Genomic DNA, 113,720 nt, shown 5'->3' with positions numbered 1-113,720 from the left:
GTCTCGCCGCTGGGCAATGACCTGGCCAGCAGCTGGGACGGCATCGTCAATGGCCGCTCCGGCATTGGTCCGATTACCCATTTCGACGCGTCCGCCTTCACCACTCGCATCGCCGGTGAAGTGCGCGACTTCGACATCACCCGCTGGGTGTCGCCGAAAGACGCGAAGAAAATGGAGGAGTTCATCCACTACGGCGTGGCCGCCTCGATGATGGCGCTGCAGGATGCAGACCTGACGGTCGAGGACTCCAACGCCGAACGCATCGGCGCGCTGATCGGTTCGGGCATCGGCGGATTGCTCGGCATCGAGGAGCAGACGACAAAGTTCAACGCCGGCGGCCCGCGCAAGATCTCGCCGTTCTACGTGCCCAGCACCATCATCAACATGTTGCCGGGGCAGGTATCGCTGCTGACCGGCATCAAGGGGCCGAATTTCTCCGCGGTCTCCGCCTGCGCCACCTCCAACCATTCCATTGGCATGGCGATGCGCATGATCCAGTACGGCGACGCCGACGTGATGATCGCCGGCGGTGCTGAGCGTGGCTCCTCGCCGACCTCGGTCGGTGGTTTCTGCGCAATGAAGGCGATGTCCACCCGCAACGACGACCCAACCGGCGCAAGCCGCCCGTGGGACAAGGACCGCGACGGCTTCGTGCTCGGCGACGGCGCCGGCATCCTGATCCTGGAGGAGTTCGAACGCGCCAAGGCCCGCGGTGCGCGCATCTATTGCGAGCTTGCCGGGTTCGGTGCCACCTCGGACGCGTTCCACATGACCGCGCCGAGCGACAACGGCGAGGGCCCGGCGCGCTGCATGGCGGCCGCATTCAACGATGCCGGGATCAACCCCGACGAGATCGGCTACCTCAACGCGCACGGCACTTCGACCCCGCTGGGCGATCTCGCCGAGACGCTGGCGATCAAGCGCGCGCTTGGCGATCACGCCTACAAGACCATGGTCAGTTCGACCAAATCGATGACCGGGCACCTGCTCGGTGCCGCTGGCGGCGCCGAGGCGATCTTCTCGGTCATGGCGCTGCACACCGGCATCATCCCGCCGACAATCAACCTCGACCAGCCCGGCGAAGGTTGCGACCTGGACTACGTGCCCAACATCGCACGCGAGGTGGAGGTGGACGTCGCGGTGTCGAATGGCTTCGGCTTCGGTGGCACCAACGGCACGCTGGTGTTCAAGCGGATTTGATGACGGGCTCCGTGGGTCTCGAGCCGTGCTACCGGTTTTCGTGTTCGTCGTTCCCGCGGAGGTGGGAATCTGGAGTGCTGTCCGAAACATCAGTTCAATTTTTCGGGTTGGCTCGGACGGCGGAAGCAAGATCAAGGTCAAGAGCTTTCGCCTTTGGCGAGTGACTTTCTTTGGAGGGCCAGTCCGACTGGATTCCCTTCGGTCAAAAGTAACCAAAGAAAGGCCCTTCCTCGACACTTCAAACACCTCGTCGTGTAGGCGACGCGGGGATTTTCCGACTCGGCTTCCTGCCTCGGTCGGAAAACGGCGCACATCCATGTGCACCGCCCCTTCGGGGTCTGTGGAGGCGCGATGTGAATCGATTAGCGTTCGACGGCAACGGCAACGGCAACGGCAATCGCGCTGTGGGAGCTTCGCCAATCGCGTTCGCGGAGATGGCGGCCAAGGCTGCCTGAAAAACTTTTCATGCTGCTGACCCGCGCACTACCTTCGACGTTCGATCTGCTCGACCTGCATCGGTCGGCTCCGTTGCGCTATCCGATGTTGCTCGAATCCAGTGCTCATGGCACCGCGCAGGGGCGCTGGGATCTGTTGCTCGTGGCGGGCGGAGAGTTGCTTCGGCTCGATGCCGACAGCCGGACGCGCGATCAGGATGGTCGCAGCGTCGATGGCGATTTTCTCGATGCGCTCGACCGCGCATGGCAGGCGCAGCGCACCGCGCGCGACGAGCCGCGTTGGCCGTTTCGCGGAGGTTGGGCCTTGTTGCTCGGCTACGAACTCGCCGCCCAGATCGAGCCGGTGCTGCGGTTGCCGAAGGCGCCAGGCACGCTACCGGTCGCACTGGCGCTACGCTGCCCGGCCGCGGTGCTGCGCGACCACGCCACCGGTGACTGCATCGCGATCGCCGAACCGGCGCACGCGGGCTTGCTCGACACCATCGAGCTCGACCTGGCCGCGGTCGGCGGACTGACGCCCCTGCCGCAGTGGCATCCGCCATTGACGCTCGAGGAGGACGCGCCGCAGCGTTACACCGACGCGGTGGCGCGCGTGCTCGAGTACCTCGCCGCGGGCGATGTGTTCCAGACCAATCTTTCGCGCGGCTGGCGCGCCGGGTTCGATGCGCCGCTGCAGCCGGCCTCGCTGTTCCAGCGCCTGCGCGACAATAATCCGGCGCCGTTCGCCGGCGTGTTCGCGGGCACGGGCTGGGCGGTGGTCGGCGCCTCACCGGAGCGCCTGGTGTCGGTGCGCGGCGACGTGGTCGAGACCCGGCCGATCGCCGGTACCCGGCCGCGTTCGCCCGGCGACGACGACATCGCCCGCGTGCAGGAGCTGATCGGCCATCCCAAGGAGCGCGCCGAGCACGTGATGCTGATCGACCTGGAGCGCAACGATCTGGGCCGCGTCTGCACGCCGGGCAGCGTCGAGGTCGACGAGCTGATGACGGTGGAGAGCTACGCCCACGTGCACCACATCGTCAGCAACGTGCGCGGCCGCCTGCGCGATGGGGTGACACCCGGCGCGGTGATCCGCGCGACGTTTCCCGGCGGCACCATCACCGGCTGTCCCAAGGTGCGTTGCATGCAGATCATCGCCGAGCTGGAGGGCGAGGGCCGCGGCGCCTACACCGGCGCGATGGGCTGGCTCAACCGCGACGGCGACCTCGACCTCAACATCCTGATCCGCAGCGCCGAGCTCGAGGAGGGCGCCTCCGGCGGCAGCGAGCTGCGCTTCCGCACCGGCGCCGGCATCGTGGCCGACTCCGATCCACGGCGCGAACTCGAGGAAACCCGCGCCAAGGCGCGCGGCATGCTGCGTGCACTGGGGGTGGGCGAGTGACCGGCCGCATCTTCGTCGGCACCCAGGAGGTCACGTGGCTGCCGCAGCACGACCGCGGCTTCGCCTACGGCGACGGCCTGTTCGAGACGATGCGTGCGCATCGCGGCGCGCTGCCGTGGTGGGACGCACACTGGGCGCGTCTGGCGCTCGGCGCCGAGCGGCTGCGGCTGGCCTTGCCACCGCAGGCGCTGGTCCAGGCCGAAGCGGAGCGCCTGCTCGACGGCGGCGACGGCGTGCTCAAGCTGATCCTCAGCCGCGGCGCGGGCGGGCGCGGCTATGCGCCGCCGGCCGATGCGTTGCCGACCTGGACCTTGTCGCGGCATCCGGCGCCGGAGCCGCTGCTGCACGATCTTTCGCTGCGCTGGTGCGATACCCGGCTTGCACTGCAGCCGGCGCTGGCCGGCATCAAGCACTGCAACCGGCTGGAACAGGTACTGGCACGCGCGGAGTGGGACGATGCCGCGGCGGCCGGGCGCGACGCCGACGAGGGCCTGATGTGCAGCACCGCCGGTGACGTGGTCTGCGCGACCGCGGCCAACCTGTTCGTGCTGCACGGCGCGTGCTGGAGCACCCCGCTGATCGATCGGTGCGGCATCGCCGGCGTGTGCCGCGCATGGGCGATCGGGCAACTGCAGGCCGAGCAGCGGCGGATCGCGAAGACGGATGTCGAGACCGCCGATGCGGTTTTCCTGTGCAATGCGGTGCGCGGTATCCTCGGCGTCGCCCGACTGGCCACGCGCAGCTGGTCGCCGCATCCGCAGGTCGCCGCGCTGCAGCGTGAGCTTGGCACCCGACATCCCGCATTCCTCATCGGCAAGGAGCTGTCATGAGCCGTCCCCGCAAACGCCGCCTGGGTCTCGTGCTCCTGGTCCTGTTCGTGGGCCTGTCGCTGGTCGCCGCCGCGGCCGCTTTCGTGCTGTGGCAGCGCTACGCCGCGTTCGCCGACGCTCCGCTTTCCAGCATCCAGGAGAACCAGAGCGTGCTGATCGAACATGGCGATTCGCTGCCGGTGGTGTTGCGCAAGTTGCGCGACGCCGGCGTGACCGAGGGCGAGGCGCTGCAGTGGCGGGTACTGGCACGCGAGCTCGGCGCCGATGGCCGCCTGCAGGTCGGTGAATACGCGCTGGTGCCGGGCAGCTCGCCGCGCGAGCTGCTGCTGGCGATGCGCGAGGGGAAGGTGGTCTACCACCGCCTCACCATCGTGGAGGGCTGGAACATCCGCGAGCTACGCGCCGCGCTCGCGCGCGCAGAGCCGCTGGAGCAGGAGGCGGACCAGCTCGACGATGCCGCGCTGATGGAAGCACTCGGCCATCCGGGGCAGCACCCCGAAGGCCGCTTCCTGCCCGAGACCTACCTCTACACCGGCGGCGACAGCGACCTGGACATCCTCCAACGCGCGCACCAGGCGATGGCCAGGGCGCTCGATGCGGCCTGGCAGCAGCGCGACCCGGAGATCGCGCTGGAGACGCCCGAAGAGTTGCTGATCATGGCCGCGATCGTGGAGAAGGAAACCGGCATCGGGGCCGAGCGCGCGCGCATCGCCGGCGTGTTCGACCGCCGCCTTCGGATCGGCATGCGCCTGCAGACCGATCCGACCGTGATCTACGGCATCGGCGAGAGTTACGACGGCAACATCCGCCGCAGCGACCTGGCCACCGATACGCCCTACAACACCTACACCCGAGACGGACTGCCGCCGACGCCGATTTTTATGCCGGGGGTGGATGCACTCCACGCGGTCGCCAATCCGGCCGATGGCGACGCGCTGTATTTCGTCGCCATCGGTGACGGCAGCGGCCGCCATGTGTTCTCGCGCACGCTGGCCGAACACAACGCTGCGGTGCGCCAGTACGTGCGCCGGTATCGCCAGAACCTGCGGTCGCAGAGCCCGCAATGAGCCTGCAGGCCTGTGCGCGGCTGGTGACGCTGGAAGGCGGCGAGGGCGCCGGCAAGTCGACGGTGCTCGCAGCCCTGCGCGCGACGCTGGAGGTGCGCGGCCACGAGGTGGTCTGCACCCGCGAGCCGGGCGGCACCCCCTTGGCCGAGCAGATCCGCGACTTGTTGCTCAATACACCGACCGGGGGGGCGCAGCACGAGCCGCCGTCGGCCGACACCGAGCTGCTGCTGATGTTCGCCGCGCGCGCCCAGCTCGTGCGCGAGACCATCCTGCCGGCGCTGCAGCGCGGCGCCTGGGTCATCAGCGACCGCTTCACCGACGCCAGCTACGCCTACCAGGGCGCGGCGCGCGGCGGCGATGCCGGCTTCATCTCGACGCTGGAACGGCAGGTGGTGGGCATTACGCCGGGATTGACGCTGCTGCTGGACGTGCCGGTGCCGGTCGGCCTGAAACGTGCGCGTGGCCGCGGTGCCGCCGACCGGATCGAGGGCGAGCACGAGGTTTTTTTCGAGCGCGTGCGTGCCGCCTACCTGCAGCGCGCGGCCGGCGAGCCACGGCGCTTCCGTGTGGTCGACGCCAGCCTGGACATCGATGCGGTCAGCACCCAGGCCGTGGCGCATCTGCAGGCGCACATGGACGCGCTGCCATGAGCGATCCCATCGGCTCCCCCGCTTTCGCGCCCTGGCAGCAGCGCGTATACGAGCATGCCGCCGCCGCGCTCGATGCCGGCCGGCTCGGCCACGGGCTGCTGTTCTGCGGACCGGCGCAGCTGGGCAAGCGCGTGGTGGCCGAGCGCCTCGCCCAGCGGCTGCTGTGCACCGAGCGCGGTGGCGATGGCGAGCCGTGCGGCGCGTGCCGCGGCTGCCGCCTGTTCGCCAGCCGCAGCCAGGTCGATCCACCGCAGTTGCGCCCGGACGGGTCGCTGGCGCATCCATTCGGCCATTCCGGTCATCCGGATCTGGACTTCCTCGGCTACGAGTTCAACCAGAAGGCGAAACCGCCGAAGCTGCGCAGCGAGATCGTGATCGAACAGATCCGCCGGCTCTCCGAACAGATGGCGCTGACGCCGCAGTACGGCGGCGCCAAGATCGCGATCATCGACCCCGCCGACGCGATCAACCACGCCGCGAGCAATGCGCTGTTGAAGACGCTCGAAGAGCCCGTGCCAAGCCGCTACCTGTGGCTGGTCAGCGCGCAGCCGGCGCGGCTCTCGGCCACCATCCGCAGCCGGTGCCAGCGCATCGAGTTCCGCCTGCCGCCGCGCGCGGAAGCACTTGCCTGGCTGCGTCAGTCGCATCCGGAGCCCGTCGCCGCCGAGGCGCTGGAGGCGGCACGCGGCCACCCGGGCCTGGCCGCGGAATGGCTGCGGGGCGAGGGCCTGGCCCTGCGTCGGGAGGTGGCATCGGACCTGGCGAAGCTGGCCCGAGGCGAGGTCGGTGCGGTAGAAACCGCGCAGCGCTGGGCCGCCAACGCCGATGCCGCCTTGCGCTTGCGCCACGCGGCCGATCTGGCCCTGGCCGAAGCCTCCGAACGCTTGACCGACCCCGCGCGCGCGCGCAGTCTGGCGGCCTGGTTCGATCGTGCGAACCGGACCCGGGACCTGCTGCGCACCACGGTGCGTGCGGACCTGGCCATCGTCGAGCTGTTGATGTTCTGGCGCGGCGGCGATACCCGCCGCAGCGTGAGCGGGGGCCCGGACACGGGCGGTGTTTGAACCGGGAGTTTCACTGATGACAGCAGCAGGTGGGGCACGGCAGGGCATCCTGTCGATGGCGGTAAAAGACAAGGCAGCGCTGTACAACGCCTACATGCCGTATCTGAAAAGCGGCGGCATTTTCGTCGCGACGCCGAAGCGCTACTTCCTCGGCGATGAAGTCTTCCTGCTGCTGACCCTGCCCGAGTCCAGCGAACGCCTGCCGGTCGCCGGCAAGGTGGTCTGGGTGACCCCGGCCGGCGCCCAGGGCAACCGCCCTGCGGGTATCGGCGTGCAGTTCGGCGACACCGCTGAGGGCGAGAACGTCAAGGGCAAGATCGAGGCGCTGCTGGCCGGCACCCTGAACTCCGATCGGGCAACGCACACGATGTGACGCGAGTCCGCGTCCTCTGCGGACCAATTGCCGTCGCCTTTGTCAGCCGTAGGGTGGGCACGCCTCTTGTGCCCACCACGCACGCAACTCCGGGAAACGAGGGCACGAGAGAGAGCGCCCACCTATGTCATTCCTTCGCCGATCGCGGTGACTGCAATGCTGCGGTACGGCCCCAGTCCTCCGGATAGATGCCACGGGCGATATCGCGGTGCAGCGTCGAATACGGCCAATCCGCCGCGCGCCGCACCAGTCCGTGCTTGACCGGGTTGTAGTGGATGTATTCGAGGTGGCGGATGAGATCCGCCTCGTCCCTGATCCGATGCTCCCAATAACGGCGCTGCCACAGCGTGGATTCGCGGCGCGCGCGTGCGGACTCGCTCAGCAGGCCCTTTACCCGATGCGAGTCACGGCAGGCCCGGCTCACCCGGCGTTTGATCATGCTCCAGCGGGTGGAGAACTCCGTGTCGCCGCGCGGCAGCGTCCAGATGCAATGCAGATGATCGGGAAGCTGCACCCAGGCATCAATGTGGAAGGGCCGGTCTGCACGGGTGCGGGCTATCGCGCTTCGTAGCGACCGGCGGATGGCGTCGTCGCACAGGATGCGCTGGCGGCGGTAGGCGACGACGGTGAAGAAGTAGGTAGCGCCCGCGATGTGAGCGCGGCGGTAGTTCGACATTGCAGGCATCCTTGCCAATCGGAAAGGTCGGGGCGGTGGGCACAAAGGGCGTGCCCACCCTACGGTTAACGCAACTGGGCCGAATCCCACCCGGGTCGCGGCGCGAAGCGCTCGCCGTGGAGCGCCTGAAGTTGCTTCAGGCGCTCCAGCAACGCATCCGCGCCGGTCTCGCGGAGGTACTGGATCGGGCCGCCGCGGAACGGGGCGAAGCCGGTGCCGAAGATCACGCCGGCGTCCAGCAGGTCCGCATCTGCGACCACGCCGTCGTGCAGGCAGGCGACCGCCTCGTTGAGCAGCGGCAGGATGAGCCGGTCCTCCAGGTCCGACGGCGCCTGGTAGTCCTTCGGCAACTCGGGCTTGACCGCCTTGCCGTTCTCCCACTTGTACAGGCCGTGGCCATCCTTCTTGCCGCGCTTGCCCGGTTCGGCCCGCTCGGCCAGCGCGGCCGGCACGCTCAGCCCGAGGAACGGCGCGAGCTCCTCGCCGACACCGGCGGCGACATCCAGCCCGACCGTATCGATCAGCTCGATCGGCCCCATCGGCATGCCGAAGTGCATCGCCGCCTTGTCGATCGCCGCGCCCGGGATGCCTTCCGAATACGCCGTCACCGCCTCGAGCATGTACGGGAACAGCACCCGGTTGACCAGGAACCCGGGCGTGCCCGCGACCGGCACCGGCAGCTTGTCGATCGCCTTGCAGAACGCCGCCAGGCGCTGCTCGGTCTCCGACGCCACGCGATCGTGATGGATGATCTCCACCAGCGGCATCAGCGCGACCGGGTTGAAGTAGTGCAGCCCGGCGAACTGGGCGGGACGCTGGATGTGCCCGCGCAGCTCGCTCAGGGCGATCGACGAGGTGTTGGTGGTCAGCAGTGCGTCGGCCTTCAGCCGTGGCTCGACGGTTGCGAACAGCTCGCGCTTGGCCCCGGCGTCCTCGATGATCGCCTCGATCACCAGGTCCGCTGCGGGCACGCCGTCGCCGGCCAGGTCGCCCTTGAGCCGCGCCGCCACCGCCGGGCGCTTGCTCTCGTCCCTGACCTTCTTGCCGAACAACTCCCCGGCGCGGGCCAGCGCAGCGTCGATGAACTTCTGCTCGCGATCCTGCAGCGTCACCTCGAAGCCCTTGTAGGCCGACCACGCCGCGATGTCGCCGCCCATCACCCCGGCGCCGACCACGTGCACCCGTTCGATCCCGTGATCCTTGCCGCCCAGGCTCTTGAGCCGCTCCTGCAGGAAGAACACCCGGATCAGGTTGCGCGCGGTCGGGGTCGAGGCCAGCCTGACCACCGACTTGCGCTCGGCGGCGAGCTGGTCCTGGATGCCGCCGCCGGCGCGCTGCCAGGTGTCGATCAGCGCGTACGGCGCCGGGTAGTGCGCCTTGCGGGCCTTGCGCGCGACTTGCTTGATGAGCATCGGCGCGAGCAGTCGGCGCGCCAGCCAGGTGTTGCTGACCCAAGCCATGACGCGCTGCTTGAACGGACGCGGTGGTCCTTTCAGCACCAGCGCTGCGGCTTGGTCGATCAGCGCCGCGGGCTCGACCACCTGGTCGACCAGCCCGTTCGCCCGCGCCGCCGAAGCCGACAGGCTGCGGCCGGTCAGCATCATGTCGAACGCGGCCGGTGCGCCGATCAGCCGCGGCAGGCGCACGCTGCCGCCCCAGCCGGGATAGATGCCGAGCTTCACCTCCGGCAGCCCGATCCGGGTCGAGGCATCGTTGCTGGCAATGCGGTAACGGCACGCCAGCGCAAGTTCGGTGCCGCCGCCCATGCAGAAGCCGTGGATCGCCGCGACGGTCGGGCAGGGCAGCTCGGCCAGGCGCTGGAACACCTGCTGCCCGCGCCGGATCGCATCGCCGACCACGCCCTTGGCATCGAAGCTCTGGAACTCCCTGATGTCGGCACCGGCGATGAAGCCCTTGTCCTTGCCCGAGCGGATCACCAGGGCCTTGGGCGGATCCAGCGCGAGCCGCTCCAGCAGGCTGTCGAGCTCTATCAGTACATCCTGCGAGAAGGTGTTGACCGGCGCCTCGGCGCGGTCGAACGACAACACCAGCACGCCGTCCCCGCGCGCCTCGGTGTGCCAGTGCCGGGCGCGCAGCCCTTCGAATGCGGGTAGTCCGTCGAGGCCGGCAGTCATGGCGGCACCATCCGTTCAGGTATGGGGAGACCGCTATCATCCCGATGTTGTTTCGACGGCGTCAAATCCGTGGCCATGCCGCCCGGCGGGCGACAGTTGCACCTGGCACTCCGCGCCCCCAGATGTTCACGAGGAATGAAGATTCGAACACTGAACTTTTCCCCGACCAGGGTGTCCCATTGTTCGGCCGCGGCCGAGCTGACAGGAGTGCCGGCGCGGCATGGCCGATAACGAGGTTGTCCCATCGAGCAACGCGAGCGCTCCGCACGAGGAGTCCGCCCACGAGCTGGACCAGGCACTGGTCGGGCGCGTGCAGCGTGGCGACAACTCGGCGTTCGACGTGCTGGTGCAGAAGTACCAGCACCGCATCGTCGGGTTGATCGGCCGCTACATCGCCGACTGGAGCGAGTGCCAGGACGTCGCGCAGGAGACCTTCATCCGCGCCTACCGCGCAATGCCGAATTTCCGCGGCGACGCGCAGTTCTATACATGGTTGCACCGGATCGCCGTGAACACTGCCAAGAACCATCTCGTCGCACAGAAGCGCAGGCCGCCCACCGAGGATGTCGATGCCGGCGACGCCGAGCAGTTCGACACCGGCATCCGCCTGCGCGACAACGACACCCCCGAACATGAATTGGCCCGGCAGGAAATTGAACGTACGTTGATGCGCACGGTCCAATCGTTGCCCGAAGAACTGCGCGCCGCGATCACCATGCGCGAGGTCGACGGCCTAAGCTACGAGGAGATCGCCGCCAGGATGGGCTGCCCGATCGGTACCGTGCGCTCGCGGATCTTCCGCGCCCGCGAGGCCATCGACGTGCAACTGCAACCATTGCTGGATACCGACGCCCCGGCACGCCGCCAATGACCACGCCACCACCATGACGCTCGAATCCGAAAACACCCGTCCCGACGGGACGCCACGCGCCTGCGGCGACCGCGAAACCCTGAGTGCGCTGTACGACGGCGAACTGCAGGGCGATGCGGCACGGTTCGCGCTCAAGCGGCTCGGCCATGACCCGGAGTGGCGCCAGACCTGCGGGCGCTGGCAACTGGCCGGCGACGTGCTGCGCGGGCAGGCGGCCGGCCTCGCGCCAAGCGGATTCGCCGAGCGCGTGGCGCAGGCGGTCGCGGATGAGACCGCGGATGACCCAGACCGCGTCGAGGCCCCGCTGGCGTCGGTCGGCGCACGCGCGCGTTCGCATCGCAATTGGCTGCCGGGCGCGGCATTGGCGGCATCGGTGGCGATGGTCGCGCTGTTCGTCGCGCGGCCGTTGTCCGATACGGCTGCGCCAGATAGCCCGGCCATGTCGCCGCAGGTGGCGGTAACGGCGCCCGCATCCGCGGCCGAAGCGGTGAGCCCCGAGCCGGCGCGGTCGGCGCCGTCATCGCCGGCCGACACCGCGGCCGGGCTGGCTGCCGCCGCCGTGGCGGTGGCCGAGGTGCCGCGCCGCAATGCCGACCGCCGCTCGCGTGCGCAAAGCCTGCGCGCAGGGCTGCGCGTGCGTCAGGAGGTGGCTCAGAATCAGGTGCCGGTCCTCGCCGCAGCCGCGGGCTCATCGGGCACCGCACCAGCCGTTACACCAGGCGTCGCCGCGGCAGCCGTGCCGTCGGCGGTTGCCAGCGCCGCACCGGCCTCGTCAGCCAACCCCTTCCGCCCGCCGCCGGTCGACAGCGCGACCCGTCCGTGGCCGCGTGCGGTGCTGCCGGGCTACCAGACCAGCGGCGCCATGACCGCGGCTTTCGACAGCAGCGCCGCTGCACCGTCGTTCTATCCGTTCGAACCGAACCGGTCCGCGGCCGCCGAGCTGGCGCTACCGACGCGGATGCCGCCGCCAGCCGAGCCCGATGCCGCGAGTCCTGACGCCGCGCCACCTGCTCCGTCGCCCGGTCCGCCGGTGCCGCGGTTCTGATCCCGCGATTCTGATCCCGCGCATCTGACTTTGCCGCATCGCCGCCCCTTGGCCGTCGCGCGGCCTTCCCAGGCCACGACCTACGCTCCTGTCATTTCCCAGCAACTCCGAGGCCGATTCCATGAACCGACCGTTTCGCGCCATTGCCCTGATCGGTGTGCTCGCCGCATCGCTGCCGATCGCCTGCACCGCCCAATCGCCCGGCTCCCGGGCCGCGTCCGAGCCGATCGCGCCACCTCCATCGGAGACCCCGTCCGCGCCGATCGTGACCGGGCTGCCGGATTTCACCACGCTGGTGCAGCGCGTCGGCCCCGCGGTGGTCAACATCAGCGCCGAAACCGAGCCGCGGCGCGGCCCGAGCGAGCAGATGCCGGGCCAGCAGGAGATCCCCGAGATCTTCCGCCGCTTCTTCGGCCCCGGCACACCCGGCGTGCCCGGAATGCCGGGGATGCCAGAAGGCCCTCGCGGCGGCGGTGTGTCGCAAGGCACCGGATTCCTGATCTCCGAAGACGGCTACGTGCTGACCAATCACCACGTGGTCCAAGGCGCCGACACCGTGCAGGTGCGCCTGTCGGACCGCCGCGAATTCCAGGCCGAGGTGGTCGGCAGCGACCGGCAATCCGACATAGCCCTGCTCAAGATCGACGCCGAGGATGATCTGCCATCGCTGCGCCTGGCCAATGCCCGCACCACCAAGGCGGGGCAGTGGGTGATCGCGATCGGCTCGCCGTTCGGGCTGGAGCATTCGGTCACCGCCGGCATCGTCAGCGCGGTCGGCCGCAGCAATCCCTATGCCGATCAGCAGTACGTGCCGTTCATCCAGACCGACGTGGCGATCAACCGCGGCAATTCCGGCGGGCCGTTGCTCAACACCTCCGGCGAGGTGGTCGGCATCAACTCGCAGATCTTCTCCAACTCCGGTGGTTACATGGGGGTGAGCTTCGCGATCCCGATCGACGTGGCGATGAACGCCGCCGAGCAGTTGCGCGACACCGGAAGGGTCAGCCGCGGCTTGCTGGGCGTGGGCATCCAGGCAATCACGACCGAGGGTGCCGAAGGCCTCGGACTGCCCGATACCCGTGGCGCGCTGGTCAACACCGTGCAGCCCGGTGGCGCGGCCGGCGAGGCCGGCGTGGAAGTGGGCGACGTGATCCGCGCCGTCGATGGGCGCCCGGTCGACACCTTCAGTGACCTGCCGCCGCTGATCGGCGCAAAGGCGCCCGGCACGCGCACCGAGATCACCCTGTTCCGCAACGGCCGCAACATCGAGCTCGACGTGGTGCTGGGCGAACTCGACGTGGCGATGAACGAAGGCCGTGGCCCGGCCTCGGCGAGTCCCGGCGGGCCGTCGTCGCCGGCAGCGGCCAACCCGCTGGGCCTCATCGCGCAGGACATCACCCCGGCGCAGCGGCAGCGGCTGGGCCTGGAAGCCGACGAGGGCGTCCTGATCGCGGGCGTCAACGGCCGGGCCGCGCGTGCCGCGGGGGTTGAATCGGGCGACGTCATCCTCTCGGTCGGGCGCGCATCGGTGGGTTCGACCGCCGAGCTCGACCGCGCGCTGGCCGAGGTCCAGTCCGGCGAGACGGTGATGCTGCTGGTCCGCCGCCGCGGCAGCAGCCAGTTCATCGCAGTGACGCCGCAGGACGAGGCAGGCTGATTGTGAAAAGTTGATGCGGGCAGGCTGAGCTGTCGCACGCCAGGCGGGCGCTTCTGTGGGGGCGTCCGCCCCGCTGGCACGCCTGCCGTATGCGATAATCGCCCGTTACCCTCAGGCCCCCCGCAGCCTCAAGTGCCGCGCCCCCGCATGCAGCAGATCCGCAATTTTTCGATCATCGCCCACGTCGACCACGGCAAATCGACCCTGGCCGACCGCATCATCCACCTGTGCGGTGGCCTGACCTCGCGGGAGATGGAAGCGCAGGTGCTCGACACCAACCCGATCGAGCGCGAGCGCGGTATCACCATCAAGTCGCAGTCCGTGTCGCTGCCGTACACCGCGCGCGACGGCACGACCTACCAGCTCAACTTCATCGACACCCCCGGCCACGTCGACTTCAGCTACGAGGTCAGCCGCTCGCTGGCCGCGTGCGAGGGCGCGCTGCTGGTGGTGGACGCCGCCCAGGGCGTCGAGGCGCAGTCGGTCGCCAACTGCTACACCGCGGTGGAGCAGGGCCTGGAAGTGGTGCCGGTGCTCAACAAGATCGACCTGCCGACCGCCGACATCGAGAAGGTCAAGGCCGAGATCGAGGCGGTCATCGGCATCGACGCGACCGATGCGGTCGCGATCAGCGCCAAGACCGGGCTCAACATCGAGGATGTGCTGGAGGCGATCGTCGCCCGCATCCCGCCGCCGAAGCCGCGCGACACCGACAAGCTGCAGGCGCTGATCATCGATTCGTGGTTCGACAACTACCTCGGCGTGGTCAGCCTGGTGCGGGTCATGCAGGGCGAGATCACCCCCGGCAGCAAGATCCTGGTGATGTCGACCGGTCGCACCCACCTGGTCGACAAGGTCGGCGTGTTCACCCCCAAGCGCAAGGACATGGCCCGGCTGGGCGCGGGCGAGGTCGGCTGGATCAACGCCAGCATCAAGGACGTGCACGGCGCACCGGTCGGCGACACCCTGACCCTGGCCAGCGATCCGGCGTCCAAGCCGCTGCCGGGCTTCCAGGAGATGCAGCCGCGCGTGTTCGCCGGCCTGTTCCCGGTCGATGCCGACGACTACCCGGACCTGCGCGAGGCGCTGGACAAGCTTCGCCTCAACGACGCTGCGCTGCGCTTCGAGCCGGAAAGCTCCGAGGCGATGGGCTTCGGTTTCCGCTGCGGGTTCCTGGGCATGCTGCACATGGAGATCGTGCAGGAGCGTCTGGAGCGCGAGTACGACCTCAACCTGATCAGCACCGCGCCGACCGTCATTTACGAGGTGCTCAAAACCGACGGCACGGTGATGCCGCTGGACAACCCGTCCAAGCTGCCGCAGGTCAACCTGATCGAGGAAGTGCGCGAACCGATCATCCGCGCCAACATCCTCACCCCGCCCGATTACGTCGGCAACGTGATCACCCTGTGCGAGGAAAAACGCGGCAGCCAGATCGGCATCAACTATCTCGGCAACCAGGTGCAGATCAGCTATGAATTGCCGATGGCCGAGGTGGTGCTGGACTTCTTCGACCGGCTCAAGTCGGTCTCGCGCGGCTATGCTTCGCTGGACTACCACTTCCTGCGGTTCCAGGCCGGCCCGTTCGTGCTGGTCGATACGCTGATCAACGGCGACAAGGTCGACGCGCTGAGCATCATCACCCACCGCGCCCATGCCGACCGCCGTGGCCGCGAGATCACCGAGAAGATGCGCGAGCTGATCCCGCGGCAGATGTTCGACGTCGCGATCCAGGCCGCGGTCGGCTCGCAGATCATCGCCCGCAGCACGGTCAAGGCGATGCGCAAGAACGTGCTGGCCAAGTGCTACGGTGGCGACATCAGCCGCAAGAAGAAGCTGCTGGAGAAGCAGAAGGCCGGCAAGAAGCGGATGAAGCAGGTGGGCCGGGTCGAGATCCCGCAGGAAGCCTTTCTGGCGGTGTTGCAGGTGGATAACAAGTAGGGCGGGCAATAGGGGAGTCGGGAACAGGGAACGGTGGTTACGCAGCGTCGGGCCGCTCGATGCGGGGCGAGCCTTACACGTTAGCTGGTGCCTGTTCCGCGATCTCTGATTCCCGTTCCCGCTCTCTGATCGCTCAGGAGTAGCTAATGCGTTGGTTCGAAATCGCCCTGGTGGGCCTCACGTTCGCCACCGGCCTCATCTGGCTGCTGGACCGGCTGTTCTTCGCCAAGCGCCGCGCGGCCAACGAAAGCCTGCTCGACGACGGCAAGGACCCGGTCCTGGTCGACTACTCCAAGGCCTTTTTCCCGGTGCTGCTGGCGGTGCTGATCCTGCGAAGCTTCATCGCAGAACCTTTTCGCATCCCGTCCAACTCGATGATGCCGACCCTGCTGACCGGCGACTTCATCCTGGTCAACAAGTTCGCCTACGGGCTGCGCCTGCCGATCAACAACCACAAGTTCGTCGACCTGGGCGCGCCCGAGCGCGGCGACGTGGTGGTGTTCCGGCCGCCGCACCACCCCGACCAGGACTGGATCAAGCGGGTCATGGGCCTGCCCGGTGACCGCATCGCGTATCGCGACAACACCGTTTTCATCAATGGCGAGCCGCTGCGTTACGAGGCGCTCGGCGCCTACCGGGGTATCGGCAACGGCATCGAGATGACCGGCGCGGAGGAGCTGCGCGAGCACCTGGCGGACGGGTCGCATACCGTGCTGGAACGTCTCAACCTGCCGTTCCTGGACCAGGGCCAGGGCGAGTGGGTGGTACCGGAAGGTCACTATTTCGTGATGGGCGACAATCGCGACAATAGCGAAGACAGCCGATACTGGGGCTACCTGCCCGAGCGGGCGCTGCGGGGCAAGGCGTTCCTGATCTGGATGAACTTCGATGGGGATATCGATTTCTCGCGCATCGGCAGCAGCATCCCGTGACCGTGGCCCGGTCCGGGCCATTCCGCGGCAATGGCGACAGCACACTTAGGGGGAGCAACCGGATGAAACGTACGCAACGTGGCATGACCCTGATCGGGTTCATCATCGTGCTGGCGGTGGTCGGCGTGTTCGTCTACATGGGCATGAAGTTGATCCCGATGTATTCGGAGTACTACTCGGTCAAGCAGGCGCTGGGCGCGATGGAGGAGGAACCCGGCATGGCCGACCGCAGTCCGGCGCAGATCCGCGACCTGTTTTTCCGCCGGCTGTACGTCAGCTATGCCGAGAACATCAAGCGCGAGCACCTAGACATCAAGCGTCGCGACGCCGGTTTCGTGATGACCGTCGAGTACGAGGTGCGCAAGCCGCTGATCGGCAACCTCGACGTGGTCGGCAGGTTCCACGCGGTCGGCAACATTCGCCGGGGCGGGATTGACTGATCGCATCGCCTACCGGTTCGCGAACCAGGACCTGCTCGCGCAGGCCCTGACCCATCGCAGTGCCGGCGCCCCGCACAACGAGCGGCTGGAGTTTCTCGGCGATGCGCTGGTCAACCTGATCACCGCCGAGGCGCTGTACCTGCGCTGGCCCGGTGTCGACGAAGGCGCGCTGACCCGCGCGCGCGCCGAGCTGGTGCGCGAATCGGCGCTGGCGCCGATCGCGCGTGAGCTCGAGCTCGGGGCGCGCCTGACCCTGGGGCCGGGCGAGATGAAGTCAGGCGGGCACCGCCGGGACTCGATTCTTGCCGACGCGTTGGAGGCGGTGGTCGCGGCGATCTACCTCGACGCCGATTTCGAAACCTGCCGCGCCGCGGTGTTGCCGTGGTTCGAACCGGCGATGGCGGCATTGCCGCCGCCCAACAAGGTCGGCAAGGACGCCAAGACCCGGCTGCAGGAATGGCTCCAGGGCCGCCAGAAGCCGCTGCCGGTCTATGAGCTGGTCGCCGAGAGCGGCGAGGACCACGCCAAGACTTTCCGGGTCAGTTGCCGCGTGGCCGAGCCGGTGCTGCTGACCGAAGGCGAGGGCAACTCCCGGCGCAGCGCCGAGCAGGTGGCCGCCGAGGCCGCGCTGGCGGCGATCCAGGTCGCACGCGGTAAAGAGCAGCTCTTGTAGGAGCGCCCCATGGGCGCGACCGCGTGGCCTGACGCGCGGCGGACGGTCTGAAAAGCTCGCGCCCATGGGGCGCGCCTGCAGGGCACGTCGGCACTCACCCCGGCCCACGCCGAACTGCCTACAATTCCCGCATGAACCCAGATCATCGCGCCGGCCACGTCGCCGTCATCGGCCGTCCCAACGTCGGCAAGTCGACCCTGACCAACGCGCTGGTCGGGGCCAAGGTCAGCATCGTCTCGCCGCGCCCGCAGACCACGCGTCATCGCCTGCTCGGCATTGCGACCTTCCCGGAAGGTCAGTTGGTGCTGGTCGACACGCCCGGCCTGCACCGCGACCAGGGCGCTTCGACCGCAAGCGCGATGCATCGCTGGATGAACCGCGCGGCACGCGGCGCGCTCGCGGGCGTGGACGTCGCCCTGCTGGTGGTGCGCGCCGGCCAGTGGGACGAGGCCGATACGTTCGCCTACGAAGCGCTACGGGGCGCCGGCCTGCCGGTGATCCTGGTGGTCAACCAGGTCGATCGGCTCAAGGACAAGACCGTCCTGCTGCCGTACCTGGGCAAGATCAGCGAAGGCCGCGACTTTGCCGGCGTGCATCCGATATCCGCGCTCAAGCGCAAGGGCCTGGAGGCGCTGGTCAAGGACGTGCTCCAACATTTGCCCGCGCAGGAGGCGCTCTTTGGCGAGGACGAGATCACCGACAAGAGCCAGCGTTTCCTCGCCGGCGAGATGGTCCGCGAACAGCTGATGCGCCAGCTCGGCGAAGAGCTGCCGTACGCGACCACGGTCGAGGTCGAGAGTTTCGCCGTCGACGGGTCCATGCTGCGCATCGGTGCGGTGATCTGGGTCGAACGCGATGGCCAGAAGGCGATCGTGATCGGCAAGGGCGGCGAGCGCCTGCGCGAGATCGGCACCAAGGCGCGGCAACAGATGGAGCGCTTGTTCGACGCCAAGGTGTTCCTGGAAACCTGGGTCCGCGTGCGCGAGGGCTGGTCGGACGACGAGGCGGCGCTGCGGACGTTCGGGTATCACGATTGAAGGCCGGGACTCGGGACTCGGGACCCGGGACTCGGGGGAGCGACAGCAACGGCATCTCTCATTCCGAGCGCAGCGAGGGACCTGCTGTTCGTCTTGGTGGCTTCGAGCCAGAAGCAGATTCCTCGCTGCGCTTGGATGACAGGGTTTAGCCTTTCCCGAGTCCCGAGTCCCGAGTCCCGAGTCCCGAGTCCCGAGTCCCGAGTCCCGAGTCCCGAGTCCCATGCGCCTGACCGCCGAACCCGCCTTCGTCCTGCATGCGCGCCCGTGGCGCGAGACCAGCCTGCTGGTCGAGGTGCTCAGTGCGCGACATGGGCGGCTCGGGCTGGTCGCGCGCGGGGTGCAGGGGCCCAAGCGGCAGGTGCTGCGGGCGGCGTTGCAGCCGTTGCAGTCGATCCGTTTCGATGCCGTGCTGCGTGGCGAGCTGGCACGGCTGGTCTCGGCCGAGGCGCTGGATGTCGCGCCCAGGTTGGGTGGCGAGGCGATGCTGGCGGGGTTCTATCTCAACGAGGTGACGCTGCGGCTGGCGCCGAGGCAGGAGCCGCAGCCGGACCTGTTCGTGGCCTATGCGATCACCCGCGAGCGCCTGCGCGCGGGCGAGCCACTGGGGTGGACACTACGGCGCTTCGAGCGCGACCTGCTGGAGGCGCTCGGTTTCGGTTTCGACTGGCACCACGACGGCGACGGGCAGGCGATCGATCCGGCCGCGCGCTACCGGCTCGACCCCGAACAAGGCCCCCGGCGGCTGCTCAGCGACAGAGGCGCGGCCGACCGCGCCGGCGCGGCGACCGGCCAGGCGTTGCTGTGCCTGGCGCGCGACCGCGAGCCGGCGAGCGAGGACCTCAGTGGCCTGCGCCGCGCGATGCGGGGCGTACTGGCGCATCACCTGGGCCCGCGCGGGCTGAAGTCGTGGGAGATGCTGGGGGAGCTGGCGCGGGTCGCGCCGAAGCCGCCTGCGCCGGACCCAGGCAACCCAGTTTGCTGAAGCGACCCGTACGGTAGAGCGGAGCTTGCTCCGCTGCACCCGGCACCCGGCGCAGTCGAGTACCTAGGCCCGCCGGCCGAGCGCGGCAGGCTGCGCTGGCGCATCTTCAGGGCAGCCGCGCCAACGGATGTGCATTGGCTCAATCACCCGCGCCGTGGCTGTCGAGCGTCTCGTACACCGCTTGCGTGAAGCCCTTGCACAGCCCCTCCTGTCGCGGCTGCAACGCCAACGCGTGCACCGCGGCGGCGAGGCGGCTGGCACCTACAAAGCCGCAGCTGGCCCTCAGCTTGTGCAGCTCCTGCTGCGCCTCGAGAACATCGCCGCGCCGAAGGGCCTCGCCGATGCGTGTGCCGGCCTGCGCCAGTTCCTGCAGGAACAGCCCGCGCAGGACCTGCACGTGCTCGCGGTTGCCGTTGAGTGCGAGCGCGGCGCCATCATCGTCCCATAGCGGCATGGGCCCCTCGTGCGGCGATGGCCCGATCGCCTCCGGCGCAGCCGCAAGCCCCAGCACGCCGCGTATCGCCGCCTGCACGGCGGCAGCGGGCAAGGGCTTGACCACGACATCGGCGAAGCCGGCCGCACGCAGCGCTGCATGCGTGGACGGCTCGCTGCACGCGGTGTGTGCGAGCGCCGGCGTATCCGCGTGCCGTTCGCGCAGCTGCCGCAACAGTTCGATGCCCGAGCCGTCGGGCAGCTGCGCATCGAACAACCACAGGTCGTAGGGCTCGCCATCGGCGAGCGCCAGTGCGGCCGACATGCAGTCGGCGCTGTCGGTTTCGGCCGGGGTGCGCACGGCGGCGGCAGTCAGGAATGCGCGGCTGGTCGGGTCGTCCTCGACCAGCAGCACGCGCGGGCAGGTTGCAGGTTTCATGACCGTTTCGCTTGCCGCTGGGTATCCTGCCGCCATGTCGCGAGCGATCTTACGCCTGCTGTTGCCGTGTGTGTCGCTGTGCGCCGCGCTGGTGGCGGGCGATGCGCAGGCGCGCACGATGAGCGCGCGCATCGCGCGGGTGATCACCCCGGTGGCGACACTGGAGTCGGTGCAGCTGCATCTGGAGTGGCCGGCGCACGCGCCGCATGGACAGTTGCGCTTGCAGGCCGGCCGCGTGCATGCACCGGAGCTGGGCTACCGCTTCGGCGATCTCGACTGGCGCTGCCCGTTGCAACGGGACGGGCAGGGCGGCTGGCGCTGCGAAGGCGAATTGCGCGGCGGCGCCGGCGCGCCGATGCGATTGGCGCTGGCGTTCGACCCGGTGCGTACCGAGGCGGCGCTGGGCCGCGGCAACGCCCGGATCGAACTGCACCGCAATGCCGCAACTCCCGAAACGACCCGGCTCGACCTGACCCGCGTCCCGCTGGCGTGGACCCAGGCGCTGTTGCGCCAGGCGTGGCCGCAGGCGCGCATCACCGGCGGCCGGCTCGATGGGCAACTCACGATCACCGCGGCCGGTGCCGGGCCGCTGCGGGTCGCCGGGCCGCTGCAGCTGACCGCCGCCGCGCTGGATACCGAGGACGGCCGCATCGCGGCCCAGGACCTCGGGGCGCGCATCGAGCTGGACGCAGCATTCGGCGACCAGGACCGGGTGCGGATCGACGGGGCGTTGCGCGGCGGCGAACTGCTGTTCGGCACCAGCTACATCTCGTTGCAGCAACGCCCCGTCGGCCTGCAGATCGTGGCGGCCCGGCATCTGCAGCAGGGCTGGCGGCTGCCACGGCTGCATTGGCGCGACGGCGACATTCTCTCCGCCACCGGCAGCGCGGCTTTGTCGACCGAGGCCGGATTGCGCGACCTCGACCTGCACCTGCGCAGCGCGGACCTCGGCGCGCTCGCCGATGCCTACCTCTCGGGCTGGCTCGGCGTGGCCGGCCTGGGCGGGCTGCAGCTGGATGGATCGGCCCGGGCGCAGCTGCGCATGAGCGACGGGGTGCTGCGCGAGGCCGCCATTGACCTTGCCGATGCGAGCATCGAAGACCCCGGCGGGCGCTTCTCGTTCGCCGGCCTGCGCGGCGATGTGCGGTACTCGGCGCAGCAGCCGGTCAGCAGCGAACTGCGCTGGCGCTCCGGCTCGCTGTACGGGCTGGCGTTCGCCGGCGGCCAGCTGCCCTTTGCCAGCGGTGGCGGCGAACTGCGACTGCGGCAACCGGTCGTGCTGCCGATGCTCGGCGGCCGTGCCCGCTTCGAGCACTTGCAGGTCCGTCCGCCCTCGCCGGAGCAGCGCCTGGACATCCGCTTCGGCCTGCAGCTCGAAGCGCTCGACGTGGCCCAGCTGGCGCAGGCGCTCGACTGGCCGGCGTTCACCGGCACGCTCAGCGGCCGCATCCCGCAGGCGCAGTATCGCGATGACAGGCTGACCTTCGATGGCGGGCTGTCGATGCAGCTGTTCGGCGGCGACGTGAGCGTGTCCTCGCTGGCGATGGATCGGCCGTTCGGAGTCGCGCCGACACTCTCAGCCGACATCGTGATCGATGATCTCGACCTCGAATCGGTGACCGGCGTATTCGGCTTCGGCAGCATCACCGGCAAGCTCGACGGCCGGATCAAAGGGCTGCGCCTGGTCAACTGGCAGCCGACCGCGTTCGACGCCGCGTTCCAGACCGATCGCACCCGTGGCGTGCGCCAGCGCATCAGCCAGCGCGCGGTGCAGGACCTGTCCAGCGTCGGCGACGCCTCATTCGCCGGCAGCCTGCAGTCGCAACTGATCGGCCTGTTCGACGACTTCGGCTATTCGCGCCTCGGCATCGCCTGCACGCTGGTCGACGAGGTCTGCACGATGGGCGGACTCGGTCCGGCGCCGGCCTCCGGTTCAGCAGCGACCGGCTTTACTATCGTGCGCGGTTCGGGGCTGCCGCGGCTCACCGTAGTGGGTTACAACCGGCGCGTGGACTGGCCGATCCTGGTCGAGCGGCTGGCGGCGGTGGGGTCGGGCGAGGTCACCCCGGTTGTAGAGTGACGTGGCGCCGGCCCGGACCGGCGGTAATCTGGCCGGCGGTAGTCTGACAATCCAGGAGAGAGATCATGCGTCGATGGATGGGTATTCCGCTTGCTGCCGTGCTGCTGACGGCCTGCGTCACGATCAACGTATATTTCCCGGCCGCCGAGGCCAAGGAAGCGGCCAGGGAGTTCGTCGACAACGTCATCGGCGATGACGCCCAGCCGGCCACCGATAGCGACAACGGCGATCCCAGTGCCGCGCTCGACCGGCGCATCGATTGGCTCGCGCTGGTCGGCATCGGCAGCGCGCATGCGCAGTCGCGGCCGGACATCACCATCAGGACCCCCGCGATCCAGGCGATCCAGGCGCGCATGGCGGCGCGTTTCGACTCGCAGCTGCGTGCCGGCTTCGACGCCGGCGCGCTGGGCTTCGCCGCCGACGGCACCATCGTCGTGCGCGACGCCAGCAAGCTCGCACTGAAGGACCGCGTCGCGGTCAACCAGGCGGTGGCCGACGACAACCGCGACCGCCGCGCGGTGTACCGCGAGGTCGCGGTAGCCAATGGCCATCCCGAGTGGGAGTCGCAGATCCGCGACGTGTTCGCCCGCCAGTGGATCGCCAGCGCGCGCCCGGGCTGGTGGTACCAGAGCGGCGGGAGCTGGCAGCAGAAGTGATGCTGGCGGCAGCCGCCGGGTTGTACCGGCGGCTGCCGCGGGTCGTCCCCAATGGGACTTCTTTCGGAGCGTAGGAGCGGCTTCAGCCGCGATCGGATGCATGGCGCCAGTCCGGGCCTGGATCGCGGCTGAAGCCGCTCCTACATCCGCACCGGCGTCCGTGGCAGCTGGTCGGGCAGCACCGCGGGCGGGGCTCTGCGACAATGCGCGCCCCCTGATTGCCCCCGCCGTGCCCGTGGCCCGCATCGACCAGACCCCCTTTGAAGCCGAAATCACCGCCCTGACCCACGACGGCCGCGGCGTCGCGCGCCGTCCCGACGGCAAGGCGGTGTTCGTCGCCGGGGCGTTGCCGGGCGAGCGCGTGATGGCGTCGCAGACCCGGCGCCACCGCAGTTTCGACGAGGCCAGGACCGTGGAGGTGCTGCAGGCCGCGCCCGAGCGCGTGGCGCCGCGCTGCGAGCACTTCGGCGTCTGCAGCGGCTGCGCGCTGCAGCACTTCGATGGGACCGGGCAGATCCTCGCCAAGCAGCGCGTGCTGATGGACAACCTGGAGCGCATCGGCCATGTCACCCCGGAACGCGTACTGGCGCCGCTGACCGATGCGGCCTGGGGTTACCGGCGCAAGGGGCGTTTGTCGGTGCGGCGGGTCGAGAAGAAGGGCAAGACGCTGGTCGGCTTCCGCGAAACCGATCCACGCTTCGTCGCCGACATCGCCGCATGCCACACCGTGATCCCGCAGATCGGCGAGCGCATCGGTGCGCTGGCGGCGCTGGTCGACAGCCTGCAGGCGCGAAGCGACATCCCGCAGATCGAATTCATCGCCGGTGATCCCATCCCCGGCGCCGACGGTGACGCCCACAGCGGCATCGCGCTGACGTTCCGCCACATGACGCCGCTATCGGATGCCGACCAGGCGGCGATCGTCGCATTTGCACAGGCGCACGACTTCGCGGTGTTCCTGCAGCCCGGCGGTGTCGACAGCGTGCACCCGCTGTGGCCGGTCGAGCCGAAGCTGAGGTTCTCGCTGCCGCAGTGGGACCTGGAGTTCGCGTTCCGCCCGCTGGACTTCATCCAGGTCAACGCCGGGCTCAACGGCAAGATGATCGCCAGTGCGCTCGAGCTGCTCGATGCGCAGCCGCACGACCGCGTGCTCGACCTGTTTGCCGGCCTGGGCAATTTCACTTTGCCGCTGGCGCGCAGCGTGCGCGAGGTGGTCGGCGTCGAAGGCGAGGCGGGGCTGGTGCAGCGCGCCCGCGACAACGCCATGCGCAATGGCATCGCCAACGCGCAGTTCCATGCCGCCGACCTGGCCAAGGATCTGAGCGAGGAGTCGTGGATGCGCGAGGGCTTCGATCGCCTGCTGCTGGACCCGCCGCGCTCGGGCGCCGACTTCGTGCTGACCCAGCTGCCGCTCAAACAGTTCAAGCGGATCGTCTACGTCAGCTGCCATCCGGCCTCGCTGGCGCGTGATGCCGGTTATCTGGTCAACCAACGCGGCTGGAAACTGCGCGCGGCGGGAGTGATGGACATGTTCCCGCATACCGCGCATGTGGAGTCGATTGCGATGTTTGAGCCGCGCCAGGCCTAGACTCGTTTGCGATGCTCTGTGTCGCGCCGCCGCGCGCGGCGTTACTGGCTCGCCGGGTTTTTCCTTTCCGGCGGGGGCAAGCGGTAGGAGCGGCTTCAGCCGCGATCAAAAACGGCAGGGCGAACGATTTTCTGATCGCGGCTGAAGCCGCTCCTACATGACACCGGTATTCCATGCCCATCGAGATCGAACGCAAATTCCTGGTCACTGGCGACGGCTGGCGCGCGGCGGCGCACAAGGTGGTGCCGATGGCGCAGGGGTATCTCAACGACCTGGCCGCGATGGATGCACAGGCGGAGGGACGCAGTGCAATGAAGGCATCGGTCCGCGTGCGCATCGCGGGCGAGGCGGCGTTCCTCAATCTGAAATCGCGCGAGCTCGGCCACACGCGGCAGGAGTTCAATTACCCGATCCCGCTCCAGGACGCACGCGACCTGCTCGGTCTGAGTGTCGGCGGCCTGATCGACAAGCGCCGCCACTACGTCGAGCACGCGGGACATCTGTGGGAGGTCGACGAATTCCTGGGCGCCAACGCGGGGCTGGTGGTGGCCGAGATCGAACTGGCGTCCGCCGATGCGGTGTTCGAGCGCCCGGGATGGGTTGGCGCGGAAGTCACCGACCACGTGCGCTACTACAACCTCGCGCTGGCGACGCGGCCGTATGCGTTGTGGAGCGAGGACGAGCGTGGCGGCCCCGCCGTGCACCTGTAGGAGCGGCTTTAGCCGCGATCTGTAAATCGGGCGACCGACCGGCCGATCGCGGCTGAAGCCGCTCCTACAAAGGCGTGCTGACGCCACCGGCCGGCGAACTGCGCGACAATGCGGGCGGGCGCTTCCGGCGCCCTTTCCTGAACACCGCAAGGACATCCGCATGCTCGTAATCGGCGTCGCCGGAACCGAACTCACCGCGCAGGAGCGCGACTGGCTGCAGCACGATGCCTGCGCCGGCGTGATCCTGTTCACCCGCAATTTCGCCTCCAGGGCGCAGGTTGCGGAGCTGTCGCAGGCGATCCGCGAGGCCGCACCGCGCCCGCAGCTGGTCTGTGTCGACCAGGAGGGCGGCCGCGTGCAGCGTTTCCGCGAGGGCTATAGCGCACTGCCGCCGCTAGAAAGCTTCGGCACGCAATATGCCCAGGATGCCCAGGCCGCGCTTGATCTGGCCGAGCAGCATGCCTGGCTGATGGCCAGCGAGATCAAGGCCAGCGGCGTCGACCTGAGCTTCGCACCGGTGGTCGACCTGGGCCGCGGCAATCGCGCGATAGGCGATCGTGCATTCTCGGAAGACCCCCAGGTGGTGGCCGAGCTCACCCGCGCCTACGTGAGCGGCATGCATGCCGCCGGCATGGCCGCCACGCTCAAGCATTTCCCCGGCCATGGCTCGGTGCTGGCCGACACCCATTTTGACGATGCGGTCGATCCGCGTGGGCTCGAGGAGCTCCGCGCGCTTGATCTGGTGCCGTTCGTCGCCGGGGTCGAGGCCAAGGCCGACGCGGTGATGATGGCGCACGTGGTCTACCCGGCCGTTGCGCCGGAGCCGGCGGGGTATTCGAAGCGCTGGATCGAGCAGATCCTGCGTGGCGATCGCGCTTCTGGCGGGCTTGGCTTCCGCGGCGTGGTGTTCAGCGACGACATCGGCATGGCCGCGGCGTTCTCCGCCGGCGGCGTCAAGGCGCGCGTGGACCTGCATCTGGACGCCGGCTGCGACGTGGTGCTGGTCTGCCATCCCGAGCTGGTCGAGGAGTCGCTGGCGGCGGTCGAGGGCCGCACGCTCAACACCATGGCGCTGGCCGGGCTGATCGGCCGCGGCGCGATGGGCTGGGACGGGCTGCTGGCCGACGGCGCCTATGGCGAGACCCGCGACCGCATGGAAGGGCTCGCATGATGGGCGACGATAGGCAATCCGGCGACGCCGCAGCCAACGGGGGGACAGCCGGTGCCGACCTGCAGGCGGCGCTGGCCAACGCCGACCTGATCCACGACCGCCAGACCCTGGAGCGCGCGATCGCACAGATGGCGGTGCGCGTGCACGGCGATTATGCCGGTGGCGTGGCGGCTCCTGGCGGCGGCGATGACGCCCGCCCGGTGTTCCTGACGGTGATGCACGGCGGCCTGATATTCGCCGCGCAACTGGCCGTGGAACTGGGTGCCCTGGGGCTCGACCTGGAGTTCGACTACCTGCATGCCACCCGCTACCGCGGCGCCACCTCGGGCGGCGAACTGGTGTGGAAACACCGTCCGGCCACCCTGCTGCGTGGCCGCCGCGTGCTGCTGGTCGACGACATCGTCGACGAGGGCCACACGCTGGCCGCGGTTGGCCGGTGGTGCCATGAGCAGGGCGCCGCCGAGGTGCGCATCGCCGCGCTGACGGTCAAGGCGCACGACCGCTGCGTACCCGGGGTGCGCGCGGATTACGTCGGGGTCGAGGTGCCGGACCGGTATGTGTTCGGTTACGGCATGGATTACCACGAGAAAGGCCGCAACCTGCCGGCGATCTACGCGCTGCGGGAGTAATCCCCCGCACTGTGCTCGCGAGGTTGGCGATGCCGGATGGCGGGTAAGCACGGGCGTGACCGGTGCTTCCGCGCCAGCCCATGTCAGTGCGGTGGTGTCAGCGCCGTCGGCGCCCAGGCCTGTGGCGTGACGATCTCGAACAGCCCCTCGCGCAGCGCGCGGCGGGCGAGTGCGAGGACCGCACCATCGCGGCTGACCAGCCAGCGCGCGCCCGATGCGTGCGCCAGCTGCAGGAACTTCTGGTCGTCGGGATCCGCGCAGCGCGGGAGCGTCTGCATGTCGGACGAGGCCGTGCTCGGCAGTTGCAACACCAGCGCATCGAATTGCCCGGTCAGTGCGGCGCGCACCTCATCGGTCAGCCGCAACTGCGGGTAGTGCAGCACCCGCAGCCATTCCTCGCGGCAGGCCTGATCGGTCACCGCCAGCACGCCTCCCGCGTGCAGCGCGGCGCGCAAGTCGGCGGCGCGCGGATCACCGAACAGCCACAGGTCCAGGCAGACGTTGGTGTCGAGCACCACCCGCGGCACCGCCGCCATCGCGCGGGCGTGTGGGTCGATCAACCCAGTGCGTCGCGGGTTTGCGCCGAAGCGATCAGCCACCGGTCCCATGCAATGCGCATGACTCAGTCGCCCAGGTGCACCACGACCAGGCCGCTACGGATCTCGGTCGAACCGATCCGGCGTGTGCCGATGCGGTCCAGCAGGCTGTTGTCGAGGCGGTATACCGGCTCCTCGCGGGCATAGTCGGCCAGCCAGCTGTTGAGCAGCTGGCGCGAGGTGGTGTTCATGACACCGCCGAGCGCCGCCAGGTCGACGTGCTCGATCGCCGGTTCCTGCAGGTGCAGCCCGCGCGTGGCCGGATCGAAGCGCAGCGCGCTGGTCAGCGCGAAGCGACCGCGCGGCTGCGTGCTGTCGCTGCCGAGCGCGCCCAGGCCGACGTCGAAGTCCAGCCGCAGCCGGTTGCTGCCGGTGGGGATCGACAGCCGCGGATTCATCAGCGTCAACGAGACCAGCCCGCCGAGGCGATCGTATTGCCGGGGAAAATTGCGGTTGAGCGACTGCTGCAATTGCGGCTGGGTGAAGCTGACCTGGTTGCCGAGCAGGGCGCCGACCGCATTGAGCGTCGAGCAAGCGGCGAGCAGCAAGGCGGCGAGCAGCAGCAGGGCGAGTTGGAGCGCGGCGGCCTTGCGCATGGCGAGATATCCGGGTGGGCGAGACCGATAGCTTACGCAGCCGCGGTGGACGAGGGGTCGTTGCCGGCGCCAGCTTGCGTAGGCGGGCTGAAAAGACCAGCGCCGAGCCCGCCCGCACAGTGTTGCCAGAACCGCCGGGGCTGGCAGCCTGGCCCGTCGCGAGGCTAGCGGTCCGGCTCGCCCGCTGCGAGTGCCTCCCGGGCCGCGGCGGCGCGCAGACGCGGCAGCGGGTCCACCGCGCCGCCCTCGCCGTAGATGCCGTAGTGCAGGTGCGGCGACGTGCCGCGCGCGTTGCCGGTGTCGCCGACGATGCCGAGTTCGTCGCCCGGCCACACCAGGTCGCCGCTGGACAGGCCCGCGGTCCAGTCGTCCAGATGCGCGTAGTAGTGGCGCTCGCGGGCCGGTCCCATCACCCACACCTGCTTGCCACCGAGTCCGGTCTCGCGCACCGAACTCACCACTCCGCGCGTGGCGCTGAGGACCGGCGTACCGCGCGCGGCGAAGATGTCGACGCCAGCGTGGCTACGCTCCTGGCCGCGCGGGGCGCCGAAGGTATCGGCGACCGCGCCGGGGACGACGCCCTGCACCGGCACCGGCAGTTCGCTCGGCACCGGCATCCGGCTGATCTCGAGCACCGTGCGTGGATAGGCCATGAATGGCTGGTGCCAGGCCCAGTAGGCGAACGTTGCCAGTGCCCCGAATACCAGCACGGTGGTGACCAGCGATTTCGCGGCGGGGCCGTAATCGCGGCGCGGCGGGGGTGCGGGCTCGGCCATGGCGCCACGCTAGGGGCGCGACGCGCACAGCCACGTCAACACATACGCGCAGCGTTCACGCGGCGCTGACCCCGTGGCAACGAGTGGCGCGGTAGCGTGGCGCGGTAGCCCACTGGAGCCGCCCGCCATGAACATCGTCCTGCGCACCATCGCACTGGCCACCGCGCTGGGTCTGGCCGGGGCCGCCACCGCCCAGGAGGTGAACCTGCGCGGCGTGCTCAGCGGCGGCAATGTGATCTCGGCCACCGAGTCACCCGCCACCGGCGAGGTCGCCGCGGTGCTGGCCGAAGACGGCACCCTGCAGCTGGACCTGGTCTTCGCCGGACTCGAACCGGGCGCGACCGGCGCGGCGCTGCACACCGGCAGGTACAACGAGAACGGCCCGGCGGTGGCGGATCTGGATGTCGAGACCGGCGCCACCGAAGGCCGCATCGCCGGTGCGCAGCTCTCGCTGACACCGCTCGTGGCCGCCGACGTGCGCGCCGGCGAGAGCTATGTCGTGATCAGCACGATTGAGGACCCCGCCGGCGCGGTCCGCGGGCAATTGATGCCGCAGCCGGCGCGCCTGGGCGATACGCCTCCCGCGGCAGCGCAAATGCCGGTGCCGGCCGCGCCCGCGGTCGAACCCGCGCCGGTGGAGGAGGCAGCACCGGTGGAGGAGGCAGCACCGGTGGAGGAGGCAGCGCCAGTGGACGAGCCCGAGGAGGACGAATGAGTTTCGCCCCGAAACCTACCGGCCCCACGAGTCGAAGGCTCGGCTGACCGTAGGCTGGGCTGACAAGCCCAGCACCTTGGCGCACTCCGGTATCGGGTTGCTGGGCTTGTCAGCCCAGCGTGCGGTTTCTTGCACTCATCGCCGCTTCCACGGGCGCCGTGGCGGCACCCAGCGCCAGGTCAGCAACACCAGCAACGCGAACCCGGTGTAGGCGGCGACGAATGCCCACGCCGGCGCCTCGAAGAAGATCACCCGCGACAGCCAGTGCTCGATGAACGAGCCGGAATAGGCCGCCTGCCCGGCGCGCCCGCGCAGCGCCTGCTCCCACAGCGTCAGCGGGCACACCGCACCCAGCCAGGCCTGCCCCGCGACGAACCCCATCAGCAACAGGTGCACGATGCGCAGCCCGAAGCCGCGTACCCAGCGCCAGCCGCGTCGGCCGCCGATCAGGAACAGGCACTCGCCGATCACCACGAAGCCGACAACCGCCACGTGGGCGGCCAGGATCGCGTCGGCCAGCACCCCGGCCATGGCAGGCGACAGCACGCTCAAACCGGCACCTGAGCGACGATCCTCGCCATCGGCGCTCAATCCTCCTCGTGCTTCGGCTTGTAGGCACCAACCAGCTTCTGCTGAACATTTGCCGGCACCGGCTCGTAGTGGCTGAAGTCCAGTGAATAGCGCCCGCGTCCGGCGGTCACCGATTTCAGCTCGGCCGCGTAGCCTTCCAGTTCCGACAGAGGCACCTGCGCCTTGACCACGATCTCGCTGCTGCGGGCCGCGTCGGTGCCGTTGATGCGCGCGCGCTTGCTGGCGAGCCCGCCGCTGATGTCGCCCATGTGCTGCTCCGGCGCGTGGACTTCCAGGTCGACGATCGGTTCGAGCACCTGCGGCCGGGCCTTCGAGACCGCATCGAGGAACGCCTTCTTGCCGGCGGCGACGAACGCCACCTCCTTGCTGTCGACCGGGTGATGCTTGCCGTCGAACACGATCACGCGCACGTCCTGCATCGGATAGCCGGCCAGCGCGCCGGCCTGCATCGCCTGGCGCACGCCCTTCTCGACCGCCGGCAGGAACTGGCCGGGAATCGTGCCGCCCTTGACCTCGTCGACGAACGCGAAGCCCTCGCCGCGCGGCAGCGGCTCGATGCGCAGGAACACCTCGCCGAACTGTCCGGCGCCGCCGGTCTGCTTCTTGTGGCGGTGGTGCCCTTCGGCGTGGCCGCTGACGGTCTCGCGATAGGCGATGCGTGGCGGGCGCGAACTCACCTCCAGGCCGTACCTGTCCCTGAGCCGGTCCAGGTTGATGCGCAGGTGCAGGTCGGACAGGCCGCGGACCACGGTCTCGTTGGTCTCCACCTCGTGTTCGACGATGAAACACGGGTCCTCCTCGGCGAGCTTGTGCAGCGCGGTGGCGAGCTTCTGCTCCTGCCCCTTGCTCGCCGCTTCGACCGCCAGGCCGAACATCGGCCGGGGGAAGTCCAGCGCGGCGAGGTGGATGTGGTCCTCGTCATGGCTGTCATGCAGCACCGCGTCGAAATGCAGGTCCTCGACCTTGGCCACCGCGGCGATGTCGCCGGGGATCGCCTGCTCGATCTCGATGTGCTCCTTGCCGCGCAGCTTGAACAGGTGGCCGACCTTGAACGGCTTGCGGCCATCGTCGACGAACAGCTGCGTGTCCTTGCGCACCGTGCCCTGGTAGACGCGGAACACGCCCAGCTTGCCGACGAACGGGTCGTTGGCGATCTTGAATACGTCGGCGATCACGTGCGCGTCCGGGTCGGGCATGGCGGTGATCGGCTGCGCATCGGCGCCATGGCCTTTCAGGAACGGCGGCGGGTTGGCTTCGCCGGGATGCGGGAACAGCCGCTCGGCGACATCGAGCAGTTCACCGACGCCCACGCCGCTGCGCGCCGAACAGAACAGCACCGGCACCAGGTGGCCCTCGCGCAGGCATTGCTCGAACGCATCGTGCAGCTCCTTGCCCGACAGCCCGCCCTCGCCGAGGTCGAGGTAGCGCTCCATCACGGTCTCGTTGATCTCCACGACCTGGTCGATGATCTTCTGGTGCCAGTCGGCGACCGGGCCCAGGTCGCTGACTCCATCAAGCGTGTTTCCGTCGGCCTGGCCGAAGCAATCGACGACGTGGGTGCCGCCGTCGGCCGGCAGGTTCAGCGGCAGGCATTCGTTGCCGAAGGTCTCGCGCAGTTCATCGAGCACGCGCGCTGGGGTATTTCCCGAAGTGCCGTCGTGGTCGATCTTGGTGATCACCACCACCCGGCAGAGTTTTCGGGCTTTCGCGTGGGCCATCATGCGCCGCGCGCCGTATTCGATGCCGCTGTCGGCGGCGATCACGACCATCACTGTTTCCACCGCCGCCAAGGCCGACAGCGCGGGGCCGCGGAAGTCGGGATAGCCCGGGGTGTCGATCAGGTTGATGTGGGTGCCACCGTGATCGATGCCTGCGATCGCGGCATCGAGCGAATGACCGCGCTCTTTCTCGATCGGATCGAAGTCGGACACGGTGCTGCCGCGTTCGATCGTGCCTGCCGTCGGGACGGTGCCGCCGGCGTGCAGCAGGGCTTCGAAGAGCGTGGTTTTGCCGGCGGCGGGGTGGCCTGCCAGGGCCACATTGCGGATGGAGGTGGTGTCGTAGGACATGAGCGGACTTCTCCCTGCGGAAGGGTGGGAAGGCCGTCATGGCTGTCCGCGCTGCGCGACCGAGCGGAGGCGCTCGGCGGGCGGTCATGGCGGGGGCCGGCGCGGGCGCCGGAACCGCAAGAGTCCCGCAGCGGGTGGGGCCGGTCAAGATGCCGGACTGCTTTTGTCTCCCTCGCTTGCGTAAGGGGAGGAACCCAGCGCCAAGCGCCACGCGCTGCTAACGGCACCGCCGCTACGCTGGCCCCCCTTTCAAACCTGGAGCCACACCATGGGCATTTCCCGTCACGCCACCGCGCACTGGGAGGGCGACCTCAAGAGCGGCAAGGGCCAGCTCGGCACGCCGCAAAGCGGAGTACTGGACAACACCCCCTACGCCTTCAGCAGCCGCTTCGGCGACGAGAAAGGCACCAACCCCGAGGAACTCATCGCCGCCGCGCACGCCGGCTGCTTCGCCATGGCGTTGTCGGCCAAGTTGACCGAGGCCGGCCACCCGCCGGACCGGCTCGACAGCCGCGCCGAGGTCGACCTGTCGATGGAGGACGGGCCGGCGCTGTCGCAGATCCGGCTGAAGGTCGAGGCCCGGGTGCCGGGGATCGACGAGGCAAAGTTCCAAGCCATTGCCGAGGACGCCAAGCGCAATTGTCCGGTGTCGAAGGCACTGAGTGCGGTGCCGATCAGTTTGCAGGCCAGGCTGGCCTGACGGGGGCAGGGTCACACCACTTGACCGAGCCGCGTCGCTGTCGGTGCGCTAAACCTCTTCACGGCTCCTTCATCAGGTTCAGGTGGGGTTCGCGCAGGCCCACCGACGATCAGTCACGCGCCGTGTCGGCGCAGGGAGATCCGCCATGAACCGACCATCCGCCACGATCCTGGCGTTCGCGCTGATCGCCGCCGCCGGCACTGCCTCGGCGCAGTCGCTCTATCTGCAGGAGGGCTACGGCGGGCAGGAGGGCTACGGTTGGCCCGGACGCTATGACCAGAGCCACGATGCGCACTACGATTACGCACGGGTGCTGCGGGTGGACCCGGTGTTCGACCGCTACCGCAACCAGCCCGTCAGCGGCCGGCGTTGCTACCAGCGCGATACCTACCTGGATCCGCACGACTCCTACGGCGGGCCCGACCATCCCGGCGGCTACGCCGGCGACGGCCGTGGTGACGACTACTACGACAACGACTATCGCGGCTCCTACGACCCCTACGACCGCTACCCGCGCAGCGGCGGCAGCGAAGGTGGCCGCACCGTCGCGACCGTGATCGGCGGCGTGCTGGGTGCGGTGATCGGCAGCCAGGTCGGCGGCGGCAGCGCACGCTATGCGACCTCGGCGATCGGCACCATGGTCGGCGGCGTCGCCGGCCGCGAGATCTACGAGCACAACCAGCGCACCCGCCGCCACACCGGTACCGTGCGCGTCTGCGACCCGGTCCCGGTCGATGGCTACCACGGCGCCGGGGTCCGCGCGGTCAGCGCCTACGACGTGACCTACGAGTACGCCGGCCGCAGCTACGTCACCCGCACCGACTACCACCCCGGCGACCGCATCCGCGTGCGGGTCGACGTGCGGCCGGAGTAGCGCCCAGCGGACTTGGTGCCAGACCCGTAATGCGGAGCCCGTAGTGCCGAGCTCGCTCGGCAGCAAGAACCAACGCCCCCGCGAGACAGCCAAGGCATCGTTCGAAGCACGTCATGCGAAGCCGCCCGAACAAGCTCGGCTCTACCAGTCGATCTCCCCGCGGATCACGCTGCACACCCGGCCGCCCGACCAGACCTCGCCGTCCGCATCCACCCGCAACTGCAGCCGTGCATCGAACCCGACCTCGCGGCCTTGGCTGGCGACATAACGTCCCCCGTGCCCGGGCAGTGCATCGTTGTGCTTCAGCCACGCCGCCAGCGTCGCGTTGGCGGCGCCGGAGGCCGCATCCTCGAACTGCGCCGGCGCACCGACGAAGGCGCGTACCACCAGGTCGTAGTCATGGCCGCCATCGGCACGCGCGAACGCACACAGGCCCATGCTCCCGGTCTGCTCGGCCAGCTGGCCGATCGCCGCCCAGTCCGGCGCAGCCTCGCGCAAGGCAGTCTCATCGCTCAGCTCGGCCAGCCACCAGCAGCGCCCGCCGTCGACCAGCGCCGGCGGCAATGCGCCCAGCGAGCACCCCGCGAGCGCTGCGGCCAGACGCGGATCATCGGCACTGGCGACCTCGACCACCCGCGCCCGCGGCGTGCGCACTGCGATCGTGCGGGTGGCGCCTTCGCCCTCGACCACCAGCGGCAGAACTCCGGCCAGCCCCTCCTGCAGCAAGCGGCCATCGCGCAGCGTCGCCAGCCCGCATTCGAGCACCGCATGCGCGGTACCGACGCTGGGGTGCCCGGCAAACGGCACCTCCCGGCGCGGGCTGAACATCCGCACCCGGTAACTGGCGCCCGGCTGTGTCGGTGGGAACACGAAGGTGGTTTCCGGCAGCCGTGTCCAGCGCGCGATCGCCTGCATCTGGGCGTCATCCAGGCCCTGCGCCTGGGGGATCACGGCCAGCGGGTTGCCGGCGCCGGGGCGGTCGGCGAATACATCCAGTTGCAGGTAGCGGCGAGCTGTCATGCCGAGGCGGTCCGGTGAGGTTGGTTTGGTGGAGCGGAGGCGGCGTGGTGGCCATGCGAGCGATGGCCGCCTTCCAGTGCGATGGCGCCGTTGCGGTTGCGGCAGCGCACCGGGCCGGCTCGATCCGCGCACGTTCGACTAGAATTGCGTATTCGCACCGGTCCTGCGGCGCGGCGCGTCATTCTAGGGGTTGTCGGCGGAGGCTACCGAAAAACCCGCGGGACCTTCGATCGACGGGGGGCCGCCGGGGGAGGGGTTTGGCTTCGCCCGGGGTGGTCGCGCGCGCCGGGCCCGAGCTTTCCTCATTCTTTCAGACGTTATCAACCGGGGCAGTGTGGTGGCACAAGCGCAACGTTGGGTCGTACTCAAGTTCGGCGGCACCTCGGTGTCCCGCCGCGACCGTTGGGACACCATCGGGCAGCTGGCCGCCGAACGCGTGGCCGGGCAGGACGTGCGCGTGCTGGTGGTGGTCTCGGCGCTGTCCGGGGTCACCAACGAGCTGCAGGCGATCTGCAACGGCGACGACATCGATGCGCGCATTGCCGCACTGGTCGAGAGGCACCGTGCGTTCTGCGCCGAACTCGGGCTCGATGGCGATGCCGTGCTCGGCGAGCGCCTGGACGCGTTGCAGGCACTGGCGCGCGATTCGCGCGCCACCGAGCGCACGCTGGCCTGGCAGGCCGAGGTGCTGGGGCAGGGCGAGCTGCTGTCCTCCACGCTCGGCGCGGCGTACCTGGCATCGCAGGGCCTGGATTTCGGCTGGTGCGATGCGCGCGAGTGGCTCCAGGCCATCGCACTGCCCAACCAGAGCGACTGGGCGACGCGGCTGGCGGTCAACTGCCGGCGCGAGGGCGATGCGGACTTCGCCGAGCGGTTCGCGCGCCAGCCCGCGCGCATGCTGATCACCCAGGGCTTCATCGCGCGCCACGGCGACGGCGGCACCGCGGTGCTCGGTCGCGGCGGCTCCGACACCTCGGCCGGCTACTTCGGCGCGCTGCTCAAGGCGCAATGCGTGGAAATCTGGACCGACGTGCCCGGCATGTTCAGCGCCAACCCGCGCGAGGTGCCCGAGGCGCGCCTGCTCACGAGGCTGGACTACGCCGAGGCGCAGGAAATCGCCACCACCGGCGCCAAGGTGCTGCACCCGCGCTCGATCGCGCCCTGCCGCGACGCCGGCGTGCCGATGAAGATACTCGACACCGAACGGCCCGACCTGCCGGGCACCCGTATCGACGCAAGCGCAGTGACCGTGCCCGGTGTCAAGGCGATCAGCCGGCGCAACGGCATCGTGCTGGTGTCGATGGAGAGCATCGGCATGTGGCAGCAGGTCGGCTTCCTGGCCGACATCTTCGAGCGCTTCCGCGCGCACGGGCTGTCGGTCGACCTGATCGGCTCGGCGGAAACCAACGTCACCGTCTCACTCGATCCCAGCGAGAACCTGGTCAGTGGCAACGTGCTGGAGGCACTCGCGGCCGACCTGTCGGAAGTGTGCCGGGTCAAGGTGATCGCGCCATGCGCGGCGATCACCCTGGTCGGGCGCGGCATGCGCTCGCTGCTGCACCGGCTGTCGGACACCTGGGCGACGTTCGGCCGCGAACGCGTGCACCTGATCTCGCAATCGTCCAACGACCTCAACCTGACGTTCGTGATCGACGAGGCCGACGCCGATGGCCTGCTGCCGCAACTGCATGCCGAGTTGATCCGCGGCGGCGCCATGCCGGTGCGCGAGGCCAGCGTGTTCGGCCCGAGTTGGCACGAGATCGCATACGGCAGGCCGCAGCGGCGCGCGCCTTGGTGGCTGGGCGCAGAGGCTGAGCTCCTGGCCAAGGCGCGGGCCGGCACCCCGTGCTATGTCTACGATCTGGCGACCGTGCGCGAGCGCGCGCGCGAGCTGAGCGGCACGACCGCCATCGATCGCTGCTACTACGCGATCAAGGCCAACCCGCACCCGGCGATCCTGCGCACCCTCGCCGATGAAGGCTTCGGGCTGGAGTGCGTATCGCTGGGCGAGCTCGAGCACGTCTTCGCGACCCTGCCCGGGCTGTCGCCGCAGCGCGTGCTGTTCACCCCGAGCTTCGCGCCGCGGCGAGAGTACGAGGCGGCATTCGCATTCGGCGTCACCGTCACCCTGGACAACATCGAGGCGTTGCAACGTTGGCCGGAGGTGTTCCGCGGCCGCACGTTGTGGCTGCGGCTAGACCTCGGCCACGGCGACGGCCATCACGAGAAGGTGCGCACCGGCGGGGCCGCGGCCAAGTTCGGGCTGCCGGTCGCGCGCTTGGAGGCGTGCCTGGCGGAGACGCGCAAGCTCGGCATCCGCATCAGCGGCCTGCACGCGCACCTGGGCAGCGGCATCGAGGACCCGCTGCACTGGCGCGGGGTCTACGCCCATCTCGCCGGGCTCGCCGACCAGGTCGGCACGATCGAGACGATCGACATCGGCGGCGGTCTGCCGGTCGCGTACACGCCCGATGCACCGGACTTCGATCTTGCCCGCTGGCGCGACGGCCTGGACCAGATCGAGGCCGCGTATCCGCGCTACGGCCTGGTGATCGAGCCGGGCCGCTACCTGGTTGCCGAGAGCGGCGTGCTGTTGCTCACCGTCACCCAGGTGGTGGAGAAGGACGGCATCCGCCGCGTCGGCTGCGATGCCGGAATGAACGCGCTGATGCGCCCGGCGATGTACGACGCCTACCACGGCATCCACAACCTGAGCCGCCTCGGCGATGGCGAGTCCGTGGCGAGGTTCGACATCGTCGGTCCGATCTGCGAGAGCAGCGACGTGCTCGGCCGCGGCCGGTCCCTGCCGGCGGCCACCGGCGAAGGCGACGTGCTGCTGGTCGCCGACGCCGGCGCCTACGGCATGGTCATGGCGCACACCTACAACCAGCGGGCGCTGCCGGCGGAGGACGTGATGTAGGCGGGTTTCAACCCGCCGCTTTCTTGCGGCAGCGGCCACCGCGGTTGAGGTGCGACGCTTCACGAATTTGGCAATGGCGGGTTGAAACCCGCGGCACCCTTGGAATGGCAACGGCGGGTTGAAACCCGCCTTACGGGTTAAAGCATGACTGAGTGGAAATTCAAACGCGACGCGATCCGGACGTTCCGCTTCGTGCGCTGCGGCCTGGATCCGGCGACCGGTGTGGCGCAACTGGTGTACGCGTTCGACGACGGCCCCGAGCTGGTCGAGACGATCACCGTGCCGGGCGCGCCGTTCGCGCTGGAAGGCGAGCGCGCCGTGGCGGTGGAGCAGGCGCTGCGCTTGCTGCATCTGATCGCCGGCGTCAGCTACTACAAGGCCGCGGTGCCGGAGCAGATCCGTATCGAGTCTTACGATATCGATGGCGATACCGCGGGCTTGCTGGAGACGATCTATGAGAACGGTCTGGGCGAATTCTCGTATCGGAACGGGCTAAACCTGCAAGGGAAGATTCGTTTCCCGGTGCAAGCCGGCGTGTGTTCACCCCAGCCCTCTCCCGCAGGCGCGAGCGGGGACAGAGGCGAGGGTGCGCCTGCGCTCGGCCTGCGCGAGCACGCGCTGGTCGCGATCGGCGGCGGCAAGGATTCGCTGGTCAGCATCGAGGCCCTGCGCGCGCTCGGCATCGAGCAGACGGTCAGCTGGATCGGCGGCTCGCAGCTGATCCAGGCCTGCGCCGAGCGCACCGGACTGCCGACGCTCAACGTCGGCCGCGCACTAGCGCCACAACTGTTCGACTACAACCGCGAGGGTGCGTGGAACGGGCACATTCCCGTCACTGCGGTGAACTCGGCGATCCTGGTGCTCGCCGCGCTGCTGCATGGCGTCGACCAGGTGGTGTTCTCCAACGAGCGCTCGGCCAGCTACGGCAGCGTGATTCTCGACCAGGAGGGCCGGGAAACCGGCGAGGTGAACCACCAGTGGTCCAAGGGCTGGGCGTTCGAGTCGGCCTTCGGCGATCACGTGCAGCGCCGTGTCGCCGCCGACCTGCGGTACTACTCGCTGCTGCGCCCGCTCAGCGAGCTCGCGGTCGCGCGCCAGTTCACCCGCAGCGACCGTTACGACGCGCACTTCTCCAGCTGCAACCGCAATTTCCACATCCTCGGCGAGCGCCCGACCAACCGCTGGTGCGGGGTCTGCCCGAAGTGCCACTTCGTGTTCCTGGCGCTGGCGCCGTTCATGTCCAAGCCACGCCTGGTCGGCATCTTCGGCCGCAACCTGCTCGACGACCCGGCGCAGGCCGCCGGCTACGACGCGCTGCTAGAGTTCCAGGACCACAAGCCGTTCGAATGCGTTGGCGAAGGCCGCGAGGCGCGCGCGGCACTGGCGGCCTTGACCGACCGGCCGGAATGGCGCGAGGACGCGCTGGTGGAGCGTTTCGCACGCGAGATCCGGCCGCAGTTGGGCGACGCCGATTTGCGGATCGCACCGCTGCTGGTGCTCGACGAAGAGCAACGCATTCCGCCGACGCTGTGGGAAAAGCTGCGTGCGCATCTCGCAGCTTGAGGCCGTCGCCCGCAGCGGCGGCCGCATCGCCCTGTGGGGCTGGGGCCGCGAGGGCCGCGCTGCGTACAACGCGATACGCTTCCGCCTGCCACAATTGCCGCTGACGCTGCTGTGCGGCAGCGAGGAGGTCGTCGGCGCCGCAGCCTTGTCCGATGCATGGCTGGCGATCGAAACCGACGCCAGCGCCGAGCGCCTGTGCTCGTTCGAGCTGATCGTGAAGTCGCCGGGCATCAGCCCGTACCGCCCCGAAGCCGTCACCGCGGCGGCGCAAGGCACCCGTTTCATCGGCGGCACCACCCTGTGGTTCGCCGAGCAGGCCGCTGCCGACGGCGTCGCGGCCGGCACGGTTTGCATCACCGGCACCAAGGGCAAGAGCACCAGCACTGCGCTGCTGGCGCACCTGCTGCGCGCCGGCGGCCACCGCACCGCGCTGGCGGGCAACATCGGGCTGCCGCTGCTGGAGCTCCCCGATCCGCCGGGCGAGTTCCAGGCGATCGAACTGTCGAGTTATCAAACCGGCGATGTCGCCGCCAGCGGCGTGCGGCCTGACATCGCGGTGGCCACCAACATTTTTCCGGAGCACCTCGACTGGCACGGCTCGGAGGCGCGCTATGTCGAAGACAAGCTGCGTCTGCTGACCGAGGCCAGACCCCGCATTGCGGTGTTGAACGCAGACGATGCCCGGCTGGCGAGCCTGTCATTGCCGGGCAGCGAGGTGCGCTGGTTCGGTGGCGAGCACGGCTGGCACCTGCGCGGCGACCTGCTGTATCGCGACGACAGGCCGGTCATGGACACCGCCACGCTGCCGCTGCCTGGGCGTCACAACCGCGGCAACCTGTGCGCGGTGCTGACCGCGATCGACGCACTCGGGCTGGACGCCGCAGCGCTGTCGCCGTACGCCGCGACGTTCCAATCGTTGCCGCACCGCCTGCAGACGCTGGGCACGCGCGATGGCATCACCTACGTCAACGACTCCATCAGCACCACCCCGCACGCCAGCCTCGCCGCGCTGGAGTGCTTCGGCGGGCGTCGCGTGGCGATCCTGGTCGGCGGCCATGACCGTGGCCTGGATTGGTCGGTATTCGCCGAAGCGATGCATCGCGAGCGGCCGCTCGCAATCGTGACGATGGGCGGCAACGGCCCGCGCATCCATGAGCTGCTGGCGCCGCTGGCGGCATGCGAGGATTTCGCGCTGTCGTCGGCGGCGGATCTGGCGCAGGCGCTGTCGCAGGCGCGTTTGGCAGTGGGCCGCGACGGCGTGGTGCTGCTGTCGCCCGGCGCGCCGAGCTTCGGGCCATACCGCGACTACGTGGCACGTGGCAGTCACTTCGCCGAACTGGCCGGATTCGATCCGGAGACGATCAGCGCGATCCCGGGGCTGGGCGTCGCCTGACTGCCGGTTCGGCGGCTTTCGAACTTCATTTCTCGCCGTGACCGGATAGCCACGCCCGCACCCGCTCACGCTGCCATCGAAGCGCTGGGGTAGGCTTCGCCGATCCGCTTCGAGAGGAAAACGCCATGCGCAGTCACCGCCTTGCCGCCGCCCTGCCCTTGCTGCTGTGCGCCGCGCCCGCGTTCGCCGCGATGACGGCCGAGCCGGTCGAATGGAGCATCGGCGAGGATGCCTACCGCGGCGTGCTCGTTTACGACGACGCCACCCCCGCCGTGCGTCCCGGCCTGGTGATGGTGCCGAACTGGCGCGGCATCAATCCGGCGGCGGTCGAGCAGGCGGGGAAAATTGCCGGCGACGACTACGTGGTGCTGGTGGCCGATGTCTACGGCAGCGAGGTGCGGCCCAAGGACAACCAGGAGGCCGGCCAGGCCGCCGGTCCATTGCTCAAGGACCGCGAGCGCTTGCGTACGCGCATCGAGAAGGCGGTGGAGGTGCTGCGGGCGCAGGCCGGCAGCGCTCCGCTGGATGCCGGGAAGATCGGCGCGCTGGGCTTCTGCTTCGGCGGCAGCACCGTGCTGGAGCTGGTCCGCGGCGGCAGCAACCTGGCCGGCGTGGTCAGCCTGCACGGCGGCCTTGAGACGCCGCTGCCGGCCGAACCCAGTTCAGCAGGTACTCCAGCGCGCACGCCGGTGCTGGTGCTCAACGGCGCCGAGGACCGCGCCGTCACCGACCAGGACATCGGGGATTTCGAGCAGGAAATGGATGCGGCCGATGCCGACTGGCAGTTCGTCAACTTCGGCGGTGCGGTGCACTGCTTCGCCGAGCCGAGTGCCGGCGACGACCCGGAAAGCAACTGCCGCTACGACGCCCGCGCGGCCGAACGCGCCTACCGGATGATGGACGGCTTCTTCCGCGAGCGGTTTGCGGCGGAGTAGGAGCGCGCGTGGGTGCGGTGCGCGGTCGCATCATTCTCGGTCGCGGGCATGGCCCGCTCGTACAGGTGGGTTTACGCGTGGATCGTCAGAGCCGCTTTTGTAGGAGCGCCCCATCTTTGTGGAGGCATGGGCGCGACCACGCCATTATCGGTCAATGGTTGCGGCTGATGGCGTAGCGGGCCAGGCCGCGTAAGGCGGCGACGTAGTCGTTCTCCTGCAGGCCGTCCAGCGCCTGCTCCGCCGCCTGGGCGTACTCGCGCGCGAGCCGGCGGCTGTAGTCCAGCCCGCCGGTGGCGTGGATCGCCGCCAGCACGTCGGGCATCGCCCCGGTGTCACCCTGCTCGATCGCGTGGCGCAGCCGCTCGCGGGTGGCCGCATCGCCGTGGGCGATCGCGTGGATCAGCGGCAGCGTGGCCTTGCCTTCGGCCAGGTCATCGCCGAGGTTCTTGCCCATCGTTTCGGCATCGGAGGCGTAGTCGAGCACGTCGTCGGCGATCTGGAACGCGTAGCCTAGATTGAGCCCGTAGTCATGCAGCGCGTCGCAGGTGGCGGCATCGGCGCCAGCCAGCAGCGCGCCGAGCCGCGTGGCCGCGGCGAACAGGACCGCGGTCTTGCGCTCGATCACGCGCAGGTAGGCGGCCTGGTCGGTGTCAGGGTTGCGCACGTGCAGCAGTTGCAGCACCTCGCCTTCGGCGATCCGGTTGGTGGTGTCGGCGAGGATCCGCATCACTTCCATGCGGTCGAGCTCGACCATCAGCTGGAAGCTGCGCGAGTACAGGAAGTCGCCGACCAGCACGCTGGCGGCATTGCCCCAGACCGCGTTGGCGGTGCTGCGGCCGCGACGCAGGCCGGACTCGTCGACCACGTCGTCGTGCAGCAGCGTGGCGGTGTGGATGAACTCGACCACCGCGGCGAGCTGGTGCGCGTCCGGGCCGATGCCCGGTCCGCTGGCAGCTTCACCGGCGCTGCCGTCGTGGCCCCGCAGCGCCCCGGTCGACAGCAGCAGCAGCATCGGCCGCAGGCGCTTGCCGCCGGCGCCTATGATGTACTCGGCCACCTGGTTGATCAGCACCACGTCCGAAGCCAGCCGCCGCCGAATCAGCGTATCGACCGCGTTCATGTCGTCGCGGGTCAGCGCCTGGATGTCGGGCAGGGCGAGGGCAGGCGGGGGCAGGGCGCTTGCGTGCATGGGGCGGCCAGAAGCAGGGGGCCACGATTATAGGCGTCGCGTCCCAGCGGCCGAGAACCGGCCGCTGGGACGCCCGATTCGGGAAAGTCCCACCCCGGCCCGGGCGATCGCCCGACGGCCGCGCCGGAGCGGACGCGTATACTGCGGTGCCCCGTCGCCTGGCAGGCGACCCTCGCCCGTCGATAACAAAGGACCCTCACTCCATGGCACGTGGCATCAACAAGGTCATCCTGGTCGGCAACCTCGGTAACGACCCCGAAACCAAGTACACCCAGGGTGGCATGGCGATCACCACCTTGAGCCTGGCCACCACCAGCGTGCGCAAGGACAAGGATGGCCAGCAGATCGAAAAGACCGAATGGCACCGCGTCAAGCTGTTCGGCAAGCTCGGCGAGATCGCCGGCGAGTACCTCAAGAAGGGCCGCCAGGTCTACATCGAAGGTTCGATCCGCTACGACAAGTTCACCGGCCAGGACGGCGTCGAGAAGTACTTCACCGATATCGTCGCCGACGAGATGCAGATGCTCGGCGGCGGTGGTGGTGAGGGCGGCGGCGGTGGCGGCGGCGGCCGCAGCGACTACCGCGGTGGTGGCGATCGCAACGAACGCCCGTCGCGCCCGCCTGGCGACCAGCCGTCGGCGCCGCGCCGCGAGGCCCCGCCGGCCAAGAGCAACGACTTCGCCGACGACTTCGCCGACGACGACATTCCGTTCTGAGTCAGCAGGACCGTCGTCCGCAATCTCGAATGCAGCAAACGGAGTGTTAAGTGCCCACTTGGCTCGTGACCGGCGGTGCCGGTTTCATCGGCGGTAATTTCGTTCTCGACGCGGTGACCCGCCAGGGCGTGCGGGTGGTCAACCTGGACGCGCTGACTTACGCCGGCAATCCCGACACCCTCGCGCCGCTGGCCGATGACCCCAACCACGTGTTCGTGCACGGGGACATCGGCGATGCCGACCTGGTCGCAGGCCTGCTGGCCGAACACCGCCCCGACGCGGTGGTCAACTTCGCCGCCGAAAGCCATGTCGACCGGTCGATCGACGGCCCGGCCGCGTTCGTGCAGACCAACGTGGTGGGGACGCTGAACCTGCTGGAAAAATCGCGCGACTACTGGAAATCACTCGACGAGGCGGGCCAGGCGGCGTTCCGCTTCCTGCACGTGTCGACCGACGAGGTCTACGGGTCGCTGGGCGCGACCGGGAAGTTCACCGAACACACGCCGTTCGCGCCCAACTCCCCGTATTCGGCGTCCAAGGCCGCGTCCGACCACCTGGTCCGCGCCTTCCACCACACCTACGGGCTGCCGGTCGTCACCACCAACTGCTCGAACAACTACGGCCCCTACCAGTTCCCGGAAAAACTCATCCCGCTGGTCATCGCCAAGGCGCTGGCGGGCGAGCCGCTGCCGGTCTATGGCGACGGGCTCAACGTGCGCGACTGGCTGTTCGTCGGTGACCACTGCGCCGCGATCGCGCGCGTGCTGGAAGCCGGACGGCCCGGGGAGACCTACAACGTCGGCGGCGATGCCGAGCGCCCCAACATCGAGGTGGTGAAGACGATCTGCGCGCTGCTCGACGAGCGCCGGCCACTGGCCGACGGGCGCACGCGCGAATCGCTGATCACCTACGTCAAGGACCGGCCCGGGCACGACCGCCGCTACGCCATCGACGCCTCCAAGCTGCAGGGCGAGCTCGGCTGGGCGCCCACGGTCACCTTCGAGCAGGGCATGGCGCAGACCGTCGACTGGTACCTCGCGCATCAGCCCTGGGTGCAGCGCGTGCTCGATGGCAGCTATCGGCTCGAACGCATCGGCGGCGCGGAATGACCGGCATGAGCCATTCCACCATCATCCTGCTGCGGCCTCGCGAGGCCGGCAGCGCAGCGCGCAGGTTTTTGCGAGGGAGTCGCACATGAGAAAGGGCATCGTCCTGGCCGGCGGCTCCGGCACCCGGCTGTATCCGGTCACCCAGGCGGTCAGCAAGCAGCTGCTGCCGGTGTACGACAAGCCGATGATCTACTACCCGCTCAGCGTGCTGATGCTCGCCGGTATCCGGGAAGTGCTGATCATCAACACACCGCACGAGCAGGCGCTGTTCAAGCACCTGCTCGGCGACGGCTCGCAGTGGGGCATGTCGATCGAGTATGCGGCGCAGCCCAGTCCGGACGGGCTGGCGCAGGCGTTCCTGATCGGGCGCGAGTTCATCGATGGCAAGCCCTGCTGCCTGGTGCTCGGCGACAACATTTTCCACGGCCCGGGCCTGACCGCGATGCTGCAACGCGCCGACCAGCGCGAGCATGGCGCCACCGTGTTCGGCTACTGGGTGCGCGACCCCGAGCGCTACGGCGTGGCCGAGTTCGATGCCAACGGCACCGTAATCGCCATCGAGGAGAAGCCGGCCGAGCCGCGCTCCAACTATGCGGTCACCGGGCTGTACTTCTACGACGGCCGGGTCAGCGACATCGCCGCCGAACTCAAGCCTTCGCCGCGCGGCGAGCTCGAGATCACCGACCTCAACCGGGTGTACCTGGCCGAGGGCTCGCTGCACCTGGAGCAGCTCGGCCGTGGTCATGCATGGCTCGATACCGGCACCCACCAGTCGCTGCTGGAAGCGTCCAACTTCATCGAGACTATGGAGGCGCGGCAGGGGCTGCGCATCTGCTGCCCCGAGGAGATCGCCTGGAACAACGGCTGGATCACCGCCGAGGACCTGAGCCGGCTGGCGCAGCCGCTGGCCAAGAACGGCTACGGCCGCTACCTGCTGGGCCTGGCCGAGCGCGGCTTCGTGCCGTGAGGGCGGCGCCATGAAGGTCAGCGAAACCGGCCTGCCCGGCTGCCTGGTGATCGAGCCGCGCGTGTTCGGCGACGACCGCGGGTTCTTCTTCGAGTCGTTCAACCACGACAAGCTCGCCGAGCACGGTCTGCAACCGGCGTTCGTGCAGGGCAACGTGTCCTCCTCCAGCCGCGGCGTGCTGCGTGGCCTGCACTACCAGTGGCCCAATCCGCAGGGCAAGTACGTCTCGGTGGTCGAGGGCGAGGTCTGGGACGTGGCGGTCGACATCCGTCGCGGCTCGCCGCATTTCGGCCGCTGGACCGCGGTGCTGCTGAGCGCCGAAAACAAGCGGCATTTCTGGGTGCCCGAAGGCTTCGCCCACGGCTTCGTGACCCTGAGCGAGCGCGCGGTGTTCACCTACCTGTGCACGGCGACCTACGACGCCGCGGCCGACGCCAATATCCGCTGGGACGATCCGCGGCTGGCGATCGACTGGCCGGTCAGCGCGCCGTCGCTGTCGGACAAGGACGCCCGCGCGCCGCTGCTCGACGAGGTGGCGGAGCAGCGGTTGCCGCTCTATCGGCCATGAAGATCCTGCTGCTGGGCGGCAACGGCCAGGTCGGCCATGAGTTGCGACGCAGCCTGGCGCCGCTGGGCGAGGTGGTGGTGACCACGCGCGACGGCAGCCTGGCCGATGGCGCGGCCTGCACCGCGCTGGACCTGTCGGAGCTGGCCGACATCGCGCCGCTGGTCGAGCGCATCGCGCCCGATGCCGTGGTCAACGCCACCGCCTACACCGCGGTCGACCGCGCCGAGGACGAGCGCGACGCGGCGTTCCGCATCAACGCCGAAGCCGTCGGCGTACTGGCCGGGGCCTGTGCCCGGCAGCGCGCAAGGCTGATCCACTATTCGACCGACTACGTGTTCGACGGCAGCGCCACCCGGCCGTACCGCGAAGACGATGCGACCGCGCCGGTGGGTGTCTACGGCGCCAGCAAGCTCGCCGGCGAGCAGGCGATCACCGCCAGCGAGGCGGATCATCTGATCCTGCGCACCGCCTGGGTCTACGGCCTGCACGGCCAGAACTTCCTGCGCACGATGCTGCGGGTCGGCGCCGAACGCGACCAGTTGCGCGTGGTCGCCGACCAAGTCGGTTCGCCGACGCCGGCCTGGCTGATCGCCGACGCCACCGCGACCCTCCTGAGTAACGGGTGGTCCGAACCAGGGGTGCGCCACCTGGTCGCCGGCGGACAGACCAGCTGGCACGGATTTGCCGAGGCGATCTTCGAGCAGGCCATCGCTGCCGGTCTCATCCAGCGCCGACCCTCGGTGGAGGCCATCAGCACCGCCGAGTACCCGACGCGGGCACACCGCCCGGCCTATTCGGTGCTCGATACCCGCCGACTGACTGAAGACCATGGGGTGTCATTGCCGGACTGGCGGCATGCCCTGGAGCGCACCTTGCAAGACGCGAGCCGCCACGCGTAGAGCGAAGCTTGCTTCGCCTGCCGTTCGCCACGACCCGAGCCGAAAGCAGCCGAGCAAGCGCGGCTCTACGGACTTCGCGCCGCGTACGAATACCTTGCATGTCCAAGGCGCCAATGTCGCGCCGCCGCACCCATATCCGGGTGCCGTCCACCAGCGGATCGGGTAGGCTTGGCGCGGCGAAATACGACCGTGCCATCCTGGGGGTTGGGTCATCGCGCTTTTCCAAGGGCCGGGCGGCGCGACCGCCGCAGGCGCCGCCAACACTAGACAGGAGTCGACCGATGAAGCATTTGGCAACCGCCCTACTGCTGGCCACCGGCCTGGCCACGGCACCGGCGGCAACCGCCGTTGACGTACGTGCCTACGTCAAGAAGGACGCGTTCAACCAGATCAAGATCTCGCCGGATGGTGACCACTACGCTGCGACCATTCCGCGTGAGGATCGCACTGGATTGGTGATCATGCGCCGGAGCGACAATACGCTCACCGCTGGGTTCCACATGGGCAAGAATACCCACGTCGCAGACTTTGACTGGGTGAATCCGGAGCGGGTGTTGATCAGCATGACCGAGAAATTCGGTGCGCTCGACCAGCCGCGCTACACCGGCGAGATCTACGCGATCAGTGCCGATGGCAGCGGTGCCGAGCTGCTGGTGGGCCAGCGCGTGCGGGGCGCGGGTCCGGGCACGCGCATCCAGCGGAAGAAGGTCGAAGCCGTCGTCGCGTCCCTTGTCGACGATCTGCCCGGCGACGACGACCACGTGATCATTTCCGTCAGACCGTTCAGGCCGGATCCCTACACCCGCGCCGAGCGCATGAATGTCTACAGCGGTCGCCGCCATACGATCGCGCGTGCCCCGGTACGCAACGCACGTTTCGTCACCGACAACCAGGGCGTGGTCCGCTTTGCGGTGGGCGCGGGCACGGACAATCGCCAGAAGCTGTACTACCGTGCCGATGGCGATGCCGAGTGGGAACTCATCAACAACGAGACGGCCAGCAGGCTGAGGCAGTGGCCGATCGGCTTCGCAGCCGATGACCAAACGGCGTACCTCGAGGCCGAGCAGGCACAGGGGCCGAACGCAATCCTGGGGTTCGAAATCTCCACCGGCACGCGCTCGGTCTTGCTGCGCGACGACACCGTCGACCCGAGTCATATCCTGTACCGCAATGGCTCGCGCATTCCAGTTGGAGTTCGGTTCATCGACGGCGAGCCGCGCACCGAATTCATCGATGCGGGTTCGGCCGAGGCGCGGCTGTACCGCAGCCTTGAGGCTGCATTCGCGGGCACGCGTGTGGCGATCAGCTCGCAAACGGCGGACGGGAGTCTCGCGCTCGTGTACACCGGGAGCGACCGCAGCCCGGGCGACTTTTACGTGTTCGACGCCAAGGCGAAGACCGCCGACCATCTGCTGAGCCGCCGCGAGTGGTTCGATCCGGCGCAGATGGCGCCGATGCGACCGTTCGAGTTCAAGGCCCGGGACGGGCTTGTCGTGCACGGTTACCTCACCGTTCCAAACGGCTCCGGCGGGAAGACCCTGCCGATGGTGGTGATGCCGCATGGCGGGCCGTTCGGTGTGCGGGACGTCTGGGGGTTCGACAGCGACGTTCAGATGCTCGCGCACGCCGGTTACGCGGTGCTGCAGGTCAACTTCCGCGGCTCGGGCGGTTACGGCAGGGCATTCGAGAGTGCGGGTGCACGGCAGTGGGGCAAGGCGATGCAGGACGACCTGACCGATGCCACGCATTGGGCCATGGAGCAGGGGATCGCAGCCAAGGACCGGATCTGCATCTACGGTGCGAGTTACGGGGCCTATGCATCGCTGATGGGCGTCGCGAAGGAGCCGGAGCTGTACCGCTGCGCGGTCGGCTACGTCGGCGTTTACGACCTGCCGACGATGCATACCCGTGGCGATATCCAGGAGCACCGGTCCGGCGAAACCTACCTGGAGGAATGGATCGGTGATCCTGAGCAGTTGGCCACGGTGTCGCCGAACCGGATGGCAAGCCGGATCAAGGCGCCGGTGTTCCTCGCCGCCGGCGGCGAGGACGAGCGCACGCCGATCGAACACACCGAGATGATGGAAAAGGCGCTGCGTGAGGCCGGCGTGCCGGTCGAGACGCTGTACTACCCGACTGAAGGCCATGGATTCTACGTCGAGGCCAACCGCAACGAGTACTACACCCGGCTGCTGGCCTTCCTGTCGCGCAGCCTGGACGGCAAGACCGCCAGCGTGGCGCCGGCCGGCGGTGCCGCCAGCGCGGCCGAATGATCCATTGCCCGTCGGTCACCCGTAATTTGATCAGGAGATCCACCATGCGCCCTTGCCTGCTTGCCCTCATGCTCGCCGCCGCGCTGCCGGCGACCTCGCTCGCCGCCACCCGTGGCCTGGAAGGGCGCGACCTGGCCACGATGGATCGTTATTCATCGCCGACGCTGTCGCCCGACGGCCGCCAGCTGGTGTTCGCCAAACGCGTGGTCGATTTCGACCAGAACAAGTCCAGCACCGGGCTGTGGATCGAGAACCTGGCCATGCGCGACGCCGCGCCGCCCCGGCGGCTCACCCCGGAGGGCTGGAACGTCAATTCGCCGGGCTTCTCGCCCGACGGCCAGACAGTCTATTTCCTCAGCAGCAAGTCCGGCACCTCGCAGCTCTATGCGATCCCGGTCGGCGGCGGCACGCCGCGGCAACTGACCGGGTTCGCACTCGACATCGGCACCTGGCAGCTGTCACCCGGTGGGTCTCGCATCGCCTTCAGCGCAGACACCTACCGCGACTGCGGGGCGGACTTCGCCTGCACCCAGGCGCGGCTAGGGGAGAGCGAGGAGAGCCACGCCAGTGGCGTGGTCTACGACCAGCTCTTCATCCGCCACTGGGACACCTGGAGCGACGGCCGCCGCAACCGCCTGTTTGTCGCCGAGCTGCCGCAGGGCGAGGAGGCCACGCCGGTCGATGACGCGGTGGCGGTCAGCCGGGCGCTGGAAGGCGACGTGCCGTCCAAGCCGTTCGGCGGCGCCGAGGACTACACCTGGGCGCCGGACGGGCAGTCGCTGGTCGCCAGCGTGCGCGTCGCCGGCCGCACCGAACCGTGGTCGACCAATTTCGACCTGTACCGCCTCAGCGCCGACGGCAGCGCTGCGCCGGTCAACCTGACCGCCGGTAACCCGGCCTGGGACGCCGGCCCGGTGTTCAGCGACGACGGCGACACGCTGTACTACCGGGCGATGAAGCGCGCCGGATTTGAGGCGGACCGTCTGGGACTGTACGCGCTCGACCTGGCCAGCGGCGAGCGTCGCGAGATCGCACCGCAGTGGGATCGCTCGGCCTCCGACATCACCCTGTCCGGAGACGGCGGCACGGTTTACACCACGGCCCAGGACACCGGCGAGCATCCGCTGTTCGCAGTCGATATCGCGACCGGTGCGGTGACCGAGGTGGTCGGCGACGGCAGCGTCGGGTCGGTGCAGTTGGCCGGCGGCACGCTGGCGTTCACCCGCAACAGCATGACCACCGGCGACCGCATCTACACCGGCGGCATCGATGGCGCGCCGCTGCGTGCGATCACCCCGGGTGCCGCCGAGATGCTGCCCGAGGTCGGGTTCGGCGAATACGAGCAGTTCACTTTCCAGGGCTGGAACGACGAGACCGTGCACGGTTACGTGGTCAAGCCATGGAATTATCAGGAAGGCGAGGACTACCCGGTCGCCTTCCTGATCCACGGCGGCCCGCAGGGCAGCTTCGGCAACGGCTGGAGCTACCGCTGGAATCCGCAGACCTATGCCGGCCAGGGCTATGCGGTGGTGATGATCGATTTCCACGGTTCGGTCGGCTACGGCCAGGCGTTCACCGACGCGATCAGCCAGCACTGGGGCGACCGGCCGCTGGAAGACCTGCAGAAGGGCTGGGCCGCGGCGCAGCAGCAGTTCGGGTTTCTCGACGGCGACAACGCCTGCGCGCTGGGTGCCAGTTATGGCGGCTACATGGTCAACTGGATCGCCGGCAACTGGAATGAACCCTGGCAGTGCCTGGTCAACCACGACGGCGTGTTCGACCTGCGCTCGATGGGCTACGTGACCGAAGAGCTTTGGTTCACCGAGTGGGAGCACGGCGGCACCGTGTTCGACAACCCCGAGGGCTACGAGCAGTTCAACCCGGTGCTGCACGTCGATGAGTGGCGCGTGCCGATGCTGGTGGTGCAGGGCGAGAAGGACTATCGCGTGCCCGTCGACCAGGGCATCGCGACCTTCACCGCGCTGCAGCGCCAAGGCATCGATTCGAAGCTGCTGTATTTCCCCGACGAGAACCACTGGGTGCTGCAGCCGCACAACAGCGTGCTGTGGCATGACACGGTCAATGCCTGGCTGGAGGCGCACCTCGGCGGCGATCCGACCCCCTAGGGAGCGCTTCACGCTTCTGCACCGCCTGCGCGTGCGGACCGCAGCGCGTCGCGGGCATGGCCCGCTCCTACAAGAGAGAAACGACTGATGGTGCCACCGACCTCTACCGCCCTGATCACCAACGATGCCGTCGTGCTGGGCATGCTGGCCATCATCCTGGGCGGCGTCTTCTGGACCGCATCGCGGACCGAGGGGTTCTGGAAGAAGTTCTACACCTACGTCCCGGCGCTGCTGCTGTGCTACCTGATCCCGTCGGTATTCAACAGCCTGGGCGTGATCGACGGCGCCACTTCCGGCCTCTACCCGATGGCACGCGATTACCTGCTGCCCAGCGCGCTGGTGCTGCTGTGCGTGGCGATCGACTTCGGCGCGGTGGTGCGGCTCGGGCCCAAGGCGGTAATCATGTTCCTGACCGGCACCTTCGGGGTGATGCTCGGCGGCGTGGTGGCCTTGCTGGCGATGGGCGTGATCCACCCCGAGGCAGTCGCCGGCGACACCTGGCGCGGCATGACCACGGTGGCCGGCAGCTGGATCGGCGGCGGCGCCAACCAGGCGGCGATGAAGGAAGTCTTCGAGGTGGAGGCAACGATGTTCGGCCAGTTCGTCGCGGTCGACGTGCTGGTCGCGAGCCTGTGGCTGGCGGTGTTGCTGTTCCTGGCCGGGCGCGCGCAGACCTTCGACCGCTGGACCCGCGCCGACCTCAGCGCGATCGACGATCTCAAGTGCCGCATCGAGGCCTACCAGGCCCAGCACTCGCGCAATCCGACGCTGACCGACCTGATGGTGATCCTCGCGGTCGGGCTCGGCGCGACCGGCTTCGCCCATTTCATCACCGATCCGCTGGTGGCCTGGATTTCCAGTCTGCCGGCCGAGTGGGAGCTGGAGAACTACAGCCTGACCGCCCGGTTCTTCTGGATCACCGTGATCGCCACCACGATCGGCCTGGCGCTGAGTTTCACCCGCGCGCGCTCGCTGGAAGGCGCCGGCGCATCGCGGATCGGCTCGGCGATGCTGTACGTGCTGGTCGCCACGATCGGCATGCAGATGGACCTGGGCGCGTTGCTCGACCGGCCCTGGCTGTTCCTGCTCGGGCTGATCTGGATACTGGTGCATGCCGCGCTGATGCTCGGCGTGGCCAAGCTGATCCGGGCGCCGCTGTTCTTCGTTGCGGTCGGCTCGCAGGCCAACATCGGTGGCGCGGCATCGGCACCGGTCGTGGCCAGTGCGTTCCACCCGGCCCTGGCGCCGGTCGGCGTGTTGCTGGCGGTGCTGGGTTATGCGCTCGGCACCTACGCCGCCTACGCCACCGGCCTGTTGCTGCGGGCAATCGCCGCATGAGCCCGTGCCTGCGGGTTTTCGGGGCCTGAGGCAGCCGGGCACGACACCCGGAAGAGTCCGACTTCATCGCGTGCACAGGGAGAGGGATCATGAGCATCGACAGCGACAACAAGCCGGCCGAGCCGTACAAGGGCCCGGAGCGCCGCAGCGGCAAGGAGCGCCGGCAGGGCACCGTGCGACGCGAGGAGATCCGCTTCGAGCCGGACAAGGAAGACCGCCGCAGCGGCAAGGACCGGCGCAAGCGCAGCGGCTGGGACGGCACGTTGCTGCGCTGACCGGCGGTCCAGCGGCTCTGCGTGGCTGTGCGGATAGCGTGCAGCCAGCGGGAGCCGGTGGCCTGTTCGTGCGGCGGCGTTCCCGTATGGCGCTGGCCGCGCGCCGGCCTAGAGCCAGCGCGCGCGCTTGAACATGCGGTACAGCACCGTGCAAACCAGCGCGACCGCGCCGAGCAGCACCGGGTAGCTCCAGCGCCCCTCCAGTTCCGGCATGTGGATGAAGTTCATGCCGTACCAGCTGGCGACCAAGGTCGGCGCCGCGAGCAGGGCGGCCCAGGCGCCGAGCCGCTTCACGATCTCCCCCTGCCGCGCCGTCACCAGCGCCAGGTTGACGCTGACCGCGGCGGTCAGCATCTCGCGCAGGGTGTCGGTGGACTCGTTGATCCGCACGGTATGGTCGAGCACGTCGCGGAAGTACAGCTGGATCTCGCCATCGATCAGTCCGTCGCGCGAGCGCGCAAGCTGTCCGAGGATGTCCTGCATCGGCCCCACCGCCATGCGCAGGTGGGTCAGCTCGCGCTTGAGGTCGTACAGCTCCTGCACCGTGTTCTTGCGGAAATCCTCGGCGAAGATGTTCTGCTCCAGCGCGTTCAGGGCCAGGTTGAACTCCTCGACGATCGGCACGAAGTCGTCGACCGCCAGGTCCAGCACCGCATACAGCGCTGCGCCCGGCCCGTGCCGCAGCAGGGCCGGCTCACGCTCCATGCGCGCGCGTGCCGGGGCATAGCTGGTCGAGGCGCCGTGGCGCACGCTGACCAGGTAGCGGGGGCCGACGAACAGGTGCGTCTCGCCGAAGCGGATGTGGCGGTCGGCGGCCTGCGCGGTATGGATTGCGATGAACAGCGACTGGCCGTAGAGCTCGATCTTTGGACGCTGGTGCGCCTTGCGCGCGTCCTCGACCGCCAGGTCGTGCAGCCCGAACTCCTCCTGCAGCAGGTCAAGGGTGTGCTCGTCCGGCTCGTACAGCCCGACCCAGACAAAACCGCCTTCATCGACTGCAAGCGCGTCGCTGATCGCCTCCAGCGATATATCGCGGCGGGCGCCGTCGCGGCTATACGCGGCGCAGTTGATCACGCACGGTGGCAGATTGGGTCGTTCGCTCATCGACCGCATCCTGCCCGCCGCGACCCGCGCGGGCAAGCGCCCGGTTGCGCGCGCGGAACCCCAGCATCAGACCGGCATGCAGCGGGAGCAGCAGCGCGATCCAGTGCGCGTTGCGCTGGGGAAGCGCCTGCAGCCAGTAGGCGAAGAGCCCGACCACCGCAAGCGCGAGCGTCGTGGCCAGGACGATCCAGAACCAGCGGCCCGGCGCCCGCCCGCGCAGCACCCGCCATCCCCCCGGCAGCAGCAGCCAGGCCAGCGGATTGAGCAACCATAGATTCTGGTTGGCCCAGCCGAAGCGGTGCTCGGTGCCCAGCCAGATGAACAGCATCAGCGCACCGATCAACCCCGACGCGAACCAGAATGGCAATGCGACCGCGGCCAGCGCGCGTGGCCGGAAGTTGCCCAGCCACACCAATGCCGCACCGGTCGCCAGGCCGGCGAGCCACCACGGCAGATTCCGGCGTGGCGCATCGGCCGGCTCGGGCGCGATGCGGTGTGGCAGTAGCTGGACCTCATCGGCGACCAGCGGCCGGCCTTGCTGATTGACGACCTCACCGAGTGCGGACGCCAGCCGCATCGGGACATATGACTCGCCCCAGAACGACAGCGGGCGGTCGGCCGAAGGCCCCAGCCCGATGTCGAAGGCCAGCCACATCCATGGCGCCGGCGAAGCCAGCCGCACCGCCTCGCTGCGGAACGTGCTGCCGCGTGAGCGGCCCTCGAGCTGCCGCCGCAGGCTCCCGCCGAGCGCCTCGTCAAGCGCGTCGCGCACGCGGGTCGAGCAGTTGTCGAGGAAGTAGTCGTAGCGGTAATACGCGTTCTCCGGGCGCGCGTTCTCGGCCAGTGCCGCGGCCAGCTGCCGCGCGTCGGCCTCGTCCAGGTCGAGCCACTGCACGCTGACGCCGCGTCCGGACTGGCGATAGCTGCGCATGTCCTGCTCGAACGGCAATGCGAGCAGGCGGTAGCGCATCTCGCCGGCGACGAAGCGCGCGATGAAGTCGTCCGCGGTCGGATCGAAGAAGCCGAAGTTGTACGAGGTCGCCTCGCCAGTGGCTGGCTCGTGCACCAGGATGGCGTTGTGGCCGAAGCGCTCGAAGAAGATCTCGCCGGGCTGCATCGTGACCACGCCGATGCGCGGTGCGGCAAGGGCCGGCGCTGCAAATGCGAGCGAACAGAGCAGCGCGACGGCCAGCAAACCGCGCTGGAACCAGCTCGGCTTACGCGGCATCGCCCAGCACGCCGACATGGAACGCGTGCACCCGCCGTGCATCGGCGCTGGACACGCGGAACACGTAGCGGCCCAGGGTCAGCTCCTCGCCGGCTTCGGGCAGATGGCCGATCGCACCGGTGATCAAGCCGCCGATGGTGTCGTACTCGTCCTCGTCGAAGTCGGCGCCGAAACGCTCGTTGAAATCCTCCACCGGGGTCAGCGCATCGACCACGAACTGCCCGTCGGCCTGCGCCGCGATCAGCGCGTCGGGGTTTTCGGCCTCGTCGTGCTCGTCGTCGATCTCGCCGACGATCTGTTCCAGCACGTCCTCGATCGTGATCAGCCCGGCCACGCCGCCGTGCTCGTCGATCACGATGGCCATGTGGTTGCGCGACAGCCGGAACTCGCGCAGCAGCACGTCCAGGCGCTTGGATTCGGGGATCAGCACCGCCGGGCGCAGCAGCTCGTGCACGCTGCCGGGGCCGTTGTCGGCCACCACCCCGCGCAACAGGTCCTTGGCCAGGAGGATGCCGAGCACGTCGTCGCTGTCCTCGCCGTGGACCGGGAAGCGCGAATGGCCGGACTCGACCACCATCTTCATCAGGTCCAGGAACCGCGCATCGGCCGGCAGTGCGACCACCTGCGAGCGCGGGATCATGACGTCGCCCACGGTCAGGTCGGACACGGTGATCGCGCCCTCCATCATCGTCAGGGTATCGGCGGCGATCAGGCCATCAGCCTGGGCATCGCGCAGGATCTCGACAAGGTCTTCGCGGGTGGTCGGTTCACCGGACAGCGCGGAGCTGATGCGGTCGAGCCACGAACGGCGCTTTTCCTGGATATCGGTCGGCGGGGTACTACTGTCGTCCTCGGACATTGCGTTTTTGCAAAAGTGCGCCCGGGGGAGGGGCGCTCAGGGGCGAGTCTAGCGTGGATGCGGGACAGGCGCTGAGCCTCCCCCGTTCATGCCGCCTGGTATGGATCGGCGATGCCCATCCCGGCGAGGATCTCGCGCTCCAGCTTCTCCATGCACTCGGCCTCGGTGTCGTCCTCGTGGTTCCAGCCGAGCAGGTGCAGGGCGCCATGCACGGTCAGGTGGGCGTAGTGCGCGCCGAGCGGCTTGCCCTGCTCCTGCGCCTCGCGGGCGACCACGGGTGCGCAGATCACCAGGTCACCGAGCAGCGGCAACCGGATGCCTTCCGGCAGGCCCTCGGGCAGGTCGGCGGGGAAGCTGAGCACGTTGGTCGCGTAGTCCTTGCCGCGGTAGTGGCGGTTGAGCGCCTGGCCTTCCTTGTCGCCGACGACCCGGATCGCCAGGTCGGCTTCGCGGATGCGGCCCTCGAGCGCGGCTTCGACCCATTTGCGGAAGCTCGCGGCCGCCGGGATGCCGGCGCGCGGCACCACGTAGGTCACCGATACATCGATGCGCGAAGGCGCCCGGGTCATCGCGAGGTCCCTCGTAGAGCCGAGCTTGCTCGGCTGCGGCTGCGGATACGGCGGCGCAAAGGGCAGCCGAGCAAGCTCGGCTCTACGGGGCTGCGGGGGCGCAACGGGCAGCCGAGCAAGCTCGGCTCTACCGGCATTGGCAAGGTGCCATGCGAGCTCATGCTGCCCCGGTCCCGGCGTCCTGCGCATCGCGCGCGTCATAGGCGTCGACGATCTTCGCCACCAGCGGATGCCGCACCACGTCGCGCGATTCGAAGAAGGTGAAGCTGATCCCGTCGACCCCGTGCAACACCTCCAGCGCGTCCTTCAGGCCGGATTTCTGGTGCTTGGGCAGATCGATCTGGGTCATGTCGCCGGTGACCACCGCGGTGCTGCCGAACCCGATCCGGGTCAGGAACATCTTCATCTGCTCGATGGTGGTGTTCTGCGCCTCATCGAGGATCACGAATGCATCGTTGAGCGTGCGCCCGCGCATGTAGGCCAGCGGTGCGATCTCGATGACGTTCTTCTCCAGCAGCTTGACCACCTTTTCCACGCCGAGCATCTCGTACAGCGCGTCGTAGAGCGGGCGCAGGTAGGGGTCGACCTTCTGGGTGAGGTCGCCGGGCAGGAAACCGAGCTTCTCGCCGGCCTCCACCGCCGGGCGCACCAGGATCAGCCGCTGCACCCGGCCGTCGTTGAGCGCCTCCACCGCGCTGGCGACCGCCAGGAAGGTCTTGCCGGTGCCGGCCGGACCAATGCCGAGGTTGATGTCGTTGATCGCGATCGCGTGCAGGTACTTGGCCTGGTTCGGGCCACGGCCGCGGATGGTGCCGCGCTTGACCCGTATGGCGACCTCCTGCGGTTCGATGTCCTCGGCGACCACGCGATCGGCCTGGGCTTCGGCCAGGCGCAGGTGGATGGCCGGTTCGCTCAGGGTCTCGTTGGCGGCGTCGTTCCACAGCTCGCGCAGCAGGGTCTCGGCCTTGCCCACCGCGACCACCGGGCCCACCACGCGGAACACGTTGCCGCGGTTGGCGATTTCCACGCCCAGGCGCAGCTCGATCATGCGCAGGTGGCCGTCGAAGGGGCCGGACAGATTGGCCAGGCGCTCGGCTTCGGGCGGGTCGAGGGTGAACTCGGATGTGGTGCGTGAAGGCATCGGCAGCTGTATTCAGTGGTGCGCCACCAGGCGCAGTGGGTACGCATGCAGGGTGCGTAGGTAGACTCGCGTGGAACAGGAAGCTTGCGCCCGCCCGTGCTTTTTCGCAAAGATGCGACGACTTCTCATCTGTAGGACGGGCGCATGCGAAACACGGTGAAGCGGTGGTCGATGACGGCGGTTGCGGCGGCGGTGCTCGCCGGAGTGTGGCTGCCGGCGTCGGCCAGCGATGTGACGGTGCTGACCGCCGCGCGCATCCACACGATGGACACCGCGCAGCCGCGGGTGCAGGCGATGGCCTTCGACGACACCGGCCGGATCCTCGCGCTGGGTGACGCCGCCGAGCTGAGGTCGCGCTATCCGCAGGCAGCCCATCTGGATGCCGGCGATGGGACCGTCATCCCCGGTCTGATCGACGCGCACGGCCACGTCGCCGGCCTCGGCCTGGCGCAGATGCGTGCGCAACTGGCCGACACCGCGAGCAAGGACGAGATCGTGCAGCGCCTGCGCGAGTTCGCCCGCGAGCTGCCGCCGGGCGCATGGCTGCTCGGGCGTGGCTGGGACCAGAACGACTGGCCGGAGCAGCGCTTCCCGACCGCGGCCGATCTCGACGCCGCGTTCCCGGACCGGCCGGTCTGGCTGGAGCGGATCGACGGCCATGCCGGCTGGGCCAATAGCGCGGCGATGGAAGTGGTCGAACGAGATCTGACCGGCGACTGGCAGCCCGACGGCGGTCGGATCGAGCGCGACGCGCAAGGCCAGCCGACCGGGGTATTCATCGACAGTGCGGCGGCCCTGATCGACTCGGCGATGCCGGCGATGGATGCCGACACCGCCGAGCGCGCGCTCGAGCTGGGTATGCGCAGCGCGGTGGAGCACGGCCTGACCGGCGTGCACGACGCCGGCGTGACGCTGTCGCAGTTGCGCGGTTATCAGGCACTGGCCGACCGCAACGAGATGCCGCTGCGAATCTACGCGCTGGCCGCCGGCGACGGCGACGCGCTGGAATGGATCTGCGAAAACGGGCTGTACGCGCACGACGACGGCCGCCTGCAGATGCGCGCGTTGAAGCTGTACGTCGACGGCGCCCTGGGCAGCCGCGGTGCGGCGATGATCCAGGACTACCACGACGACGCCGGCAATCGCGGCCTGCTGCTGACCGAGCCGGCCGCGCTGGCAGGCATCGTTGAGCGGGCCCAGGGCTGCGGTGTCCAGGTCGCAACCCACGCCATCGGCGACCGTGGCAACCGGGTGGTGCTCGATGCTTATGCGCAGGCGTGGCCGGAAGGCTCAACCGACCACCGCTGGCGCATCGAACACGCGCAGATCCTCGCGCCTCAGGACCTGCCGCGGCTGGCCGAGTTGAATGTCATCGCCTCGATGCAGCCGACGCACGCGACCAGCGACATGCCGTGGGCGGAAGAGCGGGTCGGGCCGGAGCGCATCGTCGGTGCCTACGCCTGGCGGCAGCTGCGCGACAGCGGCGCGCGGCTGGCGCTGGGCTCGGACTTCCCGGTCGAATCGGTCGATCCGCGGCTGGGCCTGTTCGCAGCGGCGACGCGCACTGACGCCGAGGGCATGCCGGCCGGCGGATGGCTGCCGCAGGAGAAGCTGACCGCGTTCGAGGCGCTGCGTGGCTTCACCCTGGACGCGGCCTATGCCGGGTTCGCCGAGGACGAGGTCGGCAGTCTCGAGGTAGGCAAGCGCGCCGACTTCGTGTTGCTGGCGCAGGACCCGTTGGCGATTTCGGAACAGCAGTTGCGCGATTTGACCGTGCTGGCGACCTACGTCGACGGCGATGAGGTGTATCGCGCGCCGCGGGATTGAGCGCAGAGATCTGCGGTGATCCGTAGGTGGGCACGCTATTTGTGCCCACCTGGAGCGACTCGGACGGTGTGCACAAAAAACGTGCCCACCCTACGGCCGGCTGCGCACCGCGCGCACGACCAGCACGATACCGGCGACGCTGATCACCGCTGAACCGACCAGCCAGGTCCAGGCCACGGCGTCGATCGCCGAGGCGTCAGCCCGGAGCGTTCCCAGATAAAAGCGCAGCAGGCCGACCGCGCCGATTGCGCAGAACCAGAAGCCGACGGCGCCGCGGCTCAGCAGGCTTTCGCGTGGTGTCTGTCGGGACATGGTCTCGAGATCTACCGGCCTTGTAGGAGCGGCTTCAGCCGCGATGGTATATCCAGTACGGCGACCTGCACCCGCATCGCGGCTGAAGCCGCTCCTACAGAACCTCGGGCGCCTCGGCGGTTGCCACCCGTCCGCGCAACGAATTGCTCATCGCCTCGGTGATCACCACATCGACGAACTGCCCGACGTGGCGCGGGTGGCCGGGGAAGTTCACCGAGCGCATGTTCTCGGTGCGGCCGGTGAGTTCATTCGGATCCCGCCGTGACGGGCCTTCGACCAGCACCCGCTGCACGCTGCCGACCATCGCCTCGGAGATCGTGCGCGCGTGCGCGTTGATATGTGCCTGCAGCCGCGACAGCCGCTCGCGCTTTTCGGTGTCGCTGACGCTGTCGGCGATGTCGGCCGCCGGCGTCCCGGGGCGGCGCGAATACACGAACGAGAACGACTGGTCGAAGCCAACGTCCTGAATCAGCTTCATGGTCTTCTCGAAATCGGCTGCGGTCTCGCCCGGGAAGCCGACGATGAAGTCGGAGCTGATCGAGATGTCAGGCCGGACGCTGCGCAGCTTGCGGATCTTCTGCTTGAACTCGAGCGCGGTGTAGCCGCGTTTCATCGCCGCCAGCACCCGGTCGCTGCCGGCCTGGACCGGCAGGTGCAGGTAGGTGGCCAGTTCCGGCACGTCGCGATACGCCTCGATCAGCGAGTCGGAGAACTCCAGCGGGTGCGAGGTGGTGAAGCGGATCCGGCCGATGCCCTCGATCTGGGCGATGGTGCGGATCAGCAGGCCCAGATCGGCGAGTTCGTTCTCTCCATACGGTCCGCGATAGGCGTTGACGTTCTGGCCGAGCAGGTTGATCTCGCGCACGCCCTGCGCCGCCAGCTGGGCGACTTCGACCAGCACGTCCTCGAACGGCCGGCTGATCTCCTCGCCGCGGGTGTAGGGCACCACGCAGAAGCTGCAGTACTTGCTGCAGCCTTCCATGATTGAGACGAACGCGCTCGGGCCCTCGGCGCGTGGTTCGGGCAGGCGGTCGAATTTTTCGATTTCCGGAAAGCTGATGTCGACCTGTGGTCGGCCGGACGCGCGGCGTTCGCGGATCAGCTCGGGCAGGCGATGCAGGGTCTGTGGCCCGAACACCAGGTCGACATACGGCGCGCGCTTGACGATCGCCTCGCCTTCCTGGCTCGCCACACAGCCGCCGACGCCGATCAGGACCGGCCTGCCGTCGGCCTTAAGCTTTTTCCAGCGGCCCAGCCGACTGAATACCTTCTCTTGCGCTTTTTCGCGGATCGAGCAGGTATTGACCAGGATCACGTCAGCTTCTTCGGCGTTCGTGGTCAGCTCGAGGCCGTCGCTGACCGCCAGTACGTCGGCCATCTTGACCGAGTCGTACTCGTTCATCTGGCAGCCGTGGGTTTCGATGAAGAGCTTGCCGCGCGGCGGTTCGCGCTCGGCCGTGTCGACGGGCGCCGGGGCAGGCGGGGGGCAGGTGATGGTCATGCCCGCCAGTTTAAAGGTTCTTCCCGGCAAGCCGGACCGCGGCGGTGCGGAGGCTTCAGGCGCGATGCCTTTCCGGCGGCCGCCCGTAATCGCAAAGACGATCCCCATCGCGGTTCCCGAACGCGCCGCTTGGCAAGGTCCGTGCGAAGGGAGACACTCGCGTCCATGAGGGGGGGGATCACACTGCCGCTGCTGGGAATCGCCTGCCTGCTGGCCGCTGCGCCTGCCGTGGCCGGCACCGTGTTCCGCTGCGACGGCAGCGATGGCGTCCGCAGCTATGTCAGCAAGCGCATTCCGGGGGCCACCTGCAGCCCGGTCAGCCGCTATGGCGCCGGCGAATCGCCCAAGCCGCGGCCGACGCCGGGCCGCGCCGCGGCCGGCAGCGCCACCCCGGCCAACAGCGTCGCCGCGTCGCCGGCCACGCTTGCCTCCGCCTCCGGCAACGCGTCCGGCAGTCCAGCCGCGGCGGTACCGGGGATGACCAATGCCGCGCCGGTCACCCCGGCGAAAGCAGGCGCAGCCAACTCCCGGCTGGTGCAGGGGCAGGTCTATTCCTACATCCGCGACGGCATCCGCCACTACACCAGCAAGCGCCCCGGAAAGGTGGCCAACGCCAGCCCGGTGCGTACGATCAGGTATAGCTTCCTGGAGACCTGCTACGCCTGCACCGCCAAGCCTGGTGTCGATTTCAGCAATGTGCGGCTCAATGTGGCGGCCTATCGTGACGAAGTCGCCGCCGCCGCCGCCGCACACGGGGTGGACGAGGCGGTGGTGCGCGCGATCATGCATGCCGAGTCGGCGTTCGATCCCAATGCGTTGTCGCGCGCCGGCGCGCAGGGGTTGATGCAGCTGATGCCGGCCACCGCACGCCGGTTCGGCGTGACCAATGCCTTCGAGCCGGCGCAGAACATCCGGGCCGGGGTCGAATACCTGGCGTGGCTGCTCAAGCGCTTCGACGGCGATCTCACGTTGGCCGCGGCCGGCTACAACGCGGGCGAGGGCAACGTCGACAAATACAAGGGCGTACCGCCGTTCGACGAGACCCGGCGTTACGTGCAACGCGTCGGCATTCTCGCCGAGCGCTACCGCGGAGCGACCGTGGCGCGTTGAGTTTCGGGTGGTTTCCCGTTCGCCCACGCTCGTAGAGCCGAGCTTGCTCGGCTGCTGCGGCGGACGTGCAGCGGAGCAAGCTCCGCTCTACGGCCGGTGCCGACCACCATCGGCGGCCGGCACGCGGCCCGATCACGCCTGCCGGCGCCTCCGGCCCGCCGGATCCGCGGTTTCGAGCCACTGCGGATTGTCGACTCATCGGCCGTTCCGTTACACTTCCCCGTCTTTGAGCCGCGAGCCGTCGCCAGTGGTGCTGGCTGCGCGGTGAACGTCGAAACAAGCTTTATTTTGCGGAGTGCCGGATGGCCAACCAAGGGGTCAAGGATCCTAGCAACCAAGCCGTGGCGGGCGCGCCTGTCCACGAGCCGGTCAATCACGGTCGTCGCCGTTTCCTGACGGCGACCACGGCCGTGGTCGGCGCGGTGGGCGCCGGTTTTGTCGCAGTGCCGTTCATCAAGTCGTGGAATCCGAGCGCGCGGGCGCGCCTTGCCGGCGCGCCGGTGACCGCCGACATCAGCGCCCTGGTCGAAGGCCAGCGCCTGGTGCTGGAGTGGCGCGGCCAGCCGATCTGGATCGTGCGCCGCCCGCCGGCGGTGCTGGAGGCGCTGCTGACCCTCGACGAGGACCTGCTGGCCGATCCCGATTCCAGCAATCCCGAGCAGCAACCCAAATACGCGTCCAATGAACTGCGCTCGATCAAGCCGGAGGTCTCGGTGCTGGTGGGGCTGTGCACGCACCTGGGCTGCTCGCCGGAGATGAAGGCGGAGATCCGTCCCGAGCCGTTCGACAGCGAATGGAAGGGCGGTTACTTCTGCCCCTGCCACAAGTCGAAGTTCGACATGGCCGGCCGCGTCTATGCCGGCGTGCCGGCGCCGACCAACCTGGTCGTCCCGCCGCACTACTACGTGGACGAGAACACGATCGTGATCGGCGTCGATCGCGTGAACGGCCAGGGAGCCGCGTAAGTCATGGCCAACATCTTCATTCGCAGCGCCAATGGCGTGATGGACTGGGTCAACGAGCGGGCACCGGCGCTGGCGCCGATGTACCGCAAGCACATGACCGAGTACTACGCGCCGAAGAACTTCAACATCTGGTACATCTTCGGCGTGCTGTCGATGGTGGCGCTGGTCAACCAGATCGTCACCGGCATCTTCCTGACGATGCACTACAAGCCGAGCGCGGCGGAAGCCTTCGCCTCGGTCGAGTACATCATGCGCGACGTGGAGTGGGGCTGGCTGATCCGCTACATGCATTCCACCGGCGCGTCGCTGTTCTTCATCGTGGTCTACATCCACATGTTCCGCGCGCTGATGTACGGCTCGTACAAGAAGCCGCGCGAGCTGGTGTGGGTGCTGGGCATGCTGATCTACCTGGTGCTGATGGCCGAAGCGTTCCTCGGCTACGTGCTGCCGTGGGGCCAGATGTCGTTCTGGGGCGCCAAGGTGATCATTTCGCTGTTCGGTGCGATCCCGGTGATCGGCGGTGGGCTGGTCGAGTGGATCATGGGCGACTACCTGCCCGGCGACGCCACCCTCAACCGCTTCTTCGCGCTGCACGTCATCGCGCTGCCGCTGGTGCTGTTGCTGCTGGTGGTGCTGCACATCGGCGCGCTGCATGAGGTGGGCTCGAGCAATCCCGACGGCGTCGAGATCAAGAAGGGCCCGAAGGGCAACCGCTGGTCCGCGACCGCGCCGGCCGACGGCATCCCGTTCCACCCGTACTACACGGTCAAGGACACGGTGTACGTCGGCTTCTTCCTGATCGCCGCGGCGTTCATCATCTTCTTCGCCCCGGCGTTCGGTGGCTGGTTCCTGGAGCACGACAACTTCACCGAGGCCAACCGCCTGGTCACGCCCGAGCACATCAAGCCGGTCTGGTACTACACGCCGTTCTACGCGATGTTGCGCGTGGTGCCCGACAAGCTCGGCGGCGTGATGGTGATGTTCGGCGCGATTGCGATCCTGTTCCTGGTGCCGTGGCTGGACCGCGCCAAGGTCAAATCGGTGCGCTATCGCGGCTGGATCACCAAGCTGATGCTGGCGCTGCTGGTGGTGTGCTTCGTCTGGCTCGGCAAGATCGGCGCCGGCCCGGGTACCGATCCGGTCGAGACCATCATCGGCCGCGTGCTGACCTTCCTCTACTTCGCTTTCTTCATCACGATGCCGCTGTGGAGCAAACTCGACAAGACCAAGCCGGTGCCGGAACGGGTGACGATGCATGACTGAGTTCACGCTTCCGGGCCGCCGGCCCTCCGACTGCCGGCCTTCCAAGCGCCTGCCCCTGGCCACGCGCATGTTGCGCAAGCTCGCCCTTGTTGCCGCCGGCATGCTGGTGTCGTCCAGCGCCATCGCGGCCACCGGCGGTGACCTGCAGCAGGCCGGCACCGATCTAAGCGACCGCGCATCCCTGCAGCGTGGCGCCAAGCTGTTCATGAACTACTGCTCGGGCTGCCACTCGCTCAAATACCTGCGCTACTCGCGCATGGCCGAGGACCTGGGCCTGACCGAAGACGAGGTGATGAACAACCTCAACTTCACCGGTGCCGCGTTCGGCGAGCACATCGAGATCAGCATGCCGCCCGAGCAGGCCACCGAATGGTTCGGCCAGGTCCCGCCGGACCTGAGCGTGGTCTCGCGGGTGCGCGGGCCGGACTGGATCTACACCTACCTGAAATCGTTCTATATCGACGAATCGCGCCCGCTGGGCTGGAACAACCAGCTGTTCCCGAATGCCTCGATGCCCAACCCCCTGTGGGAAATGCAGGGCGTGCAGCACGCGCAGTACGGCGAGCCCGACCCGGTGACCGGCGACCTTCCCGTGACCGGGCTGACGATCGTCCGCCCCGGCGAGCTCGATGCCGATGGCTTCGATCAGGCCGTGCGTGATATCACTGTATTCCTCGAGTACGCCGGCGAACCGGCTGCGCTCAAACGCCAGAGCATGGGCGTCTGGGTGATCCTGTTCCTGGCGCTGTTCACGTTTCTCGCCTGGTTGCTGAAGACCGAGTACTGGCGCGACGTGAAGTAGGAGCGCTGCGTCATCGTGACGGGTTCCGCGCCGCGCGCGCGGATCCTGTCATTGCCAGGTCGGCCCGGATGCCGGCCTGAGCGGATGCTGCGGCGTGGCTCGAGGCCGTGACGACCGTCCACACGGGGTGGGGGGCGTCTTGCGACCGGCGGATACCGGTGGCTGGAGAGGTCGAAGATGGCGGCGAGCCCACGTATGCGTAATGCTTTGACGTTGTTTTCCTCAACCGACTGCGTGCTGTGCCATCGCGTGCGCCTGGTGCTGGCGGCCAAGGGCGTCACCTACGACCTGATTCCGGTCGACCCGCAGAACCCGCCCGAGGACCTGGTCGACCTCAACCCGTACCACTCGGTGCCGACCCTGGTCGAGCGCGACCTGGTGCTGTACGCGGCCAGCGTGGTCAGTGAATACCTCGACGAGCGCTACCCGCATCCGCCGCTGATGCCGGTCGATCCGCTGTCGCGCGCACGCCTGCGCCTGGGCACGCTGCGGCTGGAGCACGACTGGGTGCCGCAGGTCCAGGCGGTCCAGCTGGGCAACAAGGCCCAGGCCGATGCCGGCCGCAAGCGCCTGAAGGAGCTGCTGACCGCCTCGGTGCCGCTGTTCAAGGCCTACAAGTTCTTCCTCAACACCGAGATGAGCCTGGCCGACTGCGCCATGGCGCCGATCATCTGGCGGCTGCCCGCACTCGGCGTGCCACTGCCCAAGGACGGCAAGGCGATCGAGGATTACGGCAACCGGATCTTCCGCAATCCAGGCTTCACCCGCAGCCTGACCGAGCAGGAGCGCAAGCTGCGCGAGCTGCCAGCTTAGGGGCGGCGAGTCGCTCGCTGCGCTCGCTGTAAGTCGGGGCCGACGCGCGGGCTTTTCGTAGGAGCGGCCCATGGCCGCGAGCTTTTCGTCCAGACCACCACAGGCCCGCCCCGGATCCGGAAGGGCCTTGGCCGGCTGCGTTTCGCCGACGCGGCGCCAAAAGCATCGCGGCCATGGGCCGCTCCTACAGGGGGCGATTGCGGTTGTGGTAGAGCCGAGCTTGCTCGGCTTCGCCCCCCCCCCCCCCCCGGGATTTCGTCATTCGTGTGGTGTTCCATCCAGCGCCGCAGGCGCGACTCACTGCTCTAAACTGCACACATGAGTGAAGACAGTGCGCCGATGACCAGCCACCGCCCCTATCTGCTGCGGGCGCTGTACGAGTGGATCGCCGACAACGGCATGACCCCGCACCTGTTGGTGGACGCCACTCGTCCCGCGGTGCAGGTGCCGTTGCAGGCGGTCAAGGAGGGCAAGGTCGTCCTCAACATCGCCGAGCGCGCGGTATCGCGGCTGGAGATGAGCAACGACACGATCCGTTTCAGCGCGCGCTTCGGTGGCGTCAGCCAGGCCGTCTCGGTGCCGGTGGGTGCGGTGCTGGCGATCTACGCGCGCGAGACCGGGCAGGGCATGGCCCTGCCCGACGAGGGTGATGTCGGCGAAGAGGGTGAGGACGCCGCCGAAGAGGAAGCCGGCCCGGTCACGCTGACCGCAGTCCCGCAAGAGCCGGCGCCCGAGCGCGATGACGACGGCAGCGACGGTGACGGCGACGGCGGCGACGATGGCGGTCCCGGACAACCGAACCCCCGCCGCGGCGGCCACCTCCGCATCGTCAAGTGACGCTCCGGCCCGCGCTTCAGCGCGGCTTAGCCGGAGCGTCATCCCCGCGAAGGCGGGGATCCAGAGCCTTCAGCGTATTGGCCCGCCCTTCAGCGCGGCTTTGCCGGAGCGTCATCCCCGCGAAGGCGGGGTCGGTAGGAGCGCCCCATGGGCGCGATGCTTTTCCGGCCGACCGAGCGCCGGAGCATCGCGCCCATGGGGCGCTCCTACGAAAGCAGCTGGCTGCCGGCGCGGTGCCTGCCCAATACGTCAATGCACCCGCGAGGAATCCCTGGCCAGCGGGCCACTGAAGGTGATCAACCGGTTGCCGCGCAGCACCAGCCGGCCGACGTGGCGGTCCTCGCCATCCAGCGAATAATCGAAGCGGAATGTCCGCTCCCAACCAAGCCAGCCGTTGTCCTGACGGCACAGGCGCAAGCCGATCGCATGGACGCTATGGTCCAGCCACTGCACGCCGGCGGCGCGGCAGGCGCTGCGACCGACGGACTCGGCACGTTCCGCGGCGGCGCGGCCGGCGCTCCAGAACGCGAACGCCAGCGCGGCAACGATCATCACAAGGACTAGAGTCGGCATGCAGTAAATGTGACGATGCCGGGGCCGGACGGCAAGGGCCATGGGGCAGAATCCGGAATAGAACGATCCGCATAAGCAGAGGCGCACCAAATGAAACTGGTATTTCCAGGTGGGGAACACCCGCAGGTCCTGCTGGGCCTGGGCGTCAACCGGGTCGGCTCCGACCCGCAGGCGACCATCGTGCTGGATCGGCCGGGCGTCATGCCGCAGCACTGCCAGCTCCACGTCACCGCGCAGGGGGTGATGCTGGACGTGCCACAGGGCACCAGCATCAAGGTCAACGGCCGGCCCGTGGACGGATTGATCACGCTACGGCCGGGTGACAGCGTCGATCTGGATGGGGTCGAGGCGCGGCTAGCCGGAATCGGTGCGGTCGCACCGGTGCCGCTGCCGCCGGCCACCGGGCCGGGGGCGGCATCGCCGGTGCCGGCCAATGACGACACCGACCTGATCGCGACGGCGGTGCGCCCGGTGCTGCCGCGCTTCATCCTGCGCGGCGTGTCCGGCACCGTGTTCGGCCGGACGTTCCCGGTCCACGGCGCCGTCACCATCGGTCGCGCGCCCGAATGCAGCGTGTGCCTGGACGAGCAGGGCCTGTCGCGGCTGCATGCTCGCCTGATGCCGACCGAGCACGGCCTGCAGCTGGAGGACATGGGCTCGAGCAACGGCAGCTACATCAATGGCCGGCGCGTATTGCGCGGCGAAGCCAAGGCCGGTGACGAGCTCGGCTTCGACACCTTGCGCTTTCGCCTGATCGGCGCAACCCAGCGGGTCGAGGATGCGCATGTCGCTCCGGCATCCGCCACTGCGCCCCGATCAGCGACACGCTGGTTGTCGGTGGCCTTGCTGCTGACCGGAGTGGCGCTCGCCGGAATCGGGGTCTACCTGGGCCAGGCCTGATCGCACCGCTTGGGGCCTCGCCGCTTCACGGCCGCGGGCTTGCAGAGCAGGCTCACGGCGCCGGTGGCGGCCCCAACTTGAGCGACAGGTCGATGGCGCGGACATGTTTTGTCAGTGCGCCGATCGAGATGTAATCCACTCCGTCTTCGGCGATCGCACGAAGCCCGGCCAGGTCGACGCCGCCCGACACCTCCAGCGGGATGCGCCCGGCCGCGATGCGCACCGCGTCGCGCCGGGTGCCCAAATCGAAGTCGTCGATCAGGATGCGGTCGCAGCCCTCATCGAGCGCCTCGACCAGCTGCGCGGGGGTTTCGACCTCGACGATCAGCGGCAGACCCGGGTGCATCGCGCGCGCCGCGCGGATCGCCGCAGCCAGTCCACCGGCCGCGCGCACGTGGTTTTCCTTCAACATCACCTGGTCATGCAGGCCGATGCGGTGATTGAGGCCGCCGCCCACGCGCACCGCGTACTTCTGCGCCAGGCGCAGGCCGGGGATGGTCTTGCGGGTATCGAGGATTCGAGCCCCGGTGCCGCGTACCGCCTCGACGTGGGCGGCGGTGACGGTGGCGGTGGCCGACAGGGTCTGCAGGAAATTGAGCGACGTGCGCTCGGCGCTGACCAGTGCGCGGGCGCGCCCCTGCAGCGTGGCCAGTACCGTGCCGGAGCCGACGCGGTCGCCCTCCGCGATGCGCCAGTCGATGCCCACCTCGGGATCGAGCGCCCGATGGCAGGCATCGAACCACGGTCGCCCGCAGATCACCGCGTCTTCCTTGCACAGCAGGTAGGCGGTGTCGCCGGCGTCGGGCAGCAGGGCGGCGGTGACATCGCCGCTGCCGAGGTCCTCGGCCAGGGCGCGGGCGACGTCGGCCGCGATCGACTCAGGCGAGGGCGGCTCGAAACCGCCGCTCATGCGCGCGGAAAGTCGTCGAGCTGCGCGGTGGCGATCGCCTCCTCGGGCAGCAGCACCGGGATGCCGTCGTCGAGGCGATAGACCTGCTTGCGATCACGGGTGACCAGCGCCTGCCGGATCGGCTCCGATTGCGCGGCGCCATCGCCGCGCACCACGGCGCCACGCCCGATCGCGGCATTGAGCGCATCCAGCCCGCGGCCGTCCAGCAACGACAGCGGCTGACGCGTGGTGGGACAGACCAGAAGGTCGAGCAGTTTTCGATCCATGGGAGCGGCCAGGTTGCCCGCGGCGCGGGCTGTTAGTGGGAAAGTCGGCCGCGACGCGGCCGTAAGCAAGCAAGGTCGGATCGTCTGTTGCGCGATCCGCAGGCGGATAACACGGGGGCTGCGCCTGTAAGTTGGAGCAACCGCGAAAGCGGGGCTTCTGCTCTTACCTTACTGCTTACAGGCGGCAAAGCCGCCGACTTGCAGCGAGCACAGCGAGCGACTCGCCGCCCGCCCCGCGGGCGCTTTCCTCGCTAGAATACCGTTTTGCCGCAGGTTCGAACCATGACAAATGCATCGCCGGCCGCCGCCGGCCACGCACCGCTGGTCGGCATCGTGATGGGTTCGCGCTCGGACTGGGAAACGATGCAGCACGCCGCCGCGAAGCTCGAGGCGCTGGGCGTGCCGCACGAGGTGCGCGTGGTATCGGCGCATCGCACGCCGGATGTGTTGTTCGACTACGCCGCCTCGGCGCGGCAACGCGGCCTGCGCGCGATCATCGCCGGCGCCGGCGGTGCCGCGCACCTGCCGGGCATGCTGGCGGCCAAGACCATGGTGCCGGTGTTGGGCGTGCCGGTGCAGTCCAAGGCCCTCAACGGCATGGACTCGTTGCTGTCGATCGTGCAGATGCCGGCCGGCATCCCGGTGGCGACCTTCGCGATCGGCAATGCCGGCGCAGCCAATGCGGCGCTGTTCGCCGCGGCGATGCTCGCCGCCGACCGGCCGGCGATCGCCGAGGCGCTGGCCGCATTCCGTGCCCGCCAGACCGACGACGTCGCCAGCAACGACGACCCGCGCCGATGAGCACCGCACGCCCATGACGACGGTAGGCATCCTCGGCGGCGGACAACTTGCGCGCATGCTCGCGCTATCGGGTGCGCCGCTCGGTCTGCGGTTCCTGGTGATGGACACCGCCGCCGACGCCTGCGCCGGGCAGTTCGCGCCGATGGTGGTCGGCGACTACCGCGACGAGGCGGCGCTGGGCGAGTTCGTGTCCAAGGTGGATGTCGCGACCTTCGATTTCGAGAACGTCCCGGCCGAATCGGCGCGGTGGCTGGCCGAGCGCGAGCCGGTGTTTCCCAGCCCGCGTGCGCTGGCGATCGCGCAGGATCGCCTGGCCGAGAAGACCCTGTTCCGCGAGCTCGGCATCCCGGTGCCCCAGTTCGCCGTGGTCGACACCCGCGACCAGCTCGAAGCCGCGCTCGCGGCCGTCGGCACGCCCTGCATCCTGAAGACCCGGCGCCTGGGTTACGACGGCAAGGGCCAGTTCCGGATCAAGTCGCCGGCCGATACCGCCGCGGCCTGGGACGCGCTGGGTGCGCAGGCGGGCACGGTGGGATTGATCCTGGAAGGCTTCGTCGCATTCGAACGCGAACTGTCGGTGGTCGCCGTGCGGGGCCGCGATGGCGAGTTCCGCACCTGGCCGCTAACCGAGAACTGGCACGTCGATGGCGTGCTGTCGGCCAGCCTGGCGCCGGCGCGGGCCGACGATGCGCTGGCGGCAACGGCATTCGCCCATGCCCGCAAGCTGGCCGACGCGCTCGACTACGTCGGCGTGTTCGCGCTGGAGCTGTTCTGTCGCGACGGCGAACTGCTCGCCAACGAACTCGCCCCGCGCGTGCACAACTCCGGCCACTGGACAATCGAGGGCGCGGAGACCAGCCAGTTCGAGAACCACCTGCGCGCGGTGCTCGGGCTGCCGCTGGGCGATACCCGCATGATAGGCCGCGCGTGCATGCTCAACTGGATCGGTGAGATGCCCGGGGCCAGCGCCGTCCTGCGCGAGCCGGGTGGGCACTGGCACGATTACGGCAAGACCTCGCGCCCCGGGCGCAAGGTCGGGCATGCCACGTTGCGGGCCGATTCGGCGGAGGAATTGGCCGCGACGCTGGAGCGTGTCGGGATCGCGCTCGGACGTGATGCGCAGACCGCCCCCGTCGTCGCGCAGCTGCGTGGCGAACCAATGCCCCTGTAGGAGCGGCTTCAGCCGCGATTCGATGACGGTCCGCGGGGCGCCTGTTCCAGATCGCGGCTGAAGCCGCTCCTACAAAGAGCCAGCTTGTGCAAATTCGGTAGAGCCGAACTTGCTCGGCTGCTTCGTGTCGCCGAGTGTGCGGTGGCAAGGCAGCGGAGCAAGCTCCGCTCTACAAAAGACGAACGGCCGGTTTGCCGGCCGTCCTGATGTCAGGTATCCGCTTACTTCATGTTTGAAGCAACGAAGTCCCAGTTGACCACGTTCCAGAACGCCTCCAGGTACTTCGGCCGGGCGTTGCGGTAGTCGATGTAATAGGCGTGTTCCCAGACGTCGCAGGTCAGCAGCGCAGTGTCGTCGCCGGTCAGCGGGTTGTTGGCGTTGGCGGTGCTGACCAGGGCGAGCGAGCCGTCCGGGCGCTGCACCAGCCAGGCCCAGCCGGAGCCGAAGGTCTTGATGGCGGTGTCGCTGAACTGCTGCTTGAAGGTCGCGAAGTCGCCGAACGCCTGGTTGATCGCATCGGCCAGCTTGCCGGTCGGCTCGCCGCCGCCGCCCGCATCCCCAGACGCCGGCGCCATGCAGTTCCAGAAGAACGTGTGGTTCCAGACCTGCGCGGCGTTGTTGAACATCCCGCCCTGGGACTTGCGGATGATGTCGACCAGCGGCATCTCGGCAAACTCGGTGCCCTCGATCATCTTGTTGAGGTTGTCGACGTAGGTCTTGTGGTGCTTGCCGTGATGGAAGTCGAGCGTTTCACCGGAAACGTGCGGCTCGAGCGCGGTGCGGTCGTAGGGCAGGGGGGGCAGTTCGATGGCCATGGGCGGGCTCCTTGCTGGGTAAAGACTGGCTGGTGAAGGCTGGTAGGTGGGGGCTGGCTGCTGCCGCGCACCGCGCGGCGGTGCATCGGCGACGCGGCGCAGGTATTACAATCCCCATTCTATCCCCCGTCGTGTTGCCGGACGATCAAGTCCGCGCAACAACCCATTGCAGGAGTTTCCATGTCCGTGCTCGAACGGATCCAGTCCGAAGTCGACAGCCACCCGATCGTGTTGTTCATGAAGGGCACCGCGCAGTTCCCGATGTGCGGCTTCTCCAGCCGCTCGGTGCAGGCGCTCAAGGCCGCCGGCGCCACCCACCTGCACACGATCAACGTGCTCGAAGAGCCCGAGATCCGTGCCAATCTGCCGCGCTTCTCCAACTGGCCGACCTTCCCGCAGCTCTTCATCCACGGCGAGCTGATCGGCGGCTGCGACATCACCATGGAGCTGTTCGAGTCGGGCGACCTGGCCCGCATGATCAGCGAAACCCAGCAGCAGTGAGCGCGGCGGTGGGAGCGGGCGCGCACGCCGATCGCGTGCTCGACGGCCGCGTGGTGCTGATCAGCGGCGCCCATGGCGGGCTCGGCAGCGCCGCCGCGGCGGCGTGCGCCCGCGCCGGTGCGACCATCGTGCTGCTCGGCCGCAAACTGCCCAAATTGAACCGGCTGCACGACTCGCTTGTCCAGTCGGGGGCGCAGCCGTTGCTGTACCCGCTTGACCTGGAAGGCGCCACGCCCGACGACTACGCCGAGCTGGCAGAACGCATCGACTCCGAGCTCGGCCGCCTCGATGGGCTGCTGCATTGCGCGGCCGACTTCCACGGGCTCACGCCGCTGGCGCAGACCGACCCGGCTGCGTTTGCGCGCGCGATCCACGTCAACCTGACCGCGCGCTGGTGGCTGACCCAGGCCTGCCTGCCGCTGCTGGGTCGCGCCGCCGATGCCGCGGTCGTGTTCGCCACCGACGATCCGACGCGCACCAGTCATGCGTACTGGGGCGGATACGGCGTCGCCCAGCATGGCCTGGCTGCGTTGATTGCGATGTTGCATGCGGAACTGGCCAACTCACCGGTGCGGGTGTCGGGGCTGCAGCCGGGCCCCATGCGCACGCCGCTGCGGGCCAAAGCCTACGTCGACCAGAACGATCGCGACGCCCGGGACCCGTCGGTCTACGCCCCGGCCTGCGTGAGCCTGCTTTCCCCGGCCGGCGCCGCACATCGCGGCAGTGTCTGGTGCCCCCCCCTGTAGGAGCGGCTTCAGCCGCGATCGAGAACCGTGTCGGTGTCGGTGCGGTATCCGCATCGCGGCTGAAGCCGCTCCTACGGCAGATCCCCTAGCGGAAATCGCGAGAAACCCATGAGCGAGATTGTCTCCGCCGCGCTGCTGCTGTTCCTGATCCTCGATCCGCTCGGCAACATCCCGGTCTTCCTCAGCCTGCTGCGCAACCTGCCACCGGAGCGGCAGCGCATCGTGCTGGCGCGCGAGCTGCTGATCGCGCTGGCAGTGCTGATGCTGTTCCTGTGGGGCGGCAAGTACGCGCTGGAAGTGATGCACCTGCGCCAGGAGTCGGTATCGATCGCCGGCGGCATCGTGCTGTTCCTGATCGGCATCCGCATGATCTTCCCGCCGCCGGAAGGGCTGATGGGCGAGATCCCCGACGGCGAGCCCTTCATCGTGCCGATGGCCATCCCGCTGGTCGCCGGGCCCTCGGGCATGGCTGCGGTGATGCTGATGGGCAGCGACGATCCGGGCCGCCTGCTCGACTGGAGCCTGGCGCTGCTGCTGGCCTGGGCGGTCACCGCGGCGATTCTGTTCTCCGCACCGCTGCTGTACAGGCTGCTCGGGCGGCGGGCGTTGACCGCGATCGAGCGGCTGATGGGCATGCTGCTGGTGGCGATATCGGTGCAAATGTTCCTCGACGGCCTGGCCACGTACCTGGGCGGCGCATCCCCCTAAGAGCCCCGCCGCGCCCGGGTCTTGCGGATCGGAGCGGTCCGTCCGCGAACTGTCATGGCATTGTCATCCGTACGGCCTAGCATGTTAATCTGCCGTTAACCCGGCGGCGGGGTGATGTAGCGTCCGTCGGGCCAAGGCTGAAACCACCGAAGACGACCGGCAAACACTGCCGCCGGTCGTCCTTTGAACGCATCTCGCCATCGAGGCCATCGCAATGACCCATCCGAATCGCGCCCGCTTGTCCAAGCTCACGCTGGGGCTGCTCGCCGTCCTTGCCACCGCTCCTGTTTTTGCGCAAAGCACCTCCGCCGGTCTCGGCGGACAGGTCCTCGGCGCCGACGGGCAGCCGGTGGCCGGGGCCGAAGTCATCATCGTTCATGCCGAGTCCGGCACCGTCAATCGCGTCAGCACCGACGCCAACGGCCGCTACAACGCTCGCGGTCTGCGCGTCGGTGGTCCCTACACGGTCACCATCGCCAAAGCCGGCGACGGCAGCACCAGCCGCGAGAACCTCTATCTGGCGCTGGACGAGGTTTCGCAGCTCGACGCGCGCCTCAACGACGACGTGACGACGCTGGGCACGGTCGAGGCCGTGGCCGTTGCGGGTTCGGATATCTTCAGCGCCGACAAGATGGGCACCGGCACCAACTACAGCCTGGAACAGATCCAGACCGCGCCGACCATCAGCCGCTCCTACCAGGATGTGGCACGCCTCGACCCGCGCCTGACCATCATCGACGACGAGCGCGGCGGTTCCATCTCCGCCGTCGGCCAGAACAGCCGATTCAACTCCATCACGGTCGATTCGGTGTCGGTCAACGACGAGTTCGGCCTCAACGACAATGGCGTCGCGGCACTGAACCAGCCGTTCTCGATCGACACGATTGAATCGATCAGCGTCGACCTGGCCAATTACGACGTCACCCAGTCCGACTTCACCGGCGCCAGCATCAATGCCGTCACCAAGTCGGGCACCAACGAATTCTCCGGCTCGGCGTACTACATCTACCGCGACAAGGACATGTTCGGCGAAATCGACTCAGACGGCGACGGCGACGACGATGAGTTCGACGGCTTCAGCGACGAGGTCACCGCCGGCGTCACCCTGGGCGGTCCGATCATCAAGGACACGTTGTTCTTCTTCCTCGCCTACGAGGAATTCACCCGCACTTCGCCGGGGCCGGGCCTGAACGCGCTGTCGGTAGGCAACGTCAGCCAGGCCGAACTCGACCGCATCGCCGCGATCGCACAGGGCTATGGACTCGATGTCGGCGGCCTGACCCCGCCGCCGGATCTCGAGAACAGCGACGAGAAGATCCTCGCCAAGATCGACTGGAACATCAGCGACGCGCACCGGCTCAGCGCGCGTTATTCGGAGACGATCGGCAACCAGATCAACATCCCGTACCAGTTCCAGAATGGCATCTCGTTCTCCAGCCACTGGTACGCCAACGAAGTCAGCTACGAAACCTTCGCCACCCAGCTGTACAGCAACTGGAGTGACAACTTCAGCACCGAAATCTCGGTGTCGCGCGGCGATTACCTGAGTGCACCGGTGCTCAATGCCCGGGCGCCGCAGACCACCGTCGATGTGGACAGCGGTGCCGGCGTACGCTTCGGCAGCGAGCTGTTCCGCCATGCCAACCGGCTGGAGAACGAGTACACCAATGCTCACTTCATCGGCGACCTTTTCCTCGGCGATCACACCATCCGTTTCGGCGCCGACTACAAGGACAAGGACATCTTCAACCTGTTCGTGTTCGGCTCGCTGGGCCAGTACGAATTCGACTCGATAGACGATTTCGAGGCCGGTAACTACTCGTTCTACCAGCTGCGCACCACGCCGAATCCGGATGGGTCCGTCAACGACGCCGCAGCCCGGTTCGGTCTGCGTAACATCGGCCTGTTCGTGCAGGACACCTGGTGGGTCACCGGCAACCTCAGCGTGAACTACGGTTTGCGTCTGGACACGCCGAGCGTCGACGGCCGGCCGCTGTACAACCCCGGCTTCGAAGACACTTATGGCTTCCGCAACGACGGCACGGTAGACGGCAATGGATTGCTGCAGCCGCGCCTCGGCTTCAACTACGCGTTCGACAGCAACCTGCCGACCCAGCTGCGCGGTGGTGTGGGCCTGTTCCAGGGCTCGACGCCCGACGTGTGGCTATCCAATGCGTTCACCAATCCGGGCGGCACCGTGGCGGTGTTCCGGGACTTCGATGGCTCCGAAGGCTATTCGGCCGATCCGGACAACCAGCCGCGTCCGGGCGGGGTCAGCGGCGGCGTGCAGGACGTCGACGTGGTGTCGCCGGACTTCGAGCAGCCCGCCGTGTGGCGCGCCAACCTCGCCTTCGACACGCAGCTGCCGTGGTGGGGTCTGGTGTTCACGACCGAGCTGCTGCTGACCGACGTCGAGAACGGCATCTTCTACGAGCACCTCAACCTCGGCGCTCCGAGCTCGGTGCTGCCCGATGGCCGTGTCGCGTACTGGGAAACCACTGCTCCGACCGCCTACCGCAATCCGTACAGCACGCGCTCGCTGGCCCGCGCGAACGCCGATCCCGGCTTCAACGACGTGCTGTTGTTGCGCAACACCAGCAAGGGCCGCGCACAGAACCTGACCCTCTCGCTCGAAAAGCCGCTGGCCGAGCACTGGCATGGCCGCGTTGCCTACACCTTCGGCAACTCGACCGACGTCAACCCGGGCACCTCCTCGCGCGCGATCTCCAACTGGAACAACAACGCGGTCTTCAACGCCAACGAGGAAGTCTCGGCGACCTCGAACTACGAAGTGCAGGATCGCTTTACCGCATTGGTCGGGTACAACCGCAACTTCTTTGCCGACCTGTCGACGTCGATGACGCTGTTCTACGAAGGACGCCGTGGACGCGGCTACAGCTTCGTGTACGCCAACGACGCCAACGGCGACCGCATCAACGACAACGACCTGTTCTACATTCCGCTCGGCCCGGGCGACGTCGAGTTCACCCCCGGTTCGGACGTACAGGGCTTCTGGGACTTCATCGCGAATGACGAGTACCTCAACTCGCACCGCGGTCAGGTCGCCGGCCGCAACGACGCCAACTCGCCGTGGGTCAACCGCTTCGACCTGCATTTCTCGCAGGAGCTGCCCGGCTTCTTCAGGGGCAACAGCGAGATCTTTGTGAACATCCTCAACGTGGGCAATCTGATCAACGACGAGTGGGGCCGCGTCGAGGAAGTGCCGTTCTCGTACGTGCGCGGCGTCGCGGGCTTTGCCGGCGTCAATCCGGAAACCGGCAAGTACGTCTACGATTTCACCCGTGGTGGCGATGAGGTGGAGCTTCGCGACGGTGTGGGCCAGTCGCGCTGGTCGGCGCAGGTCGGCTTCCGCTACGAGTTCTGACCGGCGCCTGCCGATTGCACGACAGCTGGACGTAGTATCGAAGGCGGCCGGGATTTCCCGGCCGCCTTCTTTTTGCCCCCGTGTTCGTCCCCCGGTTTTGTAGGAGCGCCCCATGGGCGCGATGCCCTTCGCACAAGCCGCCACGTCCGAACCCAGGACGCCCACCACAAAGCTGTAGGCTGGGCTGAAAAGCCCAGCATTTGTTGCGCAGCTCACCGAAGCCTCGGTCGCCGGGCTTGTCAGCCCAGCCTATGTCCCGCATGTCCACATCCCTCATGCGCCCATCGCTGCGCTAGAGTCTCGCCCAGCCAACGACAACGACAACGAACGAGAGACACGATGTCCGCACCGACCCTCCAAAGCCTGCCCACTGTCGACGCCAGCCTCTATCCCAGCGGCGGCCTCGACATCCTGTCGCGCGACGAAGTGGCGCGCCTGCGCGATGCCTCCACCGGCATGCACGACCTGCTGCGCCGTTGCGCGCTGGCGGTGCTGACCAGCGGCAACGCCTCCGACGATCCGCGCGCGGCGCGCGAGCTGTATCCGGAGTTCGACATCCAGGTCGAGCAGCAGGACCGCGGCATCCGCATCGACCTCAAGCACGCCCCGGCGATGGCTTTCGTCGACGGGGTGATCATCCGCGGCTTCGCCGAGCTGCTGTTCGCGGTGGTGCGCGACCTGGCCTACACCGCGATGGAGATGGGCGAGGGTTGCAACCGCAACCTGCGCACCAGCAGCGGAATCACCGATGCGGTGTTCGACCTGCTGCGCAACGCGCGCGCGCTGCAGCCGAGCACCGACCCCAACCTGGTGGTGTGCTGGGGCGGCCACTCGATCTCGCGCGACGAGTACATGTACACCAAGAACGTCGGCTACGAGCTCGGCCTGCGCGGCCTGGACATCTGCACCGGCTGCGGCCCGGGCGCGATGAAGGGGCCAATGAAGGGCGCGACGATCGCCCACGCCAAGCAGCGCCAGCGCCGCATGCGCTACATCGGCGTGACCGAGCCGGGCATCATTGCCGCCGAGTCGCCCAACCCGATCGTCAACCATCTGGTGATCATGCCGGACATCGAGAAGCGGCTCGAAGCTTTCGTGCGGATCGGCCACGGCATCGTGGTGTTCCCCGGCGGCGTCGGCACCGCCGAGGAAATCCTGTACCTGCTCGGTATCCTGTTACGCGAGGAGAACGCCCAGCTGCCGTTCCCGCTGATCCTGACCGGACCGACCGCATCGGCGCCGTACTTCGAGCAGATCGACCGGTTCCTGCGCCTGACCCTCGGCGAGGCCGCGACCTCGCGCTACGAGATCATCACCGGCGATGCGGGCGCGGTGGCCCAGCGCATGGTCGCCGGCATCCGCAAGGTCCGCGAATACCGCATCGTCCACAAGGACTCGTTCTTCTTCAACTGGTCGATCGACATCCCGCTGGAATTCCAGCGGCCGTTCGTGCCCAGCCACGAAGCGATGGCCGCGCTGGACCTGCACCACGGCCGCAAACCCTGCGACCTGGCCGCCGACCTGCGCCGTGCGTTTTCCGGCATCGTCGCCGGCAACGTCAAGGAGGAGGGGATCCGCCGGATCGAGCAACACGGCCCGTTCGAGATCCACGGCGACCCCGACATGATGCAGTCACTGGACGCCCTGCTGCGCGCGTTCGTCGAGCAGCGCCGCATGAAGATCGCCGGCGACTACCAGCCCTGCTACCGCGTGGTGGCGTGATGTGTCCGTAGGAGCGCCGCATATCTATAGGAGCATGGGCGCGATGCACGCGCTCGCGTCACTCCACATCGCGGGCATGGCCCGCTCCTCATTGTAGGAGCGCCCCATGGGCGCGATGCACGCACTCGCGTCACTCGCATCGCGGGCATGGCCCGCTCCTACAACAGGACGGTGCCTTTGTAGGAGCGCCCCATGGGCGCGATGCACGCACTCGCGTCACTCACATCGCGGGCATGGCCCGCTCCTACAACAGCGCGGTGCCTTCGCCGTCTACCCGCCCGCGGCTCCATGCTCTGCTGCCAGCGGCAACCGCACCGTCGCGACGAACCTGTCCCCCACCACCTGGGTCTGCACGCTGCCGCGACCACCGGTCAGCGCCTCGATCCGCACCTGCGATGCGTTCAGCCCGACCTGATGCCCGGGGACCGCCGGGCCATCCGGCCGCGGCAGCGGGTTGCTGATCCGCACGACCACCGTGTCCGATGTCGTGCTGACCGCCACCTCGATGTCGCCACTGGGCAGGCGCTCCACGCCGTGGCGGATCGCGTTCTCGACCAGCGGCTGGATCGACAGCGCCGGCACCATCACCGGCGGCAGCTCTCGCGGCAACTCCCAGCGCACCTGCAGGCGGTCGCCGAACCGCAACGCCTCGATCTCCAGGTAACGCCGCGCCAGCGCGAGCTCGTCCTCCAGTGAAACCTCGTGCGGCCCGGCCAGCGCCGCGCGGAACAGGTCGGCCAGGTCCAGCAGCAAGCGTTCCGCCTCGCCCGGTCGCTGATGCACCAGTGCCGCCCCGGTATTGAGCGTGTTGAACAGGAAGTGCGGCCGGATGCGCGCCTGCAGCGCCTCCAGCTCGGCCTGCTTGGCCCGCACCGCCAATTGCCGTGCGCGCCAGTGGTTGCGGAACGCCGCCAGCCCGAGCACGCCCACAGCCAGCGCGATCGCGGTCAGCCGCAGCATCAGCGACGGCCAGTCGTCGCCCGCTTCCGGCCAGATGCCGCGCATCAGCAGCCATGCCGCACTTCCCACCAGCCAGGTGCCGAGCAGCAGCAGGAGCACCGCGACATAGGCCACGCGCGGCGGACTTAGGCGGCTGAGGGGGCGGCGCAGCAGGTACAGCGCGCCCAGCGTCAGCAGCGAGATCCACTGGATCACCAGCAGGATCAGGCCGAAGTAGATCCAGCGGTCACTGCCAACTCCTGGCGCCAGCGTCAGTACCGCCGCCAGCGCGATGCCGGTCAGCGCGATCCACAGGATCGCCGAAGGTCGCCACAGGGCATCGAGCGGATAGCTGCCGGTCGGACGCGGGTCAGTCCGTGTGGACATCGACGTTCACACCGCCAGCGCCCACGCCTTTGCAGGCGCGACTCCACCAGCGACCGTAGGAGCGGCTGTAGGAGCGACGTAAGTCGCGACCCCCAGCCACCAAAATCCCCCGCCCGTAGGAGCGGCTCCAGCCGCGAATCTAGATCGCACCGAAAACCGGCGCATCGGACCCAACCGGCCCGGCCTCAATTGCAGGACGCGTCGCCGCCCCAGGTCGGCTTGCCGCTGTTCACGCTGCGAGTCAACGTCAGCGTGCCGCAGCGATCCCCGGCTTGAGCGGTGCCACCTCGCGGCGCGGCGGTGATGATGTAGTCGGTAGCGGTAGCGGTCGCCGTGGGAATTTCGATGTCATAGAACGGCGACGCCGCAGCATCCGGCACGGTCGGGTAGGTACCCGAGCCGCAGGGAGTGCCGGTGCAGTTGGCATACGACGGATTCTCCGCCCGCCACCGCTCCAGCTCCAGCTGCATCTCCCCGACGAAGCGTGCCGCTTCCGAGCGCCGGCTCTTGCGCACCTGCTCGGTGTACGACGGAATCGCGATCGAGGCGATGATCGCGACGATCGCCACGACCACCATCAGCTCGATAAGAGTGAAGCCCCGGGCCTTGTGCATGACGTTTTCCCCTGCGTTGCGGCGATGTTAGCACCGAGTCCCGTGCCTCGAAGGCCTGAAAGCGGGCGTTCATCCCACAAACGGAACCGCCCGTCCGCCGGCGCTTGTCGCACGGAGGCAAGCCTGCGTAAAGTCACGCATCGAAATAGGGGTGGGGTATTCACGTGGCACGTCGCGCCGGAGCGGGGAGTTCAGGCTTTACGCTGGTCGAGTTGATGGTGACCCTGGCGGTCCTGGCAATCCTGCTGGCGGCCGCGCAGCCGTCGTTTGCTGATTTCTTCGAACGGTACCGGCTGCGCAGTGCGGTCGACGACACCTTCGCCGTGTTCGCGAACGCGCGGCAGGCTGCGGTGGAAGCGGATCGCAACGTGCGCCTGAGCGTGGGCGGGACGACCACCGCATGGTGTGTCGGTGCGGTCCAGGCGGCCGAGCCGGGGACCGCGGGCGCGCTTGTCGAGACCATTCCGGCCGCGTGTGATTGCACCGCAGCTGCCAGCTGCATGGTCGGCGGCGACCTCGTCGTGGTCAACGGAACCGGTCGTACCGGCGTCTCTGTCGCAGCCGTCGGCGAGGATTTCACCTACGACAGCAAAGGCGGGACGCTGGCGGTGGGCGACTGGACGCCCGCGCCAAGCATCCAGTTCCTTTCATCCACCGAGCGGTACGGCCTTACCGTCGTGGTAAGCGCGCTTGGGCAGGCGCGCACCTGCGTCACAGCGGGCAAGCGTCCGGTCCCGGGGTACCAATCATGCTGATGATTTACAGGGCCGGCACTGCCCGGACGAGTCGCGCCGTTCCCGCGCGGGCGCATGGGTTCTCGCTCGTCGAACTGATGGTCGCTTTGGTGGTGGGGCTGGCGGTGGTGCTGGCCACGCTCGGCTTCGTGGTCTCCGTTGCGCAAGCCAACTCCGAGAACATCCAGGTCACCCGGCTGACGCAGGAACTGCGGGCGATCACGGAAGTGATGACCCGAGAGTTGCGTCGCGCACGTTACACCGCCGATCCGGTAAGCCTGATCGCCAGCGGCGGCGCGATAAACCAGGACGACATCAACATCATTGAAGCCGGCGAGAACGTCCAAAGCGGGTCATGCATCGTCTTCGGCTATGACGAGCCGCCCGATCCGCCGGCTCCGGCGGCTGCCGTGACGCGCAGCATCTGGCTGGACGGGACCGACATCCGCTTGAATCCGACGGGCACCGATTGCCTCGCTGGAGAGACGCTCAACTCCGGGCAGGTCGTAGTGACCACGCTGCTGTTCCAGCGCAATGCAACCAATCCCTCGCGCTACGACATCGTCGTCAGCGGACGTCTGGCCACGGCGCCCCAGGGATCTGCGCTGGACGGACTCGAACGAACATTCCGGCAGACGATCTACGTCCGCTCAGGAGAGGTGGACTGACATGAACAACCGGATTGCACTGGAGCGCCCGCACGTTGGCTCGACATCGGCACGCACGGCCACTGGCAGCACGCTGCTGGTGGTGATGGTCCTGCTGTTGCTCGCGACCCTTTTCGTGGTCTTTGCGCTGAATGTCGGCAGCTTTGAACAACGCACTTCCGGCAATGATCTTCGCGCGAAGCTGGCACAGGAAACGGCGGAGTCGGGCATCGCGCTGGGCGTGGAATACCTCAATGCAAACCGGACGCTGTTCGCCACTAACGACACCTGGCGGGAATGTGGTGCCAGCGAGACCGATTTCCCCTGCGGTGCTGTGCCCGCCACCCGGCGCGCCACGATGTTCACGTACATGGCTGAAGGAAGTGGAGGTGCTGCCCTGGCAGACCGCCTGCTGCCGTTGCAGGCCGAGCTTGCTGATTCAAGCGTCGGCGGTTTCGGCGCCACCCGTCAGGTCGGCGCCGTGCTGTGCCGGGTCCGTGAGATCCCGGCCACCGGCGCTACCCCGGCGGGTACCGAATGCACCGACAGCCTCGATGACGCCTCGACCACCTGGGTCGCTACCCTCGTGTCCAAGGGCAGCCTGACCGGCGAAGGCTCCAGTGCCACCGTCAGCCAGACCATCGGCGCGTACAACATTTTCGCTGCCGGGGTGGGTACACCGCCGCTGGTGGCGTCGGGCTCGGTCGACGTCGGCGGCGGCATGCAAGTCGTCACCTCGCCCGATGCGGCCGGATCCGGCGTACCGACCTCGATCTGGTCGCGGTTGGACGTCGGTGCCAACGGCACGCCGAACACCTGCTACTTCGATAATTTCATTCGCCAGGGCGGTAGCAACTCCGGGCCTCCTGGTTACTTCGACGGCATTGCCGTGTGCGACACCTGCAAATGTCCGACCGACAACTCCCTGTCGTTCGGCAAGGGCGCCGACTTCTGTGAAGGCATGGACATCGTCGACATCGAATCGGACCCGCTCAATGTTGCAGGTTGTCCAACGACTGCGAATGCGAATATCCGCCGGGAGGAGTTCCCGGAGGACCTGTTCGCGTTCCTGTTCGGTCAGTCCGCGTGGACGGACGTTAACCGGGGCGGCATTGCCGAAGGCGATGCATGCACGACCGCAGCGCTGGATTGCCACTTTGGCGAAGAACGCATCATTCTTGCGGACTGCAAGTACCCGCATCCAACAACCGGGGCGGAGGTCACAGCATCGCTTCCGGCCGACACCTGCTATCTGCTCAACATCCGCAACAAGATCCACATTGGCGACGGAGTCGATGACCAGGCGCAATGCGACGCGTTGGGTGCGGACAGTGAGGGTGTCATCTGGGTACATGAAGAGGCGATCGGTGACTTGCCGGGCTTTGCGGGTGGCTGTGACAGGATCAGGGGCCTCAATCAGTTCGGATCACCCAGTAAGCCGGTGGCGTTGGTCTACGACGGCAGCCTGACCCAGGTCAACGGCCTGGTCATGTACGGCTTGGCGTTCCTGCGCGAACCCAATAGCAGCACGACGCTGGACCCGGCGACCGGTGGGTCTGCCGTACTCGGCGTCAACGGCAACATGACGATCTATGGTGCCGCTGTCGTGCAGGGAAAGGTGCAGTCAGGCGGTGGCGGTAGTGCGGCGATCGTCTACAACAAGGACGTGCTGTTCAACCTGATCAACAATCCCAACAACATCAATCCGGCCTCGATCCCCGGGTCCTGGACCGACCGGCTGCGGTACTGAGGAAATGGCCATGACACTGATCTCCATGCGCCGCCCCACCGGATCCCGTGGCTTCACACTGCTGGAAGTCATGATCGCGGTGGTCGTGCTTGCCACCGGCATGCTGGCCTTGACGGCACTGCAGGGTGCGTTGGCCCGTTCCAGCGCCGACGCGAAGGCGCGCTCCCAGGTCGCGGCCTATGCGTCCAGCGAGCTCGACCGCATCCGCACCGGCACCGTCGGTGACGCCGCCGAAATCGCCGCCAGCATTGCTGCCACGGCAGACGCCGCGGGCCTGGCGACGCTGACCCGAAACGTGGTGTCGACCCAGTACGTCTACGACGAGACGGCGAATGCGGGACTGGGTGGCTTCGTCCCCGACACCAACCCTCCGGGGAACATGGCCTACTTCAACCGGCATGTGATCAATGTCGGCTGGACCGACGCTAGCGGTGCTGCGCGTACCTTGAGCATGACCACCGACGTCAGCCCACTGGCGCTCAATGCCTCGAAAGTTCTCGTTGACCGGGAGCCGAACGACGATGCCGGTCTGCGCCCGATCGTGCGCCGCGAAAGTCCCCTGACCGAGGGCATGATCCCCATTGCGACCGGTGGCGCTGACGGCGAAGCGACGGCAGCGACCAATCCGAAGCCGACGTTGCAGGGCGGCGAGGACGGTACTTATGTCTCGGACACCCGTTTCGACGTCCTGACCTACTCGCACGACGAATTCACCCCGGACGGATTCGCACGCTTCAACAAGCGCATTGAAACTGCCATCGTCGGCTGCTCGTGCCGGAATGACGCCTCCGGTTTCGACGCCGGGGGCAACAACTACCTACAGTCGTTCCTGCTCGCGCAGGGGTTCCGGCCGACGTATTGGGACGGTAACGCGTACAAAACGCCGGAACTGGCGAGTACCCCGGTCAATTCGAGCCCGGCCGATGTCACCCAGAGCGAACTGTGTGATGTGTGCTGCCGCGATCACAAGGACCCCGCAGGGGCAAGCGGTCCCAAGTTCAGTCCATGGCCGGGGCAGACTTCAGCGCATTATCGTCTCGACAACAACGACAATTTCATTGCAGTCGATAACAGCGGTGGTGCCGAGTACCTCGAAGCCTGCCGAGTGATCCGTGTCGATGGCGTGTTCCGGGTCGCTGCGGACCCGAAGATCCAGGACAACGCGCTGGTGGCGACCCGCGAATTGGACGGCAATCCAACCGCTGCCATACCGGTACCGGATAGCGACTCGGCCACGTCGCCCACACTCGATCCGGGCGGAACGGAGGCTTACGAGAACTATGTCTACGAGGCCGTTTCCAGTCTGTTCTACTCCACAGGCTCGATGAGCGGTGAAGGCAACGGAACCGACTTCTCCGCCGTACAGGAAAACGCGGGTCTCAACCGTCCTGCCTATGTTCCGATTCGTTCAGGCGAGACCCGTTGGCTGCACGGGCGCGTGTTCATGGCCGATTACCTTGAAGCTGAAGCGATCAGGCGACTGACAACCGTCGCGCAGGAGTGCGACCCCGCCCCTACCGATGACCTGAGCCGAGCGCAGTGTGTGCTGCCGTATGTGCCAATGGCGACGATCAACACTACGGAAATTTCGTCCTGGTCGCCGCGTGCCGTCGTTGCCGGCGATGCGTTGCCGTCAGACCACGGAATATCGGCGATGGAGGGAGATGATCGCAATTACCTCAACTTTGCGGCCTCGAACATTCGATCGCACAATTCCGGTCTGGCCCTATACAGCGCGATCAATCCGGATGAGGCTAATGCCCTCGCAGTGGATGAGCAGTTGTTCGTGCGGTTGTCTGACGAGCACCCTGCCGGCCCATTGTGGCTGGACACTCCCAGTCCAAATCCAAGTACCGCCAGGCTGTTTGGTGACGTAACCAACCCGATGCGAGGCTATGCGCTGGCCGCAGCGCCAAACCAGTTCACCATGAGCTGGATATTGCCCAAGGTCCAAGGAAAATCGATCGTAACGGACGCAGACAAGAACAACGATCCGACCGCGATTGTTACTTTGGGCAACTGCCAACCGCGCGCTACGGATGGCTCGAGTGACCCATACGCTTGCTCGTCCGAGCCCACCGAAAACATTGAAGTCTCGCTCGGCGGCTACAACAGCAAGGATGTCGAGGAGATTGACAATCCCTGTGAAAATCCGACGACTTCCATTGTTGAACGGCCCATGTGCGTGACCTACCAGTTCGAGCGCGCATTGGTGGACGGCGTTGTAGTAGCTGAAGCTGATTCGAGCACTTCCAACACTTCCAACCCGGGCATGCTTGACGAAGCGATTAGTTTCACAATCCCCAGGATCACACCGATCAAGGACGTCCCGGCGGTCACGCCCAAGATCAGTGAAGTCGTCGTGGACTTCGGTACCCGTCAGGAGACTCGCGCGACCTATCAAACCTGCAGCGCCGGCGTACCGGTGTGGGAGCTGGCCTGCGACTAGGATCTGCGTTTCTCCAGTTGACGCATTTACGGCAGGGCGGCATCATATGCGGCCCCCGCCCGAATAGCTCAGCTGGTTAGAGCACTTGACTGTTAATCAGGGGGTCGTTGGTTCGAGTCCAACTTCGGGCGCCAGAACACCGGATCACTGTCGTGATCCCGCCGAAAGGCCCGCCGCGAGGCGGGCCTTTCGCGTTTTTGGGACGGTGGTGCGGCTCTGTCGGGGTCGGTTCCCGGTGCGTGCGCGGCTCGCCCCGGGAGCTGCGTACGCGCCGCGGGTGGAGGAGATGGAGCGAGTGGTGGGTCTCGCTTGCTTCGGGGTTGCTGCGTGATCGCGGCTGAAGCCGCTCCTACAAAGGGGGCGGGCGTGTACGGCGGCTGGCGTGGCGTCGTCGGGCCGGTCGAAGAAGCGGGCGCCGACGCGCGGCTGATGGGTATCCACGTTGGTCTCAACCGGCTTGCACACACACCTGTGCGGCCTCCCGGGTGGGTGTGCCCGGGAATGCTGCGCAGCTTGGCGCGTATCCGGGAGAGGCTGGTGATCCGGCTCTGCCGTCGCATCGAAGCTTGAAGGTGCCGGCTTCTGTATCAACGAGTCACCGTGGCCTGCGTTGAAGCTCCGGGCACACTCATTCCAGGATGGCGCGCACCGCGTCCAAGGCTTCCTCGACCAGCGGCGCAGGCGCCTTTTCGACGCGCTTGAATGTACGTGCGCGGGCGTCCACCGTGCGGGTCTGGTCGCACAACACAACCCCCTGCGTGCGGGTGCCGGCGCCCGCCAGGGTCACGCTGAACCCGGTGTCTCGCGACGCCATGCCACCTTGGGTGATGGGCGCAACCAGCAGCAGGCCCGATGCCGTGTTGAAGGCATCGGCCGACAGTACCAGCACCGGTCGCGACCCCCGGATCTCCCGACCCTGCGTCGGGTTGAGGTCCAGTTCGAGGATATCGCCGCGCCGTGGAATGCCTCGGCTCACAGCAGTTCGCGGCCGGTCGGTGCGTCATCCAGCCCGTCGTCGCGGTGCCAGTCGGCAGGCGTTCTGGGGCTGGCGGCCAACCTGTCCACCAGGCTGCGGCGGGCCGGAACGACCGAAAGCTTGCGCCCGTCGACGGAAAGCTCGACCGCCGAACCGGCTTCGATCGCCAGGCTCTGCGCAATCGACTTGGGGATCGAAAGAATGATGGAGCCGCCGGATTTGCGGAGGATGGCGGTGAATGGCATCAGGATTACATCGTCAGAAGTTTTATCAGTGTAAAACATTACGCTCGCCGTGTGCTGGGTGCAACGATGTATGGGGGAGTGTTACGCCCGCCATCGGCGGGGCGCTGGAACGCAGTCGCCGCGTCAACTGCGCACGCAATCCTGCGCGGCGGCCGCGGTCGGTGTGCCGCTGCGGGCGCGCCCGTCGTTGGCCAGCACCAGCGTCACCGCCTTTTCGACGCCGCGCTTGTCGCACAGGGTGAAGGTCACGTTGGAGCCGGCGTTGCCGCCGTTGGGCTGGAATACCAGCCGGGTGCGTCCGGGGGTGCTGCGCAGGCGGGCGCCGCCTTCCAGTGCGCCCCGGCGCTGCAGCAGCGGCTCGTTGGGGTCGCGTTCGCGGTTGCCGTTGATGTCGGGGAAGGCGATCCAACCGTCGGTCCATTCGACGCTCCGGCTGCATTGCGTCGCGCCGGGATCGTTGCTGGAGCACACCACGACCTCGGTGGCGGTCAGGGCCGAGTGCCGCACCGCGTCGAGCACGGTCTCGGCCATCGCCAGGCGCGCCTTGCCGGCGTGCACCGCCGAGGTCGCGTTGCTCCAGGCAGGCACCGCGATCGCCAGCAGCAGCGCGGTCACCAGCAGTGCCACCAGCGCCTCGATCAGGGTGAATCCCTTGGTGTTGCCTCGCATGGGCCGACTCCGTTCGAACCAGGGGCCAGCATGCCGCCAGACCAGGTGAACCGGCATCGGAATGCCAGTGCCACCGGGGTAGGAAAACGCCGCGACGCCCCCATCTCTGGCGGCTCGCTAGACTGCGTGGTCGCCTGACTGCAGCTCCGCATTGCGCAACGCCATGAACGACAGCCCCCCACCGATGAACGACAGCACCCGTCCAGCCCCGCCCGCCGAGGGCGTGTTCCAGCTGGTCTCGCCGTATTCCCCGGCGGGCGACCAGCCGCAGGCGATCGCCAAGCTGATCGAGGGCTTTGAGAGCGGCCTGGCCCACCAGACCCTGCTCGGCGTGACCGGCTCGGGCAAGACCTACACCATCGCCAACGTGATCCAGTCGGTACAGAAGCCGACCCTGGTGATGGCGCCCAACAAGACCCTGGCCGCGCAGTTGTACGGCGAGTTCAAGGCGTTCTTCCCGCACAACGCGGTCGAGTATTTCGTCAGCTACTACGACTACTACCAGCCCGAGGCCTACGTGCCGTCGTCGGACACGTTCATCGAGAAGGACAGCTCGGTCAACGAGCACATCGAGCAGATGCGGCTGTCGGCGACCAAGGCGCTGCTGGAGCGACGCGACGCGATCATCGTCTGCACGGTGTCGGCGATCTATGGCCTGGGCGACCCCAACGAATACTTCCGCATGGTGCTGCACCTGGTGCGCGGCGAGCGCATCGACCAGCGCGAGCTGATCCGCCGCCTGACCGAGATGCAGTACGTGCGCAACGACACCGAACTGCGCCGCGGCACCTACCGCGTGCGCGGCGAGGTGATCGACGTGCACCCGGCCGAGTCGGAGATGGAGGCGGTGCGGGTCGAGCTGTTCGATGGCGAGATCGAGAACATCACCGCCTTCGACCCGCTCACCGGCGAAAGCCTGCGCAGGCTGCCGCGCTTCACCATCTATCCCAAGTCGCACTACGTCACCACGCGGCGCACCGTGCTGGACGCGGTCAACGCGATCAAGGACGAGCTGCGCGTGCGACTGGAGCAGCTGTACGCCCAGAACAAGCTGGTCGAGGCGCAGCGCCTGGCGCAACGCACCCAGTTCGACCTGGAGATGCTGGCCGAGGTCGGGTTCTGCAACGGCGTGGAGAACTACTCGCGGCACCTGACCGGCCACATGCCGGGCGAGCCGCCGCCGTGCCTGTACGACTACCTCCCGCCGGACGCGCTGCTGGTGCTGGACGAGTCGCACGTGACCGTTCCGCAGATCGGCGCGATGTACAAGGGCGACCGCTCGCGCAAGGAAACGCTGGTCGAGTTCGGCTTCCGCCTGCCTTCGGCGCTGGACAACCGGCCGCTCAAGTTTGAGGAGTGGGAAGGGCGCGCGCCGCGTTCGATCTTCGTCTCGGCCACGCCGCGCGATTACGAGATGCAGAAGTCCGAGGGGCAGGTGGTCGAGCTGGTGGTGCGCCCGACCGGCCTGATCGACCCGGAGGTGGAGATCCGCCCCGTCGCCACCCAGGTCGACGACGTGCTCGGCGAGATCACCCTGCGGGTGGCGATGGGCGACCGCGTGCTTATCACCACGCTGACCAAGCGCATGGCCGAAAACCTCACCGAGTACCTGGGCGAGCACGGCGTGCGCGTGCGCTACCTGCACTCGGACATCGATACGGTGGAGCGGGTCGAGATCATCCGCGATTTGAGGCTGGGCAAGTTCGACGTGCTGGTCGGCATCAACCTGCTGCGCGAGGGCCTGGACATGCCCGAGGTGTCGCTGGTGGCGATCCTGGATGCCGACAAGGAAGGCTTCCTGCGCTCGGCCGGCTCGCTGATCCAGACCATCGGCCGCGCCGCCCGCAACGTCCGCGGCAAGGCGATCCTGTATGCCGACCGGGTCACCAACTCGATGCAGAAGGCCATCGACGAGACCGACCGGCGCCGCGCCAAGCAGGTCGAGTACAACGCCGAGCACGGCATCACCCCCACGTCGGTGGTGCGCGGGGTGATGGACATCATGGAAGGCGCGCGGGTCGACCCCGACGCGCTCAAGGGCCGCAACCGGGAGCGAAAGCTCGCCGAAGAGCACGCCGAATACCGCACGCTGAGCCCGGCCAAGCTGGCCGCGAAGATCAAATCCCTGGAACAGCGGATGTACCAGCACGCGCGGGATTTGGAGTTCGAGGAGGCCGCCGCGGTACGCGACCAGTTGCGGCAGCTGAAGGAAGCAGGATTCATCAGTTGATGCCGCGTTCGGCTCGATGCAATACGCCGCGGCAAACCTCACGCTCGGCACGATCTTTGTAGGAGCGGCCCATGGCCGCGATGCTCTTCGCCCGGCGCTGGCGAAACGCTGGTCGCGCCTAGGCCTTCCCGCACCCGAGCGGGCTTGTCGTGATCTGAACGAAGGGCTCGCGGCCATGGGCCGCTCCTACGAAAAGCCGTCGGGGCAAAGACCCGTCGGCGCTCTGTAGAGCGGAGCTTGCTCCGCTGCACCGCCACGGCAGTGACGGAATCGCGGGCGGGCGTGAAGCCGAGCAAGCTCGGCTCTACACAACCTCGCGGCACGCACCACGCCCGTCGCGATCTTTTGTAGTAGCGGCCCATGGCCGCGATCGCATCTTGCGATGCCCACAGCAAAACGGCGCGACCCTGGGGATCGCGCCGTTCGCCGATTGAAACTGGTGGGCGGTACAGGGTTCGAACCTGTGACCCCTACCATGTCAAGGTAGTGCTCTACCGCTGAGCTAACCGCCCGGTCGCCGATGTAACCCCGGCGAGAGGGCGCGCAGTGTAGCCCAGCGTGAAGGCGGCGACAACTGGTTCGGCCCTCGCTTGAGCGCCTGTTGCGGCCAAGTGAAACCGCGGTGATATCCGCTAGTCGTGCCCGGCTGCCGTCGATGGAAGCACACTCCCGCTTGGAGCGGAGAACCCGACTCTGAAGGCGCTTCTACGCGACGGCACCGCCTTCGGCAGCATCAGCAGAAAGACTTTCATCCTCCGCGCAACAGTTGCAGCCGCGCACCGGGCGGGCTTCGGCCGCCGCTCGGCCGGTTGCTGCTGAAGCTCGCGTTTGGCGGAGGTATAGCCACCAGCGCGGAACTGGCACCGAACTTGCGACCTCTTCAATCGCGGCGTCAGGCACCTGAATCCTTCAGGTGCCGCGCCGGGCCGATACAGCGGCCCTATCGCGTGGATCATTTATGGATGGATCGAACGGGAAGCGAAATGGTGCTGGCAAGCGAGCGCTGGTGACCGGTGGTGCCGGGTTCCTGGGCTCCCATCTCTGCGCCCGACTGCTCGAGGACGGCTATGAAGTGGTGGCGATGGACAATCTCGCCACCGGAAGCATGCGCAACCTGAGGCCGCTGCTCGGGCGCGGGCTGATCCAGTTCATCGAGCAGGACGTGGTGAATCCCGATGAAGCGCAACTGGCCGGCTTCCGCGCCGACCGCATCTTCAATCTCGCGTGCTGCGCCTCGCCTCTGCACTACCAGGCCGATCCGGAGAAGACTATCCGGACCTGCATCGATGGCTCGTTGAACATGCTGCACCTGGCACGACAGTCGGGGGCGCGGATCTTCCTGTCCTCGACCAGCGAGGTCTACGGTGAGCCTGAAGTGCATCCGCAGATGGAAAGCTACCGCGGCTCGGTCAGCTCGATCGGGCCGCGGGCCTGTTACGACGAGGGAAAACGCTGCGCTGAAGCGGCGTTTTTCGACTATCACCGCGTCCACGGCACCGAGATCAAGGTCGCGCGCATCTTCAACACCTACGGCCCGTCGATGCAGGCCGACGACGGCCGCGTGGTGTCGAACCTGATCGTGCAGGCGCTCAGGAACGAACCGATGACGATCAACGGCGACGGTAGCCAGACCCGCTCGTTCTGCTACGTCGACGACCTGATCGAAGGCATCGTGCGGCTGATGGACAGCCCTGCCGAGGTCACCGGGCCGGTGAACCTGGGCAACCCGTCCGAGGTGACGGTGCTGCAACTGTCGACCCGCATCATCGAGCTGACCGGCTCGCGATCCAAATTGAGACATCGGCCGATGCCGGTCGATGACCCTACCCGGCGCTGCCCGGACATCACGCTGGCGCGCCAGAGCCTGGGCTGGGCGCCACAGGTATCGCTGGACGAAGGGCTGCGGCGGACGATCGCCTGGTTCGAGGAAACCCTGGCCAACGGTCATCTCGATCTTGGCACCGATTCACTGCTGCAGATGGAGATCAATAGTGGCTGCAACTAACGGAGGCGGTGACGGAAAGCAACAGGCAGGCTCGGGCCTGGTCCTGATCACCGGCGGCGCCGGATTCGTCGGCTCGCACCTGGCCGATGAACTGCTCGCGCATGGCTATCGGGTCCGGGTGCTGGACAACCTGTCGGAACAGGTCCATGGCGATGCGATCGGGCGCCCGGCGTATCTGCATGAAGACATCGAGCTGATTCGCGGCGATGTCCGTGACGCGACGGCGGTGCGCCGGGCACTGCTCGGCGTGGACGCGGTGTTCCACTTCGCCGCCGCGGTCGGCGTCGGCCAAAGCATGTACGAGATCGAGCGCTACACCGACGTCAACAACCGCGGCACCGCGGTGCTGCTGGAAGCATTGGCCGCGACGCCGGTGGCGAAGCTGGTGGTCGCATCGAGCATGAGCGTGTATGGCGAAGGGCTATACCGCGACGACGCAGGCAACGTGCTGAGCCCACCGGAACGCCCCCTGGAACAACTCGTGCGCGGCGACTGGGAACTGCACGGCGGCGGCGCGATGCTGGCGCCGTTGCCGACCCCGGAGAGCAAGCCGGTCTCGCCCTCATCGGTGTACGCGCTGTCCAAGCTCGACCAGGAGCGGCTGTGCCTGCTGATCGGCCAGGCCTATGGCATTCCCACTGTCGCCTTGCGCTTCTTCAACATCTACGGCACCCGCCAAGCGCTGTCGAACCCCTACACCGGCGTGCTTGCGATCTTCGCCGCGCGCTACCTCAACCGGCGCGCGCCGATGGTGTTCGAGGACGGGCAGCAGCGTCGCGACTTCGTCAACGTGCGCGATGTCGCGCGCGCCTGCCGGCTGGCACTGGAGACCCCCGACGTCGATGGCCGCGTGCTCAACATCGGCAGCGGCAAGTCGCTGAGCATCCTGGAGGTGGCCGAGCAGATGGCCCGCGCGCTCGGCATCGATGACCTGCCGCCGGAGGTCACGCGCAAATACCGCACCGGCGACATCCGCCACTGCTTCGCCGATATCGAGCTGGCCCATGAAGTGCTGGGCTACCGGCCGCAGGTCGACCTGGCCGATGGCCTGGAGGAACTGGTGGAATGGATGCTCGGGCAGAACGCATTCGATCGCGTGGAGGACGCCAGCGCCGAACTGTCGCGCCGGGGCTTGCAGCGATGAGGCCTGCCGCGACGACGGCTGCCGTGACCAGTGCCGCCGCGGCTAGCGCTGCCGCGCGCGAGCGGATGGCGGGCATCGGGGTGATCGAGTGGCTGCGGATCGGCGATGTCGAGCGCGTGACGCAACTGATCGAGGACATGCGCGAGCTGCGCGTGCGCCGCCTGCGCACGCAGTTTTCCTGGGCCGACTGGCATGCGCCGGGTGGCGAAGACTGGTACTCGTGGCTGCTGCCGCGGCTGGCGGCCGAGTGCGAAGTGCTGCCGTGTTTTACCTATACGCCGCCGTCGCTCGGGATCGAGGCACGGACCGCCTCGCCGCCGCGCGATCCGAAGGCCTACGCCGATTTTCTCGACCTGATGATCACCCGGTTCGGCGCGCATTTCGAATGGGTCGAATTGTGGAACGAGCCGAACAACCTCAACGACTGGGACTGGCACCTCGACCACAACTGGGAGATCTTCTCCTCGATGGTCGGGCAGGCCGCGTATTGGGTGCGCCAGCGCGGCAAGAAGACGCTGCTCGGCGGGATGTGCCCGACCGATCCGAACTGGCTGGGCATGCTGGCCGATCGTGGCGTGCTGGAGCATATCGATGCGGTCGGCATCCACGGTTTTCCCGGCACCTGGGACTTCCGCGAACGCTCGTGGAGCGACACCATCAGCGACGTCCGCGCGGTGCTCGAGCAGCATGCGGTCAAGCCGCAGATCTGGCTGACCGAGGTCGGCTATTCGACTTGGCGTCACGACGAGATCGAGCAGTTGCGGCAGCTGCGCACGGTGCTCGACGCGCCGGCCGATCGCATCTACTGGTACGCGGCAAATGACCTGCACGACAGCCTGAGCCACCAGGACGGCTTCCACGAGGACGAGCGCCACTACCACTTCGGTCTGCGCGATGCGCACGGGCGACCCAAACTGCTGTACCGGATGTGGGCGGCGTCGGGGTTCGACGGCGTCGAGGAGATCGCCTCGCTGCAGCACCATCACGGCACCGGCCTGTCGCGCGCACCGGACAAGGATCCGGTGTCGGTGGCGAGCCTGGCGGCGCTGCCGCCGGAGAGGCAGCGGGCCGATGACGCTGACCAGACGGCGTCGGCACCGGAACACGACACCGCACGGCAGGACACACCGGCGCAGGCGCCGCAGCGCCCACCCGCGCGCCTGCGGTCCGGCCAGCAGCGACCGGTACTGATCACCGGCGGCGCGGGCTTCGTCGGCACCAACCTAGCCGCGCGCCTGCTCGCCGCCGACCGGCCGGTGCTGATCTACGACAACCTGTCGCGGCCCGGCGTCGAGCACAACGTACGCTGGTTGCGCGCGTGTTTCGGTGACCGCCTGCAGGTCGAGATTGCCGACGTGCGCGACCGCCACCTGCTGCGCGAGGCCGTGGCTGGGGTGGGGCAGGTGTTCCACTTCGCCGCTCAGGTCGCGGTGACTTCGAGCCTGGAAGATCCGGCCACCGACTTCGACATCAACCTGCGCGGCACCTTCAACGTGCTGGAGGCTGCGCGACGTGCGCGGCGCCCGCCGCCGGTCGTGTTCACCTCGACCAACAAGGTGTACGGCGCGATCGACGACGTGGCGCTGGAGGCTACCGACAGCCGTTATCAACCACGCGACGCGGCGCTGCGCGCAGCCGGGATCGGCGAATCGCGGCCGCTGGACTTCCATAGTCCCTACGGCTGCTCCAAGGGCGGCGCCGACCAGTACGTTCTCGATTACGCACGCAGCTACGGATTGCCCGCGGCGGTGCTGCGGATGAGCTGCATCTACGGCCCGCACCAGTTCGGCACCGAGGACCAGGGCTGGGTCGCGCATTTCCTGATCCGCGCGCTGGAGCGGCAGCCGATCACGATCTACGGCGACGGCCGCCAGGTGCGCGACATCCTGTTCGTGGAGGACCTGGTCGATGCACTGCTGCTGTGCCAGGAGCGCATGCCGCAATTGCGCGGCCGCGCCTTCAACATCGGCGGCGGCCCGGCCAACACCACCAGCCTGATCGAGCTGCTCGAGCGTATCGGCGCACTTGCCGGGCACACGCCGAAGGTCACCCGCGCACCATGGCGCACCGGCGACCAGCGCTATTACGTATCCGACACACGAGCGCTCGGCAAGGCGACCGGTTGGGCCCCGCGCGTGGGCGTGGCCGACGGTGTGGCACGGCTGCACCACTGGCTGCATGCGCAGCGCAGCGGCTCGGGACAGATTCCGGCACGGAGGCACGTCGCATGAGCACGATGAGCGCAGCGGTGTTCTGCGGCAACGGCCGCATCGAGGTGCGGCGCCAGCCACTGCCGACACCCGCACCGAACGAAGTGCGCGTGCGGCTGCAAGGCTGCGGCATCTGCGCGTCCAACCTGCCGGTCTGGGCCGGCCAACCGTGGTTCGAATACCCGCTGGCGCCCGGTGCGCCGGGGCACGAGGGCTGGGGCGAGATCGATGCGGTCGGCGAGGAGGTGGACGACTGGCGCATCGGCGAGCGCGTCGCGCTGCTGTCGGGCAACGCCTACGCCGAGTACGACGTCGCCCCGGCCGCGGCCCTGACCCGCGTACCCGACGGCCTGGCCGACCGGCCGATGCCGGGCGAGCCGATGGCGTGTGCGATGAACATCTTCCGACGCAGCGACATCCGCGCCGGCCAGCGGGTCGCGGTGGTCGGCGTAGGCTTCATCGGCGCGTTGCTGATCCAGCTCGCCAGCCGCGCCGGCGCCGAGGTCATCGCGCTGTCGCGGCGGCCGTTCGCGCTGGAGGTCGCGCGCCAGTGCGGCGCGGCGACCACGCTGGCCACCGACGACATGTACGCGGCGATCGGTGCGGTGCAGGAGATCAGCGCCGGCGCCGGTTGCGCACGAGTCATCGAGGCCGCCGGCGAGCAGTCCACGCTCGACATCGCCAGCGCGATCAGCGCCGAAGGCGGCCGGCTGATCATCGCCGGCTACCACCAGAACGGCCCGCGCCAGGTCGACATGCAGCAATGGAACTGGCGCGGGCTGGACGTGATCAACGCGCACGAGCGCGACCCGGAGGTCGCCGCGCGCGGCCTGCGCGAGGCGGTGCAGGCTGTGGCGGACGGACGCATCGATCCATTCGCGCTGCTGACCCACGACTTTCCGCTGGGCGGGATCGAGACCGCGTTCGACACGCTGCAGCAGCGCCCGGACGGATTCATGAAAGCAACGGTGGCGCTATGAGGGATGCCGTCGACAGTTGTTCGCCCGAGGCTGTATCGGCGAAGGGGAGTGAGTCGGAGCAACAGCAAATCCCCCTCGATTCCCCTTTTAAAAAGGGGGAGGTGCTCACCGCTGATGTAGGCGAGTGCGAGTCTGCAGTTGCCCCTTCCTTCAATGCGGGCGAGTGCGGGACTGCAGTTGCCCCCTCCTTTGGAAAAGGAGGGTTGGGGAGGATTTGCTCTGGCTCTTCGCCCGAGCCTTCCGACAAAGCCTTGGATACAGACCCCGCTCAAAGACCGCACCTCCGCGCCATGGCAGCGCGCCCCCGCCTGGGTTTTCTCGGCGTCGGCTGGATCGGCCGGCAGCGCATGCAGGTACTGGCCGACAGCGGCGTGGCGACCGTTGCGGCGATTGCCGATGCCAGTGGCGAGGCCGCCGAGGCGGCGGCCGCGGATGCCCCCGGCGCGGTGGTCACCGACGGGCTCGACGGGCTGCTGGACGCCGACCTGGACGGCATCGTCATCGCCACGCCCAGCGGCGCGCATGCGGCCCAGGCGATCGCCGCGCTCGAGCGCGGCCTGGCGGTGTTCTGCCAGAAGCCGCTGACCCGCACCACCGCCGAGGCCGAGCAGGTCATCGCCGCGGCGCGACGCGCCGACCGGTTGGTCGGCGTCGACTTCAGCTACCGCCACCTGGCCGGCGTGGCGGCGCTGCGGGAGCGGGTGCAGGCCGGCGAGCTCGGCCAGGTGCATGCGATCGACCTCACCTTCCATAACGCCTATGGCCCGGACAAGCCATGGTTCTATGACATGGCGCAGTCCGGCGGCGGCTGCGTGATGGACCTGGGCATTCATCTGATCGACCTGGCGCAGTGGATCTGCGGCGGGGCTGCAGTCGACCAGATCGACGCGCGCCTGTACGCCAAGGGCCGCGCGCTGCCGAAGCCGGTCGGCGAGGTCGAGGACTACGCCTCGGTGCAATGGCGGATGCACAGCGGTGCCAATGTGCGGATGGCTTGCTCGTGGCGGTTGCCCGCCGGTTGCGACGCGGTGATCGAGGCTGCGTTCTACGGCAGCCGCGGCGGCGCGGCACTGCGTAATGTCGCCGGCTCGTTCTACGACTTCACCGTCGACCGCTTCGACGGCACCCAGCGCACGCGCCTGGCCGAGCCGCCCGACGCCTGGGGCGGCCGGGCGCTGGTCGAGTGGGCGCAGCGGCTGGCCGAGGGCGGACACTTCGATCCGGACGCCGACCAGCTGGTCGAAGTCGCGCGCATTGTCGATGGGATCTATGGCCGCTGACCGCCATCGAGTGCTGCTGACCGCCGATACCGTCGGCGGCGTTTGGCAGTACGCACTGGAGCTGGCGCAGGGTTTGTCCACCTGCGGCGACCAGGTCGCGCTGGCGACCATGGGCGGCCCCCTGACCCAAGAGCAGCGCCGCGATGCCGAGGCGATCGACGGACTGTCGCTGTACCCGAGCAACCACAAGCTGGCGTGGATGCAGTCGCCCTGGGTCGATGTCGACCGCGCCGGCGACTGGCTGCTGGAGGTCGCCGCGCAGGTGCAGCCCAGCGTCGTCCATCTGAACGACTACAGCCACGGCGACCTGCCGTGGGACGCGCCGGTGCTGATGACCGGGCATTCCTGTGTGCTGTCGTGGTGGCAGGCGGTCCATGGTAGTCCCGCACCGCGGGCGGACTGGGACCGCTATCGCAGCCGCGTACACGATGGCCTGCACGCGGCCGACCTGGTGGTGGCGCCGAGCCAGGCGATGCTGACGGCGCTGATCAGCCACTACGGCCCGCTGCCCTCGGCGCGGGTGATCGCCAACGGCCGCAGCCGCCATGCGCTGGTGACCGGTCCGGACCGAGAACCGCTGATCCTGGCCGCCGGTCGGCTGTGGGACGAGGGCAAGAACATCGTCGCACTCGCCGAGGTGGCGCCGCGCCTGCCGTGGCCGGTGTGCGTGGCCGGCCAGGCGCATCACCCCGACGGCGGCACGACGCAGTTGCCCAACGTGCGCCTGCTGGGCTGTCTTGATTCCGCCGAACTGGACCGGTGGTTCGCGCGCGCGGCGATCTATGCGCTGCCGGCCCGCTACGAGCCGTTCGGCCTGTCGGCGCTGGAGGCGGCGCAGGCCGGCTGCGCGCTGGTGCTGGGCGACATCGACAGCCTGCGTGAGGTCTGGGGCGACGCCGCGCTGTTCGTCGCACCCGATGACCGCGATGCGCTGGCGGCGACCCTGCAGCGGCTGATCGACGACGCGTCGCTGCGCGAGGACTACGCCCGCCGGGCACGGCTGCGCGCGGCACGCTACACGCCGGCGGCGATGGTCAACGGCTATCGCCGCGCCTACAGCGGATTGTCGCTGCAGCGCGGATTGGAGCGCTGGGTGCCGCCGCGTACCGCCCGCGACTTCAGTGCCGGGGCGGCGCGATGAAGTTCGTGCTGTTCTACCACTCGCTGGTGTCGGACTGGAACCACGGCAATGCGCATTTCCTGCGTGGTGTGGTCAGCGAGCTGCTCGCCCGCGGGCACGAGGTGGAGGTGTTCGAGCCGGAGGACGGCTGGAGCCGCACGCAGCTCGTGGCCGAGCACGGCACCGCACCGATCGAAGAGTTCGAGCGGCGCTTCCCGCGCCTGTCCAGCCGCACCTACGACCTCGATGCACTGGTGCTGGAGGAGGCGGTCGACGGCGCCGACGTGGTGCTGGTGCACGAGTGGAACGCCCCGGCCCTGGTCGCCGGGCTGGGCCGGCTGGCATCAAAGCAGCGCCGGCTGCTGTTCCACGATACCCACCACCGCGCCGCCACCGCGCCGCACGAGATGGCGCGCTTCGACCTCAGCGGCTACGACGGCGTGCTGGCCTTCGGCGAGGCCGTCCGCCAGCGCTACCTGGAGCGCGGCTGGTGCGATCGCGTGTGGACCTGGCACGAGGCCGCCGACACGCGCGTGTTCATGCCGCATCCCGGGGCGAAGCGCGAGGGCGACCTGGTCTGGATCGGCAACTGGGGCGATGACGAGCGCACGCGGGAGTTGTCCGAGTTCCTGATCGATCCGGTGCGTGAGCTCGGCCTGTCCGCGCGGATCCACGGCGTGCGCTACCCGCGCTCGGCGCTGGCCGAGCTCGCGCGCGCCGGCATCGACTACCGCGGGTGGCTGCCGAACCATCGCGCGCCGGAGGTGTTCGCCCGCTTCGCCGCCACCGTGCACGTGCCGCGCCGGCCCTACGTGCGCGCGCTGCCCGGCATCCCGACCATCCGCGTGTTCGAGGCGCTGGCCTGCGGCATCCCGCTGGTGTGCGCGCCGTGGCCGGATGACGAGGGATTGTTCACGCCGGGCGCGGACTACCTGGTCGCGGCCAACGGCGCGGAAATGCGCGAGCGCCTGCGCGAGGTCGTCCACGACAAGGAGCTCGCCGGCACGCTCGCGCGGCACGGGCTCCACACCATCCGCAGCCGCCACACCTGCGCCCACCGCGTCGACGAGTTGATGTCGATTCTCGGCGAACTGGCCGCCCCGACCGATCTGCATGATCCGCGTGCCCTGCGTGGTCCGCACGAACCCAGGAATTCCCTTCATGTCTGAATCGCTCAACATCGCCTTCTTCGGTTCCAGTCTGGTGTCGTCCTACTGGAACGGCGCGGCCACCTACTACCGCGGCATCGTGCACGCGCTGCACCGGCGCGGCCACCGGGTCACCTTCTTCGAGCCCGATGCGTTCGAGCGCCAGCAGCATCGCGACATCGAGGACCCGGACTGGGCCCGGGTGGTGGTCTATCCCGGCGAAGGCGAGGACGGCGTCAGCGCTGCGCTGGAGCAGGCGCGCGGCGCGGACGTGGTGGTCAAGGCCAGCGGCGTCGGCGTGTTCGATGCGCTGCTCGAACGCGAAGTGTTGGCATTGCGCTCGCCCGAGACCGCCGTGGTGTTCTGGGACGTCGATGCACCGGCGACGCTGGAGCGCATCACCGAGGACCCGGCCGACCCGTTCCGCGCCCTGATCCCGCGCTACGACCTGGTCCTGACCTATGGCGGTGGCCCGCCGGTGGTGAATGCCTACCGCGGCTTCGCCGCGCGCGACTGCATCCCGGTTTACAACGCGCTCGACCCGGCCACCCACCATCCGGTGTCGGCCGAGCAGCGGTTCGCGGCGGACCTGGGCTTCCTCGGCAACCGCCTGCCCGACCGCGAGGCGCGGGTCGACCGGTTCTTCTTCGAGGCCGCCCGCCGCGCACCCGACCAGCGCTTTCTGCTCGGCGGCAGCGGATGGGACGATACCGTCCCGGAAAACGTGCGCCTGCTCGGCCACGTCTCGACCCGCGACCACAACGCGCTCAACTGCAGCGTGCGCATGGTGCTCAACGTCAACCGCGAGAGCATGGCGCGCTTCGGCTGGTCGCCGCCGACACGGGTGTTCGAGGCCGCCGGTGCCGGCGCCTGCCTGATCGTCGATGCCTGGGACGGCATTGAGGAGTTCCTCGAGCCCGGCCGCGAGGTGCTGGTGGCGCACAACGGCGAGGAGATTGCGGAATACCTGAAGTCGATCGACCCCGAGCACGCGCGGCAGATCGGCGAGCGCGCCCGCCAGCGGCTGCTCGCCGACCAGACCTACGCGCACCGCGCGCTGGAGGTCGAACGGCTGCTGCTGGCGAAAACCCCGGTGACCGCGTGAGCCGCGGAAGCTGCCTGTGTAGGAGCGCCCCATGGGCGCGATGCTTTTCGACCCGCCAGGTAGAAGCATCGCGCCCATGGGGCGCTCCTACAAAACCAAGCTCCGCGAACCATTCGCACGGATTACGTAATGACCCAACCGCTAGACATCGTGATCCTCGGCCTGACCCTGCGCTCCTCCTGGGGCAATGGCCATGCCACCACCTACCGCGCGCTGGTGACGGCGTTGCAGCATCGCGGCCATCGGGTGCTGTTCCTGGAGTGCGACAAGCCGTGGTACGCCGGCCGGCAGGACCTGCCGTCGGACCTGCCGGGCCGCCTGGCACTGTATGCCGACCTGGATCAGCTGGCCGACGAACACGCCGGCAGCATCGCCCGCGCGGACCTGGTGATCGTTGGCTCCTACGTGCCCGAGGGGATCGAGGTGGGCGAGTGGGTGCAGTCGGTGGCGCAAGGCGTAATCGCCTTCTACGACATCGATACGCCGGTCACCCTGGCGCAGTTGGCGCGCGCGGAGTGCCCCTACCTGCACCCGCGGCTGATACCGGGCTACGACCTGTACCTGTCGTTCAGCGGCGGGCCTTCGCTGCGCACGCTGGAACAGCGCTATGGCTCGCCGCTCGCCCTGCCGCTGTACTGCTCGGTCGATCCCGAGCGCTACCGGCCCGAATCCCTGGAGCCGCGCTACGACCTGGGCTACATGGGCACCTACAGCGACGATCGCCAGCCGGTGCTGGAGCGGCTGCTGCTGGAACCGGCGGCGGCGTGGCCGCAAGGCCGCTTCGCCGTGGCCGGGCCGCAGTACCCCGAGGACATCGCCTGGCCGGAGAACGTCGAGCGCATCGAGCACCTCGGTCCCGCGCTGCATGGCCGCTTCTACAACGAGCAGCGTTTCACCTTGAACGTGACCCGCGCCGACATGGTCGCCGCCGGCTGGTCGCCGAGCGTGCGCCTGTTCGAGGCCGCCGCGTGCGCCACGCCGATCGTGTCGGATCCATGGGACGGACTGGAGACGCTGTTCGAACCCGGCGAGGAGATCCTGATCACCCATTCCGGGGCCGACGTACTGCAATGGATCCGCGACATACCCGAAGAACGCCGCTGCCGGATCGGTGAAGGGGGCCGCCGCCGGATCCTGGCTGAACATACCGCCGCCCACCGGGCCGAGACGCTGGAACGGTATTTCGAACGCACCGCCGGACGCCGGCCGGCCCACCGTCCGCGGCCCAGGCCGGCAGCGGTGTCCATCCACCCATGACAGCGTGACACACGGGCCCGACACGCCCAGGAGAGTGTGCAATGGCAGCGAAGCATGAGGCGCAGCAGACGACCGACCACAAGGAGATCCGGCGCTGGGTGGAGGCGCGCGAAGGGCGGCCGGCGACGGTGAAGGGCACCGAGGACGAGGACGATGGCGCCGGCCTGCTGCGGATCGCGTTCCGGGACGATGTCTCGCTGCAGGCGATCGGCTGGGACGAGTTCTTCGAGAAGTTCGAGGACGAAGACCTGGCCTTTCTCTACCAGGAGGAAACCAAGGACGGCAAGCGCAGCCGGTTCTTCAAGTTCGTCGAGCGGGAGTAGCCGATGGCGCGCCGTGGGAGATCGACGCGCATGCCGGGAGGTCGCCGGGACGATGCGGCGTCGGCCGGCGGATCGGCCGGTGACTTGCCGTGTGCCACCGGCAGGACAGGGCCGTCGTCATGGCCATGAGCGCTCCGGCCGCCGGACACGACGCGCTGCAGGCGCAGATCGACGCGCAGCAGCCTTGGTTCCACAACCTGCACCTGCCCGAGGGCCTGCAGACTGCGCCGGAGCATCCGCTGGGCGATTTTCCCTCGTTCAAGTGGAAGCAGATAGCGCCGCACATCGATACCGACCTCAGCGGCTGGAACGTGCTCGACATCGGCTGCAACGCGGGCTATTACAGTTTCCAGTTCGCCGCGCGCGGCGCGTCGGTCACCGCCATCGACGTCGACCCGCACTACCTGCGCCAGGCGCGCTGGGCGGCAAGGCACCTGCAGCTCGAGGACCGGATCGAGTTCCGGCAGATGCAGATCTACGATCTCGCCCGGGAGTCTCAGACCTACGACCTGGTCTGGTTCATGGGCGTGCTGTACCACCTGCGCCACCCGCTGCTGGCGCTGGACATCGTGCGTCGCAAGATGCGCCGGATGATGGTCATGCAGACCCTGACGATGCCGGGCGATGAGGTCGTCGACCCGCCCGCCGATCTCGCGATCGACCAGCGCGAGCGCCTGCGCGAGCCGGGCTGGCCGGCGATGGCGTTCATCGAAAGACGCCTGGCCGGCGATCCGACCAACTGGTGGGCGCCCGACCACGCCTGCATCGAGGCCATGCTGCGCAGCAGCGGCTTCAAGGTGCATGCGCGCATCGCGCACGAGACCTATCTGTGCGGACCCGGCGACGCGCCCATGGACGCCGCCGGCATGGTCGAAGCCGAGCTCAAGGCCGCCACCGGCACCTGACGGGCTCCACGCGGCCGTTGACTTGCCCCGCGCCGTCCCCAACTATTGCGCCCTGAGCGCGGCATCCGGCCGCGGTCCCGGATGCCAGGTGGCCCGCGGCAAACCGCCGGCCAAGCGTGCGACATGAGCACTACCATCGCCCATCGCTGATTCCGCCCGAGCTGCCGCATCCGCAGGTGCCCCGGTCGGCGCCTTTTTTGTGCCACCCATTCCCCTGTAGGAGCGGCTTCAGCCGCGAAGCTCTCTGTAGGAGCGACGTAAGTCGCGACCGCGCCGTCACATCGGTCGCGACTTACGTCGCTCCTACAAAAAACCTACTTCGCGGCTGAAGCCGCTCCTACAAAACGCAGACTTCCAGCCATGATCAACATCACGCTCCCCGACGGCAGCCGCCGCGAATTCGAACATCCCCTCAGCGTCATGGACGTCGCCGCCTCGATCGGCGCGGGCCTGGCCAAGGCGACCGTCGCCGGCGAGCTCGACGGCAAGCTGGTGGATGCCTCCGACGTCATCGAACACGACGCCCGCCTGCGCATCATCACCCCGAAAGATCCCGAAGGCGTGGAGATCATCCGCCACTCCTGCGCGCACCTGGTCGGCCACGCGGTCAAGCAGCTGTACCCGGACGCGAAGATGGTGATCGGCCCGGTGATCGAGGAGGGGTTCTACTACGACATCTGGAACGAGCGCCCGTTCACGCCCGATGACCTGGCCGCGATCGAGCAGCGCATGATCGAACTGATCGACACCGATTACGACGTGATCAAGAAAGTCACGCCGCGTGAGGAGGTCATCGCCACGTTCAAGGCGCGCGGCGAGGACTACAAGCTGCGCCTGGTCGAGGACATGCCCGACGAGCAGGCGATGGGCCTCTACCACCACCAGGAATACGTCGACATGTGCCGCGGCCCGCACGTGCCGAACACGCGTTTCCTCAAGGTGTTCAAGCTGACCCGCATCTCCGGCGCGTACTGGCGCGGCGACTCCAAGAACGAGCAGCTGCAGCGCATCTACGGCACCGCCTGGGCCGACAAGAAGCAGCTGTCGGCCTACATCCAGCGCATCGAGGAGGCCGACAAGCGCGACCACCGCAAGATCGCGCGCCAGCAGGACCTGTTCCACCTGCAAGAGGAGGCGCCGGGCCTGATCTTCTGGCATCCCAAGGGCTGGTCGATCTGGCAGGTGGTCGAGCAGTACATGCGCGGTGTCTACCGCGACAGCGGCTACCAGGAGGTGCGCTGCCCGCAGATCCTCGACGTCTCGCTGTGGAAGCAGTCCGGCCACTGGGACAACTACCAGGACAACATGTTTTTCACCGAGTCGGAGAAGCGCACCTACGCGCTCAAGCCGATGAACTGCCCGGGCCACGTGCAGGTGTTCAACCACGGCCTGCACAGCTACCGCGACCTGCCGATCCGCTACGGCGAGTTCGGGGCCTGCCACCGCAACGAGCCATCCGGCGCGCTGCACGGCATCCTGCGGGTGCGCGGATTCACCCAGGACGACGGCCACGTGTTCTGCACCGAGGACCAGGTCGAGGCCGAGGTCACCGCCTTCCACCGCCAGGCGATGCAGGTGTACGAGACCTTCGGCTTCAAGGACGTCCAGCTCAAGATCGCGCTGCGCCCCGAGCCGCGGCTGGGCGACGACGCCACCTGGGACAAGGCCGAGGCCGCGTTGCGCGCCGCGCTGCGCAGTGCCGGGGTGGAGTGGGAGGAGTTGCCGGGCGAGGGCGCGTTCTACGGCCCCAAGATCGAGTACCACCTGCGCGACGCGATCGGCCGGACCTGGCAGCTGGGCACGATGCAGGTCGATTTCATGATGCCGGCGCGGCTGGGGGCGGAATACGTCGACGAGCACAGCCAGAAGCGCCACCCGGTCATGCTGCACCGCGCCATCGTCGGTTCGATGGAGCGCTTCATCGGTATCCTGATCGAGCACCACGCCGGCCAGTTCCCGGCCTGGCTGGCGCCGGTGCAGGCGGTGGCGATGAATATCACCGACGCCCAGGCCGATTATGTCGATGAGGTGCACAAATCCCTTGCGAATCAAGGATTCCGGGTCGAAAGCGATTTGCGGAACGAGAAGATCGGCCGTAAGATCCGCGAGCACACGCTGCAGCGCGTGCCGTACCTGCTGGTGGTCGGTGACCGCGAGAAGGAAAACGGCCACGTCGCGGTGCGCACGCGGGGAGGGGAGGATCTGGGGACGATGTCCGTTGCCGAATTCGCCTCGCGTTTACGTGACGAGCACGCCAGATAGGGCAGCCTAGGCTGCCGCCGACCCGGTCGCGCCTGCGGCCGGCACGATCCATACCGGAGATTGAAACATCAGCACCCCTGACAAGCCGAATCGCAAGAACCAGGAAATCCGCGTCCCGCGCGTCCGCGTCATCGGCGCCGACGGTGAGATGGTCGGAGTGCTCTCGCGCGACGAAGCGCTGAGCCTGGCCCAGGAAGATGGCCTCGATCTGGTCGAAATCCAGCCGCACGGCGACCCGCCGGTCTGCCGCATCATGGATTTCGGCAAGTACAAGTTCGACCTGCAGAAAAAGGCCAACCTGGCCAAGAAGAAGCAGAACAAGGTCGAGATCAAGGAAATCAAGTTCCGCCCGGTCACCGATGAAGGCGACTACCAGATCAAGCTGCGCAAGATGCGCGAGTTCCTGGAGGAGGGCGACAAGCTCAAGGTCAACATCCGCTTCCGTGGCCGCGAGATGAGCCACCAGGAGCTGGGCCGGGAGATGGCCGCCCGGATCGAGACCGATCTTGGCGAAGACATCGTGATCGAGTCGCGCCCGCGCTTGGAAGGCCGGCAGATGGTGATGATGATCGCGCCGAAGAAGCGCTGAGGCCATGCGGCGGTGATCGCCATGATCCCCGCCGAACCCAGACACCGACCGTAGGAGCGGCTTCGGCCGCTATCCAGAGCCGGTCCCGCGACCGGTCATCCGATCGCGGCTGAAGCCGCTCCTACAGCGGCGCGGCGGATTGCAACGCGCGGCGGCAGCCCGCATAATGCGCGGCCCGGTTCGCCGGGTCTGCTGTACGCGACATTCAGGACTCGTCGAGGATTCTTCCGGATCAACGACTTACGACCGGCCAGGGCAGGACGGAAAGCGTGGCGCCTGTGTTCTTGCAGCCGCTGCCGCCCAAGCCAGTGACAGAAACCGAAAGGACATCCCATGCCCAAGATCAAGACCCATCGCGGGGCGGCCAAGCGTTTTCGCAAGACCGCTTCCGGCAAGTTCAAGTGCGGCCACGCCAACCGTAGCCATATCCTCACCAAGAAGTCGACGAAGCGGAAGCGCAACCTGCGGCAGACGAACCATGTTCGTGCCGAGGATGCAGGCCGTCTGACCCGCATGCTTCCGTATCTCTGAGGAGGGCTAAAAAATGGCACGAGTCAAACGTGGTGTGACGGCCCGCCGTCGTCACAAGAAAATCCTGAAGCAAGCCAAGGGCTACTATCACGCCCGCCGCAAGGTCTTCCGCGTCGCCAAGCAGGCGGTCACCAAGGCACTGCAGTACGCCTACATCGGCCGCAAGCAGAAGAAGCGCAATTTCCGTTCGCTGTGGATCACCCGCATCAATGCGGCCGCCCGCATCAACGGCATGAGCTACAGCCGCTTCATGAACGGCCTGATGAAGGCCGGCATCACCCTGGACCGCAAGGTGCTGGCGGACATCGCCGTGCACGACGCGGCGGGGTTTGCCGCGCTGACCGAAAAGGCCAAGGGCGCGCTCGCAGCGTAACGTGTCGGTGTCATTGCGCATGGCAACGTGCGTGATGACGGACATCGAAGTACACGCATGGGGAAGGGCGCAAGTCCTTCCCCATGTTCGTTTTGGGGGTTCCGGTCATATCTGTAGGAGCGGCTTCAGTCGCGATGGGGTTCCGGTCGCGCGCGCCGGTTCCGAATCGCGGCTGAAGCCGCTCCTACAGGTGCCGGATCACCGGACTGACGGGATCGACGATGAGCGGTATCGAACAACTGACGCAACAGGCGCTGGCCGACATCGCCGCCGCCGATTCGCCGGCGAGCATCGAGGCGCTGCGCGTCGCCCTGCTCGGCAAGTCCGGCACAGTCACCGCGCAGCTCAAGCAGCTCGGCACGCTGCCGGCCGACCAGCGCAAGGCCGCGGGCGAGGCGATCAACCAGGCACGCGATGCGCTGTCGAGTGCGCTGGCCGAACGCAGGGCGGTGCTCGATGACGCGGCGCTCGATGCACGCCTGGCCTCCGAAACGATCGACGTCACCCTGCCGGGCATTGACCGTGCCCGCGGCGGCCTGCATCCGGTCAGCCGCACCCTGGAGCGCATCACCGACATCTTCGGCCGGCTCGGTTTCGGACTCGCCGACGGCCCGGAGATCGAGGACGACTGGCACAACTTCGAAGCGCTGAATTTCCCGCCGCACCACCCGGCGCGCGCGATGCACGACACGTTCTACTTTGGCGACGGCCGCCTGCTGCGCACCCATACCTCGGGCGTGCAGGTGCGTTACATGGGCGAGCACCCACCGCCGCTGCGCATGATCGCCGCCGGCAAGGTCTACCGCAGCGACAGCGATCAGACCCACACGCCGATGTTCCACCAGGTCGAGGGCCTGCTGGTCGACGAGCACGCCAGCTTCGCCGACCTGAAGGGCACGCTCGCCGAGTTCGTGCGCGCGTTCTTCGAGCGCGACTTCCAGATGCGCTTCCGCCCGAGCTACTTCCCGTTCACCGAGCCCTCGGCCGAGGTCGACATCGCCTGGCAGCAGCCCGACGGCTCGACCCGCTGGCTCGAGGTGCTCGGCTGCGGCATGGTGCATCCGAACGTGCTGCGCAACGTCGGCATCGATCCGGAGCGTTACACCGGCTACGCCTTCGGCCTGGGCGTGGAGCGTTTCGCGATGCTGCGTTACGGCGTCGATGACCTGCGCAGCTTTTTCGACAACGACGTGCGGTTTTTGCGGCAGTTCGCCTGACCGCTGTGCTCCTTCCCCTTCAAGGGGAAGGCCGGGATGGGGATGGGTTTGATCTTGCTTGACCCGCAGCAAACCCCATCCCCTCCCCAGCCCTCCCCCTTGAAGGGGAGGGAGCCAACGCCTCGGCTCCAGACTTCGTGTGGAACTCCAACGATGAAATTCTCCGAAAACTGGCTCCGCAGCCACGTCCCGACCACCGCGACCCGCGATGAACTCGCCGCGACGCTGACCGCGATCGGACTGGAGGTCGAGGCCGTCACGCCATTGGGCGAGTCGCTCGATGGCGTGGTCGTCGCGCAGATCGTCAGCGCCACGAAACATCCCGAGGCCGACCGCCTGCAGGTCTGCCAGGTCGATATCGGCAATGGCGATCACGTGCAGATCGTCTGCGGTGCGCCGAACGCGCGCGCCGGGCTCAAGGCGCCGCTGGCGATGGTCGGCGCGACCCTCCCCGGCGGCATGGTCATCAAGGCGGCCAGGCTGCGCGGGGTCGAATCGGCGGGCATGCTGTGCTCGGCGAAGGAAATCGGCACCGACATCGATGCATCGGGGCTGCTGGAACTGCCGGCCGACGCGCCGGTCGGCGCGGCGCTGGCCGGTTACCTTGGCCTGCCCGACGCCAGCATCGAGATCAAGCTGACCCCGAACCGCGCCGACTGCTTCGGCGTGCGCGGCATCGCGTTCGATGTCGCCGCGGCATCGGCCAGCGAGGTCGCGGCCTTCAGCGCCGCGCCGGTCGCGCCGCAGAGCGAGGCGACACTGGCGGTCGAACTCAACGCCGGCGCCGACGCGCCGCGCTATTGCGGCCGCGTGATCGAGGGCATCGACGCCGCAGCACCGACGCCGTTGTGGATGGCCGAGCGCCTGCGCCGCAGCGGCACTCGGCCGGTCTCGCTGCTGGTCGACATCACCCAGTACGTGATGCTCGAACTGGGCCAGCCGATGCATGCGTTCGACCGTGACAAGCTGACCGGCCCGATCGGCGTGCGCCACGCGCGCCGCGGCGAGACGCTGACCTTGCTCGATGCGCGCGAGGTCACCCTGGACGAGCAGTTCCTCGCGATTACCGACGCCAGCGGTACCGATGAAAGCCGCCCAATCGCACTGGCCGGGGTGATGGGCGGGCTCGACACCCGCGTTACCGAGGCCACCCGCACGGTATTCCTGGAGTCGGCGCACTTCGCGCCATCGGCGATCATCGGCCGCGGCCGCAGACTCGGCCTGCACACCGATGCCGGCCACCGCTTCGAGCGTGGGGTCGACCCGGCACTGCCGCGCATCGCGATGGAGTACGCCACGCAGCTGATCCTGGACATCGCCGGCGGTGCGCCCGGACCGGTGATCGAGGCGGCATTGGCCGAACACCTGCAATCGCCGCAGCCGATCGAACTGCGCCGCGAGCGGCTGGCGCGCGTGCTGGGGCTGGTCGTGAACGACGCCGAGGTCGAGCGGATCCTGCGTGCGCTCGGCCTGGCGGTGGCCGCCAGCAATGAAGGCTGGCGGGTGACGCCGCCGAGCCGGCGCTTCGATCTTGCGATCGAGGAAGACCTGATCGAGGAGATCGCGCGCATCCACGGCTACGATGCAATCCCGACCACGTTGCCGGCCGGCGCTGCGCGGCTGGCCGCGCCCAGCGAAACCCGGGTCGACGACGCCAGCGTGCGCCGGCAGATGGCCGCCCGCGATTACCTGGAGGCGATCAACTACGCCTTCCTCGACGCGTCGCTGCTGGAGACCTGGCAGGCCGGGCAGGGCGCGGTCGCGCTGGCCAACCCGCTCAGCGCCGAGCTCGGGGTGATGCGCACGCGGCTGCTGCCGGGGCTGGTCGCCGCGCTGGCACGCAACGTGGCGCGCCAGCAGTCGCGGGTGCGTTTGTTCGAGCTGGGCAAGGTGTTTGAAGAGCGGGACCCGGGACTCGGGACTCGGGACTCGGGGGCGGCGCCGGCGCCGGTCGAGACGCTGCGTATCGCTGCGGTCGCGTGTGGCGAGGCCGCACCGGAGCAGTGGGGGAGTCCGGCGCGGCCCGTTGGCTTTCACGATCTCAAGGGCGACCTGGAAAGCCTCGCGGCTGCCTCCGGCGCCTCGCTGGAGTTCCGCGCCTCGCAGCAGCCCTGGGCGCACCCGGGGCGGTGCGCGGATGTGTTGCGTGTCGATGCCGGCGGCGAGAGCCAGGCCATCGGCTGCATTGCCCAGCTGCACCCGCGGCTGCAGCGGGCGCTGGATCTGGACGTCGAGGTCGTCGCGTTCGAGCTCGACCTCGAGCCGCTGGTGGCGCGCGCGCTGCCGAGGGCCCGCGGCCTGTCGAAGTACCCGTCGGTCCGTCGGGATCTCGCCTTCGTGGTGGCCGAAGACGTCGCCTGGGCCGAGTTGGCCGCCAGCATCCGCGCCGCGGCCGGCCCGGCCTTGCGCGATCTGGTGCTGTTTGACCGCTACCAAGGCAAGGGTGTGGAAACTGGATTCAAGAGTCTCGCTATGGGCTTGATTGTGCAGGACGAATCGCGCACTCTGACCGACCGCGATGTGGAACAGATCGTGGCCGATGTGACGGCCGCACTGCAGCGCGATCACCGCGCGTCGATCCGCGGGTAAGGCGGGCGAGCAAGGCGGATCCGTGCGGGCAGGGGCAGGAAGGAAAGCACAATGGCACTGACCAAAGCTGAGATGGCCGAGCGTTTGTTCGACGAGGTCGGTCTGAACAAGCGCGAGGCGAAGGAGTTCGTCGACGCGTTCTTCGACGCGCTGCGCGAAGCCTTGGAGCAGGGCCGCCAGGTGAAGCTGTCGGGCTTCGGCAATTTCGACCTGCGCCGCAAGAACCAGCGGCCGGGCCGCAATCCCAAGACCGGCGAAGAGATCCCGATTTCCGCGCGCACGGTGGTGACCTTCCGTCCGGGCCAGAAGCTCAAGGAGCGCGTGGAAGCGCACGGCGGGAGTGGCTCCCATGCTTGACCCGGGCAGCAACCGCGAGCTTCCGCCGATCCCGGCCAAGCGCTACTTCACCATCGGCGAGGTCAGCGAGCTGTGCGACGTCAAGCCGCATGTGCTGCGCTACTGGGAAACCGAGTTCCCCAGCCTCAATCCGGTCAAGCGCCGCGGCAACCGCCGTTACTACCAACGCCATGAGGTGTTGATGGTGCGCCAGATCCGCGGCCTGTTGTACGAGCAGGGCTACACCATCGGCGGCGCGCGCCTGCGCCTGGAAGGCAGTGCCGGCAAGGACGAATCGGCATTGAGCTCGCAGATCATCAGGCAAGTGCGGATGGAACTCGAAGAGGTCCTGCAACTGCTGCGCCGCTGAGAAGCGCGAATTGGTAGAGCCGAGCTTGCTCGGCTTTTGCGAACACCGAGGTCCCGTCGATCGACAATCGAAGCCAGCCGAGCAAGCTCGGCTCTACCGTGCGAGACGGGCACTGCGCAAAAACCGGCTATAATCGTCGGCCGCCGCAAGGCGGGCATCGCAACACGTCGGGGCGTAGCGCAGCC

At 68.2% G+C, this 113,720-nt stretch carries 102 protein-coding genes, 3 tRNA genes and 1 pseudogene (2 of these 106 running past the window's edge); 79 read left to right on the top strand and 27 right to left on the bottom strand.

The features are described 5' to 3' along the window. The 7 genes from fabF to ACJQWM_RS06300 form a co-directional block, all read left to right on the top strand. Nucleotides 1-1,200, top strand: the 3' portion of a protein-coding gene (fabF, locus tag ACJQWM_RS06330; RefSeq protein ID WP_332704472.1) for a beta-ketoacyl-ACP synthase II. Its footprint begins 66 nt before the window's first position; the window shows 1,200 of its 1,266 coding nt (coding positions 67-1,266); the start codon falls outside the window, past its left edge; its stop codon occupies nt 1,198-1,200. Between the two features lie 465 nt (nt 1,201-1,665). Next, a complete protein-coding gene (locus ACJQWM_RS06325; RefSeq protein ID WP_332704470.1) occupies nt 1,666-3,036 on the top strand; it encodes an aminodeoxychorismate synthase component I in 1,371 nt (456 codons plus the stop codon). Then, nucleotides 3,033-3,866, top strand: a complete 834-nt coding sequence (gene pabC / locus ACJQWM_RS06320) for an aminodeoxychorismate lyase (RefSeq protein ID WP_332704468.1) — start codon at nt 3,033-3,035, stop codon at nt 3,864-3,866. The genes ACJQWM_RS06325 and pabC overlap by 4 nt, the downstream gene beginning before the upstream one ends. Continuing rightward, nucleotides 3,863-4,933, top strand: a complete 1,071-nt coding sequence (mltG, locus tag ACJQWM_RS06315) for an endolytic transglycosylase MltG (protein WP_332704466.1) — start codon at nt 3,863-3,865, stop codon at nt 4,931-4,933. Before pabC ends, mltG begins: the two co-directional genes overlap by 4 nt. Further along, complete coding sequence (gene tmk, locus ACJQWM_RS06310; protein ID WP_332704464.1) at nt 4,930-5,583, top strand: dTMP kinase; 654 nt, start codon at nt 4,930-4,932, stop codon at nt 5,581-5,583. The genes mltG and tmk overlap by 4 nt, the downstream gene beginning before the upstream one ends. Next, nucleotides 5,580-6,647 (top strand): DNA polymerase III subunit delta', encoded by a 1,068-nt coding sequence (locus tag ACJQWM_RS06305; RefSeq protein WP_332704462.1) that lies wholly within the window; start codon nt 5,580-5,582, stop codon nt 6,645-6,647. The genes tmk and ACJQWM_RS06305 overlap by 4 nt, the downstream gene beginning before the upstream one ends. 16 nt (nt 6,648-6,663) lie before the next feature. Further along, complete coding sequence (locus ACJQWM_RS06300) at nt 6,664-7,020, top strand: PilZ domain-containing protein (protein WP_332704460.1); 357 nt, start codon at nt 6,664-6,666, stop codon at nt 7,018-7,020. Nucleotides 7,021-7,147: 127 nt separating this feature from the next. Here the strand turns inward: ACJQWM_RS06300 and ACJQWM_RS06295 are convergent, their stop codons facing one another. After that, nucleotides 7,148-7,696, bottom strand: coding sequence for an REP-associated tyrosine transposase (locus ACJQWM_RS06295; protein WP_332704458.1), 549 nt, complete (start codon nt 7,694-7,696; stop codon nt 7,148-7,150). Nucleotides 7,697-7,761: 65 nt separating this feature from the next. Continuing rightward, nucleotides 7,762-9,831 carry a 3-hydroxyacyl-CoA dehydrogenase NAD-binding domain-containing protein gene (locus ACJQWM_RS06290; RefSeq protein ID WP_332704456.1) on the bottom strand — a complete coding sequence of 690 codons (2,070 nt, stop codon included), beginning with the start codon at nt 9,829-9,831 and terminating at the stop codon, nt 7,762-7,764. 220 nt (nt 9,832-10,051) lie between these two features. On the opposite strand from ACJQWM_RS06290, the gene rpoE reads away from it, so the two are divergent. From rpoE to recO, 9 genes are all read left to right on the top strand, one after another. Continuing rightward, on the top strand, nt 10,052-10,702 hold the full coding sequence (gene rpoE / locus ACJQWM_RS06285; protein WP_332704454.1) for an RNA polymerase sigma factor RpoE: 651 nt from the start codon (nt 10,052-10,054) through the stop codon (nt 10,700-10,702). 13 nt (nt 10,703-10,715) lie between these two features. Then, the gene (locus ACJQWM_RS06280) at nt 10,716-11,747 is read left to right on the top strand and encodes a sigma-E factor negative regulatory protein (RefSeq protein WP_411306721.1); all 1,032 of its coding nucleotides are present in this window, start codon (nt 10,716-10,718) and stop codon (nt 11,745-11,747) included. Between the two features lie 121 nt (nt 11,748-11,868). Next, entirely contained in the window at nt 11,869-13,404 is a 1,536-nt protein-coding gene (locus ACJQWM_RS06275; RefSeq protein ID WP_332704729.1) for a Do family serine endopeptidase, read from the top strand. A gap of 147 nt (nt 13,405-13,551) precedes the next feature. Next, nucleotides 13,552-15,345, top strand: a complete 1,794-nt coding sequence (lepA, locus tag ACJQWM_RS06270; protein WP_332704811.1) for a translation elongation factor 4 — start codon at nt 13,552-13,554, stop codon at nt 15,343-15,345. Nucleotides 15,346-15,491: 146 nt separating this feature from the next. Then, nucleotides 15,492-16,277 (top strand): signal peptidase I, encoded by a 786-nt coding sequence (gene lepB, locus ACJQWM_RS06265; RefSeq protein ID WP_332704731.1) that lies wholly within the window; start codon nt 15,492-15,494, stop codon nt 16,275-16,277. Between the two features lie 62 nt (nt 16,278-16,339). After that, a complete protein-coding gene (locus ACJQWM_RS06260) occupies nt 16,340-16,717 on the top strand; it encodes a DUF4845 domain-containing protein (protein ID WP_332704733.1) in 378 nt (125 codons plus the stop codon). Then, a complete protein-coding gene (gene rnc / locus ACJQWM_RS06255) occupies nt 16,710-17,390 on the top strand; it encodes a ribonuclease III (RefSeq protein WP_332704735.1) in 681 nt (226 codons plus the stop codon). The genes ACJQWM_RS06260 and rnc overlap by 8 nt, the downstream gene beginning before the upstream one ends. A gap of 131 nt (nt 17,391-17,521) precedes the next feature. After that, nucleotides 17,522-18,427: a GTPase Era gene (era, locus tag ACJQWM_RS06250; RefSeq protein WP_332704737.1), complete on the top strand. Its 906-nt coding sequence runs from the start codon at nt 17,522-17,524 to the stop codon at nt 18,425-18,427. 220 nt (nt 18,428-18,647) lie between these two features. Then, nucleotides 18,648-19,409, top strand: coding sequence for a DNA repair protein RecO (gene recO, locus ACJQWM_RS06245; protein WP_332704739.1), 762 nt, complete (start codon nt 18,648-18,650; stop codon nt 19,407-19,409). A gap of 139 nt (nt 19,410-19,548) precedes the next feature. Here recO and ACJQWM_RS06240 read toward each other — a convergent pair whose 3' ends face one another. Beyond that, entirely contained in the window at nt 19,549-20,280 is a 732-nt protein-coding gene (locus ACJQWM_RS06240; protein WP_332704741.1) for a response regulator, read from the bottom strand. Between the two features lie 34 nt (nt 20,281-20,314). Here ACJQWM_RS06240 and ACJQWM_RS06235 point away from each other — a divergent pair, with 34 nt between their 5' ends. The 6 genes from ACJQWM_RS06235 to ACJQWM_RS06210 all read left to right on the top strand — a co-directional run bounded on the left by ACJQWM_RS06235 (nt 20,315) and on the right by ACJQWM_RS06210 (nt 27,114). After that, nucleotides 20,315-22,360: a hypothetical protein gene (locus tag ACJQWM_RS06235; protein ID WP_332704743.1), complete on the top strand. Its 2,046-nt coding sequence runs from the start codon at nt 20,315-20,317 to the stop codon at nt 22,358-22,360. Nucleotides 22,361-22,425: 65 nt separating this feature from the next. Continuing rightward, nucleotides 22,426-23,016: a YdbL family probable chaperone protein gene (locus ACJQWM_RS06230; RefSeq protein ID WP_332704745.1), complete on the top strand. Its 591-nt coding sequence runs from the start codon at nt 22,426-22,428 to the stop codon at nt 23,014-23,016. Between the two features lie 235 nt (nt 23,017-23,251). Next, on the top strand, nt 23,252-24,604 hold the full coding sequence (rlmD, locus tag ACJQWM_RS06225) for a 23S rRNA (uracil(1939)-C(5))-methyltransferase RlmD (protein ID WP_332704747.1): 1,353 nt from the start codon (nt 23,252-23,254) through the stop codon (nt 24,602-24,604). A 173-nt stretch (nt 24,605-24,777) separates the two neighbouring features. Then, entirely contained in the window at nt 24,778-25,314 is a 537-nt protein-coding gene (locus ACJQWM_RS06220; RefSeq protein WP_332704749.1) for a CYTH domain-containing protein, read from the top strand. Between the two features lie 160 nt (nt 25,315-25,474). Further along, nucleotides 25,475-26,485 (top strand): beta-N-acetylhexosaminidase, encoded by a 1,011-nt coding sequence (nagZ, locus tag ACJQWM_RS06215; protein WP_332704751.1) that lies wholly within the window; start codon nt 25,475-25,477, stop codon nt 26,483-26,485. Next, nucleotides 26,485-27,114, top strand: coding sequence for a hypoxanthine-guanine phosphoribosyltransferase (locus ACJQWM_RS06210; protein ID WP_332704813.1), 630 nt, complete (start codon nt 26,485-26,487; stop codon nt 27,112-27,114). The genes nagZ and ACJQWM_RS06210 overlap by 1 nt, the downstream gene beginning before the upstream one ends. An 83-nt stretch (nt 27,115-27,197) precedes the next feature. Here ACJQWM_RS06210 and ACJQWM_RS06205 read toward each other — a convergent pair whose 3' ends face one another. The 3 genes from ACJQWM_RS06205 to ACJQWM_RS06195 all read right to left on the bottom strand — a co-directional run bounded on the left by ACJQWM_RS06205 (nt 27,198) and on the right by ACJQWM_RS06195 (nt 29,082). Continuing rightward, nucleotides 27,198-27,674, bottom strand: coding sequence for a putative toxin-antitoxin system toxin component, PIN family (locus ACJQWM_RS06205; RefSeq protein ID WP_332704753.1), 477 nt, complete (start codon nt 27,672-27,674; stop codon nt 27,198-27,200). Between the two features lie 62 nt (nt 27,675-27,736). Beyond that, a complete protein-coding gene (locus ACJQWM_RS06200) occupies nt 27,737-28,306 on the bottom strand; it encodes a YceB family lipoprotein (protein WP_332704755.1) in 570 nt (189 codons plus the stop codon). Between the two features lie 164 nt (nt 28,307-28,470). Beyond that, the gene (locus ACJQWM_RS06195) at nt 28,471-29,082 is read right to left on the bottom strand and encodes a M23 family metallopeptidase (RefSeq protein ID WP_332704757.1); all 612 of its coding nucleotides are present in this window, start codon (nt 29,080-29,082) and stop codon (nt 28,471-28,473) included. Between the two features lie 127 nt (nt 29,083-29,209). Here ACJQWM_RS06195 and ACJQWM_RS06190 point away from each other — a divergent pair, with 127 nt between their 5' ends. Next, entirely contained in the window at nt 29,210-29,797 is a 588-nt protein-coding gene (locus ACJQWM_RS06190; RefSeq protein ID WP_332704759.1) for a CHRD domain-containing protein, read from the top strand. Nucleotides 29,798-29,932: 135 nt separating this feature from the next. Here the strand turns inward: ACJQWM_RS06190 and ACJQWM_RS06185 are convergent, their stop codons facing one another. Both ACJQWM_RS06185 and fusA read right to left on the bottom strand, forming a co-directional pair. Beyond that, complete coding sequence (locus tag ACJQWM_RS06185) at nt 29,933-30,343, bottom strand: DUF2784 domain-containing protein (RefSeq protein ID WP_332704761.1); 411 nt, start codon at nt 30,341-30,343, stop codon at nt 29,933-29,935. Between the two features lie 41 nt (nt 30,344-30,384). After that, entirely contained in the window at nt 30,385-32,457 is a 2,073-nt protein-coding gene (gene fusA / locus ACJQWM_RS06180; protein ID WP_332704763.1) for an elongation factor G, read from the bottom strand. 268 nt (nt 32,458-32,725) lie between these two features. Between fusA and ACJQWM_RS06175 the strand changes: the two genes are divergently transcribed. Next, nucleotides 32,726-33,157, top strand: coding sequence for an OsmC family protein (locus ACJQWM_RS06175; RefSeq protein WP_332704765.1), 432 nt, complete (start codon nt 32,726-32,728; stop codon nt 33,155-33,157). A gap of 145 nt (nt 33,158-33,302) precedes the next feature. Beyond that, on the top strand, nt 33,303-34,031 hold the full coding sequence (locus ACJQWM_RS06170) for a glycine zipper 2TM domain-containing protein (protein WP_332704767.1): 729 nt from the start codon (nt 33,303-33,305) through the stop codon (nt 34,029-34,031). Between the two features lie 141 nt (nt 34,032-34,172). On the opposite strand, the gene ACJQWM_RS06165 is transcribed toward ACJQWM_RS06170, so the two are convergent. Further along, complete coding sequence (locus tag ACJQWM_RS06165) at nt 34,173-35,051, bottom strand: PhzF family phenazine biosynthesis protein (RefSeq protein WP_332704769.1); 879 nt, start codon at nt 35,049-35,051, stop codon at nt 34,173-34,175. 334 nt (nt 35,052-35,385) lie between these two features. Between ACJQWM_RS06165 and ACJQWM_RS06160 the strand changes: the two genes are divergently transcribed. The 4 genes from ACJQWM_RS06160 (at nt 35,386) to ACJQWM_RS06145 (ending at nt 41,862) form a co-directional block, all read left to right on the top strand. Beyond that, complete coding sequence (locus tag ACJQWM_RS06160; RefSeq protein ID WP_411306720.1) at nt 35,386-37,971, top strand: bifunctional aspartate kinase/diaminopimelate decarboxylase; 2,586 nt, start codon at nt 35,386-35,388, stop codon at nt 37,969-37,971. Between the two features lie 144 nt (nt 37,972-38,115). Beyond that, nucleotides 38,116-39,534 carry a UDP-N-acetyl-alpha-D-muramoyl-L-alanyl-L-glutamate epimerase gene (murL, locus tag ACJQWM_RS06155; RefSeq protein ID WP_332704772.1) on the top strand — a complete coding sequence of 473 codons (1,419 nt, stop codon included), beginning with the start codon at nt 38,116-38,118 and terminating at the stop codon, nt 39,532-39,534. Further along, complete coding sequence (gene murD / locus ACJQWM_RS06150; protein ID WP_332704774.1) at nt 39,515-40,927, top strand: UDP-N-acetylmuramoyl-L-alanine--D-glutamate ligase; 1,413 nt, start codon at nt 39,515-39,517, stop codon at nt 40,925-40,927. The genes murL and murD overlap by 20 nt, the downstream gene beginning before the upstream one ends. A 125-nt stretch (nt 40,928-41,052) precedes the next feature. Continuing rightward, the gene (locus ACJQWM_RS06145) at nt 41,053-41,862 is read left to right on the top strand and encodes a dienelactone hydrolase family protein (RefSeq protein WP_332704776.1); all 810 of its coding nucleotides are present in this window, start codon (nt 41,053-41,055) and stop codon (nt 41,860-41,862) included. Between the two features lie 151 nt (nt 41,863-42,013). Here the strand turns inward: ACJQWM_RS06145 and ACJQWM_RS06140 are convergent, their stop codons facing one another. Beyond that, on the bottom strand, nt 42,014-43,051 hold the full coding sequence (locus ACJQWM_RS06140) for a polyprenyl synthetase family protein (protein WP_332704778.1): 1,038 nt from the start codon (nt 43,049-43,051) through the stop codon (nt 42,014-42,016). Between the two features lie 203 nt (nt 43,052-43,254). Here ACJQWM_RS06140 and ssb point away from each other — a divergent pair, with 203 nt between their 5' ends. The 9 genes from ssb (at nt 43,255) to ACJQWM_RS06095 (ending at nt 53,322) form a co-directional block, all read left to right on the top strand. Then, a complete protein-coding gene (gene ssb, locus ACJQWM_RS06135; RefSeq protein WP_332704780.1) occupies nt 43,255-43,767 on the top strand; it encodes a single-stranded DNA-binding protein in 513 nt (170 codons plus the stop codon). Between the two features lie 50 nt (nt 43,768-43,817). After that, nucleotides 43,818-44,876, top strand: a complete 1,059-nt coding sequence (rfbB, locus tag ACJQWM_RS06130) for a dTDP-glucose 4,6-dehydratase (protein ID WP_332704782.1) — start codon at nt 43,818-43,820, stop codon at nt 44,874-44,876. Nucleotides 44,877-44,961: 85 nt separating this feature from the next. Beyond that, complete coding sequence (gene rfbA, locus ACJQWM_RS06125) at nt 44,962-45,843, top strand: glucose-1-phosphate thymidylyltransferase RfbA (RefSeq protein ID WP_332704784.1); 882 nt, start codon at nt 44,962-44,964, stop codon at nt 45,841-45,843. Nucleotides 45,844-45,853: 10 nt separating this feature from the next. Continuing rightward, nucleotides 45,854-46,411: a dTDP-4-dehydrorhamnose 3,5-epimerase gene (gene rfbC / locus ACJQWM_RS06120; RefSeq protein ID WP_332704786.1), complete on the top strand. Its 558-nt coding sequence runs from the start codon at nt 45,854-45,856 to the stop codon at nt 46,409-46,411. Further along, entirely contained in the window at nt 46,408-47,310 is a 903-nt protein-coding gene (rfbD, locus tag ACJQWM_RS06115) for a dTDP-4-dehydrorhamnose reductase (protein WP_332704788.1), read from the top strand. The genes rfbC and rfbD overlap by 4 nt, the downstream gene beginning before the upstream one ends. Nucleotides 47,311-47,591: 281 nt before the next feature. After that, nucleotides 47,592-49,583: an alpha/beta hydrolase family protein gene (locus ACJQWM_RS06110; RefSeq protein WP_332704790.1), complete on the top strand. Its 1,992-nt coding sequence runs from the start codon at nt 47,592-47,594 to the stop codon at nt 49,581-49,583. 44 nt (nt 49,584-49,627) lie between these two features. Next, on the top strand, nt 49,628-51,709 hold the full coding sequence (locus ACJQWM_RS06105; protein WP_332704792.1) for a S9 family peptidase: 2,082 nt from the start codon (nt 49,628-49,630) through the stop codon (nt 51,707-51,709). Nucleotides 51,710-51,799: 90 nt separating this feature from the next. Continuing rightward, nucleotides 51,800-53,047, top strand: coding sequence for a DUF819 family protein (locus ACJQWM_RS06100; RefSeq protein WP_411306733.1), 1,248 nt, complete (start codon nt 51,800-51,802; stop codon nt 53,045-53,047). Nucleotides 53,048-53,136: 89 nt separating this feature from the next. Beyond that, nucleotides 53,137-53,322 carry a hypothetical protein gene (locus tag ACJQWM_RS06095; protein WP_332704796.1) on the top strand — a complete coding sequence of 62 codons (186 nt, stop codon included), beginning with the start codon at nt 53,137-53,139 and terminating at the stop codon, nt 53,320-53,322. Between the two features lie 108 nt (nt 53,323-53,430). On the opposite strand, the gene ACJQWM_RS06090 is transcribed toward ACJQWM_RS06095, so the two are convergent. From ACJQWM_RS06090 to ACJQWM_RS06070, 5 genes and pseudogenes are all read right to left on the bottom strand, one after another. After that, nucleotides 53,431-54,435: a magnesium and cobalt transport protein CorA gene (locus ACJQWM_RS06090; RefSeq protein ID WP_411306719.1), complete on the bottom strand. Its 1,005-nt coding sequence runs from the start codon at nt 54,433-54,435 to the stop codon at nt 53,431-53,433. A 34-nt stretch (nt 54,436-54,469) separates the two neighbouring features. Beyond that, a pseudogene (locus tag ACJQWM_RS06085) lies at nt 54,470-55,696 on the bottom strand (lipoprotein N-acyltransferase Lnb domain-containing protein); the annotation flags it as partial. Next, entirely contained in the window at nt 55,644-56,513 is an 870-nt protein-coding gene (locus tag ACJQWM_RS06080; protein ID WP_330970046.1) for a CorC family transporter, read from the bottom strand. The pseudogene ACJQWM_RS06085 and the gene ACJQWM_RS06080, both read right to left, overlap by 53 nt. A gap of 86 nt (nt 56,514-56,599) precedes the next feature. Then, nucleotides 56,600-57,082, bottom strand: coding sequence for an rRNA maturation RNase YbeY (ybeY, locus tag ACJQWM_RS06075; RefSeq protein WP_332704801.1), 483 nt, complete (start codon nt 57,080-57,082; stop codon nt 56,600-56,602). A 157-nt stretch (nt 57,083-57,239) separates the two neighbouring features. Then, nucleotides 57,240-58,223 (bottom strand): PhoH family protein, encoded by a 984-nt coding sequence (locus tag ACJQWM_RS06070; protein ID WP_332704803.1) that lies wholly within the window; start codon nt 58,221-58,223, stop codon nt 57,240-57,242. A 144-nt stretch (nt 58,224-58,367) separates the two neighbouring features. Between ACJQWM_RS06070 and ACJQWM_RS06065 the strand changes: the two genes are divergently transcribed. Further along, on the top strand, nt 58,368-60,050 hold the full coding sequence (locus ACJQWM_RS06065; RefSeq protein WP_332704805.1) for an amidohydrolase: 1,683 nt from the start codon (nt 58,368-58,370) through the stop codon (nt 60,048-60,050). Nucleotides 60,051-60,140: 90 nt separating this feature from the next. Here the strand turns inward: ACJQWM_RS06065 and ACJQWM_RS06060 are convergent, their stop codons facing one another. Both ACJQWM_RS06060 and miaB read right to left on the bottom strand, forming a co-directional pair. After that, nucleotides 60,141-60,362: a hypothetical protein gene (locus tag ACJQWM_RS06060; protein ID WP_332704807.1), complete on the bottom strand. Its 222-nt coding sequence runs from the start codon at nt 60,360-60,362 to the stop codon at nt 60,141-60,143. Nucleotides 60,363-60,456: 94 nt separating this feature from the next. Further along, nucleotides 60,457-61,863 carry a tRNA (N6-isopentenyl adenosine(37)-C2)-methylthiotransferase MiaB gene (gene miaB / locus ACJQWM_RS06055; RefSeq protein ID WP_332704809.1) on the bottom strand — a complete coding sequence of 469 codons (1,407 nt, stop codon included), beginning with the start codon at nt 61,861-61,863 and terminating at the stop codon, nt 60,457-60,459. A gap of 165 nt (nt 61,864-62,028) precedes the next feature. On the opposite strand from miaB, the gene ACJQWM_RS06050 reads away from it, so the two are divergent. The 6 genes from ACJQWM_RS06050 (at nt 62,029) to ACJQWM_RS06025 (ending at nt 67,653) form a co-directional block, all read left to right on the top strand. Then, complete coding sequence (locus ACJQWM_RS06050; RefSeq protein ID WP_411306718.1) at nt 62,029-62,973, top strand: lytic transglycosylase domain-containing protein; 945 nt, start codon at nt 62,029-62,031, stop codon at nt 62,971-62,973. A 341-nt stretch (nt 62,974-63,314) separates the two neighbouring features. Next, a complete protein-coding gene (gene petA / locus ACJQWM_RS06045) occupies nt 63,315-63,938 on the top strand; it encodes a ubiquinol-cytochrome c reductase iron-sulfur subunit (protein ID WP_332703185.1) in 624 nt (207 codons plus the stop codon). Nucleotides 63,939-63,941: 3 nt separating this feature from the next. After that, complete coding sequence (locus ACJQWM_RS06040; protein WP_332703173.1) at nt 63,942-65,201, top strand: cytochrome b; 1,260 nt, start codon at nt 63,942-63,944, stop codon at nt 65,199-65,201. Nucleotides 65,202-65,268: 67 nt separating this feature from the next. Next, on the top strand, nt 65,269-66,003 hold the full coding sequence (locus tag ACJQWM_RS06035) for a cytochrome c1 (RefSeq protein WP_332703183.1): 735 nt from the start codon (nt 65,269-65,271) through the stop codon (nt 66,001-66,003). Between the two features lie 177 nt (nt 66,004-66,180). Then, nucleotides 66,181-66,816 carry a glutathione S-transferase N-terminal domain-containing protein gene (locus ACJQWM_RS06030; protein WP_332703171.1) on the top strand — a complete coding sequence of 212 codons (636 nt, stop codon included), beginning with the start codon at nt 66,181-66,183 and terminating at the stop codon, nt 66,814-66,816. 318 nt (nt 66,817-67,134) lie between these two features. Further along, nucleotides 67,135-67,653 carry a ClpXP protease specificity-enhancing factor gene (locus tag ACJQWM_RS06025; RefSeq protein WP_332703169.1) on the top strand — a complete coding sequence of 173 codons (519 nt, stop codon included), beginning with the start codon at nt 67,135-67,137 and terminating at the stop codon, nt 67,651-67,653. Between the two features lie 249 nt (nt 67,654-67,902). On the opposite strand, the gene ACJQWM_RS06020 is transcribed toward ACJQWM_RS06025, so the two are convergent. After that, entirely contained in the window at nt 67,903-68,226 is a 324-nt protein-coding gene (locus tag ACJQWM_RS06020; RefSeq protein WP_332703167.1) for a DUF3301 domain-containing protein, read from the bottom strand. Between the two features lie 90 nt (nt 68,227-68,316). Between ACJQWM_RS06020 and ACJQWM_RS06015 the strand changes: the two genes are divergently transcribed. Then, complete coding sequence (locus tag ACJQWM_RS06015; protein ID WP_332703165.1) at nt 68,317-69,126, top strand: FHA domain-containing protein; 810 nt, start codon at nt 68,317-68,319, stop codon at nt 69,124-69,126. 52 nt (nt 69,127-69,178) lie between these two features. Here the strand turns inward: ACJQWM_RS06015 and nadC are convergent, their stop codons facing one another. Then, nucleotides 69,179-70,036: a carboxylating nicotinate-nucleotide diphosphorylase gene (gene nadC / locus ACJQWM_RS06010; protein ID WP_332703163.1), complete on the bottom strand. Its 858-nt coding sequence runs from the start codon at nt 70,034-70,036 to the stop codon at nt 69,179-69,181. Continuing rightward, nucleotides 70,033-70,302 carry a Trm112 family protein gene (locus ACJQWM_RS06005; protein WP_332703161.1) on the bottom strand — a complete coding sequence of 90 codons (270 nt, stop codon included), beginning with the start codon at nt 70,300-70,302 and terminating at the stop codon, nt 70,033-70,035. Before ACJQWM_RS06005 ends, nadC begins: the two co-directional genes overlap by 4 nt. A 282-nt stretch (nt 70,303-70,584) precedes the next feature. Between ACJQWM_RS06005 and purE the strand changes: the two genes are divergently transcribed. Together purE and ACJQWM_RS05995 are read left to right on the top strand one after the other, a co-directional pair. After that, entirely contained in the window at nt 70,585-71,103 is a 519-nt protein-coding gene (gene purE, locus ACJQWM_RS06000) for a 5-(carboxyamino)imidazole ribonucleotide mutase (RefSeq protein WP_332703159.1), read from the top strand. Between the two features lie 13 nt (nt 71,104-71,116). Then, a complete protein-coding gene (locus ACJQWM_RS05995) occupies nt 71,117-72,274 on the top strand; it encodes a 5-(carboxyamino)imidazole ribonucleotide synthase (RefSeq protein WP_332703157.1) in 1,158 nt (385 codons plus the stop codon). 221 nt (nt 72,275-72,495) lie between these two features. Here the strand turns inward: ACJQWM_RS05995 and ACJQWM_RS05990 are convergent, their stop codons facing one another. Further along, nucleotides 72,496-73,089, bottom strand: coding sequence for a superoxide dismutase (locus tag ACJQWM_RS05990; protein ID WP_332703155.1), 594 nt, complete (start codon nt 73,087-73,089; stop codon nt 72,496-72,498). Between the two features lie 180 nt (nt 73,090-73,269). On the opposite strand from ACJQWM_RS05990, the gene grxD reads away from it, so the two are divergent. From grxD to ppnN, 5 genes are all read left to right on the top strand, one after another. Next, nucleotides 73,270-73,590 (top strand): Grx4 family monothiol glutaredoxin, encoded by a 321-nt coding sequence (gene grxD / locus ACJQWM_RS05985; RefSeq protein WP_332703153.1) that lies wholly within the window; start codon nt 73,270-73,272, stop codon nt 73,588-73,590. A gap of 8 nt (nt 73,591-73,598) precedes the next feature. After that, nucleotides 73,599-74,336, top strand: coding sequence for an SDR family NAD(P)-dependent oxidoreductase (locus ACJQWM_RS05980; protein ID WP_332703181.1), 738 nt, complete (start codon nt 73,599-73,601; stop codon nt 74,334-74,336). Nucleotides 74,337-74,444: 108 nt separating this feature from the next. Further along, nucleotides 74,445-75,044 carry a YhgN family NAAT transporter gene (locus ACJQWM_RS05975; protein WP_332703151.1) on the top strand — a complete coding sequence of 200 codons (600 nt, stop codon included), beginning with the start codon at nt 74,445-74,447 and terminating at the stop codon, nt 75,042-75,044. 214 nt (nt 75,045-75,258) lie between these two features. Continuing rightward, on the top strand, nt 75,259-78,429 hold the full coding sequence (locus ACJQWM_RS05970) for a TonB-dependent receptor (RefSeq protein ID WP_332703149.1): 3,171 nt from the start codon (nt 75,259-75,261) through the stop codon (nt 78,427-78,429). 339 nt (nt 78,430-78,768) lie between these two features. Continuing rightward, nucleotides 78,769-80,151, top strand: a complete 1,383-nt coding sequence (ppnN, locus tag ACJQWM_RS05965; RefSeq protein ID WP_332703147.1) for a nucleotide 5'-monophosphate nucleosidase PpnN — start codon at nt 78,769-78,771, stop codon at nt 80,149-80,151. A 270-nt stretch (nt 80,152-80,421) separates the two neighbouring features. Here ppnN and ACJQWM_RS05960 read toward each other — a convergent pair whose 3' ends face one another. Together ACJQWM_RS05960 and ACJQWM_RS05955 are read right to left on the bottom strand one after the other, a co-directional pair. After that, nucleotides 80,422-81,477 (bottom strand): sensor histidine kinase, encoded by a 1,056-nt coding sequence (locus ACJQWM_RS05960; protein WP_332703145.1) that lies wholly within the window; start codon nt 81,475-81,477, stop codon nt 80,422-80,424. Nucleotides 81,478-81,662: 185 nt separating this feature from the next. Further along, nucleotides 81,663-82,091 (bottom strand): type IV pilin protein, encoded by a 429-nt coding sequence (locus ACJQWM_RS05955; RefSeq protein ID WP_332703143.1) that lies wholly within the window; start codon nt 82,089-82,091, stop codon nt 81,663-81,665. A gap of 215 nt (nt 82,092-82,306) precedes the next feature. Between ACJQWM_RS05955 and ACJQWM_RS05950 the strand changes: the two genes are divergently transcribed. From ACJQWM_RS05950 to ACJQWM_RS05930, 5 genes are all read left to right on the top strand, one after another. Next, complete coding sequence (locus ACJQWM_RS05950; RefSeq protein ID WP_411306732.1) at nt 82,307-82,846, top strand: hypothetical protein; 540 nt, start codon at nt 82,307-82,309, stop codon at nt 82,844-82,846. Beyond that, the gene (locus tag ACJQWM_RS05945; protein WP_332703139.1) at nt 82,840-83,493 is read left to right on the top strand and encodes a PilW family protein; all 654 of its coding nucleotides are present in this window, start codon (nt 82,840-82,842) and stop codon (nt 83,491-83,493) included. The genes ACJQWM_RS05950 and ACJQWM_RS05945 overlap by 7 nt, the downstream gene beginning before the upstream one ends. Before the next feature lies 1 nt (nt 83,494). Continuing rightward, nucleotides 83,495-85,222 (top strand): hypothetical protein, encoded by a 1,728-nt coding sequence (locus ACJQWM_RS05940; RefSeq protein ID WP_332703137.1) that lies wholly within the window; start codon nt 83,495-83,497, stop codon nt 85,220-85,222. 10 nt (nt 85,223-85,232) lie between these two features. Beyond that, nucleotides 85,233-87,671: a prepilin-type N-terminal cleavage/methylation domain-containing protein gene (locus ACJQWM_RS05935; protein ID WP_332703135.1), complete on the top strand. Its 2,439-nt coding sequence runs from the start codon at nt 85,233-85,235 to the stop codon at nt 87,669-87,671. A gap of 57 nt (nt 87,672-87,728) precedes the next feature. Continuing rightward, a tRNA-Asn gene (locus ACJQWM_RS05930) sits at nt 87,729-87,805 on the top strand. Between the two features lie 494 nt (nt 87,806-88,299). On the opposite strand, the gene ACJQWM_RS05925 is transcribed toward ACJQWM_RS05930, so the two are convergent. The 3 genes from ACJQWM_RS05925 to ACJQWM_RS05915 form a co-directional block, all read right to left on the bottom strand. Beyond that, nucleotides 88,300-88,647, bottom strand: coding sequence for a type II toxin-antitoxin system PemK/MazF family toxin (locus tag ACJQWM_RS05925; protein WP_332703133.1), 348 nt, complete (start codon nt 88,645-88,647; stop codon nt 88,300-88,302). Then, nucleotides 88,644-88,892: an AbrB/MazE/SpoVT family DNA-binding domain-containing protein gene (locus tag ACJQWM_RS05920; protein ID WP_332703131.1), complete on the bottom strand. Its 249-nt coding sequence runs from the start codon at nt 88,890-88,892 to the stop codon at nt 88,644-88,646. Before ACJQWM_RS05920 ends, ACJQWM_RS05925 begins: the two co-directional genes overlap by 4 nt. 123 nt (nt 88,893-89,015) lie before the next feature. Beyond that, complete coding sequence (locus ACJQWM_RS05915; RefSeq protein WP_332703129.1) at nt 89,016-89,561, bottom strand: GspH/FimT family protein; 546 nt, start codon at nt 89,559-89,561, stop codon at nt 89,016-89,018. Nucleotides 89,562-89,745: 184 nt separating this feature from the next. Between ACJQWM_RS05915 and uvrB the strand changes: the two genes are divergently transcribed. After that, entirely contained in the window at nt 89,746-91,791 is a 2,046-nt protein-coding gene (gene uvrB / locus ACJQWM_RS05910) for an excinuclease ABC subunit UvrB (RefSeq protein ID WP_332703179.1), read from the top strand. Nucleotides 91,792-92,228: 437 nt separating this feature from the next. On the opposite strand, the gene ACJQWM_RS05905 is transcribed toward uvrB, so the two are convergent. Next, a tRNA-Val gene (locus ACJQWM_RS05905) sits at nt 92,229-92,303 on the bottom strand. 446 nt (nt 92,304-92,749) lie between these two features. Between ACJQWM_RS05905 and ACJQWM_RS05900 the strand changes: the two genes are divergently transcribed. From ACJQWM_RS05900 to ACJQWM_RS05805, 20 genes are all read left to right on the top strand, one after another. Next, complete coding sequence (locus tag ACJQWM_RS05900; protein WP_332703127.1) at nt 92,750-93,796, top strand: UDP-glucuronic acid decarboxylase family protein; 1,047 nt, start codon at nt 92,750-92,752, stop codon at nt 93,794-93,796. Further along, nucleotides 93,783-94,940 carry an NAD-dependent epimerase/dehydratase family protein gene (locus ACJQWM_RS05895; RefSeq protein ID WP_332703125.1) on the top strand — a complete coding sequence of 386 codons (1,158 nt, stop codon included), beginning with the start codon at nt 93,783-93,785 and terminating at the stop codon, nt 94,938-94,940. The genes ACJQWM_RS05900 and ACJQWM_RS05895 overlap by 14 nt, the downstream gene beginning before the upstream one ends. A 23-nt stretch (nt 94,941-94,963) precedes the next feature. After that, nucleotides 94,964-97,171, top strand: a complete 2,208-nt coding sequence (locus ACJQWM_RS05890; RefSeq protein WP_332703123.1) for an NAD-dependent epimerase/dehydratase family protein — start codon at nt 94,964-94,966, stop codon at nt 97,169-97,171. Continuing rightward, nucleotides 97,168-98,130 carry an MDR/zinc-dependent alcohol dehydrogenase-like family protein gene (locus ACJQWM_RS05885; protein WP_332703121.1) on the top strand — a complete coding sequence of 321 codons (963 nt, stop codon included), beginning with the start codon at nt 97,168-97,170 and terminating at the stop codon, nt 98,128-98,130. Before ACJQWM_RS05890 ends, ACJQWM_RS05885 begins: the two co-directional genes overlap by 4 nt. 290 nt (nt 98,131-98,420) lie before the next feature. After that, complete coding sequence (locus ACJQWM_RS05880; protein WP_332703118.1) at nt 98,421-99,410, top strand: Gfo/Idh/MocA family protein; 990 nt, start codon at nt 98,421-98,423, stop codon at nt 99,408-99,410. Then, entirely contained in the window at nt 99,400-100,551 is a 1,152-nt protein-coding gene (locus tag ACJQWM_RS05875; protein ID WP_332703116.1) for a glycosyltransferase family 4 protein, read from the top strand. The genes ACJQWM_RS05880 and ACJQWM_RS05875 overlap by 11 nt, the downstream gene beginning before the upstream one ends. After that, a complete protein-coding gene (locus ACJQWM_RS05870; protein WP_332703114.1) occupies nt 100,548-101,699 on the top strand; it encodes a CgeB family protein in 1,152 nt (383 codons plus the stop codon). Before ACJQWM_RS05875 ends, ACJQWM_RS05870 begins: the two co-directional genes overlap by 4 nt. After that, the gene (locus ACJQWM_RS05865; RefSeq protein ID WP_332703112.1) at nt 101,692-102,783 is read left to right on the top strand and encodes a CgeB family protein; all 1,092 of its coding nucleotides are present in this window, start codon (nt 101,692-101,694) and stop codon (nt 102,781-102,783) included. Before ACJQWM_RS05870 ends, ACJQWM_RS05865 begins: the two co-directional genes overlap by 8 nt. A 129-nt stretch (nt 102,784-102,912) precedes the next feature. Continuing rightward, nucleotides 102,913-104,040 carry a CgeB family protein gene (locus ACJQWM_RS05860; protein WP_332703110.1) on the top strand — a complete coding sequence of 376 codons (1,128 nt, stop codon included), beginning with the start codon at nt 102,913-102,915 and terminating at the stop codon, nt 104,038-104,040. A 41-nt stretch (nt 104,041-104,081) separates the two neighbouring features. After that, entirely contained in the window at nt 104,082-104,363 is a 282-nt protein-coding gene (locus tag ACJQWM_RS05855; RefSeq protein ID WP_330970800.1) for a hypothetical protein, read from the top strand. Between the two features lie 125 nt (nt 104,364-104,488). Beyond that, complete coding sequence (locus ACJQWM_RS05850; RefSeq protein ID WP_332703107.1) at nt 104,489-105,268, top strand: TIGR04290 family methyltransferase; 780 nt, start codon at nt 104,489-104,491, stop codon at nt 105,266-105,268. Nucleotides 105,269-105,628: 360 nt separating this feature from the next. Further along, nucleotides 105,629-107,530, top strand: a complete 1,902-nt coding sequence (thrS, locus tag ACJQWM_RS05845; RefSeq protein WP_332703105.1) for a threonine--tRNA ligase — start codon at nt 105,629-105,631, stop codon at nt 107,528-107,530. Nucleotides 107,531-107,597: 67 nt separating this feature from the next. Further along, complete coding sequence (gene infC, locus ACJQWM_RS05840) at nt 107,598-108,119, top strand: translation initiation factor IF-3 (protein ID WP_332703177.1); 522 nt, start codon at nt 107,598-107,600, stop codon at nt 108,117-108,119. Between the two features lie 333 nt (nt 108,120-108,452). Then, nucleotides 108,453-108,650, top strand: a complete 198-nt coding sequence (gene rpmI, locus ACJQWM_RS05835) for a 50S ribosomal protein L35 (protein ID WP_332703103.1) — start codon at nt 108,453-108,455, stop codon at nt 108,648-108,650. 13 nt (nt 108,651-108,663) lie between these two features. Next, on the top strand, nt 108,664-109,023 hold the full coding sequence (rplT, locus tag ACJQWM_RS05830; protein ID WP_332703101.1) for a 50S ribosomal protein L20: 360 nt from the start codon (nt 108,664-108,666) through the stop codon (nt 109,021-109,023). Nucleotides 109,024-109,244: 221 nt separating this feature from the next. Then, on the top strand, nt 109,245-110,240 hold the full coding sequence (gene pheS, locus ACJQWM_RS05825; RefSeq protein ID WP_332703099.1) for a phenylalanine--tRNA ligase subunit alpha: 996 nt from the start codon (nt 109,245-109,247) through the stop codon (nt 110,238-110,240). 153 nt (nt 110,241-110,393) lie between these two features. Then, nucleotides 110,394-112,829 (top strand): phenylalanine--tRNA ligase subunit beta, encoded by a 2,436-nt coding sequence (gene pheT, locus ACJQWM_RS05820; protein ID WP_332703097.1) that lies wholly within the window; start codon nt 110,394-110,396, stop codon nt 112,827-112,829. Nucleotides 112,830-112,880: 51 nt separating this feature from the next. Continuing rightward, nucleotides 112,881-113,186 (top strand): integration host factor subunit alpha, encoded by a 306-nt coding sequence (locus ACJQWM_RS05815; RefSeq protein WP_332703095.1) that lies wholly within the window; start codon nt 112,881-112,883, stop codon nt 113,184-113,186. Further along, complete coding sequence (locus ACJQWM_RS05810) at nt 113,179-113,535, top strand: MerR family transcriptional regulator (RefSeq protein ID WP_332703093.1); 357 nt, start codon at nt 113,179-113,181, stop codon at nt 113,533-113,535. Before ACJQWM_RS05815 ends, ACJQWM_RS05810 begins: the two co-directional genes overlap by 8 nt. A gap of 168 nt (nt 113,536-113,703) precedes the next feature. Next, nucleotides 113,704-113,720, top strand: a tRNA-Pro gene (locus ACJQWM_RS05805); it runs 60 nt beyond the window's last position.

It is taken from the genome of Novilysobacter longmucuonensis (genome assembly GCF_046600735.1).
GTDB classification, from domain to species: Bacteria; Pseudomonadota; Gammaproteobacteria; order Xanthomonadales; family Xanthomonadaceae; genus Novilysobacter_A; species Novilysobacter_A longmucuonensis.
The sequence above is the reverse complement of the archived record's forward strand: the minus strand, read 5'-3'. Positions and strand labels throughout refer to the sequence as shown.

Coding starts and splice junctions, on each gene's coding strand:
- ACJQWM_RS06325 (WP_332704470.1), top strand. CDS start 1,666: ATGCTGCTGACCCGCGCACTACCTTCGACGTTCGATCTGCTCGACCTG.
- mltG (WP_332704466.1), top strand. CDS start 3,863: ATGAGCCGTCCCCGCAAACGCCGCCTGGGTCTCGTGCTCCTGGTCCTG.
- tmk (WP_332704464.1), top strand. CDS start 4,930: ATGAGCCTGCAGGCCTGTGCGCGGCTGGTGACGCTGGAAGGCGGCGAG.
- ACJQWM_RS06305 (WP_332704462.1), top strand. CDS start 5,580: ATGAGCGATCCCATCGGCTCCCCCGCTTTCGCGCCCTGGCAGCAGCGC.
- ACJQWM_RS06300 (WP_332704460.1), top strand. CDS start 6,664: ATGACAGCAGCAGGTGGGGCACGGCAGGGCATCCTGTCGATGGCGGTA.
- ACJQWM_RS06295 (WP_332704458.1), bottom strand. CDS start 7,696: ATGTCGAACTACCGCCGCGCTCACATCGCGGGCGCTACCTACTTCTTC.
- ACJQWM_RS06290 (WP_332704456.1), bottom strand. CDS start 9,831: ATGACTGCCGGCCTCGACGGACTACCCGCATTCGAAGGGCTGCGCGCC.
- rpoE (WP_332704454.1), top strand. CDS start 10,052: ATGGCCGATAACGAGGTTGTCCCATCGAGCAACGCGAGCGCTCCGCAC.
- ACJQWM_RS06280 (WP_411306721.1), top strand. CDS start 10,716: ATGACGCTCGAATCCGAAAACACCCGTCCCGACGGGACGCCACGCGCC.
- ACJQWM_RS06275 (WP_332704729.1), top strand. CDS start 11,869: ATGAACCGACCGTTTCGCGCCATTGCCCTGATCGGTGTGCTCGCCGCA.
- lepA (WP_332704811.1), top strand. CDS start 13,552: ATGCAGCAGATCCGCAATTTTTCGATCATCGCCCACGTCGACCACGGC.
- lepB (WP_332704731.1), top strand. CDS start 15,492: ATGCGTTGGTTCGAAATCGCCCTGGTGGGCCTCACGTTCGCCACCGGC.
- ACJQWM_RS06260 (WP_332704733.1), top strand. CDS start 16,340: ATGAAACGTACGCAACGTGGCATGACCCTGATCGGGTTCATCATCGTG.
- era (WP_332704737.1), top strand. CDS start 17,522: ATGAACCCAGATCATCGCGCCGGCCACGTCGCCGTCATCGGCCGTCCC.
- recO (WP_332704739.1), top strand. CDS start 18,648: ATGCGCCTGACCGCCGAACCCGCCTTCGTCCTGCATGCGCGCCCGTGG.
- ACJQWM_RS06240 (WP_332704741.1), bottom strand. CDS start 20,280: ATGAAACCTGCAACCTGCCCGCGCGTGCTGCTGGTCGAGGACGACCCG.
- ACJQWM_RS06235 (WP_332704743.1), top strand. CDS start 20,315: ATGTCGCGAGCGATCTTACGCCTGCTGTTGCCGTGTGTGTCGCTGTGC.
- ACJQWM_RS06230 (WP_332704745.1), top strand. CDS start 22,426: ATGCGTCGATGGATGGGTATTCCGCTTGCTGCCGTGCTGCTGACGGCC.
- ACJQWM_RS06220 (WP_332704749.1), top strand. CDS start 24,778: ATGCCCATCGAGATCGAACGCAAATTCCTGGTCACTGGCGACGGCTGG.
- nagZ (WP_332704751.1), top strand. CDS start 25,475: ATGCTCGTAATCGGCGTCGCCGGAACCGAACTCACCGCGCAGGAGCGC.
- ACJQWM_RS06210 (WP_332704813.1), top strand. CDS start 26,485: ATGGGCGACGATAGGCAATCCGGCGACGCCGCAGCCAACGGGGGGACA.
- ACJQWM_RS06200 (WP_332704755.1), bottom strand. CDS start 28,306: ATGCGCAAGGCCGCCGCGCTCCAACTCGCCCTGCTGCTGCTCGCCGCC.
- ACJQWM_RS06195 (WP_332704757.1), bottom strand. CDS start 29,082: ATGGCCGAGCCCGCACCCCCGCCGCGCCGCGATTACGGCCCCGCCGCG.
- ACJQWM_RS06190 (WP_332704759.1), top strand. CDS start 29,210: ATGAACATCGTCCTGCGCACCATCGCACTGGCCACCGCGCTGGGTCTG.
- fusA (WP_332704763.1), bottom strand. CDS start 32,457: ATGTCCTACGACACCACCTCCATCCGCAATGTGGCCCTGGCAGGCCAC.
- ACJQWM_RS06175 (WP_332704765.1), top strand. CDS start 32,726: ATGGGCATTTCCCGTCACGCCACCGCGCACTGGGAGGGCGACCTCAAG.
- ACJQWM_RS06170 (WP_332704767.1), top strand. CDS start 33,303: ATGAACCGACCATCCGCCACGATCCTGGCGTTCGCGCTGATCGCCGCC.
- ACJQWM_RS06165 (WP_332704769.1), bottom strand. CDS start 35,051: ATGACAGCTCGCCGCTACCTGCAACTGGATGTATTCGCCGACCGCCCC.
- murL (WP_332704772.1), top strand. CDS start 38,116: ATGACTGAGTGGAAATTCAAACGCGACGCGATCCGGACGTTCCGCTTC.
- ACJQWM_RS06145 (WP_332704776.1), top strand. CDS start 41,053: ATGCGCAGTCACCGCCTTGCCGCCGCCCTGCCCTTGCTGCTGTGCGCC.
- ACJQWM_RS06140 (WP_332704778.1), bottom strand. CDS start 43,051: ATGCACGCAAGCGCCCTGCCCCCGCCTGCCCTCGCCCTGCCCGACATC.
- ssb (WP_332704780.1), top strand. CDS start 43,255: ATGGCACGTGGCATCAACAAGGTCATCCTGGTCGGCAACCTCGGTAAC.
- rfbA (WP_332704784.1), top strand. CDS start 44,962: ATGAGAAAGGGCATCGTCCTGGCCGGCGGCTCCGGCACCCGGCTGTAT.
- rfbC (WP_332704786.1), top strand. CDS start 45,854: ATGAAGGTCAGCGAAACCGGCCTGCCCGGCTGCCTGGTGATCGAGCCG.
- rfbD (WP_332704788.1), top strand. CDS start 46,408: ATGAAGATCCTGCTGCTGGGCGGCAACGGCCAGGTCGGCCATGAGTTG.
- ACJQWM_RS06110 (WP_332704790.1), top strand. CDS start 47,592: ATGAAGCATTTGGCAACCGCCCTACTGCTGGCCACCGGCCTGGCCACG.
- ACJQWM_RS06105 (WP_332704792.1), top strand. CDS start 49,628: ATGCGCCCTTGCCTGCTTGCCCTCATGCTCGCCGCCGCGCTGCCGGCG.
- ACJQWM_RS06095 (WP_332704796.1), top strand. CDS start 53,137: ATGAGCATCGACAGCGACAACAAGCCGGCCGAGCCGTACAAGGGCCCG.
- ACJQWM_RS06090 (WP_411306719.1), bottom strand. CDS start 54,435: ATGCGGTCGATGAGCGAACGACCCAATCTGCCACCGTGCGTGATCAAC.
- ACJQWM_RS06080 (WP_330970046.1), bottom strand. CDS start 56,513: ATGTCCGAGGACGACAGTAGTACCCCGCCGACCGATATCCAGGAAAAG.
- ybeY (WP_332704801.1), bottom strand. CDS start 57,082: ATGACCCGGGCGCCTTCGCGCATCGATGTATCGGTGACCTACGTGGTG.
- ACJQWM_RS06070 (WP_332704803.1), bottom strand. CDS start 58,223: ATGCCTTCACGCACCACATCCGAGTTCACCCTCGACCCGCCCGAAGCC.
- ACJQWM_RS06065 (WP_332704805.1), top strand. CDS start 58,368: ATGCGAAACACGGTGAAGCGGTGGTCGATGACGGCGGTTGCGGCGGCG.
- ACJQWM_RS06060 (WP_332704807.1), bottom strand. CDS start 60,362: ATGTCCCGACAGACACCACGCGAAAGCCTGCTGAGCCGCGGCGCCGTC.
- miaB (WP_332704809.1), bottom strand. CDS start 61,863: ATGACCATCACCTGCCCCCCGCCTGCCCCGGCGCCCGTCGACACGGCC.
- ACJQWM_RS06050 (WP_411306718.1), top strand. CDS start 62,029: ATGAGGGGGGGGATCACACTGCCGCTGCTGGGAATCGCCTGCCTGCTG.
- ACJQWM_RS06040 (WP_332703173.1), top strand. CDS start 63,942: ATGGCCAACATCTTCATTCGCAGCGCCAATGGCGTGATGGACTGGGTC.
- ACJQWM_RS06035 (WP_332703183.1), top strand. CDS start 65,269: ATGTTGCGCAAGCTCGCCCTTGTTGCCGCCGGCATGCTGGTGTCGTCC.
- ACJQWM_RS06030 (WP_332703171.1), top strand. CDS start 66,181: ATGGCGGCGAGCCCACGTATGCGTAATGCTTTGACGTTGTTTTCCTCA.
- ACJQWM_RS06025 (WP_332703169.1), top strand. CDS start 67,135: ATGAGTGAAGACAGTGCGCCGATGACCAGCCACCGCCCCTATCTGCTG.
- ACJQWM_RS06020 (WP_332703167.1), bottom strand. CDS start 68,226: ATGCCGACTCTAGTCCTTGTGATGATCGTTGCCGCGCTGGCGTTCGCG.
- ACJQWM_RS06015 (WP_332703165.1), top strand. CDS start 68,317: ATGAAACTGGTATTTCCAGGTGGGGAACACCCGCAGGTCCTGCTGGGC.
- nadC (WP_332703163.1), bottom strand. CDS start 70,036: ATGAGCGGCGGTTTCGAGCCGCCCTCGCCTGAGTCGATCGCGGCCGAC.
- ACJQWM_RS06005 (WP_332703161.1), bottom strand. CDS start 70,302: ATGGATCGAAAACTGCTCGACCTTCTGGTCTGTCCCACCACGCGTCAG.
- purE (WP_332703159.1), top strand. CDS start 70,585: ATGACAAATGCATCGCCGGCCGCCGCCGGCCACGCACCGCTGGTCGGC.
- ACJQWM_RS05995 (WP_332703157.1), top strand. CDS start 71,117: ATGACGACGGTAGGCATCCTCGGCGGCGGACAACTTGCGCGCATGCTC.
- ACJQWM_RS05990 (WP_332703155.1), bottom strand. CDS start 73,089: ATGGCCATCGAACTGCCCCCCCTGCCCTACGACCGCACCGCGCTCGAG.
- grxD (WP_332703153.1), top strand. CDS start 73,270: ATGTCCGTGCTCGAACGGATCCAGTCCGAAGTCGACAGCCACCCGATC.
- ACJQWM_RS05975 (WP_332703151.1), top strand. CDS start 74,445: ATGAGCGAGATTGTCTCCGCCGCGCTGCTGCTGTTCCTGATCCTCGAT.
- ACJQWM_RS05970 (WP_332703149.1), top strand. CDS start 75,259: ATGACCCATCCGAATCGCGCCCGCTTGTCCAAGCTCACGCTGGGGCTG.
- ppnN (WP_332703147.1), top strand. CDS start 78,769: ATGTCCGCACCGACCCTCCAAAGCCTGCCCACTGTCGACGCCAGCCTC.
- ACJQWM_RS05960 (WP_332703145.1), bottom strand. CDS start 81,477: ATGTCCACACGGACTGACCCGCGTCCGACCGGCAGCTATCCGCTCGAT.
- ACJQWM_RS05955 (WP_332703143.1), bottom strand. CDS start 82,091: ATGCACAAGGCCCGGGGCTTCACTCTTATCGAGCTGATGGTGGTCGTG.
- ACJQWM_RS05950 (WP_411306732.1), top strand. CDS start 82,307: ATGGTGACCCTGGCGGTCCTGGCAATCCTGCTGGCGGCCGCGCAGCCG.
- ACJQWM_RS05945 (WP_332703139.1), top strand. CDS start 82,840: ATGCTGATGATTTACAGGGCCGGCACTGCCCGGACGAGTCGCGCCGTT.
- ACJQWM_RS05940 (WP_332703137.1), top strand. CDS start 83,495: ATGAACAACCGGATTGCACTGGAGCGCCCGCACGTTGGCTCGACATCG.
- ACJQWM_RS05935 (WP_332703135.1), top strand. CDS start 85,233: ATGACACTGATCTCCATGCGCCGCCCCACCGGATCCCGTGGCTTCACA.
- ACJQWM_RS05920 (WP_332703131.1), bottom strand. CDS start 88,892: ATGCCATTCACCGCCATCCTCCGCAAATCCGGCGGCTCCATCATTCTT.
- ACJQWM_RS05915 (WP_332703129.1), bottom strand. CDS start 89,561: ATGCGAGGCAACACCAAGGGATTCACCCTGATCGAGGCGCTGGTGGCA.
- uvrB (WP_332703179.1), top strand. CDS start 89,746: ATGAACGACAGCACCCGTCCAGCCCCGCCCGCCGAGGGCGTGTTCCAG.
- ACJQWM_RS05900 (WP_332703127.1), top strand. CDS start 92,750: ATGGATGGATCGAACGGGAAGCGAAATGGTGCTGGCAAGCGAGCGCTG.
- ACJQWM_RS05885 (WP_332703121.1), top strand. CDS start 97,168: ATGAGCACGATGAGCGCAGCGGTGTTCTGCGGCAACGGCCGCATCGAG.
- ACJQWM_RS05880 (WP_332703118.1), top strand. CDS start 98,421: ATGGCAGCGCGCCCCCGCCTGGGTTTTCTCGGCGTCGGCTGGATCGGC.
- ACJQWM_RS05875 (WP_332703116.1), top strand. CDS start 99,400: ATGGCCGCTGACCGCCATCGAGTGCTGCTGACCGCCGATACCGTCGGC.
- ACJQWM_RS05870 (WP_332703114.1), top strand. CDS start 100,548: ATGAAGTTCGTGCTGTTCTACCACTCGCTGGTGTCGGACTGGAACCAC.
- ACJQWM_RS05865 (WP_332703112.1), top strand. CDS start 101,692: ATGTCTGAATCGCTCAACATCGCCTTCTTCGGTTCCAGTCTGGTGTCG.
- ACJQWM_RS05860 (WP_332703110.1), top strand. CDS start 102,913: ATGACCCAACCGCTAGACATCGTGATCCTCGGCCTGACCCTGCGCTCC.
- ACJQWM_RS05855 (WP_330970800.1), top strand. CDS start 104,082: ATGGCAGCGAAGCATGAGGCGCAGCAGACGACCGACCACAAGGAGATC.
- ACJQWM_RS05850 (WP_332703107.1), top strand. CDS start 104,489: ATGAGCGCTCCGGCCGCCGGACACGACGCGCTGCAGGCGCAGATCGAC.
- thrS (WP_332703105.1), top strand. CDS start 105,629: ATGATCAACATCACGCTCCCCGACGGCAGCCGCCGCGAATTCGAACAT.
- rpmI (WP_332703103.1), top strand. CDS start 108,453: ATGCCCAAGATCAAGACCCATCGCGGGGCGGCCAAGCGTTTTCGCAAG.
- rplT (WP_332703101.1), top strand. CDS start 108,664: ATGGCACGAGTCAAACGTGGTGTGACGGCCCGCCGTCGTCACAAGAAA.
- pheS (WP_332703099.1), top strand. CDS start 109,245: ATGAGCGGTATCGAACAACTGACGCAACAGGCGCTGGCCGACATCGCC.
- pheT (WP_332703097.1), top strand. CDS start 110,394: ATGAAATTCTCCGAAAACTGGCTCCGCAGCCACGTCCCGACCACCGCG.
- ACJQWM_RS05815 (WP_332703095.1), top strand. CDS start 112,881: ATGGCACTGACCAAAGCTGAGATGGCCGAGCGTTTGTTCGACGAGGTC.
- ACJQWM_RS05810 (WP_332703093.1), top strand. CDS start 113,179: ATGCTTGACCCGGGCAGCAACCGCGAGCTTCCGCCGATCCCGGCCAAG.